This window comes from Corallococcus sp. AS-1-6 (assembly GCF_020037015.1).
In the GTDB taxonomy this organism is placed as follows: domain Bacteria; phylum Myxococcota; class Myxococcia; order Myxococcales; family Myxococcaceae; genus Corallococcus.
Genome location: NZ_JAIQDE010000002.1, coordinates 1 through 115,343, shown reverse-complemented (window position 1 = coordinate 115,343; position 115,343 = coordinate 1). Strand labels below are relative to the sequence as shown.

General features: G+C 70.7%; 84 protein-coding genes and 5 tRNA genes (1 of these 89 running past the window's edge). 50 read left to right on the top strand and 39 right to left on the bottom strand.

What is annotated here, in order from left to right; genetic code table 11:
• The 6 genes from K8612_RS03310 to K8612_RS03285 all read right to left on the bottom strand — a co-directional run.
• Positions 1 to 1,122, bottom strand: the 5' portion of a protein-coding gene (locus K8612_RS03310; protein WP_223761231.1) for a cysteine desulfurase family protein. 24 nt of this gene lie to the left of the window's left edge; 1,122 of the gene's 1,146 nt are visible here — the first part of the coding sequence; its start codon is at positions 1,120 to 1,122; its stop codon lies beyond the left edge, outside the window.
• The gene (locus K8612_RS03305) at positions 1,119 to 2,240 is read right to left on the bottom strand and encodes a bifunctional oligoribonuclease/PAP phosphatase NrnA (RefSeq protein ID WP_223761230.1); all 1,122 of its coding nucleotides are present in this window, start codon (positions 2,238 to 2,240) and stop codon (positions 1,119 to 1,121) included. Before K8612_RS03305 ends, K8612_RS03310 begins: the two co-directional genes overlap by 4 nt.
• A 192-nt stretch (positions 2,241 to 2,432) precedes the next feature.
• Positions 2,433 to 3,272 (bottom strand): Fic family protein, encoded by an 840-nt coding sequence (locus K8612_RS03300; RefSeq protein ID WP_171413429.1) that lies wholly within the window; start codon positions 3,270 to 3,272, stop codon positions 2,433 to 2,435.
• Positions 3,273 to 3,392: 120 nt separating this feature from the next.
• Positions 3,393 to 4,730, bottom strand: a complete 1,338-nt coding sequence (locus K8612_RS03295; protein ID WP_223761229.1) for an AAA family ATPase — start codon at positions 4,728 to 4,730, stop codon at positions 3,393 to 3,395.
• A gap of 59 nt (positions 4,731 to 4,789) precedes the next feature.
• Entirely contained in the window at positions 4,790 to 5,740 is a 951-nt protein-coding gene (locus K8612_RS03290; protein WP_223761228.1) for a branched-chain amino acid transaminase, read from the bottom strand.
• Between the two features lie 122 nt (positions 5,741 to 5,862).
• Complete coding sequence (locus K8612_RS03285; RefSeq protein WP_223742245.1) at positions 5,863 to 6,804, bottom strand: MoxR family ATPase; 942 nt, start codon at positions 6,802 to 6,804, stop codon at positions 5,863 to 5,865.
• 190 nt (positions 6,805 to 6,994) lie between these two features.
• Between K8612_RS03285 and K8612_RS03280 the strand changes: the two genes are divergently transcribed.
• Positions 6,995 to 7,222, top strand: a complete 228-nt coding sequence (locus K8612_RS03280) for a hypothetical protein (RefSeq protein ID WP_206792830.1) — start codon at positions 6,995 to 6,997, stop codon at positions 7,220 to 7,222.
• Between the two features lie 91 nt (positions 7,223 to 7,313).
• On the opposite strand, the gene K8612_RS03275 is transcribed toward K8612_RS03280, so the two are convergent.
• The gene (locus K8612_RS03275) at positions 7,314 to 11,906 is read right to left on the bottom strand and encodes a response regulator (protein WP_223761227.1); all 4,593 of its coding nucleotides are present in this window, start codon (positions 11,904 to 11,906) and stop codon (positions 7,314 to 7,316) included.
• A gap of 99 nt (positions 11,907 to 12,005) precedes the next feature.
• Positions 12,006 to 14,906 carry a glycosyltransferase family 4 protein gene (locus tag K8612_RS03270; RefSeq protein ID WP_223761226.1) on the bottom strand — a complete coding sequence of 967 codons (2,901 nt, stop codon included), beginning with the start codon at positions 14,904 to 14,906 and terminating at the stop codon, positions 12,006 to 12,008.
• Between the two features lie 135 nt (positions 14,907 to 15,041).
• Here K8612_RS03270 and K8612_RS03265 point away from each other — a divergent pair, with 135 nt between their 5' ends.
• The 4 genes from K8612_RS03265 (at position 15,042) to K8612_RS03250 (ending at position 21,439) form a co-directional block, all read left to right on the top strand.
• Positions 15,042 to 17,567, top strand: a complete 2,526-nt coding sequence (locus K8612_RS03265; protein WP_223761225.1) for a DUF4912 domain-containing protein — start codon at positions 15,042 to 15,044, stop codon at positions 17,565 to 17,567.
• A 26-nt stretch (positions 17,568 to 17,593) separates the two neighbouring features.
• Positions 17,594 to 19,183, top strand: coding sequence for a glycoside hydrolase family 57 protein (locus K8612_RS03260; RefSeq protein WP_223761224.1), 1,590 nt, complete (start codon positions 17,594 to 17,596; stop codon positions 19,181 to 19,183).
• 102 nt (positions 19,184 to 19,285) lie between these two features.
• Positions 19,286 to 20,782 (top strand): trypsin-like peptidase domain-containing protein, encoded by a 1,497-nt coding sequence (locus K8612_RS03255; protein WP_223742239.1) that lies wholly within the window; start codon positions 19,286 to 19,288, stop codon positions 20,780 to 20,782.
• A 63-nt stretch (positions 20,783 to 20,845) separates the two neighbouring features.
• The gene (locus tag K8612_RS03250; protein WP_223761223.1) at positions 20,846 to 21,439 is read left to right on the top strand and encodes an SGNH/GDSL hydrolase family protein; all 594 of its coding nucleotides are present in this window, start codon (positions 20,846 to 20,848) and stop codon (positions 21,437 to 21,439) included.
• Between the two features lie 37 nt (positions 21,440 to 21,476).
• Here K8612_RS03250 and K8612_RS03245 read toward each other — a convergent pair whose 3' ends face one another.
• Entirely contained in the window at positions 21,477 to 23,402 is a 1,926-nt protein-coding gene (locus K8612_RS03245) for a diguanylate cyclase (protein ID WP_223742237.1), read from the bottom strand.
• Positions 23,403 to 23,617: 215 nt separating this feature from the next.
• On the opposite strand from K8612_RS03245, the gene pgeF reads away from it, so the two are divergent.
• The 8 genes from pgeF (at position 23,618) to K8612_RS03205 (ending at position 32,528) form a co-directional block, all read left to right on the top strand.
• Complete coding sequence (gene pgeF, locus K8612_RS03240; RefSeq protein WP_223761222.1) at positions 23,618 to 24,376, top strand: peptidoglycan editing factor PgeF; 759 nt, start codon at positions 23,618 to 23,620, stop codon at positions 24,374 to 24,376.
• A gap of 82 nt (positions 24,377 to 24,458) precedes the next feature.
• Entirely contained in the window at positions 24,459 to 25,331 is an 873-nt protein-coding gene (locus tag K8612_RS03235; RefSeq protein ID WP_223761466.1) for a tetratricopeptide repeat protein, read from the top strand.
• A gap of 27 nt (positions 25,332 to 25,358) precedes the next feature.
• Positions 25,359 to 26,573: a LysM peptidoglycan-binding domain-containing protein gene (locus K8612_RS03230; protein ID WP_223742235.1), complete on the top strand. Its 1,215-nt coding sequence runs from the start codon at positions 25,359 to 25,361 to the stop codon at positions 26,571 to 26,573.
• 141 nt (positions 26,574 to 26,714) lie between these two features.
• Positions 26,715 to 27,845, top strand: coding sequence for a DNA-processing protein DprA (locus K8612_RS03225; protein ID WP_223761221.1), 1,131 nt, complete (start codon positions 26,715 to 26,717; stop codon positions 27,843 to 27,845).
• Between the two features lie 23 nt (positions 27,846 to 27,868).
• Entirely contained in the window at positions 27,869 to 30,463 is a 2,595-nt protein-coding gene (gene topA / locus K8612_RS03220) for a type I DNA topoisomerase (RefSeq protein WP_223761220.1), read from the top strand.
• Positions 30,464 to 30,638: 175 nt separating this feature from the next.
• The gene (locus K8612_RS03215; RefSeq protein ID WP_370639957.1) at positions 30,639 to 31,382 is read left to right on the top strand and encodes a MotA/TolQ/ExbB proton channel family protein; all 744 of its coding nucleotides are present in this window, start codon (positions 30,639 to 30,641) and stop codon (positions 31,380 to 31,382) included.
• Between the two features lie 28 nt (positions 31,383 to 31,410).
• The gene (locus tag K8612_RS03210; RefSeq protein WP_223742231.1) at positions 31,411 to 31,935 is read left to right on the top strand and encodes a biopolymer transporter ExbD; all 525 of its coding nucleotides are present in this window, start codon (positions 31,411 to 31,413) and stop codon (positions 31,933 to 31,935) included.
• A gap of 2 nt (positions 31,936 to 31,937) precedes the next feature.
• Entirely contained in the window at positions 31,938 to 32,528 is a 591-nt protein-coding gene (locus tag K8612_RS03205; RefSeq protein WP_223742230.1) for a biopolymer transporter ExbD, read from the top strand.
• A 61-nt stretch (positions 32,529 to 32,589) separates the two neighbouring features.
• Here the strand turns inward: K8612_RS03205 and K8612_RS03200 are convergent, their stop codons facing one another.
• Complete coding sequence (locus tag K8612_RS03200) at positions 32,590 to 32,982, bottom strand: TraR/DksA C4-type zinc finger protein (protein ID WP_223742229.1); 393 nt, start codon at positions 32,980 to 32,982, stop codon at positions 32,590 to 32,592.
• Between the two features lie 228 nt (positions 32,983 to 33,210).
• Between K8612_RS03200 and trmFO the strand changes: the two genes are divergently transcribed.
• A complete protein-coding gene (gene trmFO, locus K8612_RS03195) occupies positions 33,211 to 34,575 on the top strand; it encodes a methylenetetrahydrofolate--tRNA-(uracil(54)-C(5))-methyltransferase (FADH(2)-oxidizing) TrmFO (protein WP_223742228.1) in 1,365 nt (454 codons plus the stop codon).
• A complete protein-coding gene (locus K8612_RS03190) occupies positions 34,572 to 36,191 on the top strand; it encodes a gliding motility protein (protein ID WP_223761219.1) in 1,620 nt (539 codons plus the stop codon). The genes trmFO and K8612_RS03190 overlap by 4 nt, the downstream gene beginning before the upstream one ends.
• Before the next feature lie 47 nt (positions 36,192 to 36,238).
• Here the strand turns inward: K8612_RS03190 and K8612_RS03185 are convergent, their stop codons facing one another.
• Entirely contained in the window at positions 36,239 to 37,636 is a 1,398-nt protein-coding gene (locus K8612_RS03185) for a HEAT repeat domain-containing protein (protein WP_223761218.1), read from the bottom strand.
• A 298-nt stretch (positions 37,637 to 37,934) separates the two neighbouring features.
• Here K8612_RS03185 and K8612_RS03180 point away from each other — a divergent pair, with 298 nt between their 5' ends.
• The 8 genes from K8612_RS03180 (at position 37,935) to K8612_RS03145 (ending at position 47,959) form a co-directional block, all read left to right on the top strand.
• Positions 37,935 to 40,202, top strand: a complete 2,268-nt coding sequence (locus tag K8612_RS03180) for a kinesin (protein WP_223761217.1) — start codon at positions 37,935 to 37,937, stop codon at positions 40,200 to 40,202.
• Positions 40,203 to 40,217: 15 nt separating this feature from the next.
• On the top strand, positions 40,218 to 40,607 hold the full coding sequence (locus K8612_RS03175) for a DUF1801 domain-containing protein (protein ID WP_223761216.1): 390 nt from the start codon (positions 40,218 to 40,220) through the stop codon (positions 40,605 to 40,607).
• A gap of 81 nt (positions 40,608 to 40,688) precedes the next feature.
• Complete coding sequence (gene hslV / locus K8612_RS03170; protein WP_014397838.1) at positions 40,689 to 41,216, top strand: ATP-dependent protease subunit HslV; 528 nt, start codon at positions 40,689 to 40,691, stop codon at positions 41,214 to 41,216.
• A gap of 12 nt (positions 41,217 to 41,228) precedes the next feature.
• Positions 41,229 to 42,626, top strand: coding sequence for an ATP-dependent protease ATPase subunit HslU (gene hslU, locus K8612_RS03165; protein WP_223742223.1), 1,398 nt, complete (start codon positions 41,229 to 41,231; stop codon positions 42,624 to 42,626).
• Between the two features lie 58 nt (positions 42,627 to 42,684).
• Positions 42,685 to 43,911, top strand: a complete 1,227-nt coding sequence (locus tag K8612_RS03160; RefSeq protein ID WP_223761215.1) for an aspartate aminotransferase family protein — start codon at positions 42,685 to 42,687, stop codon at positions 43,909 to 43,911.
• Between the two features lie 91 nt (positions 43,912 to 44,002).
• Positions 44,003 to 45,313 carry a tetratricopeptide repeat protein gene (locus tag K8612_RS03155; RefSeq protein ID WP_223761214.1) on the top strand — a complete coding sequence of 437 codons (1,311 nt, stop codon included), beginning with the start codon at positions 44,003 to 44,005 and terminating at the stop codon, positions 45,311 to 45,313.
• Positions 45,314 to 45,331: 18 nt separating this feature from the next.
• Positions 45,332 to 47,179, top strand: a complete 1,848-nt coding sequence (gene dnaK, locus K8612_RS03150; protein ID WP_223761213.1) for a molecular chaperone DnaK — start codon at positions 45,332 to 45,334, stop codon at positions 47,177 to 47,179.
• Between the two features lie 3 nt (positions 47,180 to 47,182).
• Positions 47,183 to 47,959 (top strand): tetratricopeptide repeat protein, encoded by a 777-nt coding sequence (locus K8612_RS03145; protein WP_223742219.1) that lies wholly within the window; start codon positions 47,183 to 47,185, stop codon positions 47,957 to 47,959.
• Positions 47,960 to 47,977: 18 nt separating this feature from the next.
• Here K8612_RS03145 and K8612_RS03140 read toward each other — a convergent pair whose 3' ends face one another.
• The 6 genes from K8612_RS03140 to K8612_RS03115 all read right to left on the bottom strand — a co-directional run bounded on the left by K8612_RS03140 (position 47,978) and on the right by K8612_RS03115 (position 56,949).
• A complete protein-coding gene (locus K8612_RS03140; protein WP_223761212.1) occupies positions 47,978 to 48,460 on the bottom strand; it encodes a MaoC family dehydratase N-terminal domain-containing protein in 483 nt (160 codons plus the stop codon).
• A 2-nt stretch (positions 48,461 to 48,462) separates the two neighbouring features.
• Entirely contained in the window at positions 48,463 to 48,858 is a 396-nt protein-coding gene (locus tag K8612_RS03135; protein WP_223761211.1) for a MaoC/PaaZ C-terminal domain-containing protein, read from the bottom strand.
• A gap of 123 nt (positions 48,859 to 48,981) precedes the next feature.
• Entirely contained in the window at positions 48,982 to 54,129 is a 5,148-nt protein-coding gene (locus tag K8612_RS03130) for a myxosortase-dependent M36 family metallopeptidase (RefSeq protein WP_223761210.1), read from the bottom strand.
• 545 nt (positions 54,130 to 54,674) lie between these two features.
• The gene (locus K8612_RS03125; RefSeq protein WP_223761209.1) at positions 54,675 to 55,844 is read right to left on the bottom strand and encodes an SDR family oxidoreductase; all 1,170 of its coding nucleotides are present in this window, start codon (positions 55,842 to 55,844) and stop codon (positions 54,675 to 54,677) included.
• 23 nt (positions 55,845 to 55,867) lie between these two features.
• Positions 55,868 to 56,464, bottom strand: a complete 597-nt coding sequence (gene coaE, locus K8612_RS03120) for a dephospho-CoA kinase (RefSeq protein WP_223742214.1) — start codon at positions 56,462 to 56,464, stop codon at positions 55,868 to 55,870.
• A 2-nt stretch (positions 56,465 to 56,466) separates the two neighbouring features.
• On the bottom strand, positions 56,467 to 56,949 hold the full coding sequence (locus tag K8612_RS03115) for a hypothetical protein (protein ID WP_223742213.1): 483 nt from the start codon (positions 56,947 to 56,949) through the stop codon (positions 56,467 to 56,469).
• Between the two features lie 135 nt (positions 56,950 to 57,084).
• On the opposite strand from K8612_RS03115, the gene K8612_RS03110 reads away from it, so the two are divergent.
• The 5 genes from K8612_RS03110 to K8612_RS03090 all read left to right on the top strand — a co-directional run bounded on the left by K8612_RS03110 (position 57,085) and on the right by K8612_RS03090 (position 62,572).
• Positions 57,085 to 57,594: a cytochrome c family protein gene (locus tag K8612_RS03110; RefSeq protein ID WP_223742212.1), complete on the top strand. Its 510-nt coding sequence runs from the start codon at positions 57,085 to 57,087 to the stop codon at positions 57,592 to 57,594.
• An 11-nt stretch (positions 57,595 to 57,605) separates the two neighbouring features.
• A complete protein-coding gene (yihA, locus tag K8612_RS03105; protein WP_223742211.1) occupies positions 57,606 to 58,226 on the top strand; it encodes a ribosome biogenesis GTP-binding protein YihA/YsxC in 621 nt (206 codons plus the stop codon).
• A 39-nt stretch (positions 58,227 to 58,265) separates the two neighbouring features.
• Complete coding sequence (locus K8612_RS03100) at positions 58,266 to 59,927, top strand: DUF6178 family protein (RefSeq protein WP_223761208.1); 1,662 nt, start codon at positions 58,266 to 58,268, stop codon at positions 59,925 to 59,927.
• 217 nt (positions 59,928 to 60,144) lie between these two features.
• On the top strand, positions 60,145 to 61,428 hold the full coding sequence (locus K8612_RS03095) for an O-antigen ligase (protein WP_223742299.1): 1,284 nt from the start codon (positions 60,145 to 60,147) through the stop codon (positions 61,426 to 61,428).
• On the top strand, positions 61,418 to 62,572 hold the full coding sequence (locus K8612_RS03090; protein ID WP_223742209.1) for a glycosyltransferase: 1,155 nt from the start codon (positions 61,418 to 61,420) through the stop codon (positions 62,570 to 62,572). Before K8612_RS03095 ends, K8612_RS03090 begins: the two co-directional genes overlap by 11 nt.
• A 507-nt stretch (positions 62,573 to 63,079) precedes the next feature.
• Here K8612_RS03090 and K8612_RS03085 read toward each other — a convergent pair.
• The 4 genes from K8612_RS03085 to K8612_RS03070 all read right to left on the bottom strand — a co-directional run bounded on the left by K8612_RS03085 (position 63,080) and on the right by K8612_RS03070 (position 74,451).
• The gene (locus K8612_RS03085) at positions 63,080 to 66,973 is read right to left on the bottom strand and encodes a hypothetical protein (RefSeq protein ID WP_223761207.1); all 3,894 of its coding nucleotides are present in this window, start codon (positions 66,971 to 66,973) and stop codon (positions 63,080 to 63,082) included.
• Positions 66,974 to 67,029: 56 nt separating this feature from the next.
• The gene (locus K8612_RS03080) at positions 67,030 to 69,450 is read right to left on the bottom strand and encodes a hypothetical protein (protein ID WP_223761206.1); all 2,421 of its coding nucleotides are present in this window, start codon (positions 69,448 to 69,450) and stop codon (positions 67,030 to 67,032) included.
• Positions 69,451 to 69,463: 13 nt separating this feature from the next.
• Positions 69,464 to 73,276, bottom strand: a complete 3,813-nt coding sequence (locus K8612_RS03075) for a hypothetical protein (RefSeq protein ID WP_223761205.1) — start codon at positions 73,274 to 73,276, stop codon at positions 69,464 to 69,466.
• Between the two features lie 212 nt (positions 73,277 to 73,488).
• Positions 73,489 to 74,451, bottom strand: a complete 963-nt coding sequence (locus tag K8612_RS03070) for an ornithine cyclodeaminase family protein (protein WP_223742205.1) — start codon at positions 74,449 to 74,451, stop codon at positions 73,489 to 73,491.
• A 191-nt stretch (positions 74,452 to 74,642) separates the two neighbouring features.
• On the opposite strand from K8612_RS03070, the gene K8612_RS03065 reads away from it, so the two are divergent.
• The gene (locus K8612_RS03065; RefSeq protein ID WP_223761204.1) at positions 74,643 to 75,056 is read left to right on the top strand and encodes a hypothetical protein; all 414 of its coding nucleotides are present in this window, start codon (positions 74,643 to 74,645) and stop codon (positions 75,054 to 75,056) included.
• Positions 75,057 to 75,131: 75 nt separating this feature from the next.
• Here the strand turns inward: K8612_RS03065 and K8612_RS03060 are convergent, their stop codons facing one another.
• Genes K8612_RS03060 through K8612_RS03045 form a run of 4 tightly spaced genes read right to left on the bottom strand, consistent with a single transcriptional unit; the run spans position 75,132 to position 78,779 of the window.
• The gene (locus K8612_RS03060; RefSeq protein WP_223761203.1) at positions 75,132 to 76,220 is read right to left on the bottom strand and encodes a quinone-dependent dihydroorotate dehydrogenase; all 1,089 of its coding nucleotides are present in this window, start codon (positions 76,218 to 76,220) and stop codon (positions 75,132 to 75,134) included.
• Between the two features lie 3 nt (positions 76,221 to 76,223).
• On the bottom strand, positions 76,224 to 77,216 hold the full coding sequence (gene add, locus K8612_RS03055) for an adenosine deaminase (RefSeq protein ID WP_223761202.1): 993 nt from the start codon (positions 77,214 to 77,216) through the stop codon (positions 76,224 to 76,226).
• 36 nt (positions 77,217 to 77,252) lie between these two features.
• Positions 77,253 to 77,957, bottom strand: a complete 705-nt coding sequence (locus tag K8612_RS03050) for a Smr/MutS family protein (protein WP_223742201.1) — start codon at positions 77,955 to 77,957, stop codon at positions 77,253 to 77,255.
• Positions 77,958 to 77,981: 24 nt separating this feature from the next.
• Entirely contained in the window at positions 77,982 to 78,779 is a 798-nt protein-coding gene (locus K8612_RS03045) for a TerB family tellurite resistance protein (protein WP_306799600.1), read from the bottom strand.
• A 90-nt stretch (positions 78,780 to 78,869) separates the two neighbouring features.
• Here K8612_RS03045 and folD point away from each other — a divergent pair, with 90 nt between their 5' ends.
• Together folD and K8612_RS03035 are read left to right on the top strand one after the other, a co-directional pair.
• On the top strand, positions 78,870 to 79,721 hold the full coding sequence (folD, locus tag K8612_RS03040; RefSeq protein ID WP_223761201.1) for a bifunctional methylenetetrahydrofolate dehydrogenase/methenyltetrahydrofolate cyclohydrolase FolD: 852 nt from the start codon (positions 78,870 to 78,872) through the stop codon (positions 79,719 to 79,721).
• Between the two features lie 226 nt (positions 79,722 to 79,947).
• Positions 79,948 to 81,486 carry an OmpA family protein gene (locus K8612_RS03035; protein ID WP_223761200.1) on the top strand — a complete coding sequence of 513 codons (1,539 nt, stop codon included), beginning with the start codon at positions 79,948 to 79,950 and terminating at the stop codon, positions 81,484 to 81,486.
• 110 nt (positions 81,487 to 81,596) lie between these two features.
• Here K8612_RS03035 and K8612_RS03030 read toward each other — a convergent pair whose 3' ends face one another.
• A complete protein-coding gene (locus tag K8612_RS03030) occupies positions 81,597 to 84,458 on the bottom strand; it encodes a choice-of-anchor D domain-containing protein (RefSeq protein WP_223761199.1) in 2,862 nt (953 codons plus the stop codon).
• Positions 84,459 to 84,890: 432 nt separating this feature from the next.
• Here K8612_RS03030 and K8612_RS03025 point away from each other — a divergent pair, with 432 nt between their 5' ends.
• Positions 84,891 to 85,826, top strand: a complete 936-nt coding sequence (locus tag K8612_RS03025) for an ADP-ribosylglycohydrolase family protein (protein WP_223761198.1) — start codon at positions 84,891 to 84,893, stop codon at positions 85,824 to 85,826.
• Positions 85,827 to 85,829: 3 nt separating this feature from the next.
• Here K8612_RS03025 and K8612_RS03020 read toward each other — a convergent pair whose 3' ends face one another.
• The 3 genes from K8612_RS03020 to metF are packed head-to-tail and all read right to left on the bottom strand — an operon-like array spanning position 85,830 to position 88,173.
• Positions 85,830 to 86,885, bottom strand: a complete 1,056-nt coding sequence (locus K8612_RS03020; RefSeq protein WP_223761197.1) for a hypothetical protein — start codon at positions 86,883 to 86,885, stop codon at positions 85,830 to 85,832.
• Entirely contained in the window at positions 86,882 to 87,304 is a 423-nt protein-coding gene (locus tag K8612_RS03015) for a hypothetical protein (RefSeq protein ID WP_223742194.1), read from the bottom strand. Before K8612_RS03015 ends, K8612_RS03020 begins: the two co-directional genes overlap by 4 nt.
• Complete coding sequence (gene metF / locus K8612_RS03010) at positions 87,301 to 88,173, bottom strand: methylenetetrahydrofolate reductase [NAD(P)H] (protein ID WP_223742193.1); 873 nt, start codon at positions 88,171 to 88,173, stop codon at positions 87,301 to 87,303. Before metF ends, K8612_RS03015 begins: the two co-directional genes overlap by 4 nt.
• Positions 88,174 to 88,275: 102 nt before the next feature.
• Here metF and gcvT point away from each other — a divergent pair, with 102 nt between their 5' ends.
• The 3 genes from gcvT (at position 88,276) to gcvP (ending at position 92,799) form a co-directional block, all read left to right on the top strand.
• Positions 88,276 to 89,361 carry a glycine cleavage system aminomethyltransferase GcvT gene (gene gcvT / locus K8612_RS03005; RefSeq protein ID WP_223761196.1) on the top strand — a complete coding sequence of 362 codons (1,086 nt, stop codon included), beginning with the start codon at positions 88,276 to 88,278 and terminating at the stop codon, positions 89,359 to 89,361.
• 38 nt (positions 89,362 to 89,399) lie between these two features.
• A complete protein-coding gene (gcvH, locus tag K8612_RS03000) occupies positions 89,400 to 89,783 on the top strand; it encodes a glycine cleavage system protein GcvH (protein WP_223742191.1) in 384 nt (127 codons plus the stop codon).
• A 112-nt stretch (positions 89,784 to 89,895) separates the two neighbouring features.
• Positions 89,896 to 92,799 carry an aminomethyl-transferring glycine dehydrogenase gene (gene gcvP / locus K8612_RS02995; protein WP_223761195.1) on the top strand — a complete coding sequence of 968 codons (2,904 nt, stop codon included), beginning with the start codon at positions 89,896 to 89,898 and terminating at the stop codon, positions 92,797 to 92,799.
• Between the two features lie 67 nt (positions 92,800 to 92,866).
• Here the strand turns inward: gcvP and K8612_RS02990 are convergent, their stop codons facing one another.
• The 3 genes from K8612_RS02990 to K8612_RS02980 form a co-directional block, all read right to left on the bottom strand.
• A complete protein-coding gene (locus K8612_RS02990) occupies positions 92,867 to 93,766 on the bottom strand; it encodes a cation diffusion facilitator family transporter (protein WP_223761194.1) in 900 nt (299 codons plus the stop codon).
• A gap of 52 nt (positions 93,767 to 93,818) precedes the next feature.
• Complete coding sequence (locus K8612_RS02985) at positions 93,819 to 95,063, bottom strand: energy transducer TonB (protein WP_223761193.1); 1,245 nt, start codon at positions 95,061 to 95,063, stop codon at positions 93,819 to 93,821.
• A 118-nt stretch (positions 95,064 to 95,181) separates the two neighbouring features.
• Positions 95,182 to 97,047, bottom strand: a complete 1,866-nt coding sequence (locus K8612_RS02980) for a SpoIID/LytB domain-containing protein (protein ID WP_223742187.1) — start codon at positions 97,045 to 97,047, stop codon at positions 95,182 to 95,184.
• A 22-nt stretch (positions 97,048 to 97,069) separates the two neighbouring features.
• Between K8612_RS02980 and K8612_RS02975 the strand changes: the two genes are divergently transcribed.
• Positions 97,070 to 98,725 (top strand): right-handed parallel beta-helix repeat-containing protein, encoded by a 1,656-nt coding sequence (locus K8612_RS02975; RefSeq protein WP_306799599.1) that lies wholly within the window; start codon positions 97,070 to 97,072, stop codon positions 98,723 to 98,725.
• A gap of 76 nt (positions 98,726 to 98,801) precedes the next feature.
• Here K8612_RS02975 and K8612_RS02970 read toward each other — a convergent pair.
• Positions 98,802 to 98,873 (bottom strand) — tRNA-Cys (locus K8612_RS02970).
• A 132-nt stretch (positions 98,874 to 99,005) separates the two neighbouring features.
• Here K8612_RS02970 and K8612_RS02965 point away from each other — a divergent pair.
• The 4 genes from K8612_RS02965 (at position 99,006) to fdxA (ending at position 102,218) form a co-directional block, all read left to right on the top strand.
• Positions 99,006 to 100,157 (top strand): acyl-CoA dehydrogenase family protein, encoded by a 1,152-nt coding sequence (locus K8612_RS02965; protein ID WP_223761191.1) that lies wholly within the window; start codon positions 99,006 to 99,008, stop codon positions 100,155 to 100,157.
• Between the two features lie 105 nt (positions 100,158 to 100,262).
• Positions 100,263 to 100,613, top strand: coding sequence for a rhodanese-like domain-containing protein (locus K8612_RS02960; RefSeq protein WP_223742297.1), 351 nt, complete (start codon positions 100,263 to 100,265; stop codon positions 100,611 to 100,613).
• A gap of 69 nt (positions 100,614 to 100,682) precedes the next feature.
• Positions 100,683 to 101,771 (top strand): aspartate-semialdehyde dehydrogenase, encoded by a 1,089-nt coding sequence (gene asd, locus K8612_RS02955; RefSeq protein ID WP_223761190.1) that lies wholly within the window; start codon positions 100,683 to 100,685, stop codon positions 101,769 to 101,771.
• 111 nt (positions 101,772 to 101,882) lie between these two features.
• A complete protein-coding gene (gene fdxA / locus K8612_RS02950) occupies positions 101,883 to 102,218 on the top strand; it encodes a ferredoxin FdxA (RefSeq protein WP_223742183.1) in 336 nt (111 codons plus the stop codon).
• A gap of 112 nt (positions 102,219 to 102,330) precedes the next feature.
• Here the strand turns inward: fdxA and K8612_RS02945 are convergent, their stop codons facing one another.
• Both K8612_RS02945 and K8612_RS02940 read right to left on the bottom strand, forming a co-directional pair.
• Complete coding sequence (locus K8612_RS02945) at positions 102,331 to 103,149, bottom strand: hypothetical protein (protein WP_223761189.1); 819 nt, start codon at positions 103,147 to 103,149, stop codon at positions 102,331 to 102,333.
• Between the two features lie 150 nt (positions 103,150 to 103,299).
• Complete coding sequence (locus K8612_RS02940) at positions 103,300 to 104,349, bottom strand: hypothetical protein (protein WP_223761188.1); 1,050 nt, start codon at positions 104,347 to 104,349, stop codon at positions 103,300 to 103,302.
• A 262-nt stretch (positions 104,350 to 104,611) separates the two neighbouring features.
• Here K8612_RS02940 and K8612_RS02935 point away from each other — a divergent pair, with 262 nt between their 5' ends.
• Positions 104,612 to 105,091 carry a GNAT family N-acetyltransferase gene (locus tag K8612_RS02935; protein ID WP_223761187.1) on the top strand — a complete coding sequence of 160 codons (480 nt, stop codon included), beginning with the start codon at positions 104,612 to 104,614 and terminating at the stop codon, positions 105,089 to 105,091.
• An 18-nt stretch (positions 105,092 to 105,109) separates the two neighbouring features.
• Here K8612_RS02935 and hrpB read toward each other — a convergent pair whose 3' ends face one another.
• The 4 genes from hrpB to K8612_RS02915 all read right to left on the bottom strand — a co-directional run bounded on the left by hrpB (position 105,110) and on the right by K8612_RS02915 (position 110,268).
• The gene (hrpB, locus tag K8612_RS02930; protein WP_223761186.1) at positions 105,110 to 107,674 is read right to left on the bottom strand and encodes an ATP-dependent helicase HrpB; all 2,565 of its coding nucleotides are present in this window, start codon (positions 107,672 to 107,674) and stop codon (positions 105,110 to 105,112) included.
• A gap of 45 nt (positions 107,675 to 107,719) precedes the next feature.
• Positions 107,720 to 108,838, bottom strand: coding sequence for a hypothetical protein (locus K8612_RS02925; protein WP_223761185.1), 1,119 nt, complete (start codon positions 108,836 to 108,838; stop codon positions 107,720 to 107,722).
• Positions 108,839 to 108,880: 42 nt separating this feature from the next.
• Complete coding sequence (locus K8612_RS02920; protein WP_223742177.1) at positions 108,881 to 109,576, bottom strand: HAD family hydrolase; 696 nt, start codon at positions 109,574 to 109,576, stop codon at positions 108,881 to 108,883.
• 80 nt (positions 109,577 to 109,656) lie between these two features.
• Complete coding sequence (locus tag K8612_RS02915) at positions 109,657 to 110,268, bottom strand: HEAT repeat domain-containing protein (protein WP_223761184.1); 612 nt, start codon at positions 110,266 to 110,268, stop codon at positions 109,657 to 109,659.
• Between the two features lie 126 nt (positions 110,269 to 110,394).
• Between K8612_RS02915 and K8612_RS02910 the strand changes: the two genes are divergently transcribed.
• The 9 genes from K8612_RS02910 (at position 110,395) to K8612_RS02870 (ending at position 115,252) form a co-directional block, all read left to right on the top strand.
• On the top strand, positions 110,395 to 110,787 hold the full coding sequence (locus K8612_RS02910) for a DsrE family protein (RefSeq protein WP_223742175.1): 393 nt from the start codon (positions 110,395 to 110,397) through the stop codon (positions 110,785 to 110,787).
• A 216-nt stretch (positions 110,788 to 111,003) separates the two neighbouring features.
• Positions 111,004 to 112,332, top strand: coding sequence for an adventurous gliding motility lipoprotein CglB (cglB, locus tag K8612_RS02905; protein WP_223742174.1), 1,329 nt, complete (start codon positions 111,004 to 111,006; stop codon positions 112,330 to 112,332).
• A gap of 77 nt (positions 112,333 to 112,409) precedes the next feature.
• Positions 112,410 to 113,387, top strand: a complete 978-nt coding sequence (locus K8612_RS02900) for a RimK family alpha-L-glutamate ligase (RefSeq protein WP_223761183.1) — start codon at positions 112,410 to 112,412, stop codon at positions 113,385 to 113,387.
• Between the two features lie 65 nt (positions 113,388 to 113,452).
• Positions 113,453 to 113,899 (top strand): hypothetical protein, encoded by a 447-nt coding sequence (locus K8612_RS02895; protein WP_223761182.1) that lies wholly within the window; start codon positions 113,453 to 113,455, stop codon positions 113,897 to 113,899.
• A gap of 5 nt (positions 113,900 to 113,904) precedes the next feature.
• Positions 113,905 to 114,705 (top strand): 23S rRNA (guanosine(2251)-2'-O)-methyltransferase RlmB, encoded by an 801-nt coding sequence (rlmB, locus tag K8612_RS02890; protein WP_223742171.1) that lies wholly within the window; start codon positions 113,905 to 113,907, stop codon positions 114,703 to 114,705.
• Positions 114,706 to 114,831: 126 nt separating this feature from the next.
• Positions 114,832 to 114,904, top strand: a tRNA-Thr gene (locus tag K8612_RS02885).
• Between the two features lie 82 nt (positions 114,905 to 114,986).
• Positions 114,987 to 115,070: transfer RNA gene (locus tag K8612_RS02880), tRNA-Tyr, on the top strand.
• 9 nt (positions 115,071 to 115,079) lie between these two features.
• Positions 115,080 to 115,155, top strand: a tRNA-Gly gene (locus tag K8612_RS02875).
• A gap of 21 nt (positions 115,156 to 115,176) precedes the next feature.
• Positions 115,177 to 115,252 (top strand) — tRNA-Thr (locus tag K8612_RS02870).
• Positions 115,253 to 115,343 lie beyond the last annotated feature (91 nt).

The following is a 115,343-nucleotide window of genomic DNA, read 5'->3' as shown; positions in this document are numbered from 1 at the left end:
GGGCACGTGCGTGCACAGCGCGTCCACGACGCGAGCGACCTCCGTGCCGGTGGTGCCGGGGCCCAGGCTGAAGCGCAGGCTCGCGCGCGCGTCGGCGGGGGAGAGGCCCATGGCGCGCAGCACGTGGGACGGGGACAGCGTGCCGGACGCGCAGGCCGCTCCCGACGAGACGCGGATGTCCTCCAGGTCCAGCGCCATCAGCAGCGCTTCCCCCTCCACGCCGTCGAAGCGCAGGTTGCTGGTGTTGGGCACCCGGGGCGCGCCCGCGCCGTTCACCGTGACGCCGGGCAGCCGCTGGAGCACCTGCTCCTCGAAGGTGTCGCGCAGGGCGGCGACCCTCGCGGCGGTGCCGGGCTGCTCCTCGGTGGCCAGCTCCAGGGCCAGGGCCAGGGCCTCGGCGTAGGGCACGTTCTGCGTGCCTCCGCGCCGGCCTCCCTCCTGGTGCCCGGGCGTCAGCGCCCGCACGTCCACGCCCTTGCGCACCACCAGCACGCCCACGCCCTGGGGGCCTCCGAACTTGTGCGCGGAGAGGGAGAGGAGGTCCGCGTCCACTTCGCGCAAGGTGAGCGGCACCTTGCCCGCGGCCTGCACGGCGTCCGTGTGGAAGAGGATGCCTCGTTGACGGCACGCGCGCGCGGCCTCCGCCACCGGCTGCAGCACGCCCGTCTCGTTGTTGGCCCACATCAGCGAACACAGCGCGGTGTCCGGCGTGAGCGCCTCCAGCACGGCCTCCAGCGGGACACGGCCGTTGGCGTCGGGGGACAGCCGCACCACCTGGGCGCCGTCCTTCTCCAACTGCGTGAGCCCGCCCAGCGCGGACGGGTGCTCCACCGTGGTGGACACCACGCGGCGGCGGTCCTTCACCGGGCGGGCCGCGTACGCTCCCACCAGCGCGAGCGCGTCCGCCTCGCTGCCCGACGCGGTGAAGGTGATCTCCTTCGGCTCGCAGCCCAGGACGCGCGCCACCTTCGCTCGCGCCGCGTCCAGCCGGGCCCGGGCCTCGCGCCCGCCGCCGTGCACGCTGGACGCGTTGCCGAAGCCTCCTTGTGTGAAGGCGCGGGCGAGCAGGGCGCCCACCTCCGCGCGCACCGGCGCGGCGGCGTTGTGGTCCCAGTAGATCACGTGTCCTGCGCGGACAGCAGCGACACCGGCCGCTCCTCGGAGACACCAAAGGCTTCGAGGAAGCGCGACACCACCTCGCGCTTGAGCGCCTTGCGCTTGTTCGCGCTGCCGGACAGGGGCAGCCGCGCGCCAGCCATGCTGCCGTGGCCGCCGGACGAGCCGCCCAGGTCCTCGCACAGCTCGCGGATGAGGCGGCCCGCGTTCATGCGCCGGTCCTTCACCCGCAGGCTCAGGAAGAGCTGGTTGCGGAACGTCCCGTACGCCAGGGACCACTTCATCCCCTCCAGGTACATCATCCGCTCGGCGACCTCCGCCACCAGGTCCGGGGAGTAGACCTCCTCCAGGTCGGTGATGATGGCGGTGCCGTAGACCTTCGCCTTCTCGATGGACGTGTGGAAGAGCTGGAAGAAGCGCGCCGGCAGCTCCGGGTGCTCAATCTGTCCCAGGAGCTGCTTGTCACAGCGGGGGAACAGCCACAGGTAGCTGTCCACGTCCGTCTGGGTCGTCTCACGGCCCAGGTCCCGCGTGTCCGCCTTGATGCCGTAGAAGAGCGCGGTGGCGATCTCCACGGACGGCTCCAGCCGGGCGGCCCGCAGGTACTCCACCAGCATGGTGGAGGTGGCGCCGAAGTCGCCGCCCACGTCCGCGAAGGGGGCCAGCAGGCTCTCCTCGCGCAGCGGGTGGTGGTCCACCACCAGGTCCGCGCGGTAGCGCGCCGGCAGCGAGTGGTTCCTCACCGGCGGCTGCGTGTCCACCAGACCGAAGAGGTCGTACTGGCTGAAGTCGATCTGCGACACGTGCGACACCGGCAGCCGCAGCACGCGCACGAAGGCGACGTTCTCCGCCCGGCCGATGATGCCGCCGTAGCCCACGTGGGCCTCGATGCCGGCCTTGCGCTCCAGCAGGTGGGCGAGCGACACCGCCGCCGCCATGGAGTCCGGGTCCGGGTTGTCGTGCGTGAGGATGAGTGCCCGGCGGTGCCCCTTGGCCACCTGGAGCAGGCGGGCCAGCTTGTCGGTGGCGGGCAGCTTGGCCAACCGCGCTGGCGGAGGCTCCGTGAGCTCGCTCCCGGCAGGCAACTGGGCGCGGCGGCTTTGGAGGGATGGGGTGACAGGCATGGGGACTCTTCTTTTACTTCCTCCGGCACAGGGATTCGAGAAGTCGGATGTTCTCCCCGTAACGTTCCGGAAAGGGTGTTTCCAACACCCCAATGGTGTCGACGTGCCGCGCGTTCTTCACGCCGCGGCGGAGGACGGGCGGGACGCCTGCCTTCTCGCCAGTCCTCCGGGAGCACGCCGCCCCGGACCGCGCTACTCCACCGTCTTGTACTTGCGGCCGAGGTCGCGGAAGTACTTCACGCCGTTGTCCAGCGAGTTCTCCATGGCGTCCATCAGCACCGTGCGGAACGTGGCCACGGGCGCGCGGAAGGACTCGTAGTAGCGCTGCCGGTCGATGGAGTGGATGACCGCGGGCATGTAGCCGTTGCGCAGCAGGATGAGGTTGCTGCACATGCGCCCCACCTTCCCGCTGTGCTCGGTGAAGGGGAAGATCTGCAGGAACTCGTGCTGCACCACCGCCGCCTGCTTGATGGGGTGGAACTCGCGGAACTCCGCGCTGGCGGTGTGGTCCACGAGCTTCTCCAGCCGGGCCTGGATCTTCGCGGGCTGGGTGATGTCGTGGAAGTAGGTGCGGTGCAGGGGCATGTCCTTGCGCAGCCCCGCGCGGTCGCGCTCCTTGGCCAGCTCCTTCTCCGTGCGCTCGCGGCGCTCCATGCGCGCACGCTCGGCCAGCGCTTCCGGCGTGTTGCCCAGGAAGAGGTCGTGCATCCGCTTGATGGTGGTGAGCGTGAGCGCGGACTGCTTCTTCGCGCCCGCCGCCTCCTCGCGGATGTAGTCCGCCACGGCCTTGTGGTTGCGGATCTCCAGCACCACCGGGATCATGGAGGCTTCGGCCGCGGTGCGCTCCGGGAAGAGCGCGGCCATCAGCTCCTGGTGCGTGTACACGACGCCTTCGAGCGCGGCGTCGTGGTAGATCCACGACATCTCGAAGCGGTCGAGGTACTCACGCGCAGGCGGCTTGCCCTTGTAGATCTCAAGGTACTCGCGCAGCTGCTCGTTCTTCTCGTCGATGTCCTGGTAGCGTTCCTTCACGGACTGCGGCTCCTTCTCGCCCCGGCCCGCCCCGGGCGCTGGTTCCCAGAGGCTGCGCCGGGAGGTACAACGGCACGTAGAGTCTAGAAATTCCGCGCGGTTGGAACAAATAAAACCTGACTACAGATTCACCAGGAACACCTCGCAGGCCTGGTCCAGCAGATCTTTTGAAAGGGCTGGCGGGATTTGCCGGTATCGGGCGGCGTCCCGGATGAGCGACACGAGGTCGCGGGGGTGGCAGGAGCGCATCTCCATGCTGCGCGGCTTGTAGTAGTGCTCCACCAGGTAGGTGATGGCCTGGTCCACGTAGGGGATGCCCGCCGCTTCGCACACCCGGCGGAAGATCTCCCGGTAGGACTCCTCATCCGGGTTGCCCACTTCGATCTTGTACTTGATGCGGCGCAGGAAGGCCTCGTCCACCAGCTCCTTGGGGTCCAGGTTGGTGGAGAAGACGAGGAGCTGATCGAACGGAATCTCGAACTTCTTGCCGGTGTGCAGGGTGAGGAAGTCCACCCGCTTCTCCAGGGGGACGATCCACCGGTTGAGCAGGTCCGTGGGGTGGACCTTCTGGCGGCCGAAATCGTCGATGAGGAGCATGCCGCCGTTGGCCTTCACCTGGAACGGCGCCTCGTAGAAGCGGGTGCTTTCCGAGTAGATGAGGTCCAACGTCTCCAGCGTCAGCTCGCCGCCCACCACCACCGCGGGGCGCCGGCAGAGCGACCAGCGCTTGTCCATTTCGAAGGTCTGCCGGCGGCCGTTGGCGTCGCGGCCCGCCTCCAGCGACACGGGCGTGTGGATGATGCGGTCGAAGACCTTGATGATCTGGTTGTCGATTTCCAGGCAGTGCGGGACGAAGACCTCGCCGCCGAACATGTGGGAGATCGCCTCCGCCAGGCTCGTCTTGCCGTTGCCCGGCGGGCCGTAGAGGAAGAGGGAGCGGCCGGAGTTCACCGCCGGGCCCAGCTTGTCCATCAGCTCCGCGGAGACGGTGAGGTGCCCCAGGGCGGCGACCAGGTCCTCCTGGCCCACGACGGGCGTCTCCTCCGTCTGGCTGCTGATGAGCGCGTTGTACTGCTCGATGGGCACGGGGGCCGGGCCCACGTAGGTGGAGCGGGTGAGGGCGTCGCGCGCGTACTCGCGGCCCTTCTCCGTGAGGGCGAACTCCACGGACGCGCGGCCAAAGCCCTTGCCGCCGCGCAGGTCCACGAGCTTCTCCGCGGCGAGGAAATCCACCACGTGCTCCACCACGCCGGACCAGGGCAGGCACATGCTTTCGGCGATGGCCACGCCCGTGCCGGTGCCGGCGTAGTAGAGGAACTTGAGGCCCAGGTCCGCGAGCAGACCCATCCTCAGGCCCGTGTCCTCCAGCGACTTCGGCTCACCCGGAGCGATGTCGAGGACGGACGGGTTCTCCAGCTTGAAGGGATTGTCTTCGTACGCGTAGCCGGCGGGAGGCATCGGGTACGGGTTCTACCCGATTCCCCCGGCCGCCGGGACTTCGCGTCCGCGGACTGTCCTCAAACGTAGGTCAGCCAGTCCGCATAGCGGGCTTCCTGGCCCCGCACGACGCGGAAGTACATGTCCTGGACGAACTTGCTGATGGGGCCGGGCTTGCCGTCGCCAATCTGCCGGTTGTCCACCTCGCGCACGGGGGTGATCTCCGCGGCGGTGCCGGTGAAGAAGACCTCGTTGGCGATGTAGAGGGCGTCACGGGTGACGGTGACCTCCTCGATGGTGGTGTGGCCGGCGTCGCGCAAGAGCTTCAGCACCGTGTCGCGGGTGATGCCGTCCAGCACGGGGGAGGAGAGGGGCGGGGTCTTGATGACGCCCTTCTTGTTCACCATGAAGATGTTCTCGCCGGAGGCCTCGGCGACGAAGCCGCTGATGTCCAGGAGGATGGCCTCGTCGTAGCCGGCGAGCACCGCCTCGCGCTTGGCGAGGATGGAGTTCACGTACTGGCCGGTGATCTTCCCGCGCACCATGTTCACGTTCACGTGGTTGCGCGTGAAGGAGCTGACCTTGGCGCGGATGCCTTCCTTGATGCCCTTGTCGCCCAGGTACGCGCCCCAGTCCCAGGCGGTGATGCCCACGCGGGTGGGGTTCACCGCGCCCAGGCCCATGGCGCCGTCGCCCATGAAGGCGACCGGGCGCAGGTAGGCCCCGTTGGCGAACTGCGCCTTCTGCTTGCGCAACAGCTCCAGCGTGGCCTCCACCAGCTCGTCCTCGGTGTAGGGCATCTGCAGCATGATGATGTGCGCGGAGTCGAGCAGGCGGCGGATGTGCTCGCGCAGGCGGAAGACGGCGAGCCGGCCATCGTGGGTCTTGTAGGCGCGGATGCCCTCGAAGACGCCGAGGCCGTAGTGGAGGGCGTGCGTCATCACGTGCACGTTGCCCTCGTCCCATTTCATCAGCTTCCCATCGAGCCAGATGTGTTCGGCGCGCAGCACGGTGGATGAGGTCGAGCTCATCGGGAAGTTCCTCTCGGGCTAGGGTGGGACGGCTTGGGCCTTGTACCCAGGCACCCTGGGGACGCAAAGCGTGAAACGCCAACGATCGGCGTTCCACGGTCCTTCCCTCGCAGCGCCCTGCGTCAGGCCTGGGCGATGGTGGGCAGGTTGGCGCGGGCCTTCTCGATGTCGCCCTCGTATTTGAGGACGAGGTTGAGCGTGGCGGCGACGACGTCCGCGCTGAGCGCTTCCGCGTTGAGCAGCGCCAGGCTCTGCGCCCAGTCCAGCGTCTCGCTGATGGACGGGGCCTTCTTCAAGTCCAGCGCGCGGATGGCGGCGACGGCCTCCACCACCTGCTCGGCCAGCACCTGGGGGAGCTCCGGGAGGCGCGCCCGGACGATTCGCAGCTCGCGCTCGCGGTCCGGGAAGTCGATGTGCAGGTGCAGGCAGCGGCGCTTGAGCGCGTCCGACAGCTCGCGGGCGTTGTTGCTGGTGAGGATGACGCGCGGGATGTGCTTCGCCCGGATGGTGCCCAGCTCCGGCACCGTGACGGCGTTGTCAGACAGGACCTCCAGCAGGAAGGCCTCGAACTCCGGATCCGCCTTGTCGATTTCGTCCACCAGCAGCAGGGCGGGCGTGTCCGAGAGCTGGGCCTGGAGGATGGGGCGGGGGAGCAGGAAGCGTTCGGAGAAGAACACCGCGTCCCCGGACGCGAGCCGGTCCGCGGCCTCCGCCAGCGTGGACGTGCCCTGGGTCAGCTCGCCAATCTTGTCCTTGAGCAACTGCGTGTAGAGCAGTTGCTTGGCGTACTCCCACTCGTAGAGGGCCTTGGCCTCGTCCAGGCCCTCGTAGCACTGGAGCCGGAGGAAGGTCCGGTCCAGCGCCTGGGCCAGGGCCTTGGCCAGCTCCGTCTTGCCCACGCCGGCCGGGCCCTCCACCAGGATGGGCTTGCCCATCCGGTCCGCCAGGAACACGGCGGTGGCGATTTCAGGGGACGACAGGTAGCCCACCGCCTCCAGGCGACGCGCCGCGTCCTCCACGCTGGTGAACGAGCGGATCTCCGAGGTCAGTTGAGGGGGGCTCACGCGCGTCAACTTAACCGACGGTTCCGTCCCCACTGCGGCAAAAATGCCAGGGTTGTGGGGGCGCCGTCCGCACTCTTGAGGGCCGTGGGAGCCGTAACCCTGCGGAATCAGGGTGCGTAATTATTTTCGCACCCTGGGCACGCACCGTGCATCCAAGTGGGCGTATCTCAGGACGACGAGGTCGCGGGTCATGTGGGCGTGGCTGAAGCTGGCGATGGCGGTGCTGGTGGTGGTGATGCCGGGGGGCTTCCCCCTCGTGCTGGCGTACATCGCGACGCGGACGTTGTTGGAGCGCTGGCGGGTGGCGCAGGCGCAGGCCCGGGAAGAGGGCCGTCCGGTGTCCGTGGTGCGGGACGTGGTGGGCGCGCTGCACTTCCGGGACCTCATCCGTGAGGCGAAGGCGGCCACGGCGCTGTAACCGCTCGGCGCGGGGACGGTCTTGAGATGGACGAAGGGCCCGGCACTCCAGGGAGTGCGCGGGCCCTTGTCGTTTCCAGCGGAGGGGAAGGCTACTTGTCGAGCTCGTCGACGAGCGCCGTCCAGTCGTCCTCACCGGCTTCGGGGGCGGTGGGCAACTGCATCACCATGGTGCGCTCCGGGGCCTCCTCGTCCACGGGGACGGGGGTGGGCGCCGCCTTCTTCGCGGCCGGCTTTGCGGCGGCCTTGGCCGGAGGCTTGGCGGCTGCCGGGATGACCGGGTTGGCCTGGACGGTGGCGGCCAGGTGCTCGTCCTCGGGGGCCTTGGCGCCGGCCTTCGCGGCGGGGGCGGCGGCCGCGGCGGGGGCCTTGGTCTTGTAGCGGGCCAGCTCCAGCTCGGCGACCTTGAGCGCCTTGCTCTTCTCCTGGACGGACGTCTGGAGGCGGGCGACCTCCTGGGCCTTGATGGCCTCGCGGCGCTCGAGCTCCGCCTTCTGCTTGGCGTTGAGGTCCTCCAGCTCCTTGGCCTGACGGGCCTCCAGGTCCTTGCGCTCCTTCTGCGCCGTGGCGAGCCTGGCGGCCGCCTCGTTGGCCTTGGTCTCCGCCGCGGCGACGCGGGCGTTGAGGTCCTTCTCCGCGCGGGCGCGGGTGCTCTGGGCGTTCTCCAGCGCCAGCTCCAGGTCCTGGGCCTTCTTGGTGCGGGCCTGCAACTGGGCCTGGGCGTCCTTGAGCTTCGCCTCCGTGTCGGCGGCGAACTTCTGGGCCTCCTGGGCGAGCTGGGCGATGCGCTGCTCGGCCTTGGCGAGCTTCGCGGCCAGGTCGTCCGACTGCTTCTTCGCCTCGGCGGCGGCGGCCTGCGCCTGCTGGGCCTGCTGTTGGGCCTGGGCCTGGGCCTGCTGGAGCTGTCCGGCCAGCCCGTCGCGCTCGCTGGTGAGCTTCTTCTGCTGGTTCGCGGCCTGCTGGAGCTGTCCGTCGCGGTCCGCGATGGCCTTGCGCGCGCCGTCCAGCTCGCCGGAGACGTTGGAGAGCTGCTGGTGGAGCGCGTCCGCCTGCTTCTTCGCCTCGGCGGCCTGGTGCTCCAACTGGCCTTCCAGTTGCTTCACCTGCTCCGTGCGGGTGGAGACCTCGCGGTTGAGCACCTCCGCCTGACGCATCTTCTCCTGCGTCACGTGCGTGAGCTTGCGGAGCGTGTCCGACAGCTCCTTGCCCTTGGTGTCGACCTCGTTCTGGAGGAGCTCCTCACGGCGCTGCGACTCGTGGGTGAGCGTCTGGAGGCGGTCCTCCAGGTGGTGCCGCGCGTCCTCCGTCTGCGCGAGCGTGGAGGACAGTTGCGTGACTTCCGACACGCGCGTGCCCAGCTCGTGCTTGGTGACGATGAGCTGCTCGGCCAGGTCCTCGCCGTTGGCCTGGGCCTCGGTGAGCTGGCGCGTGAGCTCCGCCTGGGCGCTGGCGGCGGCCTCGCGGGACTGCGCGTGGGCCTGCTCCTCGCGGGCGAGCGCGTCCTGGGTGCTGGCGAGCTGGCCCTGCGTGTCGGCCAACTGCCGCGAGGTGGCGTTCAGCTCCGCGAACAGGTTGTCGCGCTCGCCGGTGAGGGCGTTGATGCGCGCGGTGGTCTCCTCCGCGAGCGCCGCGTGGGCGGTGCGCTCCGCGTCGTAGAGCCCCTGCGTCTCCGACAGGTCCGCGCGCAACTGGCCAATCTGGCCGGTGAGGTCCTGCTCCAGCGCGTCCTTCGCCGTGTTGAGCGCCGCCAGCTCCGCGATGCGCGCGTCGCGCTCCTCGGTGGTGCGGGCGAGGAGGCCGTTGGTCTCCTGGAGGATGTCGCGCGTCTCGTTGAGCTCCGCGTCCAGCTCGTCGCGGTGCGAGGTGACCTTCGCCAGGTCGGCGCGCGTCGACTCCAGGGTCTCCTGGGTCTGCGTCAACGTCTGGCTGGTGGCCTCCAGCTCACCGCGCGTCTCCGCCAGCGTGCCCTCGGTGCTGGAGAGCGTCGCCTGCGTCTCGGAGAGCGTGGCCTCCGTGCGCGCCAGCGTGTCCTGCGTCTGGGCGAGCGTGGACTCGGTGGTGGCCAGCGTCTGGCTGGTGGCCTCCAGCTCGCCCTGGGTGGACGCGAGCGTCCCTTCCGTCTGCGCGAGCCTGGCCTGCGTTTCCGTCAGCGTCTGGCTGGTGGCCTCCAGCTCGCCGCGGGTCTCCGCGAGCGTGCCCTCCGTGCTGGTGAGCGTGGCCTGCGTGTCGGAGAGGCTCTGGCTGGTGGCCTCCAGCTCACCGCTCGTGGTGGAGAGCGTCTCCTCCGTCTGCGCGAGCTTGGACTGGGTGTCCGCCAGGGTCTGGCTGGTGGCCTCCAGCTCGCCGCGCGTCTCCGCGAGCGTGCCCTCGGTGCTGGAGAGCGTCGCCTGCGTCTCGGAGAGCGTGGCCTCCGTGCGCGCCAGCGTGTCCTGCGTCTGGGCGAGCGTGGACTCGGTGGTGGCCAGCGTCTGGCTGGTGGCCTCCAGCTCGCCGCGCGTGGTGGAGAGCGTCTCCTCCGTCTGCGCCAGGCGCGTCTGCGTCTCGGAGAGCTGCTGGCTGGTGGCCTCCAGCTCGCCGCGCGTCTCGGAGAGGGTGGCCTCCGTGTTGGAGAGCGTGCCCTGCGTCTCGGAGAGCTGCTGGCTCGTCGCCTCCAGCTCGCCGCGCGTCTCCGCGAGCGTGGCCTCCGTGCTGGAGAGCGTGTTCTGCGTCTCGGAGAGCTGCTGGCTCGTGGCCTCCAGGTTGCCGGTCAGCTCGGCGATGCGGGCGTCGCGGTCGGAGACGTCGGTCTGCAGGCCCTCGATGGTGCCGTCGCGCTGGGCGACGGTGTCCTCGAGCGAGGCCACGCGCGCGGAGAGCTGCTCGCCCTGGCGCTGGGACGCGTCGAGCTGCTCGGTGAGCGCTTGAATCTGGCCGTTGAGGTCCGCCTCCAGGGCGTCCTTCGCCGCGCGCAGGTCCTCCAACTGGCTGGTGAGGTCCTGCTCCAGCGCGTCCTTGGCCTGCTGCAGCGCCTGGAGCTCCGCGGTCAGCTCGTTCTCGCGGTCCTCCAGGTGCGTCTTGACGGCCTCGACTTCGCCTTCCAGCTCACCGATGCGCTCGCGGTGCTGCTGGATGGTGGCGTTGAGCTCCGCCTCGCTGTTCTCGTTGCGGGCGATGGTCTCCTGCAGCTCGCGGTCGAGCGCGGAGATCTTCGCGTCCCGCTCCTCCAGGCGCTGCGTGAGGTCCGCCTCCAGGGCGTCCTTGTCCAGCCGGAGCTGGTCGCGCTCGCCGGTGACGCGCGCGATGTCGGACTCCAGGTCCGCCACCTGCTGCGTGAGGCGCTGCTCCAGGGCGGCGCGCTCGGCGTTGAGGCGCTCAATCTCCGCGTCCGAGCGGCTGGCGTGCTCCTCCGCCGTGGTGGCCCGGGCCTCCAGGCCGCGCACGGTGGCGTCGCGCTCCTGCTCCGTCTGGGTCAGCCGCTCCTGGAGGGCCTGCAGCTCGCCGTCCAGCTCGGCGTAGCGCTGGTCGCGCTCGCTGACGGTGCGGGCCAGCTCGGACTCGAACTGATCGCCGCGCTCGCGCAACTGGAGGATGTCCGCCTCGTTGGCGCGGACGGTGTCCTGGAGCTTCTGCTCCTTGACCTCGAACTCCAGCGTGACGACGCCGAGGTGCTTCTCCAGCTTGTCGAACTCGTTGCGCCAGCTCTCCAGGTCCGCGCCGCGCCGGGCCAGCTCCTCGTCGCGGAGGTTGACCTCCTTGCGCAGGACGTTGATGTCCTTCTCCTTGGAGGCGACGACCTCGATGAGGTCCTTCTCCGAGGAGAACTTCTGGAGGAGCAGGTCGTCGACGGTGGCGCCGTGCTCGCGCTCCTTCTGGACGATGGACTGCTGCGCGTCGTTGAAGCGCCGCAGCAGGTCGTCCACCTGCATCTTCAGGCCCTGCAGCTCCACGTCCTTCTCGTGGAGGCGGTCCTCGACGGAGAGCAGCTCGCGCTCGCGGACGCTCCAGATCTCCGACAGGCGCGCGAGCTGGGCTTCACGCGTCTTCAGCTCGTCCCGGAGGATTTGAATCTTGCCCTCGGGCGTGCCCATCAGCTCGCGGCGCGGGGGCGGGCGCTTGAGCTGACGCGACTCCGCCAGCAGCTCCGCCTTGCGGTCCGCGATGGACGAGAAGGCCCGGTCCATGAAGGCCTTGTCCTCATCCGTCATGGCGCTGCGGCGCTCGCGCTTGGGCAGCTTGGGCGGGGCGCCCGTGCGCACGCCGGGCATGGGCGGCGGGGCTTCACGCGGCTGGCCGGAGAGCGCGGCGTCCAGGTCCGCGTCGGACTCGTCGGAGCCGGGCGGCACGATGCCCGCGCTCATGGAGGCCAGCTCGCCCATCTCGAACGGGATGACGAGGTAGCCGTCCGCGGCGGCCGGCGTCTCACGGTGTTTGTTCAGACCCTCCACACCGGAGTCGGAGGAGAGCAGGAGGACCTTCAGGTTCTGGCCCCACTTGCCCTTCTTGATCTGCCCACAGAGGGCGAAGCCGGACTGGTCCGGCAGCTCCGCGCGCACGACGACGAGGTCGGGTCGGCGCTTCTCCAGCTCCCGCTGCGCGTCTGACGCAGTGGTGGCCATGGCCGTGTTGTAGCCCGCGCTCTTGAGCACGGAGGCCATGCTGAGTGCGAAGTCGTTCTGGCTTTCGACGATGAGGACGCGACGCTCCATGAAGCCCTTCACCCAGCAAAAAGTGCAGTGAAAACCGCCACATCCTATCGGGCGGGCGCAAGGCTTGGGAAGTTTCCGAGCAGCGCTCGGTCGGCTGCCTCACGAGTTCTTGCCGCGAACCGCTCCCTGGCCGACAGGCGGGACCGACCCGGGGGACTCGCCTGCTTCCGGATCCCGCCCGGGGAAGTTGGTGGGCGGGGTGTGCCGGGCGAAGCGGGCGCCCTCGGGGGGACAGTACCCGTGCGCGAGCTGGGCGAACCACGGGTTGAGGGTGGAGTCGGGGGGCGCGGGCGGGGGCCCCGGGTCCTCGGCGTCCGCGGCCTCCACGTCGAGCGAGTCCGCGTCCTGGACCTCGTCGGCGGCGATCTCCTCCGCCTCTTCCAGCGCCGCGCTGGCGGTGGAGGGCGTGTTCCCGGCGTCGTCGTCCAGGGACAGGGCCTCGTCGGCGGCGATCTCCTCCGGCTCATCGTCCGGGTGCGCGGCCGAGGGCTTCAGCACGGGGGGCGTGGGGATCAGCCGGGGCGGCGGTCCCTGGCGCGGAACGGGCGGCGGCGCGGCGGCGCGGGGCGGTAGCTGCGGCGGGCGGTCCGCGTCGGAGACGGAGCCACCACGGATGGGCGGCTTGTCGGACTCCGTGAGCACGGGGGGGCGGGAGGCGGGCCGGCCTGGATCCGCGGCGAGGCCGCCACGGATGGGCGGTTTGTCCGCGTCGGCCATGGGAGAGGGAGTGGGGAAGAGACGCGGAGGCTCAGAGGGGACCGGATCCGCTGGCCGCTGCGCACGGCCGGCGCCCGTGCTTCGCGCCCCGTTCTGCAGCGAGCGCATGGGCACGATGGGCGTGGGCGCGGGAGGCTCCTCTTCCTCACGCATGACCCCGGCCCGGCGCACGACCGGGGTGGGGGCCCGCTCCTCGTCCTCCGAGAGGGAGGGGGGACGGCGCACGATGGGCGTGGGCGCGGGAGGCTCTTCCTCGGAGGCCGGCCTGCGCACGATGGGCGTGGGCGCGGGAGCTTCCTCCTCGGAGGCCGGCCTGCGCACGACGGGCGTGGGTGCGCGTTCTTCGTCCTCGGAGACCGGCTTGCGCACGACGGGCGTGGGCGCGGGAGGCTCTTCCTCGGAGGCGGGCCAGCGCACGACAGGCGAGGGAGGGCGTTCATCGTCCTCGGAGACCGGCCTGCGCACGACGGGCGTGGGGGCCGGCGTGCTCGTGTCGTCGTCCGCCACAGGCCGGCGCACCACGGCCGTCGCTCCGGAGGAGACATCCTCGGAGTCCCCGGCGTCGTCCCCACCGGCATCCTTCAAGCCCAGGGCCTTCACCAGGGGGCTCGTCACCATCTCCGTGGGGGGAGCCGGCTCCGCGCCACGGCCTCCCAGCGGTTCCGGCTCCTCGGCCTTCGCGGGGGCGGAGGGCAGCGCCGTCTTCGCGGTGTCGTCGGTCGTCCTGGAGGCGGAGGCGGCCACGGGCTCCGGCGGGGGCGTGGCTTCCCGGCTCGCGGGGGCCGGATCGGACTTGCCTGACTCGCGCAGTGGCAGGCCCATGACCATGGGCACTTCGTCCGGCCGCATGTCCGGCTCGGTCTTGACGAGCCGGGTGTCCATCCCGTCGTCCAGGGCCATGCCCATCACCACGGGCGGGTCCTCCGCCGGGACCTCCTTCGCGGGCGGCGGGGCGGCTTCGTCGGCCCCGGCCTGAGGCGCCGGCTTCGAGGGCGGCCTGGGCGCCGCGGGCTGGGACGCCTCCGGCATGCCCAGGCTCGCGAGCCGGTTCGTGGGCGTGCCCGTCATCGTGACGTCGGGCGGCTCGCTGGCGGCTTCGACCGGGACGTGGCCGCGCTTCTCCAGCAGCGAGTCATAGAGGTCCAGCAACTGGCCCCGGATGAGCCCCGCGTCCAACACCTTCTCCGCGAACGCGCGCCCGGCCTTGCCCAGCGCCACGCGGCGGGGCACGTCGCGCGCCAGGTCCAGGATGCGCTCGGAGAGGGCGCGGCTGTCGCCCGGAGGGAAGAAGACGGCCGCGTCCTTTGGAAGCAGCTCGCGGGTGACGGGCAGGTCCGCGGCGATGACCGGCCGGCCAGCGGCCAGGTACTCGGAGACCTTGGCCAGCGGTCCGCCCTGGAGCCGGTTGCGCTCCGAGTCGTCCAGCGGCAGCACGCCCACGTCCGCCAGCGCCAGCACCTTGACCAGGTCGTCGTGCGCGACGGGCGGCTGGAAGTCGACCTTCTCCTTGATGCCCAGGTCGTTGACCAGGTCCTCCAGGTGGGGCTTCCAGTCCGGATGGTGCGCGCCCACCAGCGTCAGGCGCACGTCCACCTGCTGGGACGCGAGCGCGGTGGCGCGCAGGAGGGTGGGCAGGCCCTGCCAGCCCACGTGGCTGCCCAGGTACATCATGCGCAGGGGCGAGCCGTCCGGGGCGCCGAGCACCTCCGGGTCGTACGGCTTCAGGTCCACGGGCGCGCGGATCGTGCGCAGTTGGTCCTCCGCCGCGCCCAGCCCCTGGATGTACGCGCGCGTCGTCTGCGAGCCGGTGACGACGAGGTCCGCGTTCATCAGGCAGAACAGCTCCTGGCGGCGGATCTTCGACAGGAAGCGGCGGTCCCCGTCCGTCTGCGGATGGGTGTAGCGCAGCTCCTGGGAGGGGAAGGTCTGCGCCTCATAGATGAGGCGGTAGCCGTAGTCCGCCTTCAGCTCGCAGAGCGCGTAGCCCCCAAAGGGGTCCGTGAAGTGGGCGAGCGCGTAGTCCTCGCTCTCCAACTGGCGGCGCACGGCCCGCTCAAAGGACTGGATGCGCGACGCCAGGTCCCCGGAGCCTACCGGGACGCGGAGCAGCCGGGCGCCCTGGTACTTCTCGATATGGGAGTGGTCGGGCGTCTTCGCCGACAGCACCACCACGGAGAAGCGATCAGGCAACGCCTTCAGATACTCGGTCAGTCGGCGTGAGGAGCCAGACGGGCCGGGGATGACGTCGAAGCTGCACAGGAGAAGTCTGGGCAGGTCACTCAAGCGGTCGCAGGATACTTGGACAGGGGTGAGGTGTCATCGGGCGTGACGGATGAAGTAGGGGGTCGGCGGAACAACACATCCCGTGACGGATGCGTTGACCCCCTGTATGCCGCGTCATAACGAGGCGAGGTGTCCATGGATGAGCGGAAGGGCGTCACCGTGAGCTACCTGCGGCAGCTAGCCCGGAAATTTCTCCGGGAGGGAGCTGGCGCGTCCCGCGGGCGGGAGCTGGTCTCCACGCTGGCCGAGCGCATTCCCGCCCTGGGGCGGCTCGCGCGCATGGCCGGGCTGGCGACGTCCCGGCGCGGCTCCGGTGCCGTGCCCGGCGAGGAGCGCTCGCTGGACTCCGGCCGGGCGGACTCCCGCTCCGCGAGGAGCCCGACGCCCGAGTCCGTGCCCCTGCCTCCGTCCGAGGGTGCCGCCGCGCCGCAGGCACGAGAACTTTCCGAGGAGCCCATCACGGAGCCCAGCGGTGGCCCCAGGACGCGGCCCGCGCGCGTGGTGACGTTCCCCGCCCGCGCGAAGACGCGCCGCGACCCGGACGACGAGGACACGCAGTCCCTGGGGCCGGAGACGGCGACGCCGCGCCCGTCAGGTTCGCCCAAGGGCGAGGTGCCCGCCTCCGCGACGCCCGCGCCCGTGAGCGAGCCGCCGCATGCCGCCGAGCCCCTGGTGGAGGGGTTCTTCGTGACGAAGATGGCGGGGGAGAAGGAGGCGCGCCGCCATCACCTCCTGGAGGAGCAGGCGCCGCGCCTTCCTCCGGCGGACGCGTCGCCCGAGCGCAACGAGCACCTGGCCATGCTGCCCCTGGACTACCAGGACGACGCGATGGTGCTGCTCGCGAGGGATCCGCACACGCTCTTCGTCTTCTGGGACTTCAGCGCCGCGAGCCGGAGCCGGGCGCTGGACGGCCTGCCGGTGCCGCGCGCGGTGCTGAAGGTGTTCGACGGCGAGGGCGTGTCGCGCGAGGTGGACTTCGCGCTGGAGTCGCGCAGCTTCTATCTGCAGGGCATGACGCCCGGGCGCACGTACCGGGTGGAGGCGCACTTCGTCGGTTCGGATGGCCGGTCGCGCCGCATCGGACATTCGTCCAATCGGGCCACACTGCCGCCCGCGGGGCCGTCCGCGGACACGTCCATCCGGTTCCTGCGCATGCCGCCTCCGCCGGTGGTGGACCGGCTGCGCGAAGCCGTCCCCGCGGCGGCGTCCGCGCGAGTTCCCCGGGTGGAGGAGCGCGAATACGTCACCTGGCGCCGGGTGCGGTTGCCGGGGAGCGCCGGGGTGGTGGACGAGCCGGAGGTCCACCGCGAGCGCATCGAGGACTATGTCGATGCGCCGCGCGTCCCCGGGGCCTCGGACCAGCGCTATGTGGAGGAGGAGTATCTGGAGAGCGCGCCGCGAGCGCCCGGGGCGTCGGACCAGCAGTACGCGCGCGTGGGGGAGGCGACGCTCGGTGAGGGCGCGGTGCTGGCCCCGTCTCGCGCACCCGGGGCGTCGGATCAGCGCTACCTGGCCGTGGAGCTGGCTCCGGGGGCTTCGGACCAGCGCTACGGTGGAGAGGTTGCGGGGGCCCCGTATCTGGAGGTGCCGCGCGCGCCGGGGGCTTCGGACCAGCGCTACGGTGGAGAGGTCGCGGGAGCCCCGTATCTGGAGGTGCCGCGCACGCCGGGTGCTTCGGATCAGCGGTACGGACAGATGCTGCTGCCGGGCGGCGTTTCGGAGTACCGCTATCTGGAGGTGCCGCGTGCCCCGGGCGCTTCGGACCAGCGGTACGTGGCGGGAGGGCAGGGGACCCTGGAGGCGCCACGCGCGCCGGGGACTTCGGACCAGCGCTACTTGAGCGTGCCCCGTGCCGCGGGCGCTTCGGATCAGCGGTACCTCACCGTGCCGCGTGCGCCGGGCGCTTCGGACCAGCAGTACCTGAGCATGCCTCGCGTCGAGGGCGCTTCGGACCAGCAGTACCTCACCGTGCCGCGTGCGGCGGGGGCCTCGGACCAGCGCTATCTGTCCGTGGACCGCGCGACGGGTGCTTCGGACCAGCAGTACCTCACCGTGCCGCGCGCGGCGGGCGCTTCGGATCAACGCTACCTGTCCGTGGATCGCGCCACGGGTGCGTCGGATCAGCAGTACGTGACGGCGCCTCGGGCGGCGGGCGCTTGGGATCAGCGCTCCCCGTCCGCGGATCGTGCCGCGGGTGTGCCGGATCAAACCGAGGCGTCACTTGCGGCCGGGGGCTCGGATGCCTGGTCTCCGGAGGGGCCGCGCTCACGGGGTGACGTGCTCGAAGCGCGTGAACTCTCGTCGTCTCGTCCCGCCGCGACCTCGGCTCCGGCGGGGTCCGGTCCATCAACGCAGGGCGCGGCCTCCACGGATTCGTGGCGGCCCACGGAGCCCGAGCCTCCCAGGGACCCATGGGCCTTGAGCGTGGCGCGCGGCCCCTCCGCGTCCGAACAGCGTGCACTCGACAAGGCCCGCGAGGCCGCCGAGGCCACGCGACGTGCCGCACCGGCCGCCGCGCCCACGAGCCCCGAGCCCGCGAAGACGGACACCGTGACGTCCCCGCCCGCCGCGCCCACGAAGGCGGCCCAGAACCCACCGGACCCCAAGCCCTCGGGCTCCAAGTCCTCCAAGTCCCGGCCCTCGCGCCGTGGACGGAAGTGAACCCGCACGGCCTCTCCGACCGACCTATGAGCCTGGGCTCCCTCGCGCTGGTCCTTCACGCGCACCTGCCGTTCGTCCGCCACCCCGAGTACGAAGACTTCCTCGAGGAGGACTGGCTCTACGAAGCCATCTCCGAGACGTACCTGCCGCTGTTGCGCGTGTTCGACAAGCTGGTCGAGGACCGCGTCCCCTTCCGGGTGACGATGACGCTCTCGCCCACGCTCGTGTCGATGCTCAACGACGACCTGCTGCGCGAGCGCTACGCCCGGCGGCTGGATTCGCTCTGCGAACTGGGCGCCCGCGAGGTGCACCGCACCCGGGACGACCCCACCTTCCACCCGCTGGCCGTCTTCCACCGCGACCACTTCGAATCGCTGCGGCTCGCGTACCACAACCACTACCGGCGCGACCTGGTGGCCGCGTTCCGCAGGCTCCAGGACTCCGGCCACCTGGACATCCTCACCTGCAACGCGACCCACGGCTTCCTGCCGCTCATGCAGCAGACGCCGGAGGCCGTGCGCGCCCAGGTGACGGTCGCGGCGAACCACTACCGCCAGAACTTCGGCCGCGACCCCGCCGGCATCTGGCTGGCCGAGTGCGGCTACTACCCGGGCCTGGAGCGCATCCTCTCCGCCGAGCGCATCCGCTACTTCTTCGTGGACACGCACGCGCTCACGGACGCCACGCCCCGCCCGCTGCACGGCCCCTACGCGCCCATCTTCACCGAGCCCGGCGTGGCCGCCTTCGCGCGCGACCCGGAGAGCAGCCAGCAGGTCTGGAGCACCGAGCACGGCTACCCCGGCGACCCCGTCTACCGCGAGTTCTACCGGGACATCGGCTGGGACCTGGACCTGGACTACATCCGGCCCTTCATCCAGCCCACCGGCGACCGCAAGAACACCGGCTTCAAGTACTTCCGCATCACCGGCAAGACGAACGACAAGCAGCCCTACGACCCGGCCGCCGCCCGCGAGCGCGCCTGGGTCCACGCGGGCAACTTCCTCTTCAACCGCGAGCGCCAGTTCGAATACCTCGCGTCCCGCATGGGCGGCCGCAAGCCCGTGGTCGTCGCGCCCTATGACGCGGAGCTCTTCGGCCACTGGTGGTTCGAGGGCCCCCACTTCATCGACGCGCTCATCCGCCAGGCCGCGCGCAACCCCAGCCGCTTCACGCTCATCAGCCCGCTGGACGACCTGCGTGAGCACCCGGAGAACCAGGTGGCGACGCCGCCCCTGTCCTCGTGGGGCGCGGGCGGCTACGCGAACATGTGGCTGGATGGCACCAACGACTGGATCTACCGGCACCTCACCCACGCGGCGCGGCAGATGGTGGAGCTGGCCCGGGACTTCCCGGACGCGCCGTCCCTCAAGCGCCGGGCGCTGAACCAGGCCGCGCGCGAGCTGCTGCTGGCGCAGGCCTCCGATTGGGCCTTCATCATGAAGACCGGCACCATGGTGGACTACGCCGTGCGCCGCACGAAGGAGCACCTGCAGCGCTTCCTGCGCCTGCACGACCAGGTGCGCGCCGGCACCGTTGACGAGTCCTGGCTGTCCCACGTCGAAGACCGCGACAACCTGTTCCCCGAGCTGGACTACCGCGTCTACCGGCCCGGTTGAGCGGTCCGGGAACAGGCGGCCGGGCCGGGGGTTCACCTTCCGTCACCGGCCCCTGTCGTTCCGGTTGCGGGGCTTCGTTTCCGCTTTAGGTTGAGGAAATCCATGACCCACACGCTCCCTCCGTTCCGTCGCAAGCTCGTGGCCGCCGTGCTGGTGCTGGCGTCGCCCACGCTCGCCCTCGCGCAGGCGCCCGCTCCCAAGCCGCCCGCGCCCCAGACGCAGCAGGCGGTCTCCGGTCAGGCCGGCAACCTCCAGCCCGCCACGCGTGAGGCCCAGTCGCTGGCCTCGCTGGCGCCCCTGGTGGAGTCGGTGAAGTCCGCGGTGGTGAACGTGGACGTGCAGGCCCGTCCCGAGATGCCGGAGGGCATGGAGGACAACCCGCTCTTCGACCGGTTCTTCGGCGGCAACGGGCGGGACCGCCGCCGCAGCGAGCGCGAGCAGATCCGCCAGGGCGCCGGGTCCGGCTTCATCATCGACCCCAAGGGCCTGGTGCTCACCAACAACCACGTCATCGAGGACGCGGTCACCATCACCATCCGCCTGGATGACGGCCGTTCGTTCACGGGCGAGGTGGTGGGCCGCGACCCGCTCACCGACGTGGCCGTGGTGAAGATCAAGGAGAAGGTGGATCAGCTCCCCTCCGTGAAGCTGGGCGACTCCGACGCCGTGCGCGTGGGGGACTGGGTGCTGGCCATTGGCAACCCGTTCGGCCTGGCCTCCAGCGTGAGCGTGGGCATCCTGTCCGCCCGCGCCCGGGAGATTGGCGCCAGCGTGTACGACGACTTCCTGCAGACGGACGCGGCCATCAACCCCGGCAACTCCGGTGGCCCGCTCTTCAACATGAAGGGCGAGGTGGTGGGCATCAACACCGCCATCGTCGGCGGCGGCACCGGCATCGGCTTCTCCGTGCCCAGCAACCTCATCAAGGCGCTGCTGCCGCAGTTGGAGAAGGAGGGCGCCGTCACGCGCGGCTGGCTGGGCGTGGGCATCCAGCCCCTCACGCGCGAGCTGGGCCAGGCGCTGAAGCTGTCGGTGAGCGAGGGCGCCATCCTCACGCAGATCACCCCCGACTCCCCTGCGGCGAAGGCCGGGCTCAAGCCGGACGACGTGGTGGTGGCCGTGGACGGCAAGCCGGTGCGCTCCGACAGCGAGCTCACCCGCACCGTGGCGCTCAAGAAGCCCAACAGCGTCGCCACGCTGACCCTCTACCGCGACGGCAAGAAGCAGGACGTCAAGGTGACCATGGGCACCCGGCCGGACCTGGAGGGCCTGTCCAAGAAGAAGCCGTCGGCCAACGACGAGCAGGACAGCTCGCGCCGCGTGGGCGTGTCCCTGCAGGACCTGGACGCCCGCACGGCGTCCCAGGCCGGCTTCACCGAGCGCGCCGGAGCACTGATCACCGACATCGTCCCGGGCTCGCCCGCGGACCGCGCGCAGTTGACGCCGGGCATGCTGGTGGTGGAGGCGAACAAGAAGCCCATCGCGAGCGCGAAGGAGCTGGCCTCGGCCATCCGCGCCGCGCCCAAGGGCAGCACGCTGCTGTTGCGCGTGGCCGGCCCCGGCGGCGGGCGCCTGCTGCGCGCGCTGACCGTGCCCTGAGCCGGCGCGGCGGGGCCCGGGGATTCACGTCAACGGCTTGCACACGGGGGTGGACGAACGTCGATGAGCGTCAACTACGTCTCGTTGGGTGACAGCACGGCGGTGGGGGTGGGGGCGTCGCAGGGCGGGGGCTATCCCGACCGGCTCGCCTCCCGCCTCCGGAAGGACGGCCTCCCCGTGGGCCATACCAACCTGGGGCAGAGCGGCGCGCGCGTGCGCGACGTCGTCAACAACGCCCTCAAGCGCGTCATCGCGTCGCAGCCCACGCTCATCACCCTCGGCGTGGGCACCAACGACATCTGGCGCGGCACCGAGGTGGCCGAGTTCCAGGACGACCTGGACCGCATCGCCCGGCGGCTGAAGCAGACCGGCGCGTCCATGGTGGTGGTGAACATCGCGGACATGGCGCTCGCGCCCGTCGCGAAGATGGTGCCCAGCGCGCTGTACGAAGGGCGCATCGAGCCGTTCAACGACGCCATCGCCTCCGTGGCCCGCGCGCACGGGCTCCACCTGGTGGACCTGTTCACCGCCAGCCGGGAGATGATCCCCCGGCGCCCGGACTTCTTCTGCGGCGATGGCTTCCACCCGTCCGCGGAGGGCTACGAGGAGTGGGCGGACCTGATGCTCCCCGTGGTCCGCACCCTCGTGCGGCGGTAGGCCCCGGCTCGGCGGCGCAGGGCAGGGCGCCCCGCGCTCAGGCCTTCGCGATGCCCGAGGGCGGGGGCGGCGTGGAGGGGGCGTCCGCGGGCGGCGCGCCGATGCTGCGCTCGCGGCCCGGGTGGACCTCCATGCCGGGCTCGAACGCCGTCACGCGGTTGCGGCCCGTGCGCTTGCTGCAATAGAGCGCCGAGTCCGCGCAGTCCACCAGCGTGTCCTGCGACGTCGCGTCCGTGGGGAAGTGCGCGACGCCGATGGACACCGTGACGTGGCCCCCGGGCAGCCCCGGACGGCTGAGCGTGACGGCGTCCGCCACCGCGCGGCGCAGCGTCTCCGCCACCTCCACCGCCGTGGCCTTGGACACCTGCGGCAGGAGCAGCACGAACTCCTCGCCGCCGTAGCGCCCCAGCGTGTCCACCTTGCGCGCGCGGGTGCGCAACACGTCGGAGACCCGGCGCAGCGTCTCGTCCCCGGCGCGGTGTCCGGCCAGGTCGTTGAGCCGCTTGAAGTGGTCCACGTCCACCATCAGCAGCGCCAACGGCACGCCGAAGCGCTGGGCCCGCGCCAGCTCCAGGTCCAACCGCTGGAAGAGGTGGCGGCGGTTGGGCACGCCCGTGAGCGCGTCCGTCAGCGTGAGCTTCACCGTCTCCGCGTGCAGGCGCGCGTTCGTCACCGCCGTCGCGGCCTGGTCCGCCACCGCGGTGAAGAGCTCGATCTCCTCCGCGGAGATGCTCGCCGTCTGGGGGCGCTGGAAGTTGATGACGCCCAGGAGCGTGTCCGCGTGCACCATGGGCACCGCCAGCAGCGAGCCCTGCTCCGAGCCGCCGCGCAGCCCGCGCCGCGCGAAGATGCTGGTGCTGTCCGTGAGGTCCGGCAGGTACACCGCCTTGCGCGCCTGGGCGGCCCGGCCGCACGCGCCCTCGCCCATGGCGAAGGTGTGGCCCTCCAGGCCCCGGCCCTGCGGCCACGCGTGCTTCACCTCCAGCAGGCCCTCCTCGTTGAGGAGCATGATGGAGAAGTCCGGGATGTGCAGCCGCTCCACCACCATGCGGGTGATGCGCGAGAGCAGCTCGTCCAGCTCCAGCGTGGTGTTGAGCGAGCGGGCCACGTCGAACAGCAGCGACAGCTCCGTCAGGCGCTCCTCCAACTCGTCCTTCAGCGCCAGCTTCTCCTTCACCAGTTGCAGGTCGCGGTGCGTGTCGATCTCCTCCACCTTCATGGAGGTGAGCCGCGCGAGCATCCCGTTGAAGGCCGCGCCCAGCCGCGAGATTTCATCCGTGCCCCGGGCCTCCGCGCGCACCAGCAGGTCGCCGTCCGCGGCGCGGCCCATGGCCTCGCTCAGCCGCTTGAGCGGCGCGGTGAGCACGAAGCGCAGGGACAGCCAGGTGACGAGCCCCAGGATGCCCACGAAGAGCACCATGGCGCCCAGCGCGTCCTGGAACACCGTCTGGAGCTGGCGCGTCAGCGCGGGCTCGCCCAGGCGCACCTGGAGGACGCCCATGCGCTGCGCGGCCTCGCCGGTGTGGCAGCCGGAGCACTCCGGACCGCCCAGGGGCCGCACCACCTCCGTGCCGTGCTCGCTGGAGCGCGCCGTCTCCGGCCCCGTCGCGGACAGCCGCGCGGCCTCCGGGTGCGGGTGGCCCTGCTCGGCCGGCCGCCGGCTCCAGCGGATGCGCCCGTCCGGCGTCAGGACGCGCACGTCCTCCACGGAGCGGAACAGCCGCGTGTCCGACGCCAGCACGTCCGCGACCGCGCCATGCGGTGCCGCGCCCGGCGCCTGCGGCAGCGTGAAGGTGGAGGCGACGGCCTCCGCCAGCGCGAGCGCCTCCAGGTGGGTGCCTTCCCGCACCGCCTGCCGCGCCTCGCGCGAGAAGTGCCCCACGCCCAGGAGCGCCACCACCAACCCGGGCAGCGCGATGCTCCACAAGAGCTTCCTGCCAATCGTCTCGGAACCGAGGGCCATGTGCGGGGCGCAGTGTGCTTCGTGCTCTCGCGTTCTGTCCGCGAGTCACGGAGTGTTGAAAATTGTCAGGTGCGTGACACGCCCTGTCAAACGTACCGGCGTCGAAATATTGAAACGGGGGTGTTGTTCCCCGGCATGTTCCTGTTTTCACGGGCTGTACCCGTGGCACGGTGTGGGTACTCCCGAAGCCGCCTCCCGAAAGAGGAGTTCCGCCCATGAGCCCGCCCGTGTTCCTCACCTCCGCGCTGCTGCCGGTGCCGCACGGCTTCGCCACGCGCGCGGGTGGGGTGTCCGAAGGGCCCTACGCGTCGCTGAACCTGGGCTTCTCCGTGGGGGACGAGCGCCCCCGCGTGGAGGAGAACCACCGCCGGCTGGCCCAGGCCGCGGGCGGGCGCCTGGGCGCGCTCTGCCGGGTGTCGCAGGTGCACGGCGACACGGTGCTGGAGGCGCGCGGCGAGGCCGACGACGTGCTGCGCCCGACGCTGGGCGAGGCGGACGCGCTGTGGACGGAAGGGGAGGGGAGCTGGGTGGCGGTGGGCACCGCGGACTGCGTGCCGGTGCTGATCGTGGACCCTCGAGCCCGGCGCGTGGCGGCGGCGCACTCCGGCTGGAAGGGCACGGACCTGGAGATCAGCGCCCGCACGGTGGAGGCGCTGGTGGCGAAGGGCAGCCGGCCGGAGGACCTGGTGGCGGCGGTGGGCCCCTGCATCCAGGCGTGCTGCTACGAGGTCTCCCCGGAGCTGGGTGACCGCTTCCGCGCGCGCTTCGGTCCGGACGTCGTCCGCGCGGGGACGAGGCCCCACCTGGACCTGCCACGCGCGGTGAGGGCGTCCCTGCGGAAGGCGGGCCTCGGGCCGGAGCGCGTGGACGTGCTACAGGCCTGTACGGCGTGTGATCCGGACCGGTTCTTCTCCCACCGCCGGGACGCGGGCCGCACCGGGCGTCACCTCAACTACGTGCTGCACCGCTTCTAGCGGAGGGCCCGTGGGGTCGTTTTCTTGACGGTCTCCGACCGGCCTTCCTATCCTCGACGTGGAATTCCCTCCGTCCAGGCTCGTGCCGGTGCGTCCCTTCCTCTTCCGCCTGTTTGCCGCCGTCGCGCTGTCCGCGCCGACCGCCTGCGCCACCACCGCTGCCTCGCAGACGGAAGTGGGCCGGCTGGAGGCGGAGGTGCGCACGCTGCGCGCGTCCCAGGCGTCGCTGCTGGAGCGCCTGGAGCGCCTGGAGAACCGCGACGCCGTCGCCCGCGCCCGGAGCGCCGCCCCGGCCCCCGCCGCGAAACCCGCCGCCCCCGCCAGCGCGAAGCCGGAGGCCGCCTCGGCGGAGCCGGGCGAGGCGCTGAGCCTGGCGCCGGCGGAGCTGACGGTGGTGCGGCTCAAGCCGAAGAAGGAGCCCGCGCCGCGCATCAACACGGCCGTGGCGGTGGTGGAGCCGGACGCGGACCAGATGGAGATGTTCATCTCCCCGGTGGAGGGCTCGTCGGGCACCGGCTCGGTCGGCTCGCCCAGCGCCTCGACCGCCGCCCGCATGGAGCCGCCGGAGAAGGATCCGGACATCCTCGACGCCGAGTACGAGCGCGCGGTGGCCATGCTGCGCACCGGCAACGTGGAGGGCGGCGTGGAGCAGCTCACGCGCTTCGCGGCGGAGAACCCGCGCCACCCCCGCGCCGACAACGCCCTGTACTTCAGCGGCCTGGGCCAGATGGGCCTCCAGGATCCGACGGGCGCGGCGAAGACGTTCGAACGGCTCATCAAGACCTACCCCGCCGGGGACGCCGTCCAGGACGGCATGCTCCGGCTCGCGGAGTGCCGGGTGCGGCTGAACCAGGCCGTGGATGCCCGTGCCCTCTATACCCGCGTCGTCACCCAGTTCCCGGGGACGGCCGCCGCCACGCAGGCGGAGCAGCGGCTCGCCGCGCTCTCGCCGTAAGCCCTTTTTGTGAAAGGACGTCGTCCGATGCGCTCCCGGATCCTCGCCTCCCTGCTCGTGCCCCTCACCGTCGCGCCGGCATGGACGGCTTTCGCCCAGGACGCGCAGGAGGAGGAGTCCCAGCCGTCCTCCGAGACGGAGGGGCAGGACATCTCCGACGACGTGGAGCAGCGCCCCACCTCCGTCACGCTGCCGCCCGGCGCCCCGCAGGGCCGTGAGAGCGCGCCCGGCCAGGTGCACACCGTGGAGACGGGCGACACGCTGTGGGACCTGTCCCAGCGCTACCTGGGCAGCCCCTGGTACTGGCCCAAGGTCTGGTCCTACAACCCGCAGATCGCCAACCCGCACTGGATCTACCCGGGCAACAACGTGAAGTTCTTCGCCGGCGGCGAGGAGGTCCCCGCGCGCGTGGAGGGCGGCGACCTGCCCTCGGATGACGTGGCGGCGCCCACGGACGTGAGCGGCGGCAGCCTGGTGTCGGTGGTCGGGAAGATCGGCTTCGACCCGTCCAAGTCCAGCCCGGTGACGACCAAGGGCTTCGTGACGACGCGCGAGCTGGACGAGGCGGGCCGCATCGAGGGCTCGACCTCCGAGGCGCTGATGCTCTCCGCCCCGGAGAAGGTCTACCTGCGCTTCAAGAAGCGCGGCGCCGCCAAGATTGGCGACCGCTACGTCATCTTCCACACCGTGGAAGAGGTGAAGCACCCCATCACCAACGCGCGCACGGGCTACCTCACGGAGCTGCTGGGCACGGTGCAGGTCGTCTCCATCCACAACGACGTGGTCACCGCGCGCATCACGGAGACGTGGGACCCCATCGCCCGCGGCGACCTGGTGGGCCCCTCCAGCGAGAAGCTGACGGAGCGCGTCGCCCCCAAGCCCAACAGCAAGGAGATCCCCGGCTACGTGCTCACGCCGATGACGCCGGGCCAGACGCTGCTGGGCGAGCACAACTTCGTCGTGGTGGACCGCGGCACCGCGGACGGCGTGCAGGTGGGCAACACCTTCACCATCGAGCGCCGCGGCGACCCCAGCAAGGACGTGCTGGGCCGCGGCGACTACAAGATGGGCGACGCGGGCAAGGAGCAGAAGGCCTACCCCTGGGAGGCCGTGGCCCAGTGCATGGTCACGGAAGTGCGCGAGCGCACCTCCAACTGCCTGATGGTCCGCTCCCTGGTGGAGGTCTCCGCTGGCGACCGCGCCACCATGCGCAAGGACGGGACGCCCACCGCCAGCCGCTGAACGAAGGCGCTGAACCGGCAGGAATGCTGCATTCCGACCCGCCCGGGAAGGGCGGGTCGCTTGACCCCCGAAGAACCGGTGTTATGTGTCACGCCCCTCCCGGGACCACCTCTATATAGGTGGGAAACAGGCGGGGACGGCATGGCGGACACGAACACGGACACACACCTCCACTGGGACGAGCAGCGCGCCACCCTGGCGCTCTGGGCCATTGCCGGCCTGGGGCCCCGGACGTTGGACGCCGTGCGCACGTTCGCCGGTGGGGCGCTGTCCCGGCTCGCGGCCGCGCCCGTGCGGGACTGGGTGGTGGACGTCCCCGTGCCCGCGACCGTCCGCCAGCGGCTGGCCACCGTCGCATCGCTGGACGCCCTGGCGTCCCGGACGGAGGAGGCCTGTGCCCGGGCGGGCCTCCAGGTGGCCTTCGCGGGCTCGCCGGCCTATCCCGCCCGGCTGGTGGGGCTGGAGGACGCGCCCCCGCTGCTCTTCTACCTGGGCACCCCCGGGCCTCCCCGGCGCAGGCTGGCCATGGTGGGCAGCCGCCATCCGGACCAGGGCTTCCTGCCGTTCGCGCGCACGTTCGCCCGGAAGGTGGCGGAGGCCGGGCTGGGGGTGGTGTCCGGCGCGGCGGAGGGCGTGGACCGGGCCTGTCATTGGGGCGCCATGGACGTGGGCGCGGAGACGTGGGCCTTCCTGGGCTCCGCGCTGGACGCGCTGGACCCCGCGCAGGCCCGCCTGCTGCCGCACTTCCTGGAGCGGGGCGGGGTGTACTTCAGCGAGCTGCCGCCTGGGGTCCGGGCGAGCACGACGACCTTCCCCCGGCGCAACCGGCTCATCGCTGGCGCGTCGGACGCGGTGCTGGTGATGCGGGCGGGGGAGGGGTCCGGGGCCCTGTACACGGCGGAGGCGGCCCGGGCACAGGGCCGGCCGGTGTTCGCCCTGCCCGGGGACGTGTGGCAGCCGGCCGCGGCGGGTGGCAACGCCCTGCTGGCGGACGGGCGGGCCCGCGCATGCACGTCCGCGGAATCGATTTGTGCGGTGGTGGGCGTTCACCCGGTCCGTGCGGTGCCCGCGGGGCGGGACGGTGGGTGGTGGGAGGCGCTGTCGGTGGAAGCGCGCGGGGCCTATGGGCTGTTGGACCGGGTTCCCCGTTCGTTCGACGAGGTGCTCGCCGCAAGCCCGCTGTCACCCGCGGCGCTCACGAGCGCCCTGGTGGAGTTGGAATTGTCGGGGCTGGTGGTCCAGCACCCGGGTAAACGGTACGAGAAGGTCTAGAGGCAGTTCGAGGTAGGAGAGCCATGGCCACGCGGAAGAAGACACAGGCGGCGCAGACGGAGGCGGCGGCGGAGGAGACGCCCAAGAAGGCGGCTGCGAAGAAGCCGGCGGCCAAGAAGGCGGCCAAGAAGAAGACGGCGGCCAAGAAGGTCACCGCCAAGAAGAAGACGGCGGCCCGCCGCCGTGGCGCGGACGCCGACGAGCTCCCCACCGTGGACGCGGACGCGGACGCCGAAGAAGAGGTGCCCGAGCGCCGTGGCAAGGGCCCGCACTACCTGGTGGTCGTGGAGTCGCCCGCCAAGGCGAAGACCATCAAGAAGTACCTGGGCTCCGGCTACACGGTGAAGGCCTCCGTGGGCCACGTGAAGGACCTGCCCAAGAGCAAGATCGGCGTCGACGTGGAGGACGACTTCAAGCCCGAGTACACGGTCATCAAGGGCAAGGAGAAGGTCCTCAACGAGCTGAAGAAGATGGCCAAGACGGTGGACCGCGTCTTCCTGGCGACGGACCCCGACCGCGAGGGCGAGGCCATCGCCTGGCACATCAAGGAGGAGCTGGGCCACCCGGACTCCCTGCGGGTGACCTTCAACGAGATCACCAAGCGCGCCGTGCAGGACGCCATCGCGCAGCCGCGGGAGCTCAACCAGGACAACTACGACTCGCAGCAGACCCGCCGCATCCTCGACCGGCTCGTCGGCTATCAAATCTCGCCGCTGCTCTGGAAGAAGATCCGCCGGGGCCTGTCCGCCGGCCGCGTGCAGTCCGTGGCGGTGCGCCTGATTGTGGAGCGCGAGGCGGAGATCAAGGCCTTCCAGCCCGAGGAGTACTGGACGCTGGACGCGCTGGTGCAGGGCCCGCAGGGGCCGCCGCCCTTCAAGGCGAAGCTGTCCCGCGTGGACGGCAAGAAGGTGGAGCTCAAGGACCGCGCCACCACGGACGGGCTCGTCGCGGAGCTGAAGGACGCCCCCTTCACCGTGACGAAGGTGGACCGCAAGGAGCGCCGCCGCAACGCGCCCGCGCCCTTCATCACCTCCAAGCTCCAGCAGGAGGCGGCGAACCGGCTGCACTTCACCGCCAAGAAGACGATGACGCTGGCGCAGAAGCTGTACGAAGGCGTGCCGCTGGGCGAGGAGGGCCAGACGGCGCTCATCACGTACATGCGTACGGACTCCACGCGTCTGTCCGACGACGCCGTGACGCAGGTGCGCGAGTTCATCGGGCAGAAGTACGGCGCGGACTACCTGCCGCCCGAGCCCATGGTCTACAAGAGCCGCAAGAGCGCCCAGGACGCGCACGAGGCCATCCGCCCCACGTCCCTGGAGTACCCGCCCGAGCGCGTGAAGGCCTTCTTCGAGGCCATGGACGAGCTGGACATGTTCCGGCTCTACGAGCTCATCTGGAACCGCTTCGTCGCGTGCCAGATGAAGCCCGCCGTCTACGATCAGACGGCCGCGGACATCACCGCGGGCCGCGCCACCTTCCGCGCGTCCGGCAGCACGCTGAAGTTCCCCGGCTACCTGGGCGTCTACGGCGCCGGCCTCACGCCGGAGGAAGAGGCCGCGGCGGAGAAGGCCAAGGCCGCCGGTGAGGAGGGCGCCGAGGACGTGGTGGGCGAGCTGCCCCCGCTCAACGAGGGCGAGGTCCTCACGCTGGACAAGCTGCTCAACGAGCAGCACTTCACCCAGCCGCCCCCGCGCTTCAGCGAGGCCACGCTGGTGAAGGAGCTGGAGGAGCGCGGCATCGGGCGTCCGTCCACGTACGCGGCCATCCTCTCCAACATCCAGGACAAGAAGTACGTGGAGAAGCTGGAGAGCCGCTTCCGTCCCACCGACCTGGGGCAGATGACCAACGAGCTGCTGGTGAAGCACTTCCCCCATGAGCTGGACGTGTCGTTCACGGCCAGCATGGAGGAGAAGCTGGACCAGATCTCCGACGGCGGCGCGTCCTGGAAGACGGTGCTGCACGACTTCTACGGCCCCTTCAAGGAGACCCTGGAGAAGGCCGAAGCGGAGATGCGCGACGTCAAGCGCGAGGAGATCAAGACCGACATCGCCTGCGAGAAGTGCGGCAACCCGTTCGTCATCAAGTTCGGGAAGATGGGCCACTTCCTCGCCTGCTCGAACTACCCCGACTGCAAGAACACCAAGGACTTCAAGCGGGACGCCGAGGGCAAGATCGTCATCGTGGAGGAGGAGACCACGGACGAGAAGTGCGAGAAGTGCGGCAAGCCCATGGTGATCAAACGCGGCCGGTTCGGGCGCTTCATGGCGTGCTCGGGCTACCCGGACTGCAAGACGTCCAAGCCCATCTCCATCGGCGTCAACTGCCCGGAGTGCAAGGTGGGCTACCTCACCGAGCGCCGCAGCGGCCGCGGGAAGATCTTCTTCGGCTGCAACCGGTATCCGGAGTGCAAGTTCGCCGCGTGGGACCGGCCGCTGGCGGAGCAGTGCCCCCAGTGCGCGTCGCCCTACCTGCTGCAGAAGTTCTCCAAGCGGGACGGCGCCTACATCGCCTGCCCCAACAAGGAGTGCGACTACCGCCGCGAGGTGGTGGAGCCCGCCATTCCGGGGGCTTCCGCGGAGGCCGCGCCCGCTCCCACGCCCAGCGTGGAAGCCTGAGCGCAAAAGCCCAGTCATTCCAGGGGGGTAGGCTCCGCCCCCTGGCTTGACACCCTCGCGGGCGAAGTCCTAGAAGTCCGGATTGCTCCCGGCCCACCCGCATTCCCCCTGCCCGTTTCGCGGCAGGGGTGCGCGCGGGGGCAGCGAAAGGACGCGGTCCGCGATGATTCCCTCCATGAACGAGTTGCTGCGTGTGGTGGTGGCCGAGGCCGCTCCCGCCGCGGCGGGCCATGCCTCTTCGGGAGGCCTGGGGGACTTCATCGTCGGCGCGTTCAAGGCCGGCGGTCCGTTCATGTTCGTGAACCTGTTCTGGCTGGCGGCGTCGCTGGCGGTGATTGGCGAGCGCGCGGTGACGCTGCTCTACCGCTACCGCCTCAACGCGACGGCGTTCATCGAGCAGGTCCACAAGATGGTCCGCAGCGGCAACCTGGACCGCGCGGTGAAGTTCTGCGGCATGGCGCCGCGCTCGCCCCTGGCCCGCGTCATCCGCGCGGGGCTCATCAACGCGAACCGGGGGGAGCTGGAGGTGGCCAAGGCGGTGGAGGAGGCGCTGGCGGAGTACACGCCGCACGTGTCGCGCCGGGTGCAGTGGCTGTGGTCGCTCGCGAACATCGCGACGCTGGTGGGCCTGGTGGGCACCATCGTGGGCCTCATCGGCACCTTCCGCGCGCTGGGCAACGTGCCGGCGGAGCAGAAGCAGGCGCTGCTCTCCAACGGCATCTCGGAGGCCATGTACAACACGGGCTTCGGCCTCTCCATCGCGGTGCTGTGCATCGTGTCGCACCTGTTCTTCAGCAACTACGCCAAGAACATGGTGGAGCTGGTGGAGCTCAACGCGCTGAAGCTGGAGAACCTCCTGTCGCGCCGGGGCTCGCTGGAAGTCGTCCCCGCGGACTCCGACGTCCGCGCCGCGTCTTGAACCGCGCTGCACGGGCCACGGACACGCCATGGCGTTCCACTACTCGCGCCGAAAGCTGAAGCCGAGGGAAGAGGAGGAGGCGGGCGAGCTGAACATCGTCCCGTACCTCGACATCCTCATGAACCTCATCATCTTCATGCTGCTGTCGATCACCGGCCTCACCGCCTTCGGCGCGCTCAACGTGAACGCGCCCAGCTATGGCGCCACCGCGGGGGCGGGCGGTGACGCGGACGCGCCCAAGCTGAACCTGTCCGTGCTCATCTCCCAGAAGGGGCTCACCGTCCGGGGCAACAGCGAGGTCATCCCCGTCACGCAAGGGGGCGCGCCCACGCTGCCCCTGCGAGCGGACGGCACGCAGGACTTCGCCGCGCTCAACGCCCAGATGGTGAAGCTCAAGGCCGCCTTCCCCACGGAGACGAAGGTCATCGTCGCGGCGGAGGGGAACGTCCCCTACGAGTCGCTGATCCAGACGATGGACGCCCTGCGTGAGACGACGGGCACCGCCGCCGAGCGCAAGCTGCTCTTCCCCGACGTCACCCTGGGCGCCCTCTAGCCATGTCCGAACCCGCGCCCCTGTCCGCCGAGGAAGCCGACCAGCTCGCGCGCATGCGCTACCGCCGGGCGCTCGCGCGCAAGAAGCGCAAGGAGCGCGAGGCCGCCAGCGAGGTGAAGGAGCTCAACATCACCGCGATGATGGACATGATGACCATCATCCTGGTGTTCCTCCTGAAGTCCTTCGCGTCGTCCTCCGCGGCCATCACCGCGTCCGAGGACGTCCGGCCGCCGGTGTCCTCCACGCGCGCCACGCCCAAGGACACGGTGGCCGTCACCATCACCCCCCGCTTCATCCTGGTGGGGGACAAAGAGGTCGTGCGGCTGGAGAACGGCGTCATCCCGAAGGAGCAGCGCTCGGGGGACCCGCGGCAGGGGCGCCTGGTGCTGGGGTTGGATCAGCGTCTGAAGAAGGAAGTGGAGAAGCTCAAGCTGATCGCCGCGCGCAACCCGGCGGCGCCCTTCACGCACGAGCTGTCGGTCATCGCGGACAAGATGGTCCCGTATGATCTGCTGCTCGACGTGCTCTACACGGCGGGCGAGAACGAGCTGCAGAACTACCGCTTCATCGTGCTCCAGCGCGACGCGGAGTAGCCGCCGGACACACGACTCCCCCGCGCGGGATGGACGCACGGGGGAGGGCTGGACGGCTTCGCTAGAGGGACAGGCTGCCCACGTGGCGCGCGGCCTCTCGCGTCTCCTGCTCGTGCACGGCGGCGTCCTCTTCACAGCGGATGGCGAAGGGCATGGCCTCCAGCCGGTCCAGGGAGATCTCGTTGCCGCAGTCCACGCACTCACCGAACACGTCGTTGTCCATGCGGCTCAGCGCGGCGTCGATGAGCATGATCTCCCGGCGCTGCGCTTCAATCAGCGTGCTGAGCGTGTAGTCCGCCAGCTCCGCCTGCGCCTGCTCCTCGTACTCGGGATCACGCTCCTGATCCTTCAGGGCGGCCAGCTCGCGGCGCGCGCCCGCCTGGGCGGTCTCGGTCGTCCTGCGGCGCTCCTGCAACAGGCCCCGGATCTTCAACAAGTCGTCGGCTCGGCTCATGGCTGCGTCACTCCCATCCCAGATTCGCGGTTGAAGGGCGCTCGCCCGGACGCTTCCCGTCCCGAGCGAAGACCGCGAGAAACCTAGGGTTGGATCCGAGGTGGGGAAACCTCACCTCCCATTCCGCACGAATGGCGGGACGCAGGGCAGGCGGGCGGACGTGAAAGGGCGTGGCCTCTCTGCTAACAGGGCCCTTTGGGGCCCCGGTGCGGGGGCCCGGAGGCACGCATGTCGGACGTGAAGCAGCAGCGGGTGACGGTGATTGGTGGGGGCCTGGCGGGGACGGAGTGCGCGTATCAACTGGCGCGGCGCGGCGTGCCGGTGGTGCTGCGGGAGATGAAGCCGCACAAGCGCTCTCCGGCGCACAAGTCGGACACGCTCGCGGAGCTGGTGTGCAGCAACTCGCTGCGCTCGGACAACCCGGAGAGCGCCATTGGCCTCTTGCACGCGGAGCTGCGCGCGCTGGGGTCGCTGGTGCTCTCCAGCGCGGACCTGCACCGCGTGCCCGCGGGCGACGCGCTGGCGGTGGAGCGCGAGGGCTTCTCGCGCGAAATCACCACCCGGCTCGTCTCCGGCGCGGGCGTGGAGCTGGTGGGCGGTGAGGTGGAGCGGCTGCCGGAGGACGGCGTGGTGGTGGTGGCCACGGGGCCGCTGACGTCGGAGGCGCTCACGGCGGACCTGGAGCGCCACGTGGGCACGAAGCTCTACTTCTACGACTCCATCGCGCCCATCCTGTCCGGTGACTCCATCGACATGGACATCGCCTTCCGCCAGAGCCGCTACGGCAAGGGCGGCGGGGATGACTACCTCAACCTGCCCATGACGAAGGACGAGTACTACCGCTTCGTCCACGAGGTGAAGGCGGGCCAGAAGGTGGTGCCGCACAGCTTCGAGGAACCGAAATACTTCGAAGGGTGTCTGCCCATCGAGGTGATGGCCGAGCGCGGCGACGACACGCTGGCCTACGGGCCCATGAAGCCCGTGGGGCTGAAGGACCCCCGGACGGGGACGGATCCGTACGCGGTGGTGCAGTTGCGCATGGAGGACCGGGCGGGCACGGCGTGGAACATGGTGGGCTTCCAGACGCGTCTGACCTGGGGTGAACAGAAGCGCATCTTCAGCACGTGCATCCCGGGCCTCCAGAATGCGGAGTTCCTGCGGATGGGGCAGATCCACCGCAACACGTTCATCGACTCGCCCCGCCTGCTGGCGGAGGACCTGTCGTTGAAGACGGAGCGGCGGGTGTTCTTCGCGGGACAGGTGACGGGCGTGGAGGGCTACGTGGAGAGCGCGGCGTGCGGCTACCTGGTGGCGCTGGCGGTGCACGCGCGGCTGACGGGCACGGCGTTCGTGCCGCCCCCGGCCACGACGGCGCTGGGGTCGCTGTACCGGCACCTCACCGGGGAAGCGCACCCGCCGGACCACCCGCACCAGCCCACCAACGTCATCTACGGCCTGTTCCCGCCGCTGTCCGGGCGGATGAAGAAGGCGGACAAGCGCGCGGCCTACTCGGCGCGGGCGAAGCAGGACCTGGCGGCCTGGCTGCCACTCGCGGGCGTTGTCGCCCAGACGGAAGGACAGACGAGCGCATGAAGCGAACCGGGATGGTGGGCCTGGTGGCCCTGCTGGCGGTGTCGGGGTGCAAGAAGGGCGAGGACAACGCCGCGCCCTCGCAGCGCAGCGCCGCGCAGGGGGACACGGTCCGCAGCGCGGCGAAGGGCACCACGGTGGTGGGCGGTCAGGGGCAGTTGCTCGCGGCGGGACGGGCGGCGGACCTGCGCCTGTCGCCGGACGGGCAGTTCGCCACGTTCCTGCTCAACGGGCAGAAGCCCCGGCTGGACGGCATCCCGCCGCAGATGCTGGTGGGCTCGCTGCACGTCGTGCCGACGGCGGGCGGGAAGGCGCGCGCGCTGGGCGACGGCGTGACGAACGTGCCGGGCAGCCTGCTGTTCTCCCAGGACTCGAAGCACCTCTTGTACGTGACGGGCTACAACCCGGCCTCGCAGTCCGGCGAGCTGAACGTGCTGTCGCTCGCGGACGCGGGCGCGGAGCCGGTGAAGCTGGGCACGGCGGTGAGCTACCTGCTGCCCTCTCCGGACGGGGTGAACGTGGCCTTCGTGGACGCGGGCACGCTGAAGCTGGGCAAGCTGCCGCAGGGGCCGTTCCAGGACGTGGCGGGCGAGGTGAGCACCGCGCAGTTCACCCCGGACGGCAAGACGCTGCTCTTCAAGCGCCGGCTGTCCGCCGCGGGCGGGCTGGCGGCGGTGACGGTGGGCGCCACGGAGGCGCCGCGCAAGCTGGCGGATCAGGTGGGCGACTACCAGGTGTCCTCCGACGGCAAGCACGTGGCCTACCAGGTGCGCAGCGAGGCCGTGCGAGGCATGTATGACCTGTACCTCGCGGCCCTGCCGGCGCTGAAGGGCACGAAGCTGGCCACGGGCACGAAGACGTTCGGCTTCTCGCCGGATGGCCAGTGGCTGGCGCGCACGGAGAACGGCAAGCCGGAGCAACTGGGCGACCTGTACGTGGGCCCGGCGTCCGGCGGCGCGGGGCGCAAGCTGGGCGAGGCCGTGGAGGAGCTGGCGTTCGCGCCGGACTCCAAGGCGGTGGGCTTCCTGGAGAAGTACGATCAGCCCTCGCGCGCGGGCGGGCTCGCCGTGGCGTCGCTGCCGGACGGCGCGCCCAAGCGGGTGGGGGACCGGGTGCCCAACTTCGTGTGGGGCTCGGACAGCCGCTACGTGGCGTTCCTGTCGCGCTTCCTGAAGCCGGTGTTCTCCGTGGACCTGATGCTGTACGCGCTGGGGGAGGAGAAGGCGGAGAAGGTGCAGCCGGGTGTGTTCGGCTACGGCTTCGCGCCGAACAACAGCGCGGTGGTGTTCCGCACCAACTGCATCCGCAACGGCCGCGCGTGCGACTTCAAGGCCGTGGACCTGAACGCGAAGCCGGCCGAGGCGAAGACGTGGCTGCAGGGCATCTTCAGCTACAAGATCTCCGAGGACGGCGCCCGCGTGCTGGCGACGTACGCGCGCATGGACTCGGACACGTACGACGTGGCGGTCTACGACGTGAAGTCGGGGGCGCGGAAGACGCTCGACCAGGGCGTGCAGGTGCCCGTGTACTTCGCGGGCAAGGATGACGCGCGGGCCGTCTACATCATCGGCCAGGGGCAGAACCCCGGCGTGTACAGCGCCGTCGCCACCGCGCAGTAGCGGGTGGCCCTGGTGAAGGGGGGAGGGCGCACCGGCCCTCCTCCCGCCTATTCGTACATCAGACACACCTCACACCAACCATCGGAGGTGTTGCGCGGAGGCCAGTCCGTCACCGGCTTGCCTTCGTGGCGGGCCAGATGGTGCCTGAGGTGGTTGTCTACGGCCTGGGAGGCCTTTCCTTCCAGGCGCATCTCCAGCAAGAGGGAGAGGTCTTCATCCGTTCCTCGCCGGGAGAGCGCGTCGACCGCGTCACTCCTCCCGACTCCGTGCTGTGACTCCAACCCTTCCCGCTGGCCTTGCTGAACGAGCCCTGCGAGCGCGAGGCCGCGGACGCTGGGGTTCTCCGAGTGCGACAGGGAATGGAGTCGATCCACCCAGCCCGGCCCGCTTTCGCCCAGCGAGAGCAACGCGGACACCGCCAGAAACTGCATCCGCTCATCCGACTCGCGGAGCGCCGCCAGGAGCACGGGACGGTCCTCGGCCACTGGAGCGCGGGCCACGACGTTCATGAGGATTTGACGGAGAAGATCCGCATTGTCTGGGTATCGCCACGCGACGAGCCCCCAACGCGCGGCGGCGGCCGGATCCTTCTCTCGAAGCTGTTTGTACAGATCGAACCGAACGTCCGCAGCCATGTCGAAGTCACAGAGGCGCCGGTACAACACGCGCCGCCGGGCAACCTCCCACTCCCCCAGCAACTCCACGGCCCGCGCGAAGAACGTGGGGCGCGCCACGAGTTGATGCGGCACGGTGCACGCGACATTCGCTGCCTGCACGACACGGTCCAGACGGCGTAGCAGTTCCTCCTCTCCCCAATGCGCCAGAAGCGCATCGAGGGGGAGCAGGAGTCGCCTCGCGGCAAAATCATGGAAGGCCTTGGAGGCGTTCGCGAGCCGTACCACGTCCTCGTGGTGGCGGCCCTTCAGGCGCACCAGCAGGCGCTCCATCCGAGCTTCGCTCAGCCGCTCGCTCCATTCACGCAGCAGCCGCCAGGCGGCCGGGCGCGCACGCTGGACGAACGCCACGGTGACGTTGCACTCCTCGCCCTCGGAGAGGCCCTCATCCTGCGCCACCAGCAGGTGGCGGTCGCACTGGTACCACTGCTCGAAGAGCCACGCGTCCAACTCCGGAGGCTGCGGGACATGACACGGGTCACGGAGGTGACGGCTCCGCTCCAGGGGCGTCAGGTGGAGCAATGCCTCCTTCATGACGTCATCGAAGGACTCGAGCCTCGCGTAGTCGAAAAGCACGAGCAGGTCCGGGGCCAACGCCTCCCCCTGGCCGGGGCTTCCGCAGAGCTGGACGAACTCCTGCCCGGAGAGCGTCAGGCCGAACCTTGTCGCCACGCGCAGCGCGTTGACACGGATGCGATAGGGCTCGAGCGGGTCGAAGATCCACTTCCGGAGGAGGGGGAGCTGCTCACCGCTCCCGAAGATGTCGAGCAACGAGAGGCCGCGAAACCTCAAGTCGACGGACTCCCGGGGCGCTTCCCTCAGGAGGGCAACCAACTGCGCGGCGATGCGCTCGCGCGAGGACCACACCAGCCGGGGCTGCAGGGACAATTCAAACGCCGAGTTGGGACCGGCTGGCGAGACCGACCGCGAACGCGCGGGATGTGCCCCATGAATCTAGTGAAGGCATCCGCCCCGGGCAATCCAGAGTCCACCCGGACCTTTCTTCCCGGGCGCGACCTGATGTTGAGGCGTGCACACCCGCACGGGGTGTGCTGTCTTCTCGCGCCGAATGGCACAGCTCGTCTATCGCCGCTATGGCGGCTCGCTCCAGGTCGACATCCCTGACTTCAACACCCTCACCGAGGCGGTGAGGATCCCCGCGACCCAGTGGATGGCGCTCGCGTGCCCCATGGAGGGCATCGCGTGTGATCCGCGCTTCCTCACGCTGATGGACGCGGACGGCAACCGCCGCATCCGCGTGGAGGAGCTGCGCGCGGCGGTGGACTGGACGGCGGCGCGGCTGCAGGACCGCAAGGGCGCGGACGCGGGCAGCGACGTGCTGGAGCTGTCGGCGCTCTCCGAGACGGCCTCCAACCTCAGGGGCGCGGCGGAGCTGGTGCTGCGCACGCTCAACGCGCCGGACACCACGAAGCTGTCGCTGGAGCAGCTTCGCACCAGTGACAAGGCGCTGCGCGACGCGGGCAAGAACGGCGACGGCATCATCGCCCCGGCGTCGCTGCCGGAGCGGCTGCGGCCCCTGGCGCAGTCCATCATCGCGGCCTTCCCGCAGGTGACGAACCGCGCGGGCCTGGCGGGCGTGGACGTGGGCCTGGTGAAGCGCTTCCGCGAGGAGCGCGCGGCCCTGCTCGCGCACCTGGGCGGCAGGGACGGCGTGTTCACCTGGGGCGCGGCGAGCCTGGAGCAGGCGAAGCGCGTGCACGACGTGGCGCCGCTCCTGGACGGCTACTTCGTGCAGTGCCGGCTGGTGGCCGCGCAGCCGGAGGCCGCCGCCAGCCTGCGCCTGCGCGCGGACCGGGTGGAGGGCGCGCTGGGGGACCTGGGCGCCATGGGGAAGGCCGCGAACGAGCTGCCCATCGCGCCGCCGGACCCGAGCGGCGTGCTGGTGTGGGCGCGGCTGTACCGCGGCGCCGGCTACGAGAAGCTGGAGGCCTTCCACCAGGAGGTGGCGACGCCGCTGCTGGGCGACGGCGTGAAGCTGACGGACACGGCCTGGCGCGAGCTGTCCGCGAAGGCGGAAGCCATCCTCGGCTGGCAGGCGAAGCGGGACGCAAGCCCGCTGCACGCGGTGGCGGACACGCTGGGCGCCGTGTCGGACGAGGAGCTGGACGCGCTGGAGGCGGTGAGCCGCGAGGACCTGTCGCTCAAGCCCACGCTGGACGTCATCGCGGAGCTGGAGCGGCTGGTGCTGTACCAGCGCTGGCTGCTGCAGTTCGCCAACAACTTCATCAGCATGCCCAACCTGTACCTGCCCAAGCGGCGGGCGCTGATGGAGCGGGGCTCGCTCATCATGGCGGGGCGCAAGTACACGCTGTCCGTGCTGGTGACGGACCGCGCGGCGCACGCGGCGCTGACGGGGCAGGGGACCACCTGCATCCTCTACGTGAAGGTGCTGCCCCGCGACGCGGCGGACGCCTACGAGGTGGCGGTGCCCGTCACCGCCGGCCGCAGCACGGAGCTCGTCGTGGGCAAGCGCGGCGTGTTCTACGACGTGGACGGCAAGGAGAGCGACGCCATCGTCACGCAGGTCATCCGCCAGCCCGTGTCGCTCTGGGAGTCGATGACCATGCCGTTCATGCGCATCGGCGCGTTCATCACCAGCAAGGTGGAGGGGCTGGCCGCGTCCGGTGAGAAGGACTTCGATGCGTCGCTGGAGTCCGGCTACAAGCAGACGGTGACCGCGCCTCCGCCCCCGGCGGCGCCGGCCCCGGCGGGTGCTGCGCCCGCGGCGGCTCCGGCGGGGGGCGGCATCGCGGGCGTGCTCGCGGCGGGCGGCATCGCGTTCGCGGCGCTGGGCTCATCGCTGGCGTTCATCCTCACGCAGGTGAAGTCGCTCACGCTGGTGGACGTCATCACCGCGGCGACCATCCTGGCCATCGTGGTGATGGCGCCCGCGGGGCTGCTGGGGTGGCTGAAGCTGCGGCGGCGCAACCTGGCGCTGCTGCTGGAGGGCTCCGGCTGGGCGCTCAACGACCGGCTGATGCTCACGCGCGGCGTGGCGACGCTCATCACCCGCAGGCCCCGGCTGCCGGGCAACGCGCGCGTGGACCACGTGGACCTGGTGCGCGGGGCGCTGCGCCACACGCAGGGCGACGACGAGTCCGAGAGCATGTCGCTGGGCGCCCGCCTGGGGCTCACGCTGCTCATCCTCTTCGTGCTGGGCTGGCAGGTGCGCGTGCCCGTCACCGAGTGGCTGTGCACGTACCACTGGCTGTCCGAGGACGCCTGCCGCGTGCTGTTGCCCAAGCTGGTGCCGTCTGAGTTGCCGGGCGCGCCCGCGCCTTCTGGGGCGGCGCCCGCTCCGGCGCCCGCGAAGTAGGAAAGGGGGACAGGAATGGCCAGGCGCAACGGCGAAGTCGACCAGTTCATGGCGGAGCTCGAGCACCCGCTGAAGGCGGAGATCCAAGCCGTGCGCACGGCCATCCTGGACTCGGACGACAGCATCACCGAGCGCATCAAGTGGAAGGCCCCCAGCTTCGTGCACTCGGGGGATGACCGCGTGACGTTCCGCCTGGCCCCCAAGGGCATCTTCCAGGTCATCCTCCACCGGGGCGCGAAGGTGAAGGACGCGAAGGGCTTCGCCTTCGAGGACGACTCCGGACTGGTGGAGTGGCTGGCGAAGGACCGGGGCGTCGTGACGCTGCCGGACGCGAAGACGGTGAAGGCGAGGAAGGCCGCTCTCGTTAAGCTCGTGGGCCGCTGGATGAAAGCGACCGCGACCTGAGCGCCTGTCGCAGGGTGAGGGAGCGGACAGCCGCGCGGTTTTTGTGGGTCGCGGCCGGGCGGTCTTGTTAAACCCCCTCTCATGTTCCACGGCACCACCATCCTCTGTGTTCGCCGCGACGGGAAGGTCGTCATCGCGGGCGACGGCCAGGTCAGCCTCGACAAGACCATCATGAAGAACACCGCGCGCAAGGTGCGCAAGCTCGGCGAGGGCCAGGTGCTCGCCGGCTTCGCGGGCAGCACCGCGGACGCCTTCACGCTCTTCGAGCGCTTCGAGGCCAAGCTCAAGGAGCACCAGAAGAACCTGGCCCGCGCCTGCGTGGAGCTGGGCAAGGACTGGCGCACCGACCGCTTCCTCCGCCGCCTGGAGGCGCTGCTCATCGTCGCGGACAAGGAGAAGACCTTCATCCTGTCCGGCGCGGGCGACGTGATTGAACCGGACCACGGCATCGCCGCCGTGGGCAGCGGGGGCCATTACGCCCTGGCCGCCGCGCGCGCCCTCCAGGCGCACTCCAACCTGTCCGCCCGCGACATCTGCACGCAGGCCATGGCCATCGCCGCGGACATCTGCGTCTACACCAACGCCAACGTCTCCTACGAAGAGCTCTGAGAGGACCGCCCCGTGGCCGAATCGCGCAAGTTGTCCGCCTTCACGCCTCGCGAGGTCGTCAGCGAGCTGGACCGCTACATCGTCGGGCAGAACGACGCCAAGCGCGCCGTCGCCATCGCGCTGCGCAACCGGTGGCGCCGCCAGCAGGTGCCGGACGACCTGCGGGATGAGATCTACCCGAAGAACATCATCATGATCGGCCCCACCGGCGTGGGGAAGACGGAGATCGCCCGCCGCCTGGCGAAGCTGTCCCAGGCCCCCTTCGTCAAGGTGGAGGCCAGCAAGTTCACGGAAGTGGGCTACGTGGGCCGCGACGTCGAGTCGATGATCCGCGACCTGGTGGAGGCCGCCATCGCGCTGGTCCGCGAGGAGGAGACGGAGAAGGTCAAGCCGCGCGCGGAGGAACTGGCCGAGGACCGGCTGATGGAGCTCATCAAGAACGGCGGGCAGGCGCGCACGACGTCCTCTCCGCCGTTCGGCTTCGCGCCGCCGCCCACCCCCGCGCCCACGCCGCTGGGCGACAGCGAGCGGGAGAAGCTGCGCGCCCAGTTGCGCGCCGGCACGCTGGATGATCAGACCGTGGAGGTGGAGACCAGCGAGAGCTCCCCCACGTTCATGCGCAACTTCAGCGGCCAGGGCATGGAGGAGATCGGCGTCAACCTCCAGGACCTGTTCAAGAACATGCCGGGCATGAAGAACACCCGGAAGCGCAAGCTGCGCGTGCCGGAGGCGCTCCAGGTGCTGCGCGCGGAGGAGGCGCAGAAGCTGGTGGATCCGGACCGCGTCCAGCGCGAGGCCGTGGCGCGCGCCGAGTCCAGCGGCATCGTCTTCATCGACGAGATCGACAAGATCGCCAGCCGCGAGGGCGGCAAGGGCGGCGGGGGCCCGGACGTGTCGCGCGAGGGCGTGCAGCGCGACATCCTGCCCATCGTGGAGGGGTCCGCCGTCAACACCAAGTACGGCCAGGTGAAGACGGACCACATGCTCTTCATCGCCGCGGGCGCCTTCCACGTCTCCAAGCCGGCGGACCTCATCCCGGAGCTCCAGGGCCGCTTCCCCATCCGCGTGGAGCTGGAGCCGCTGTCCGGCGAGGACCTGGTGCGCATCCTGCGCGAGCCCAAGAACTCGCTCATGCGCCAGTACACCGCGCTGCTCGCCACCGAGGGCGTGCGCCTGTCCTTCACGGACGACGCGGTGGCGGAGGTCGCCCGCATCGCCCAGCAGGCCAACGAGCGCACGCAGAACATCGGCGCCCGGCGGCTGCACACCGTGCTGGAGCGCCTGCTGGACGAGGTGTCGTTCACCGCCAGCGAAATGGGCCCGCGCGACTTCCAGGTGGACGCTGGCTACGTGCGCGAGCGCCTGGCCGCCATCGTCCAGGACGAGGACCTGTCGCGCTACATCCTCTAGCGCGCTAGGGTCCGCGCGTCGTCACACCGCGTCATCAGGAAGAGAGAGGTACACCACCTTGCAAGCGCCGCCGTCCCCCGCATCCGCCCCTGGTAACGAGCCGCTCATCCAGAAGGCGAAGCAGCACCTGCTGCAGAACTACAAGCAGCAACCCATCGCCCTGGTCCGCGGGCAGGGCACGCGGGTCTGGGACGCGGACGGCAAGGCGTACCTGGACTGCATCGGCGGCATCGCGGTCTGCGCGCTGGGCCACTGCCACCCGGAGGTGGTCGCGGCGGCCAAGGCGCAACTGGACACGCTGTGGCACGTGTCCAACGTCTTCTACTCGCAGCCGCAGATCGACCTGGCCGCGCAGCTCACCGACTGGGCGGGCCTGCCGCGCGCGTTCTTCTGCAACTCCGGCGCGGAGGCCAACGAGGCCCTCATCAAGCTGACCCGCAAGGTGATGAAGGACCGGGGGCAGCCGGAGCGCTTCGAGATCCTCACCTTCGAGAAGAGCTTCCACGGCCGCACGCTGGCCACCGTCACCGCCACCGGCCAGCCGAAGTACCACGCCGGCTTCGAGCCGCTGCCCCAGGGCTTCCGGCACCTGCCGTTCGGCGACCTGGAGGCGGTGCGCCGCGCCGTGGGGCCGTCCACCGCCGCCATCCTGGTGGAGCCCATCCAGGGCGAGGGCGGTGTGCGCATGGCGCCCCCGGGCTTCTTCCAGGGCCTGCGCGCCCTCTGCGACGAGAAGGGCCTGCTGCTGCTCGTGGACGAGGTCCAGACGGGCATGGGCCGCACCGGCCAGCCCTTCGGCTTCATGCACCACGGCATCCGGCCGGACGCCATCAGCATCGCCAAGGCGCTGGGCAACGGGCTGCCCATGGGCGCCATGCTCTGCCGCGAGGAGCTGGCGGGCAGCCTCTCCGCGGGCACCCACGGCTCCACGTTCGGCGGCAACCTGGTGTCCGCCGCCGCGGGCAACGTGGTGCTGCGGCTGATGCGCGAGCCCGGCTTCCTGGCCGACGTGCAGGCCAAGGGGGAGCACTTCCTCGCCGGCGCGCGCGCGCTCCAGGCCGCGCTGCCGCAAGGCCGCATCCAGGCGGTGCGCGGGCAGGGGCTGCTGCTGGGCGTGGAGCTGGACCTGGAGGTCGCCCCCGTCATCGCGAAGCTGCGAGAAGCCGGTCTTCTGGTGAACTCCGCCGGGGAAGTCACGCTCCGCTTCGCCCCGCCCCTCATCATCACCCGGAACGAACTGGACGAAGCGCTGGGCATCCTCCAGCGTGTCCTCTCCACGCTGTAGAAGGGGAGCGGTTTCACGGTTCCGGGAGGTTTGACGCCCTGCTTCCCGGACACCTACACTTGGGGATTCGCCAGCCCGCGGAACTGACACCTTGAGCGCGCCCAACCCCATCGTCGGCCTGGGGGGCAGGACCGACCACATCGCCACGGTGCCCCACCTGGACCCGGCCCGTCTCCAGCTCAGCCCCGAGGAGGGCTCCGTGCTGGCGCTGGTGGGCCGCGTCGAACGCATCGACGCCGTGCTGTCCCGCTCCTCGCTGGGCGAGGCGCGCACCATCGCCGTGCTGCTGGCCCTGCGCGCCAAGGGCGCCATCGTGCCCGCCCGGGTGGTGAAACTCGCCGCGCCCGCCGCCCCGGCGGTGGACGCCGCCATGGCGGAGGAGGTGGACCTGGAGCCCGACCAGAAGCGCGACATCATCGAGATGGAGCGCTCGCTGGACGGGATGGACCACCACGCGGTGCTGGGCGTGGCCCGGGGCGCCAGCCCCCAGGAGGTGAAGCAGGCGTATTACAACGCCTCCCGCCGCTTCCACCCGGACCGCTACTTCGGCAAGAACCTGGGCAGCTTCCGCGCCCGGCTGGAGCGCATCTTCAAGCGCCTCACGGACGCCCACAACGCCCTCAGCCGCCAGGAGCCGCCGCGCGCGCCCGCGACGCCGCCCCCGGCCGCGCGCCCCTCCACGCCGCCTCCGGTCGCGCGCACGGTGTCCAGCGGCGGCTTCGCGGCGGTGTCGCCCTCCGCCGCCCCGGGTGCACGGCCTCCCTCGGGGTCGTTCGCCACGGTGCCGCCCGCCGCCGCCCCGCCCCCGGAGGACGCGGAGTCGGAGGCCCGCCGCGCAGAGCGCCAGGCCCGCTTCGCGCGCCACCCGTACATGGCGCGCAGCCACAAGCTCACGGAGCTCATCGCCCGGGGCAGGGCGGCCACCGCGCGCGGGGACTTCGAGCGGGCCTACCAGGACTTCAACCACGTGCTGGGCCTGGACCCGAAGAACCGCGAGGTCGCCCAACTGCTGGTGGAGGCGCGCCGCAAGCACGACCTGACGCGCGCGCAGGCGGAGGTGGAGCGGGGCCAGGAGCTGGAGATGCGCGGCGACTTCGCGGGCGCGCAGGCCGCGTACAAGCTGGCCGTGTCGCTCAACGCGGACAACCCGGAGGCGGCCTTCCAGGCGGCGCGCGTGGGGCGGGAGCTGGCGCAGGACCCGCAGGAGGTGCTGAAGCTCGCGCAGCGCGCGGTGGAGCTGAAGCCGGGGCGCGCGGACTACCAGCTCCTGCTGGCCCAGTTGCTCCTGGTGGCGGGGCAGAAGAAGCAGGCCAAGCACCACTTCGAGGATGTCTTGCGCCTGGACCCCGACAACGCCGACGCTCGCGCCGGCCTCAAGAAGCTGCGCTGGACGTTCACGTGATGAGGTGCATGCGTCCCCATGGCTGCTGAGCCCGAACCGCTGATTGGCATCGACCTGGGGACGACGAACAGCCTCGTCGCCACGGTGCAGGACGGTCAGCCCATCATCATCAAGAACCGCACCGGCCAGCCCCTCACGCCGTCCGTGGTGGCGGTGTCGAAGAACGGCAAGCGGCTGGTGGGCGGCATCGCCAAGCGGCAGGCCATCACCAACCCGCAGGAGACGGTGTCCGCGGCCAAGCGCCTCATCGGCCGCAAGTTCTCCTCGCACCCGGTGCAGGACGCGCTGCGCGCGCTCACGTACCAGGTGGTGTGCGGCGCGCACGACGACGTGCGCATCCGGCTGGCGGGCCGCGACCTCGCCGTGCCGGAGGTCAGCGCCATGATCCTGGCGGAGCTGAAGGCGGACGCGGAGGCGCACTTCGGCCGGCCCGTCACCCAGGCCGTCATCACCGTGCCGGCCTACTTCAACGACGGGCAGCGCCAGGCCACCAAGGACGCGGGCCGCATCGCGGGGCTGGACGTCCTGCGCATCATCAACGAGCCCACCGCGGCGGCGCTGGCCTACGGCTTCGGCCGCACGGTGAACGGGAAGATCGCCGTGCTGGACCTGGGCGGCGGCACCTTCGACGTGTCGGTGCTGGAGATCAACAACGGCATCTTCGACGTGGTGGCCACTGGCGGTGACACCTTCCTCGGCGGCGAGGACTGGGACCACCGCATCATCGAGTGGATGGTGTTCGGCTTCGCCAAGGAGCACGGCATCGACCTGCGCAAGGACCGCATGGCGCTGCAGCGGCTGAAGGACGCCGCGGAGAAGGCGAAGGTGGAGCTGTCCTCGGTGAAGGAGACGCAGGTGCACCTGCCCTTCATCTGCACGCCGCCGGGCGGAGGCGCCGCGCTGCACCTGCAGTCCTCGCTCACCCGCGAGAAGCTGGAGGAGCTCACGGCGGACCTGGGCGAGCGCCTGGTGGGCATCACCTCGGAGGTGCTGGGCGAGGCGAAGGTGCGCCCCTCGGACCTGAAGGAGGTCATCCTGGTGGGGGGCATGTCGCGCATGCCCCGCATCGTGGAGCAGGTGCGCCAGTACTTCCGCCGCGAGCCGTGCAAGGGCGTGCACGCGGAGGAGGTGGTCGCCCTGGGCGCCGCCATCCAGGCGCACGCGCTGGTGGGCCACGAGAGCGAGCTGCTGCTCCTGGACGTCACCCCGCAGAGCATGGGCGTGGCCATCGCGGGCGGCTACGTGCGGCGGCTGATTCCGCGCAACACCACCGTGCCCACGTCCGCCACGGAGGTGTTCGCCACCTCCAAGGACTTCCAGCGCACGGTGAAGATCATGGTGCTCCAGGGCGAGCACGAGCTCGCGCACCACAACGAGCTGCTGGGCGAGTTCCTCCTCACCGGCCTGCGCGAGGCGCCGCGCGGGCAGGTGGAGATCGAGGTGACGTTCGACATCAACGCGGAGGGCATCGTGTCCGTGTCCGCGCGCGACCGTGACACGGGCCTGCGCCAGTCCATCACCGTCACCGCGTCCAGCGGCCTGACGGAGGACGAGCTGCGCCGCATCATGGACGAGCAGCGCGACTGGCTGGTGGCGGCGCGCAACACGGAGGAGCTGAAGTCCAAGCGCGTGGAGCTGGACATCCTGGCGCGCGACCTGGTGGACGCGCTCTCCCGCGTGCGGCTCATGCCCGGGGCGGGAGGCCTGCCGCCGGACGTCGTCGCCCGCGCGGAGGCCGCCCTGGACTCCGCGCGGCAGGCGCGCGGCGCGGACGACGTGGGCGTGCTCACCCGGGCCTGCGAGGCCCTGTCCCAGAGCCTGCCGCTGCTGCGCTCGGCGGGCTCGCGCGGGACGCCGGGGAGGTAGCCGATGAACGCGCTCCGGGCCAAGGCGCTGGTCGAAGCCGGGTTGCTGCTGCGGCTGAGCGGCGACCTGGCGGGCGCGGAGAAGCTGTTCGCCCGGGCCCTGGAGCTGGACCCGGCCAACGCGCGCGCGCGCCGGCTGCTGGGGCGGGACGGCCTGGCGGAGCACGGCGGGGACACCGGGTGGAACCTGACGGGCCCGGATCAGGAGGCGGACTGGGGCGCCTGGGCCGGCCCCTCCGAGCCCGGCCCGGTGGTGGCCCCCTTGCGTGAGTCCGTGAGCCTGCCCGAGGGCACGGGCATGCGCGGCGACGCGCTGGACCTCATCGCGGAGGCGCACCGCACGCAGGAGTTCGGGCTGCCGGACACCTTCGCGCCGGTGGGCGGGCTGCCGGAGGGCTCGGAGGTGGAGAGCCTGCTGCGGGGCGCGGAGGACCTGCTGGCGCTGGATGACCACTCCGGCGCGGTGGAGCTGCTGCGCCGGGCCCAGTCCCTGGCGCCGGAGAACCCGCGCGTGGAGGCGCTGCGCGACCGCAGCGAGCGCATCCTGGTGTCCATGCTGGAGGCGCGGCTGGGAGACCTGCACCGCATGCCGCGCGTGCGGCTGCAGCCGGATGACATCATCTGGCTCAACCTGGACCACCGCGCGGGCTTCGTGCTGGCGCAGATTGACGGCGCGGTGAGCTTCGATGACCTCTTCGCGCTGTCCGGCATGTCGCGCCTGGACACCGCGCGCATCCTCGCGCAGTTGCTCGACGAGGGCATCATCGCCCCCGGCGAGTAGCCGCGCGCGGCCGCTTCGTCACGCGGGGCGGATGACGGCCGTCCACACGCCGCGCACCACGGGCTCGCCCTTCGCGTCGCGCGTCTCCGTGGTGACGACGAGGAAGTCCATCCCGGCCTTGCGGTACAGCTCGGAGATGTGGCCCGTGGTGGTGAGCACGTCCCCGGGGCGCATCACGCCCAGGAACTCCAGCTCCTGCTCACCGTGCACCAGCCGCACGCGGTCCACGCCCAGCTCCGGATCCGCGATGGCGGCGCTGAAGGGGCGGATGGCGAACACCACCGCGAAGCTGGGGAAGGCGATGACGTCGCCGTACGGGCCCGCCTGGGCCGCCTCCTGCGAGTAGAGCAGGGGGCTGACGTGCGCGGGGGGCTCGCCGAAGGTGCCCGCGGAGGGCACGGAGCCGCCGAGGATGAGGGAGAACTCGCGCAGCTTCTCCCGGCCAATCTCATAGGTGAAGGGGCCGTACGCACGGCCGACGAACTTGGGGTCCAGGGCCATGGCTATCCGAGCGAGGTTTCGACGACGGCGCCCCGGAGGACGGGCTCGCCGCGCTGGTTGGTGGCGGAGACTTCCGTGGTGAGCCGGCCCTCCGTGATGGCGGTGACGCGGCCCTGGAAGGTGACGGTGTCCTCCGGCAGCACCGGCCGGGAGAAGCGCACCTTCACCCGGCGCACCAGCCCCGGGTCTCCCACGAAGACGGCCACGGCCTCCACCGCCCAGCCCAGCGTGCAGAGCCCCTGGAGGATGACGCCGTTGAAGCCGGCCTGCCGGCCCACCTCCGGGTCGATGTGGATGGGGTTGTAGTCCCCGGAAGCGCCCGCGTAATACACCGGCCGCAGCCGGTCGCACTGGCGGACGTGCGTGAAGGTGTCTCCCACCTGGAACGTGCGTGCCATGAGGCGCGGGAGCCTACCGCATCCTCCGTCCCCGGACGCCTGACGGAAATGAAGAAGGGGCGGCCCCCACGCTTCGTGAGGACCGCCCCCGTGTCACTTCAGGGCTTCAGCCGCGGCGCCGGCCTAGGCCTTGCGACGGCGCGCGAGCGCCATCGCCGCGAACAGCGCCATCAGCGGCGCCATGCCGCCAGCGGAGCCGCCCGTGGAGGAGCAGCCACCGCCGTCGTCGGCCTTCGGCACGTTCACCGTGATGTTGGCGGTGCTGGTGGCACCCGCCGCGTCCTTCACCGTCACCTTGAAGGTGTAGTTCTCCAGCGTCTTCTTCGCCGGCGGGGTGAAGCTGGCCTCGGCGGAGTTGGCGCCGGTCAGCGTCACGGACGGGCCACCCGTCTGCTCCCAGGCGTAGGTCAGCGGCTCGTTGTCCGGATCCGTGGACGTGGAGGCGTCGATCTTCACCAGCTCACCGCCGCGCACGCCCGAGATGACCCGGACCTTGGCGACCGGCGCCTGGTTCACCTGCTTCACGTTGACCGTGTAGACGTACGGGCCCGAGGCGGCGCCGTCCACGTCCGTCACCGTCAGGCTGAAGGCCACGGCCGTGTCGGCCTGGACCTGCGGCGCGGTGAACGCCAACTGCGCCGTGCCCGCGCCCGTGGTCTGCACCGTGGGGCCGCCGACCTGCGCCCAGACGTAGGTGAGCGCGTCACCGTCCGGATCCGTGATGCCGGAAGCGTCCAGCACCACGTTGCTGCCCTCGTCCGCGTCGACGGAGGCCGGAGCCTGGCCCACCGGGTGGCGGTTGGCCTTGCGCACCGTCACGTTGACCAGGTCGGACACCGACACTCCGCCCGAGGACACCGTGAGCTTGAAGGTGAGCTCGGTGGGGGCGCTGACGTCCGGCGCCGTGAAGGTCGCCGTCGCCGTGTCCGCACCCGTCAGCGTCACCTGCGTGCCGCCCGTCTGCTCCCACAGGTAGGTCACCGCCGTGCCGTCCGCGTCCGAGCCGGAGCCGGTCAGCGTCACCGTGGAGCGGGCATCCGCGTCGAAGTCCGCGCCGGCGTTGGCCACCGGCTCACGGTCCACGTTCTTCACGTTCACGGCGACCGACTTGGTGGACTTCGCGCCAGCGCTGTCCGTCACGGTGACCGTGAAGGTGAACTGCGTGTCCGCCGTCACTTCCGGCGCCGTGAACGTCGCCTTCGCCTTGGTGGCGTTGGCCAGCGTCACCTTGGGCGAGGCGGGGAGCGTCTGGACCCAGGCGTACGTCAGCGTGTTCGCGTGAATCACATCCGCGTCCGTGGAGCCCGAGGCGTCCAGCGTCACGTTGGTGTCACCCTCGTTCACCGTGGCCGGCGCGGTGGCCGCGGCCACCGGGGGCTGGTTCACGTTGACGACCTGGATGTCCACCGTCTTCGGGGCGCTCGCCTTGCCGGCCGCGTCGGTGACGACGAGCTGGAAGGAGAGGATGTCCGTGTAGTCCACGTCCGCCACGAAGCTCGGGGTCGCGGTGTCCGCGCCGGTCAGGGAGACCGGCGTGGCGCCACCGACCTGCGTCCAGTTGTAGGTGAGCGTCTCGCCCGCGGCGGCATCCGGGTCGAAGCTGCCCGTGCCGTTCAGGGTGATGGTGGCGCGGTTGAGGACGCCGTTGACGAGCGTGCCCTCCGCCACCGCCGCCGTGCCCACGCGCGACGGACCCGCGTTGGCCACCGGCGGCACGTTGCACGCGCCCGTGGAGGCCGCCTGATCCGCCTGGCCGGAGAACACCGCCGAGGCGCCCTCGAACGTCACGTCATCCACGTCCAGGCCGTAACCGCCCACGGCCACGTCACCGCCGATGCGGAAGCGGAAGCGGACGTTCTTGAGCTCCAGGTCGGGGAAGAAGGTCCCGAAGTTGATGCTCGCGGTCTTGAACGCCGGGAAGCCCGTGCTCACCCGCGCCATCGCGGCGCGGTCCTCGAGCGGGTTGCCGCCGCCCGCGGCGATGTAGTCCACGTAGCCCGGATCCGCGTCCACCACCGGGTACAGATCCCACGGGTCGATCCAGTCGATGCCGTCGACCGTGAACTCGAGCACCGCGCCGTCGTAGGAGGCGTTGGAGTCGAACTCGAAGGAGTGGCGGTACTTGTAGCTGATGATGAAGTCCGCCGCGTCGTCCACCTTCAGCCAGGGGCTGGTGATGGTCGTCTCCGCCGCCGTGCCCGGGTCGTTGCCGTGCGCGTAGCGGTTGGCCGGCGAGCCGGACAGCGTCCAGTCACCGGAGGAGGACAGGTTCTGCGACACCGTCCACCCGCGCAGGCCGGACTCGAACGTCTCCGTGTTGCTGGTGGTGGGGACGTGGTCGTAGTTGACGCGCGGGTCGAACGTCACCGTCTTCGCCGCCGCCGGGATCTCGTTGGTGTCGAAGACCACCTTGATGCCGGCGCGCGCGGGCGAGCCGGAGACCGCGGTGACGTTGACGGGCACGGTGATCGTCGCCGAGGCGCCGCGGGACAGGGCGGGGACGTTGATCGCCGCGCCGTTCGGGAACTCCAGCGTCGCCGTGGTGCTGGTGCTGCTGACGGTGCCGGAGAAGGCGCTCAGCCCGTTGCCGCCCACGTTGCGCACGGTGATCTTCAGCTCACCCTGCTCACCGATGTCGAGGATGCCGTCCTGGTCGCAGCCGCCCGCGCTGTCCGCCAGCGTGATGCTGGTGACCTCCAGGTTGCCGGCCGAGGCGAAGCTCTCCGTCACGCCGATGTGGTCGAACGCGTCGCGGTCCGGCGACTTGGCGCCGAAGCCGAGGCCGCGCTTGGCGAAGGCCGCCACGAAGCGCTGGTAGTCCGCCGGGTCGCTCGCGAGCGCCACGGCCAGCACCGCGTCACGCGCTTCCGTGAAGGTCGGCGCGTTCGGCGTCGCCTTGTAGGAGGCGACGAGGTACCGCTTCATGCGGTCCTGCGCCTCCTGGAACGGGTGCGCGTTCAGCAGGCTCGTGTAGCACTCCCACAGCGCCGTGGCCCACACCTCACCGCTGTTGTGGACCTCGCTGTTGTTGGCGGTGCTCGCCGTCGCCAGCTCGTTGGGCAGGGTCGTGAAGTTGGCGATGTGGCGGAACGTGTAGCCGTTCTTGCTCATGTCCGTCGTGTAGGGCAGGCGACGGATGCCGTAGTAGTAGCCCTGGTTCTTGCCACCGCTCGTGACGTAGCCGGCGGTGCTGTAGACGCCCTGCCAGTTGTTGTTGCCCGCCTTGGTCCGGTCGGACTCACGCACCTGCATCAGCATGGCGTGGAAGTCGCCCCAGCCCTCGCCCATGGAGCGGCCCTGGTTGTTGCTCAGGCCCGCGGCGTTACCGACGAGGCGGTTGCTGATGTAGTGACCCCACTCGTGCGCGATGATGCCGTTGTCGAGCGTACCGTCGCGGTCCTGGTCCGGCGCGCGCAGGAAGTGCACGGCCACCGGCTCGGTGGCCGCCGCCGCCTTCCACGCGGTGCCCGCGGCCTGGGTGATCATCAGGGACGGCGTGTTGATCTTCGCGTCATCCGTGCCGTTGCCGCCCATGCTGATGGTGCTGCCGGCGGCGTTGTTCGCGATGACCGTGGCGATGGCGCCCGCGTTCTGCGCGTTGAGCGACTTGATGACGAAGTTGCACGTCCCGCGGTCGATGAGGGCGATCTTCCCGGTGAAGTAGCCCGGGTCGAACGCGGCGCAGCCGTCCTTGTTGGTCTCCGGGACCTTGATCTCACCCGTGACGTCGTACGCCTGCTTGCCGTAGCTGGCGGAGCCGGCCTCGTAGATGCCGGCCAGCGCCGCGGGCGCGGTGACGGACAGCTCGGGCGTGCCGTCGAACACGTACATCTGCATGCGCGGGGACGCACCGTCCGCCGGCGTGCTCATGTTCGCGTTGTTGCGGCCGCCGTAGTCCTGCGCCTGGGCCTGGAGGGGGTCGCCCTCCACGCCGCCACGGCCGAAGTTGAACGACTGGGCGTTGCCCGCGGCCTCGTCGAAGCCGGCGTCGTAGAACCAGTCGTGCAGGAAGTTGTTCACGTAGAACAGGTTCACCACCGAGGCCTTGATCTGCTCGGTGCTGGTGCCCGGGGCCTTGGTCGTGTCGTAGACGTACGAGAAGGTGTTGTCGCTCGTCGTCTCCGCGCGGGTGTCGCGGGTTCCGGGCTGGAAGCCGTCCGGCGCGTTCAGGTCCGCGTACGCGTCCACGTTGTTACCCGTGGTCTGCGTGGCGTTGGCTGGCAGCCAGGGGTCGTTCTTGCTGTAGGGGCTGTTGGCCAGGGTGATGTCGTTCGCCGGGCGGTTCAGCGGGGCCTGGTAGCCGTCGCGCGTGCCCGTGGGGTGCGGGGTCGCGTCGTTGCCCTGGGGACCGTCTTCCGGGATGAACGGGGACGCCGTGTCCGCCCAGACCTTGTACGTGAAGGCCGTGCCGGCGTCCGCGGACAGGTCGTTGCGGAAGAGCACCTGGCCGGTGGCGGCGGAGATGACGTAGCCGAAGTACTGGCTGGAGCGCGCGGCCTTGGGGCCGGCGTTCACTTCCACGTACCAGGCCGGCTCCAGGTTGCCGGCCAGCATGAAGAACACCTGCCGGGCGCGGGCCGGGGTGGCCAGGTCCTGCGGCAGCGCGGACTTCGCGCCGGGGGCCAGCTCGAAGAAGGTGTCGTCACCGCGCGTGCCCGCGTTGATGAACGAGGTGGCCTGCGTGCCGGAGCCCGTCAGGTCCTTGAACGCGCCGGACACCGCGTCCGCGGCGCCCAGGTTGAAGCCGGCGCGCGCCTTGGTGCGGGCGGACAGCGCCAGCTCGGACGGGGCCAGGTAGCCGCTCACGGCCACCAGGCGCAGGTCCTGGCCCATGATGACCTTGATCTCGTTGCGGAAGACGGGGATGCCGCCCACCGACTGGTTGAAGGTCGCGACGATGGCGCCCTTGCCGGTGTTGTGCACCGAGCGCAGGTTCGCGCCCGCGACATCCTCACGCGTCAGGCGGTAGTTGTCCGCCACGGTCTGCAGGTGCGCGCGCGCCGCGCCCTCCACCGTCATGCCGGAGCGGATGACGGACTTGGACTGCGCGCCGTCCTGCGTGGCCCACGCGAACGTCGGCACGCCGAGCCGCTGCTCGGACTGCTCGATGCGAAGCCCGCGGGACACCGCCGTGTTCGAATCCACGGCGAGAGAGCGGGAGTCCCGCTGCTCCAGGAACGCGTCGTAGTTCGACCGCTCCTTGGCCCACGCGCTGGTACCCGCGATGGGCACCAGCAGCAGGCTGGTCAACAGCTTTTCCCTGAGACGCATGCGCCTTCCTTCTTGGGGGTATGTACTGCCGGACGAGGGGACTGCGAGAGACGACGACTGCAAGAGGAGAGGTCCGCCGGGGGAGGCGGACCGCCCCGCTACGGATGGCGGACCGTGGATGGACGACAGCCCGATAGGAAACGCTGCCCAACGCCACAGGTCGCATGGGCGACGTGCGCGGGGACTTCAGCGTGCGAAGGCGGGACGCGCGAGGCGACCAGGGCGGGTGCGAAGCGCTGCGACTGGCCGGACAGCCCGGGCGCCACACCCGAACCCGGGGCGGCCCATCCGAATCGACTGTCAACGGTCACCGGCAAGCGCTGCTCTCCAACCCACTCTTCCAGGCGCGGTTGTCTTCACCGCGCCGGATTCAGTGGGAGCGCATGCTAACCAGGACACTGTTTCGTTGAAAAGAGGGGGGCCCCTGCAACTTTGCGTTAGCAACCCAGTAACAATTGTCAGTCTGGAATAAGCCGTAGCGACCAGGCATGCGTGGCCATGACACAGGTGCCGCGCCGCACCTTGCGTGCGGGCGGAAACCCTGTTCAGCGGCGCGAGCGCGGCGCCGGCGCGCCTTCCTCCGAAGAGGGCAGTGGGCCGTGGTCCAGCGGGTCCTCGACCTCCGCGCCCTCCTTGCGCTGCTTGTACTGTTCGCGCACGTAGGCGACGAGCTGATCCAGGTACGTCGACAGCGGCGGGCAGCGCACGCCGGTGCCGTCGAGCAGCTCCAGCGTGTTGTGGCAGTTGTAGATGGCCAGGTGGTTCACGTAGCTGATGGCGGCGCGCTGGGGCCGGGCCAGCTTCTCCAGCACGGGCAGCCGCAGCATCACGTCCGCGGCGCGCGCGGACAGGTTGAAGCGCGGCAGCCGCTTGTGGGCCTTCTCCGCGATGAGCTCGTACACGCGCCGCGCGCTCATGGGGTTGGGGTCCACCAGGTGGAAGGTGCGCCCCTTCGCCCTTTCATCGCGCGACAGCCGCCACACCGCCTCCACCACGAAGTCCACCGGGACGACGTTGAGCGGCGCCACGCCGTTGCCCGGCAGGGGCAGCGGCACCACCAGCGGGGACGTGACGAGCAGGATGCCCAGGTAGTAGGGGCCCTCGAAGCGGTCGATCTCCCCCGTGCGCGAGTCGCCCACCACGCTGGACGGGCGGAAGATGGTGACGGGGAGGGTGGCGGAGGCGCGCTGCACCAGCCGCTCCGCCTGGAACTTCGTCTCCTCGTAGGCGTTGCGGAAGGACTGGCCCCGGTCCAGCTCGTCCTCGGCGATGACGCCCACGCGGTCGCCGGACACGTAGCAGGTGGAGAAGTGGTTGAAGCGGGAGAGGTTCTCGCAGTCTCGCGCCAGCTCCAGCAGGTTGCGCGTGCCGTCCACGTTCACGCGCCACGCGGTCTCCTTGGGCACGCCCAACTGGGAGACGGCGGCCAGGTGGAAGATGTCCGTCACCCGCTCGCACAGGCGCTGGTACTCCTCGCCGGACAGGCCCAGGTGCATGTCCACCGCGTCACCGGTGAGCAGCTCCACGCGCGCGCCCTTCACCTTCGCCGCGAGCGCCTGTGCCTCCTTGAAGGCCTTGGGCTGCACGAGCGCGTAGATGTGCCCTTTCGGGTCCTCCCGCGCGATGTGCTCCACCAGCCGCTTGCCGATGAAGCCCGGGTAGCCGGTGATGAAGTAGGTGCCAGGGACCTGCCGCGTCTTCGACGTCTCGCTCATGCGCGGCGCAGCATAACCGCCCGTCAGCCGTGCGCGAGCATCGCCCGCCACACCGCTTCCACCTGTGGACGGGTGGCCTCCGGCGCGCCGCTGTTGTCGATGACCCACGTCGCGTGGGCGCGCTTGTCGTCCAGCGGCATCTGCGCCCCGAGCCGCGCCTCCGCCTGGTCCGCGGAGAGCCCGTCGCGCGCCATCAGCCGCGCCTTCTGCACGTCCCGGGGCACCCACACCACGGCCACGCCCTCCATCGCCTGGTGCAGGCCCGTTTCGATGAGCAGCGGCACGTCGTACACGGCGTGGGTGACGCCTTCGGCCTCCAGCGCCTGGAGCTTCTGGAGGAAGAGGGCGCGCACCTCCGGGTGCACGATGGCGTTGAGGGCGGCCCGCTCCCCGGGGTCCGCGAAGATGTGCGCGCCCAGCTTCACCCGGTCCAGGCGGCCGTCCGGGCCCACCACGCCGGGGAAGCGCTCGTCGATGCGCCTCAGGCCGGGCGTGCCGGGCTCCACCACCTCGCGGGCGAGCACGTCCGCGTCCAGCACGCGCGCGCCCAGCTCCCGCAGCATCCGGCTCACCGTGCTCTTGCCGGAGGCGATGCCGCCCGTCAGGCCGAAGACGTGCACGGCTACTTCGCGGCCTTGGGCGTGGTGAAGACGAAGGACTGCACCGTCTTGCCGTCCTCGTTGAAGAAGATGGCCACGCCCAGCTTCACGTAGAGGAAGTAGGTGCGGAAGTCGTCCGTCAGCTTGCGCAGGTAGCAGGGCGTGGCGGGCATGGCGCCGGCCGGGCAGGCGGGGCCGTAGCTGTTCTCGATGGTGTCCTTCTCGATGACGGGCCCGGGGAACACGTCGATGCGCTCCACCAACTGGGTGGCCGGGTCCACCTTGAACTGGGCCTGGGTGGTGCCCTTGATGGCCTCCTTGGAGAAGTAGGCCAGGATCTCCTTGCCGTCCTGGCTCATGGTCCGGGACGGCTCCCCGAACTTCTTCACCACGTCCTCCTTCTTGGAGGACCCGGGCTCGATGCCCTGCCACGGCTTGGCGGAGGCGGGCAGGCAGAAGGCAAGGACGGCGACGGCGCACAGGACGGCAATCACGGGGGTCCGCATCTCGACTCCTCCCTAGCGGATCAGGCAGGCGCGCCTCAAGGTCCGTTACCTCAAGCCACGCGCCTGTCCACCCGGTATTCAATCACGAACGAGACGCCTTGCCCCCTCCAGGGGCCTCTGCTACGTGCACAAGGCATGTCTCCTCGTGCCTTCCGGGTCTTTTCCGCCCTCCTGCTCGCCCTCGGTGGCGGCCTCGCCGGCGCCGCGGACTTCACGGGCCCCGATAGCTGCAAGGGTTGCCACCCGGAGGCATACGACGCGTGGATGAAGTCCAAGCACGCCCGTGCGACGGAGACGCTGGCGGACAGCCAGAAGAAGGACGCGCGCTGCCTGTCCTGCCACGCGCCGGACCAGGCGGAGCAGCAGCTTTCGGCCGTCACCTGCGAGACGTGCCACGGCGGCGGGCAGTACTACTCGCCGTCCTACGTGATGAAGGACCCGGAGCTGGCGCGGCTGGTGGGTCTGGTGGACCCGTCGGAGAAGCAGTGCCGCACCTGCCATGACGCGTCCTCGCCGTCCCTGCGCCCGTTCGACTTCAAGGAAGCGCTGAAGGCCATCGACCACTGGTCCGCCGAACGCGCCCGCAAGCAGACCCGCGCGGACGCGGCCCCCTCCACGCCGGCTCCGGCCACGGCGAAGAAGTAAGTGACCCCCGCTTGATCAAGATCCTCGACTCCCGCTTCGTCACCACCGCCGTGGAGCTCAAGGGGCTGCCCACGGACCACGCCGCGGAGGTGGCCTTCGTCGGCCGCTCCAACGTCGGCAAGTCGTCCATGATCAACGCCCTGACGAACCGGCGGAAGCTGGTGCGCGTGTCCAACACGCCGGGGCGCACCCGGACGCTCAACTTCTTCGACGTGGACCTGGACCGCGACGGCGTGCGCCACACGGTGCGCCTGGCGGACCTGCCCGGCTACGGCTTCGCCAGGGCGAGCAAGGCGGACAAGGCCCAGTGGCAGGAGATGATCACCACCTACCTCAAGAACCGGCACCGGTTGGAGGTGGTGGTGAGCATCATCGACGCGGAGGTGGGGCCCTCGCCGGAGGACCTGCAGACGCTGGACTACCTCCAGGAGCACAACCGCCGCATCCTCGTGGTGGCCACCAAGGTGGACCGGCTGACGAAGGCGCAGCGCAAGCCCCGGCTGCACAAGCTGGCGGAGCAGTTGGAACTGCCCCGCGAGGCGGTCATCCCGTTCTCCTCCACGGAGAAGCTGGGCGTGGAGGAGGTGTGGGGCACGCTGCTGGACACCTTCGGCAAGGCCACCCGCGTCTGAGGCTGCCGGGGGCGGGCGCGCTGTGGTAGCACCCCCGCCGTGTCCCAGAACGGCAAGACGAACGGTGGTGTTTCGCCCCTCGCTCCCCGCGAGGAGCGTCAGCGGTTGATGCGCCTGTCCCCGCGCCAGCGGGTGGCGGCGCTCTATGACGCGGAGGACACGGCCGCGCTGGTGCGCTCGCTGCCCGCGGAGGACCTCTACGTCACCATCCAGGAGGTGGGGCTGGCGGACACGACGGAGCTCGTGCAGCTCGCGTCGCCCGCGCAGTTCCGCACCTTCGTGGACCTGGGCGGCTGGGCGAAGGACAAGCTGGACCCGCACGCCGTCCTCACCTGGCTGCGCGCCGCGCGCGGCGACGAGCAGGAGGACTTCCTGCGCAAGGTGCACGCGGTGGATCTGGAGGTGGTGGAGACGCTCCTCAAGGAGTTCACCGTCGTCCACGACCTGGAGGAGAACCCGGACGTCAACCCGCAGGGCGTGACGCTGGAGACCCCGGAGGGCCGCTACCTGGTGGAGCTGAAGGTGGAGGGCGTGGAGATGTCCGCCATGCGCGCGCTCCTCAACGATCTCATCGCGGAGAACCCCTTCGAGGCGGTGCGCCTCTTCGAAGCGGTGCGCTGGGAGATTCCCTCCGAGCTGGAGGAGACCGCGTTCCAGTTCCGCCGCGCGCGCCTGGCCGACCTGGGCTTCCCGTCGCTGGAGGACGCGCTCGCGCTCTTCAGCCGCGTGGACGTGCCGCCGCGTCCCACCGGGCCCGGGACGCCCGCGCTCACCGCCACGGGCGGCCACGTGGACTACCTGGAGGCGGCCTTCCGGGACCTGTCCGACGTGGAGCGGATGAACGCGGAGGACGAGCTGCGGGAGGTGGCCAACGCGGTGCTCGTCGCGGAGCTGGGCGACCCGGGCGACCTGGAGGCCGTGCGCCGCGTGGGCGAGTGGGTGCGCGACTACCTGTCGCTGGGCCTGGAGCACCTGACGGGCGGCGACCCCGCGAAGGCGCCGGAGGCGCTGCGGGACACGCCCCTGCGCCGCGTCTTCCAGGTGGGCTTCACGCTGACGCTCCAGCTCAAGTACCGCGCGGACCGCCTCTTCAAGGCGCCCTTCGTGAAGCTGGACGACGTGCCGCTGGTGCTCCCGGAGGAGGCCGCCGCGCTGGAGGCCCTGCGGCGCAAGCGCCCCCGGCGGGCGCTGCGCGTCCCGGGCGCGGAAGCCGTCCCGTTCCGTTCGCTGCGGGAGGTGGCCGCCTCGGAAGGACTGCTCGCGCGGGCGGAGGCACAGGTGGCGGCGCTGGGCGCGCTCCTGGGCGGCTCCGAGGACGCGGCGCACACCGTGCTGGCGCGCTTCGGCGTGTCGCTGGACGTGCTGGGCGTGGAGCGGCTGTGGGCGGCCGTGGTGGGCATGGCCGTGCTGGAGGAGCGCGTGGACGTGCGGCCCGTGCCGCTGGGGCGCACGGTGGAGCTGGGCCAGCGCCTGTTCGAAGGCACCCCGGAGGCGCCTCGCCTGCGCGTGAGCGCGGCGGAGCGCGCGGTGGCGGCGCTGTCGCCCGAGGTGCCGGAGGCCGCGCGTGAAGAGCTGCGTCGGGTGGTGAACGTCACGCTGGCGCGCCTGCTCTTGGAGCTGGGCCCGGCGTGGCTGCGCGAGGGGCGCCTGGATCTGATCGCCTCCGCGGTGCTACCGATGGAGAGCGCCCCGGTCCCGTAGCTTTTTCAGCCTTGCCCGGCCCGCCGGTCGGGGGCGGGCTCGCAACCGCCCGAAGATACAGGCCTCCCGCGTTGCCATCTTCTGGCACGCGCGCTGCTTTGCCCCTCGCCCGCTAGCTGTGTGCGAACCGTGGTTCGCACGCGGCCAACGGAAATCCACGAGGGCCAGGGGCACGCGTGTGACGGGACGAGCGACCGACAGCGAAGGGGTGGCGTACATGGGACCGGGCGCGGTGGAGCAGCGTCGCGACGTACTGGCTTTCTACATGCTCGCGGGGTTCGCGGCGGTGATGTACGCGGTGCCGGGTGAGTGGATCCCCGCGCTGGAGCCGCTGCGGCTCGCGCTGCTGACCTCGGGGCTCGGCGCGGGCCTGATGGTGATGCGCCGCATCGGCAAGGCGGAGCCCCTCTTCTTCGACGGCGCGCGGGGCATCGCGCTGCTGGCGTTCTCGTCGCTGGCGTTCTGCTCGGTGGCGTGGAGCGTGAACCCGGAGGTGACGCGCTTCCAGGGCGTGGAGCTCTTGAAGCTCACGGCCATCTACCTGACGCTCGTCAACGTCATCACCACGCCCAAGCGGCTGGCGGTGGTGGCCGGCGCCATGGTGCTGGGCGCCATCGTGACGTCCATTGGCGTCATCAACTGGTACATCGTCGGCGAGAACATGGTGGAGGGCTTCCGCTCGCGCTGGGTCGGCGTGTACGCGGACCCCAACCACATGGCCATGAACATGGTGCTGGTGGTGCCGCTCGCGGTGGCGTTCCTCGCGCGCAAGAGCACCCCGTGGGTGTTCCGCCTGCTGTGCGCGGTGTCCGCCGTGCTGGCGGTCATCGCCATCGTGCTGTCGCACTCGCGCGGCGGCTTCATCGGCCTGTCCGTGGCGATGGCCATGTGGGCCATCCGTGAGAAGCGCCGCATGCAGGCCATCGTGCTGGGCACGGTGTTCGTCGCGGGCCTGGCGGTGTTCGCGCCCAAGAGCTTCTGGCAGCGCAACGAGACGGTGGCGGCGTTCCACGAGGACGCGTCCGCCATGGGCCGCGTCTACGCGTGGCAGGTGGCCAGCCGCATGAGCCTGGACAAGCCGCTGCTCGGCGTGGGCGCGGGCGGCTTCCGCTACGCCTGGTTCCAGTACGCGCCGCCGGAGGCGCACCGCGCCTACGTGGCGCACAACATCTTCCTCGACGTCATCGGCGAGCTCGGGTGGATTGGCCTCCTGTGCTTCCTGGTGTTCTCGGGGGGAGCCGTGGGCGGGGCCGCGGCCGCGTCGGCGGACCCGGAGATGGGGTGGCTGGCACGCGCCTTACTGGCGTCGGTTGCGGGCTACCTCGTGTGTGACTTGTTCTCGGGCTACATCCTGTCCGCGCACTGCTACGTGCTCTTCGGCCTGGCCGCGAGCGCGCACCGCATCGCGCAGGCACGGGAGCGAGCCCTGGCGGTGGGGAGGCAACCGGCGATGACGACGGCGCCGGTGGCCACGTGGGAGGGGTCTGGGCATGCGGCGTGAGGATGCGCGGATGGGGCAGGAGCCCCTTCGCCTGGTGCAGTTCACCCGGTCGTTCCACATTGGCGGCACCGAAGTGCAGGTGCTGGAGCTGCTGCGAGGCCTGCCCTCCAGCTACCGGTTGCAGGTGTCGGTGTTGGAGGACGCCGGGCCCTTGATGGGGTCGGTCTGGAAGCTGGGGCACGCGCCGGAGGTGTTCTCCCTCAAGGGCTCGCTCGTGCAGCCCAACACGCTCGTGCAGATCCACCGGATGGCCCGCTGGCTCAAGCAGCACCGGGTCCAACTGGTGCACGTGCATGACTTCTACTCCAGCATCCTCGCGGTGCCGGCCGCGAAGCTCGCGGGCGCGAAGGTCATCGTCGGCCGGTTGGACCTGTCCCACTGGCAGGGCAAGGCCCGCCGCCTGCTGCACGCGCGGATGACGCGCATGGCGGATCACGTCATCGCCAACGCGGAGGCCATCCGCCAGCTTCTCATCCACGAGGAGGGGCTGCCCGAGTCACGCATCTCCGTCATCCACAACGGCCTGGACCTCCAGCGCTTCGACGCGAGGGCGGCGGAGGGGCTCAAGGACGCGCTGCCCGACACCGGCGGCGTGCCCACGGTCATCCACGTGGCCAACATGAACCACCCCGTGAAGCGGCAGGAGGACGTGCTGCTCGCGCTTGCCATGCTGCGTCATGAGGGGACGAAGCTGAACGCGTGGTTCGTGGGGGACGGGCCTCGCCGGCCGGGGCTGGAGAAGATGGCGCACGAGCTGGGGGTGGCGGACGGGGTGCACTTCCTCAAGCACCGCACGGACGTGCCGGCCCTCTACGGCCAGGCCACCTTCGGCGTCCTGTGCTCCACGGCGGAGGGCATGTCCAACGCGGTGATGGAGGGCATGGCGGCGGGGCTGCCCATGGTGGTGACCCGCGTGGGCGGCAATCCGGATCTCATCCGGGACGGCGAGCGGGGCCTGGTGGTGGAGCCGGAGCGGCCCGCCCAGTTGGCCCAGGCCTTCCGCCGGCTGCTGGCCAACCCCCAGGAGGCCCGGAAGCTCGGCAAGGCCGCCCGGGGCTTCGTCGCCCGCGAGCTGTCCCTGGAGAAGATGGTGGCCCGGCATGACGCGCTGTACCGCCAGGTGGCAGGACTGCCTCCGGGCTGAAACCGCCCTCCAGGGCCGGGAAATGTCAGACCGGTGCGGATAATCCACGCCCGTCCTCAGCAATTGGGGGCGGGCGCGTTCGTAGGGATGGGGAGGCGGCTTTCCCATGACGCCCTGCGTGTGCGCAGGTTATAGATGGGAATAGCTCGATTTTCGTGGAGATTGGTGGGCGAGGCGTGGTAATGGCGCCTCGGGCGTTGCCGGAAGCGGCAAGCGTGCTCACCCTGGGTGTGGCGGATCAGGCGGGTGCAGGAATCACCGCGGGTACGCAGGGGTTTTGAAGGAAGCGGACGCCGAGCGCGGGGCCCGGGACACGGGACGCGGGGCGGACGGCAGGAAACATGAAGGTGGCGTGGACAGGCCCCAGGGCCGCTCTACATCCGCCGCGACTTTACGAGGCCCTGCCAGTCGGCACGCGGCCCGGGGCGCTCGCCGGTAAAACTCCAAGGTGCCGGCGAGCGCTCTCTTTTTTCTACGCCATCGAATCGGGCCGGAGCCCCTCTCCGCTCACGCGCTGGCCAGGAGCGGCGCGGCGAGCGAGTCGGTGCCGAACTCCACCACCTGCACCGTGAATGAGGTGGTCACCGCCTGGGCGTTGCCCACGCCGTTGCTGACGGACAGCGTGTACCGCGTCGCGGGCGTGAGCGGCAGCGTGGACGGCGCGTTCGGCGGCTCGCTGATGGCCCCCGTCGAGGTGTCGAGCACCAGCCAGGAGGGCAGCACCGGCGTGATGGACCACGTCTTGGGCTGGCTCCCCGGCTGCGTCAGCACCGGGTTGAACACCTGCCCCTGCGAGAACGTGTACAGCATGATGTCGCCCATGGTGAGGCCCGCCGGCACCATGGGGACCTGCGTCACCGTCCAGGTGCCTCCGGACGCCGAGATCACCGCCGTCTGGCCATTCCATGAGAGCCATTGCCCGGAGGTGCCGTAGCGCTGGATGGAGAACGACCCGGACGAGAAGAACTGGCCGTCCCGGGCGGGGCTCGCCTTGAGCACGACGCTCCAGAGCTGGGTGCCGTAGTTCGAGTCGGTCGACGCGAGCGGAGCCTTGAAGGACACGCTGTTGTCGCTGTTGGCGGTGAGCGCCATCAGCGTGGGCGAGCCCGACGCGCCGCCGACCAGCGCGTTGATCACCGTCTGTCCCGTCCCGTTGGTGCTGGCGAAGAACACGGTGTCGTAGCTGTAGTCATTCGACGCCAGGGAGCCGAGCGCCCCGTTCGCGCCCACCTTCAACACCGCCCCATTGCCGTTGGGGATGGAGAGCGTCAATCCCAGCCGCTGCGGCTCGCCTTGCTGCACGTACCCGTTGAAGTAGTCGATCTCCGTCTTGTATTGCATGAAGAACCCGGCCGGCTTGGCGTAGTCCTGTCCGAACTGCTGGACCGGGTTCAGGTGCGGCCTGAGGGCCAGGTAGAGCAGGATGACCACCCCGGCCACCGCGGCCATGATGCCCAGGATGCTCAGCACCGAGCAGAGGGTCGTCACCGCGAGCCCGCCGATGGCCTCGATGCCGGCCGCGCCGAGCGCCCAACTGCCCGCGGTGGCGAGCAGGTCCAGCCCGCTGGCGGCCACGAGCAGCCAGTCTCCCGCGGCCTCCAGCGATGACTGCGCATGGAGCGCGATGAGGATGCCGGTGACGAGGTTGATGATCGCGAACGCCGCCCCCAGCCGGGTGGCGACGAACTCGTCCAGGTTCTTGCCGAAGACCTTCGTGACGAGCGAGCTGTCCTCCTCGGCCGTCTCCGAGAACAGGGTGCCGAACATCTCGGAGGGGTACTCCTCGATGCTGCCGTCGTTCACCAGCCACTTCTGGAAGCCGCTCTGGAGCCGCGCGTCGGCCTGCGACATCAGGTCGCTGGAGAAGAGCGGCCGGATGTTGTCCCAGAGCGTCGCGTCGGTGTCCCACACCGCCTCGAGCGCCACCCCGCGCTTGAGGATGCTGCTGGTGGCCTGGATGGCGAACGACGCCGCGTTGCTGACCAGCGCCGTCCTCTGCGTGGGGGACAGCTCGCTCCAGCCGAGCGCCCCGTAGACGATGCCCATCACCCCCACGGCGCCCAGCCCCATGCAGAGCAGGTTCGCTCCCAGCGTGCCAACCTTCCCGGTCACGGACTCCGCCATCAGCGGCGCGATCTGTTCCCAGCCGTAGATGCCCACCTTGCCGACCGCCGCCGCCTGCATGGTGGCGATGTACTCGGCCAACTGCGTGTCAGCGGCGAGCTTCGCGGCCTCCTGCGCCGCCTGCTGCACCTGCGGGTCCGAGCTGTTTCCGTACTGCACGGCGATCTGCGCCATGACCTGCTGGACGTCATACACGTAGTCGTCCGGGTTGGCCGAGTAGTCGAACAGTTCGGGGAGCATGTTCCCGATCTGGAACGTCTGGATGACGCTGATGTACTGCTGGGAGAAGACGTTGCTGGGGTCCAGCAGGGACAGCAGGGCGACGTTGGTCTGGCATTGCCGCATGAAGGCCGAGCCGTCCAGGTCCGCCGCCTGTCCCAGGCTCATCATCTCGATGATGGTCAGCTCCTGGGGGCTGCTGATGTAACGGAAGAACGTGTATGCCCAGTAGAGGCCGTTGTTCACCGCGGTGGTGACCAGGGTGTTGACGATGTTCGTCATCGTCGTCAGCGCGGACGGGTCGATGATGGTGGCCCGCAGCTCCGCCAGCCACTTCTGCTGGTCCGCGAGGATGTATTGATTGTAGGTGGACCGGTTCTGCTGCTGGTCTGCCAGGTATTGCGGCAGCGCCGCGTTCTGCGGCTGGTTGGACCACTCGTGCGAGTACATCGCCGTGGACTGCACCTGGAACACGGGGCTGGCGGCGGTCTGGGTCTTCAGCCAGTTCTGCGCGCGCAGGGCGTTGAGCTGGTCCGCGCCGTCCTCGTTGAACGTGGAGAGGACGTTGGTGAGGTAGGCGGTGGCGAGCGACTGGTACCACTGGCTGGGATTGGTCCCCATGCTCGCGACGGTCTGCAGCCAGGACGGAAGCACCGGCTGCCCGGTCCCGAAGTACGTCTGCCGGAGGTTTGACGGCAGGTAATACATCATCACCTGGTTGAAATCACTCATCGTGGCCTGCTGCACCACGTCCGCCCAGACGTTGTTGGAGAACGCGAACTGGGTCATGTTCGCGAGCGTCGTCAGGTTGAGCTGCGTGTTGACCACGGCGCTGGAGGCCACCGCGGTGACGGGGTGGGCGGCGAACGCGGTCCGGTGGGCGGGCGCGGTGAGCTCCGTGGCCTGCACGCGCCGGCCGCCGCGGGGCTGGCCGGGCATCCAGGCGGAGTGGCCGTCCTGGGAGAAGTGGATGGTGCCGGATTCGGGCAGGCCGGTGAGCCGCTGCTGCTGCTGGGTCAGCCCCTCGAAGTGCAGGGTCGAGCCCCGCAGCCGCGAGGTGGGGACCTCCTCGTCCTGCACGTAGAGGCGCCCGCCGTGCACCGCGATGGGCGAACCCGCGCCATTGAGCGTATAGAGGCCGACGACGGACGGGTTCACCACCAGCCCCTGCAGGCCGAGCGTCGTGCCCGCCTGGCTGTCATTGACCGTCAGCATGGCGCCGGTGAGGGTGGAGCCCTCGTCCGTCACCGCGAAGGCCATCTGGTACGGGAAGACGGTGGGGATGGCGCGCGCGCTCGGGTCGCTCAGGGTGGACCGGTTGTCCGCGCCGGGCGAGACGCCCGAGTTGAGCGCCATGTTGAAGACCAGGTTGCTGCTGAGCACGGTGCCCATGGAGCTGGTGGCCGGCGTCCACTGCGTCTGCGTCTGCAAGTCATTGAACGACGTGGCGATGTTGTAGGTCTCCTGGCCCACGATGACGGTGCCCGTCACCTGCCAGGTGAACTGGAGCGCGTCCTGCACCCAGGTGGCCGCCTGCCAGCGCGGGTCCTGGGGGTTCCAGTGGAGCTGGAGCGCGGGCGGCGTGCCCGTCACCGTGGCGCCGGTGTCGAGGGCCACCGCGCAGTCGTAGCTCACCGGGGCGAGCGTGGCCTCCACGCCGACCCGGTTGCCCGCGGTCTCGATGCTCCCGACGAAGCCGTGCCCGCCGTGCTGGAACACGAGCCGGCCGCTGTGCGTGCCGTCCTCGCGGCGGAAGTTCCAGGTGAGCAGGCCGCGGTGCGGGTCCCACTGGAAGTGCTGCGCGGCGACCGGGAGGCGGTCCAGGTAGAGCGCGGTCGGGCGGTCGCGGCGGCGTCCCCCCAGCACGACGGAGAGGGTGGTGGGCGTCCCCTTCGGGGCGGGCTGGAGCGAGCGCCCGTTCTTGACGGTGACGTGGTAGGTGCGGGCGCTTCCGTGCACCGCGTCGATGAGGGCGTGGTGGCGGAACCGGTGCAGCGTCGAGGCCACCTTGGGAGAGACGGCCTGGGGCACGGCGAACGTCGGATGCGAAGCACGCATGGGGCTGACTCCAGTCATGGGGTTGGGGTGAAGCGCCTGGCTGTGGCGGTGGGGTTTCAGGGGGGAGGGGCGTTCGGCGGCACGTAGGGCTGCACCGCCGCCGGGAAGCGCTGGGCCAGCAGCGCGCCCATCGTCGTCCCGAGCTGCTGGGCGAATGAGGAGGCCTGGCTCGCGCCCCAGGCGGAGCGGGCCTGGCCCTCCGTCACCATGAGCTGCGGCACCAGCGGGCGCACGTCGAACTGCACCTGCCCGACGATGGCGCCCTCGGGCGTGAACACCGCGGCGGAGCAGAGGCGGTAGCCGGCCTCGAAGAGCGCGGAGAGCGGCGTCACGCCCCGCAGGGGCAGGGCGCTGCCGTCCTGCCGCCGCAGCTTGAAGGTGAGGGTCCAGGTGTCCACGCCCGTCCCGGGCTCGGACGGGCGCCAGTTGTCGAAATAGAGGACCTGGTCGAACTGCTGGGCGTAGCTGGCGCTCGACAGCGGGCCGAAGGGCGGGAGCGTGCGCGTCACCGCGGCCGCGCCGCGGCCCAGTTGGGCCTCCAGCGTGAGCGACTCGCTGGCGGGGATGGCGTCGTCCGCGAGCAGCTCGAGCGAGAGGACCGACACCGCCAGCATCGTCGCGTCCAGGTCACCGATGGGCGTGAAGCTGCGCCAGCCCAGGTTGATGGCGTCGTTGATTTCATCGCCGAAGATGGAGGTGAGGGCCGCGAAGTAGGCCCCCTGCGCGTTGTCGTACGTGGGCGTCCCGGCGGCCGTCTTCGCCGTCATGGCGCTCGCCATCCCGCGCGCCATCTCCCGCATCGCCGCGGGCGGGGCCGCGGCCATGGGCGGGGGCGGCGCGTTGCCCTGGATGGCGCGGATGGCGTCCGGCAGCAGGTAGGTCGAGACGGTGAAGAGCCCCTGGTACAGGACCTCCTCCCATTGGTCCGCGGGCACGGCCTGGAGCGTCCGCTGCACGGTGCTCCACGAGCCGGACATCACGGACGAGAGCGCCGAGGCGGCGAGCGGGGCGACGCCGAAGAGGGGCACCTCGCTCGATACGACGCACATCGTGGTGCCGTCGCCCACGATGTACTCGGACAGGCCCTGGTGGTCGAAGTCCACCACCAGGTCGTGGATGGTCGTGGCGCCGGTGCAGGGCTGGGCCTGGAGCGAGGTCACCGGCAGGGGCGTGGGGGCATCCCCGGACCAGCCCATCAGCGGCGGGCAGCCCGGCTCCAGCGTGGCGATGCCGAGCGCCGACAGCGTGGGCACGGTGTTCATCAGGTCCACCGGCTGGACGCACGCGAGCTGCGCGCCCTGGCCGCTGGCGGCGTTCAGCGTGAGGAACGGGTGCGTGCCGGTGAAGCGGAACCCCAGGTTGTTGAAGCCGTAGACCTCCTCGTTCTGGAGCACGAGCGTGGGCGTGGCGAGCACCTGGGCGGAACCGGAGCGCGTGCGCACCTGGTCGCCCGGGTGGACCTGCTCGATGTTCTTCATGCTGCCGTCCGCCATCAGCACCTTGGCGCCCGCGAGGAAGCAGCTCCCTCCCGGCGGCGCCCGCCACCGGTTGCCGGGCTGGCCGTCGGCGGTGAACTCGAACGAGTTCTCCTCGTTCATGCACGACGGCCACATGGCCCCCGGCGTGGTCATGCACACCTGGGCGAGGATGCCGGGCGTGGCCGGCCCCTTGAGGTCGTTCCAGTCGAGCGACAGCGGGCTCATCCACGGCAGGTACGCCTCCCACCGGCCCGCGGACACGGAGGCGGGCACCGGGAGCTGGGCCGCGATGAGCTGGTTGATCAGCGCGTCGATGCTGGCGTTCGACATGCCGAGCAACTGGAGCTTGAGCCAGTGGTGGAACAGCTCCCACGTCTGGTCGGTCCACTGGTGGCTCGCCGCCTGCGCCACCTTCGCCGAGATCCACGCCGGGTTGCTGAGGTAGCTGGAGTAGAGGGAGGCCGCCTGCGACCACTGGCCCTGGGGGATGGCGGCGAGCGCGGTCGCGACGGCGTTGGGCGTCGTGCGCAGCAGTTGGCTGTACAGCGCGTTCAGCTTCGGCTGGAGCGTCGCGTTGCTGGCCGAGACCTGGTTGTTGATGTCCGGCTGCTTGAGCTGGGGACGCAGGTTCGAGGTGATGTTGTACATCGCCTGGCAGAGCGTCACGACCGCGAAGCTGGACCACCAGGAGTCGTTCAGGCCGGTGGCCGTCGTCACCGCGCCCTGGTTGGGGTCGGCGCGGTAGTTGGGGAAGAAGAGCTGCAGGAAGGTCTGGCCGGAGGGCATCCAATAGGGCTCGGAGTGCCGGCCCGGCGTGGCCCCCTGCAGGCGCCCCACCAGCGCCGAGCGCGCCGCCTTGCCCACCGGGTTGTCGCCGGAGACGGGCTGGGCCGCGAAGAGCGCGGTGACCTGATCCGCGAGGGTGGAGTTGGTGGCGGTGGACGTCGTGGCCATCAGCCGGGTGGCGTTGCGCGGCGAGGCTTTGGGGGTGGTGTGCATGGCGGTCTCCGGGTCAGACGGCGAGCGCGACGAGCCCCGTCCCGGTGCTGGAAGGCGCCGGCAGCACCTGGAGGGCGAACGTCGTCTGGAGGGGGCGGGTGAGCAGCGGGTTCGTGACGGACAGGACGTAGGTCGCCGCCGGGGTCACCGGCAGCGGCTGCGGCGCGCTCAGCGGCTCGGTGATGACGCCGGTCGCGGCATCGAGCGACAGGAACGCCGGCAGCGGCGGGGAGATGGCCCACGTCTGGGGCGTGCTCCCCGCCTGCGCCAGGCGAGGGATGAAGCTCACGCCCTGGGAGAACGTGTAGAGCGTCGCGTTGCTCATCGACAGTCCCTGGGGGGCCATCGGCTGCTGCTGGAGGGTGAACCGCGAAGCGGACGTGCCGAGCGTGACGCCGTGGCCGGTCCAGACCAGCGCCTGGTCCGTCCCCCACAGGGTGAGCGTGAAGGGGCCTGACTCGGGCGCGTCGCCGTCCCACGTGGGGCTCCCCACCAGGGTGATGGTCCAGAGCTGCGTCGCGGCCGCCGGGTCGGTGGACGGGAGGAGCGGCTGGAAGGACACCCCACCGCTGGAGCCCGTGAGCGCGAAGGCGCGCGCCGAGTCCCCGCCGCCTATGAGCGCCACGAGCTGGGAGCGGCCTTGCCCGTCCGTCGAGGGGAAGAACACCGTGGCTTGGCCGTAGTCGAGCGGCCCGCTGCCCAGGGTGCCGTCGCCGCCGACGCGAAGCACCGCGCCCTTCGTGTCCGGGACCGCGAGCGAGACGCCGAGCCGCGCGAGCCCTCCCGGGGGCGTGTAGCCGGTGAACGCGTCGATGGCGCTGCCATGGGGCATGTAGAAGCCCGCGGGCTGCGCGTAAGTGGTGGCGAACTTCTGCACCGGTGACGGGCGTGCCTTCCACCACTGGACGATCATCAGCACCACGCCCGCGACGGCGGCGAGGATGGACAGGACGCTGAACACGCTGAAGAGGGAGGAGACCGCCAGCCCTCCGATTTCGGTGACGCCGAACGCGTCGGCGGCCCAGCCGCCAGCGGTGGCGATGAGGTTGAGCGCGCCAGAGGTCACGCTGAGCGCGGCCACCACCTCCTGGTCCACCGTGGCGCTGTGGGCCAGGGCGAAGGCGCCGGCGATGAGGCTGGCGAGCGCGAACACCGCGCCCAGCCGGAGCGCGACGAAGTCATCGAGGTTCCGCCCGAAGACGCGGGTGACGACCGTCTCGCCCTGGGCCGCCGCCTCGTCGAACATCGAGCCGAACATCTCCGACTCGGGGATGATCCGGTTGCCGATGAGCCACTTGGTGAGCCCGGTGTCGACGGCGGCGTTGGCCGCGTCGAGCATGTCGGTGGTGAAGAGCGCGCGCATCGCGACCCAGGGGGTGGCGTAGCTGTCGAGCGCGTTGGCGAAGATCACCCCCCACTTCACGACCCCGGCCGCGACCTGCACCGTGTAGTTGACGGCCACGACGATGAGCCCTGGCGACACGGCCACCCGCGCGGTGGTCTCGGGGGGCGTGAAGTCTGCCACCCCGTGGACGACGGCGCTGGTGGTGAGGCCCGCGAGCGACAGGCAGATCAGTTGGGCGCCCAGCGTCCCGACCGTGTCCTCCACCGCCGCTTGCATCACTGGGGCCGCCGTCGACCAACTGGCGCCCGTCGCGCAGCCAGAAGCGGCGGCCTGCACGCGGGCGACCAGGGCCGGCAGGTCGCTCCGCGAGGCCAGGGCCCGCGCCTCGGCGCCAATGCTCACGAGCACCGGGTCGGTGCTCCCCGCGACGTCGGAGACGATGCCCTGCATCACCAGCGCGACCGCGCCGTCCATCCCGACGGGGCCGCCGCCGTAGTCCGCCAGCGACGGCACCACGTTCCCGTAGAGCATCGTGTTGACGGCGGACGCGTACTGCTGGGCGAAGAGGGTGCTCGGGTCCAGGCTGGTGAGCACCGCCATGTCCGACTGGACGCGGCGCATGAAGGCCGAGCCGTCCGGATCCAGGCTGAAGAGCCCCAGCTCGGTGAAGGCCGCCGGCTGGGTGGCGTAGCGGAAGTACGCGTAGGCCCAGTAGAGCCCGGACTGCGCCGCGGTCGCCGCCAGGTTGTCCACCAGGGACTGCATCGCCTGGAGCGAGTCCGGATCCGCGATCTCCCGGGCCAGCTCCTGCTTCCAGGCCGCCGCGTCGTTCTCGATGAGCGAGGCATAGCTCGTCGCGTTCTCACGCTGGTCCGCGAGGAAGGCGGTGATGGCCGGGAAGCGGCGGGTCCATTCGAGCTGGTAGAGCGCCGGCATCTGCACGCGGTACACGTCGCTCGCCGCGACCTGCTCCTTGAGCCAGGTCTGCGCCCGCAGGGCGTTGAGCGTGTCGGCCCCGGGCTGATCCCAGGTGGAGAGCACGTCGGTCAGGAAGGAGACCGACAGCGAGCCGTACCACTCCGCCGGAGAGCTCCCCGGCGGAGCCAGGGTCGCGATCCGCTGGAGCTCCGGAGAGAGGACGGGCTGGCCCTGGCTCCAGTAGGTCTGCCGCAACTGCGGATCCATGAAGTAGAGCAGGAGCTGGTTGAAGTCCGCCATCGAGGCCTGCTGGACGGCGTCCACCCACGTCGGGCCCTGCGGACCGGCTTGCTGCTCGAAGGGGGTCATCAGCGCGAGGGTCTGGAGGTTGAGCGGCGAGGTGCTGGCCGTGGGCGCGGGGCGCGCGACGTGCGAGTCCGCGCCCAGGCGCGCGCCGGACCGGCCGTCGGCCAGCCGCACCCGCGAACCGTCATCGCTGAACTCGAGCGTGCCCGCCGCGGGCAGCCCGCCCGCCGCCTGCTGCGCGGCGGAGAGCCCGCTGAAGCCGAGCGAGTTGCCCCGCAGCCGCGCGGCCTGCACCGGTGCCCCACCGACATGGAGCGTCCCCTCGTGCACCGCGAACGAGGCCGTGGCCCCTTCGCCAGCGAGCGCGTAGTACCCGGCCACCGACGGGTTCGGCACCTGCCCCTGGACGCCGAGCACCACGCCGTTCTGCGCGTCCACCACGGTGAGCATGCTCCCGGCGAGCGAGAGCGCGGTGGGGCTGAGCTGGAAGCTGAGCTGGAAGGGGAAGACGGTGGTGATGGCTCGCGCGGCCGGATCCGCCAGGCCCTGGCGGTTGTCGGCCGGCGGCGCGATGCCCGAGGCGGCCGACAGCGTGAAGACCATGTTGGCGTCGACCAGGGCCCCGAAGGTGCCCTGCTTCGGTGTCCAGCTCACGCCGGTCTGGAGGTCATGGAAGGAAACGTAGAAGTTCCAGAACTCCTGCCCGACGATGATCTGTTGCTGCATCTGGTAGGTGAACTGGAAGGCGGACGGCACCCACGTCGCGTGGCTCCACGACGGGCTGGTGGTGTCGCAGTGGAGCTGCAGCGCGGGAGGCTGGCCGGTGACGTAGCCCCCCACCTGCTGCGCGACCGCGCACTCATAGGTGATGGGCGGGAGCGACGCGGTGACCTGGAGCCTTTCGCCCCCTTCGCTCACGAAGCCGGTGGCGGTGGCGCCGCCCTCCTCGAACAGGAGCCGTCCCGCGTGCAGGGCCTCCTCCCCCTGGAAGCGCCAATACAACGTGCCGCTCCGGTGCGCGAAGCCCCAGCTCCCGGTGGGGACCTGCACGTGGCCCACCAGGAGCTGGGAGGGGGCTCGCTTGTCCTCCCCATCGAAGACGAGGGTGATGCGGAGCGGATGCTCCGCGTCCTTCGTCCGCAGCCGGTAGGTGCGGGCGCCTTGATAGAGGCGGCCCGGCGCCGCGGCGCCAGGAGCGAAGATCTCGCGAGGGGGTGGGGGCTGGAGGCTGCGCGCGGACGAAGGGGAGGGAGCCATGGGCCTTGCCTCGGGGGCAGGAGGAATGCGTGACCCCAATGCAAGTCATGCGCCCCACTCCCGTTCCGCTGAGGCTCCTCCGCGCCGCCCCCCCGACTGCGTTCCAGGAGGACGCGGAGCCGTTCTCGCCGGACGCCCGCGCGTGGAATCCCCGCCGGGCACCTCCTGCGCGGAGGGATTCACGCTGCCGCTCCGGGTGACGTCGGGGCGCTTCAGCCTTCGTCCACCAGGTCGAACTTCTGGCCCACGCCCTTCGCCAGGGCGACGTCGTAGAGCGCGCGGGCCAGGGCCACGTCCTGCACGGCGAGGCCCGTGGAGTCGAAGACGGTGATCTCGGAGCCGGTGCGGCCCGGCTTGCGGCCGGCGACGACCTCTCCCAGGGTGCCGGCGAGCTGATGGGCCTGGATGAGCCCGTCGTGGAGCGGGACGTTGACCTCGCCGGAGTGGAGCGCCTGATCCGCGTCGTCGATGAAGACGCGCCCTTCGACGAGCAGCCGGGGATCCAGCTCCTGCTTGCCGGGGGCGTCCGCGCCCATGGCGTTGAGGTGCGCGCCGGCCTGGACCCACTCACGGCGGACCACCGGGGCGCGCGCGGGCGTGGCGGAGCAGACGATGTCCGCGCCGGAGGCCTCCTGGAGGCTCACCACGCGGCCGCCCTTCTCCTTCTGGAGCGCCTCCGCGGCCTGCGAGGACACGTCCGCCATCAGCAGCTCCAGGTCCCCGAAGAGGGCGCGGTGCGCGTCGATGAGGACGCGCGCCTGCACGCCGCAGCCCACGAGCCCCAGCGTGCGGGGCTGCTTCCGGGCCAGGTACTTGGACGCGATGCCGCCGGCGGCGCCGGTGCGCCACGCGGTGAGCAGCGTGCCGTCCAGGATGGCCAGCGGGGACGCGGTGTCCGGGTCGCTGAGCACGTACACGGCGCGCACCGTGGGCAGGCCGTGCTTGCGCGGGTTCTGGGGATGGGCGTTGACCCACTTCACGCCGGCCGCGCCGTCCAGGAACGCGGGCATGGCGCGGAAGTCGCCGTCGTACTTCGGCAGGGACAGGTACACCTTGGGGGGCATGAGCGCGTCGCCGCGGCCATGGGCCAGGAACGCACGCTCGACGGCTTCCAGACCGAGCTCGACGGTGTAGAGGCCGCGCAAATCCCTGGCGCTGAGGAGGAGGGTGGGCATGGGCGCCGCTATACCCAACCGCCCATGCCCGCGCACGCGCCCGATGTGCAATGTCTGCCATTGGCCATTTTCATCCTCACGACTCCCGTCAGGCAGAACTGGTTTGTCTGCGAAATCCGGATTGCCTAACATGCGGCCTTGTCGGAAGGCCGGGCGCCATGCCGGCGTCCTCCTGGGACAAGGAGTCCTCCATGAAGTCTGGAATGGCGTTGCTGCTGTGCACGGGTCTGGCATTGACGGCGTGCGGTGGAGCGATGACGCCCGAGGAGTCGGCGGCGCTGGCCACGTCCGAGGCCGCGCTGAGCTCGTGTGGTGAATGGGTTGGATGGAGTGACACCGGCCTGGAGCGGTGCATGGCCAGTTCAATCTGTGGGACCACCTGGGTCTGTGAGCCGAGGCTGACGGCGGACGCGGCTCCGTCCCTCGATGAGGGACCCCAGCAGCGGCCGCCGGTGTGCCCCTCGGGCCAGGTGGCGGTCCCGTACACCAACCTGGGCATGATGCGTTATCAATTCCAATACCGGGCCTGCTACGACGACGCCGGCAACTACACGCACACGGAATACCAATACCGGAACTACGCCAGTAGCTGCATCAGTTGCTGAGCCGCTCTCGCGTCGGGCCGGAGTCCATCGCCTCCGGTCCCGCGCCGCGGGGGCCGTGCTCGAAGCCACCGGAGGCTACGCGGGCGTGCCCTCGCGAGCGTCCACGCCAATCACGTCGCGCACGGAGGCGAAGCCGTCGCGGGTCAGCAGGGCGCCCAGCTCCGGGAGGATGCGGTCCACCATGCCCGGGCCCTCGTAGATGAAGCCCGTGTAGACCTGCACCACCGTGGCGCCCGCGCGCAGCTTCTCGTAGACGTCCTGCGCGGTGAACACCCCGCCCACGCCGATGAGGGGCAGGGCGCCCTGGCTCCGCTGGTACGCGCGGCGGATGACGGCGTTGGACAGCTCTCGCACGGGGGCGCCGGACAGGCCGCCTGCCTCCTTCGAGTGCTTGTGCTCGAAGGGGCGGGTGAGGGTGGTGTTGGTGGCGATGAGCCCGGACAGCCCGCGCGCCATCGCCACGTCCACGACCTCATCCACGGCCTCGGGCGTGAGGTCCGGGGCGATCTTCAGGAACAGCGGCGTGCCCGGAGCCACGGCGTCCATCCGCTCGCGCACCGCGAGCAGCAGCGCGGACAGCGCCTCCGGCTCCTGGAGCTTGCGCAGGCCCGGCGTGTTGGGTGACGACGCGTTGACGACGACGTAGTCCCCCAGCGGCGCGAGCGCGTCCACGCACGCCACGTAGTCGTCCACCGCGCGCTCCAGCGGCGTGTCCTTGTTCTTGCCGATGTTCACGCCCAGCGGGCCGGGCTTCCACTCGCGGGCCTTGAGGCGCTCCGCCGCGGTGGCCGCGCCGTGGTTGTTGAAGCCCATGCGGTTGATGACCGCGCGGTGCTCCGGCAGGCGGAACAGGCGCGGCTTCGGGTTGCCGGGCTGGGGCTTCGGCGTGACGGTGCCGATCTCCACGGCGGAGAAGCCGCAGGCGAACAGCCCGTCCACGGCCTCCGCGTCCTTGTCCAGCCCGGCGGCGAGCGCCACCGGGTGGGCGAACTTCAGCCCCGCCAGCTCCACGGACAGGTCCATGGGCGCCAGGCGCAGCGTGTGCTCGCGCATGGCGCGGCAGCGGGCGTTCCACTTCCCCAGGGCCGCGAGCCCCGACATGCCCAGCCGGTGCGCGGGCTCCGGGGGCAGGCTGAAGAGCAATGCGCGAGTCAGGCCGTACATGCGTCAGGCCGGGATGAAGGACGCCTCGCGCGCCCACGCGAGTGCCTGGTCCACCTGCTCGGGGGTGAGCAGGCCGTTGGACTCGACGATCTCAATCTCCCGCCGCATGTCCGTCTCCAGCAGGTAGGGGCCGTCCGTGTTGATGGTGAACTTCACCTTGCGGTCCCAGAACGTCTGCATGATGTGCTTGAGCTCCTGCAGACCCTCCACGGCCTTGGTGTGGATGTTGGACGTGGGGCAGAGCTCCAGCGTGATGTTGTTCTCACGCAAAATCTTCATCGCGGACTCGTCGTACGCGGCGCGGATGCCGTGGCCGATGCGGTGGGGCTTGAGCTTCTCCACCGCCGCCATCAGGCCGCCCGCGCCCGTGCCGGCCGTCTCGCCGGTGTGCACGGTGCACTTGAGGCCGCCCTTGCGCGCGCGGGCGTAGAGGTCCTCGTACTCGGAGAGCGAGGGCTTGTGCTCCATCGCGTCGCGCTCCGTGCCGGCCAGGTCGATGCCGTACACGCCGCGCGAGCGGTACTTGATGGCCTTCTCCACGATGATGCTGTTGAGCTTGTGGTCGAACTCGCGGGCCAGGCAGAAGATGAGGCCCACCTTCACGCCGTACTCCAGCGTCGCGCGGTCCATGCCCCGCAGCGCCGCGTGGATGATGTGGTCCAGGTCCAGCTCGCTGGAGAGGTTGCGCTTCATCGGGTTGAAGCGCAGCTCGATCTGGGTGACGCGGCTGCCCCGGTACTCCTTGCCAATCACCTCGTAGACGGAGCGCTCGATGGCGCTGGGAGACGATTGGATCTTCTCCGTCCAGGTGTGGAGGATCTTCAGGTAGTCGTCGAGGCTGCCCACCTTGCCCGGACGGGAGGTGATGAGCTCGACGAAGTCGAAGTAGTTCTTGACGGGGAGCTTGAAGCCCTGCTGGTGGGCGATGGACCACAGGATGTGCGGAGCCACCGCGCCACCCACGTGGATGTGGAGGTCAATGAGGTCGCGAACCATGGCGGCATGTATGCACAGCCACGGCCACGCGTAAAGCTATCGGCGCAGCAGCACGTAGACGGCGCCAGCCCCGCCGTCCTGCGGACGGGCAGTGGAGAACGCCAGCACCATCCGCTCCAGCCGCTTCTGCGACAGCAGATCCCTCACCGCGTCCTTGAGCACCGGGATCTGATCCTTGGAATTCAAACCGCGCCCGTGGACGATGAGCACGCAGCGGCGCTTGGCGCGGCGGCTGTCGGACAGGAAGCGCTCCACGGCGGCCTGGGCCTCGCGCTGCGTCTTGCCGTGGAGGTCCAGCCGGTCCTGCACGGAGAAGTCGCCCCGGCGCAGCGAGCGCAGCAGGTTGGGGTCGGTGCCGGGGGAGGCGCCCTCGAAGGACTCGTCCGAGCCGGTGAAGGACAGCGGCCCGTCCACGGCGACCAGGTCGGAGAGCTGCGCGAGCGCCTCCGCGTTGTCGTCGATGAGCTCCGGCAGGCGCGGGTTCGTCTTGGGGGCCTCACCGCGGTTCGTGATCTGCTGCACGCCGTCCATGGCGGAGAAGAAGAGGCCCACGTCGTCGTCCTCCGGACGGGCCTTGGGGGCCTTGGTGGGCTTCGGCGCGGCGGCCTTCTTCTTCGCGGCGGCCTGGGCGGCGGCGGCTTCCTTCTCCTGCTTCTGCTGATCCTGAAGCGTCTTGATGGCGGACTTGAACGGGTTGTTCTGGAACTCCGCTTCCTTCTTCTTGGGGGGACGCTGGCTCATGGGATTCCTGTCTTCTAACCCGGGCTACAGGCCGCGCAGCCTGCGGATTTCCTCGTAGGCGTCGCGGACGGCCTGGAACCGGCGGGCGGCCTGCTCGGCGGCCCTGGGCGCCAGGTGGCTGGCCTTGTCCGGGTGGAAGCGGGCGGCGAGCTTGCGGTAGGCGCTCTTCACCTCCGCGTCGGTGGCGTCCGGGGGGAGGCCCAGCGTCTGGTAGTGGGCGGTGGCGTCGCCCAGGTGCTGCTCGGCCAGGGCCTGGACCTTGGCGTCGGGGACGTCCAGGCCCTCGGCCATGCGCTTCAGGGCCTCGCGCTCGGAGCGCTGGAGGGGGCCGTCCGCGAGCGCCATCTCGTAGAGGGCGTCCAGCAGGCGGAGCCGTTCGCCCGAAGGCAGGGAGTCCAGGCAGGAGGCGAGGGCGGCGGGGGCGTCCAGGGAGGCGGGGTGGGAGAGGAAGTCCTTGAGGTGGCGGCGCACGGCCTGGACGGTGTGGGCGTCGGCGTGGAGGACCTCCTCGAAGTAGCGGCGGACCTCGCGGACCTCCTCGCGGCGCATGTCGCCGTCGGCGCGGGCCACGTCCACGAAGAGGGCGGTGATGTCGCGGTCGAGCGGGTCCTCGTCCGGGGCCTGGACGATGGGGAACTCGCCGGGACCCTGGGAGAGGGGGGCCTGCTTGGGAGGCGGCTCGAAGGTGACGGGGAAGTCGCTGAAGATTTCAGGGAAGTCCGGGGGCGCGGCGTGCTGTTCGTCGAAGTAGTGGCCCAGGCCCGTGCCCACGATGAGGGCGAGCACGATGGCCCAGGGGCCGCCAATGAGGAGGCCGGCCATGAGACCCAACATCGCCCCGAGAACTTTTCCCGCGCCCATGCCTTCGCTTCGCTCCCTTGTGCCGGGCCAGTCTTGCATAAGGTGGGGCGTATGACGGCTCAGTTGATTGACGGCAAGGCAGTGGCGGCGCGCGTGCGGGCGGAGATCAAGGAGGAGGTGGCGCGCCTGAAGGCGGAGCGCGGCATCACCCCGGGGCTCGCCGTGGTGCGCGTGGGCGAGGACCCGGCGTCGAAAATCTACGTGACGGGCAAGAAGAAGGCCGCCGAGGAGGTGGGTTTCAACTCCTGGGAGCACCACCCGGACGAGACCATCACCCAGGAGGAGCTCCTGGCGCTGGTGCACCGGCTGAACGAGGACCCGGCGGTGCACGGCATCCTGGTGCAGTTGCCGTTGCCCAAGCACATCGACGCGGACGCCATCATCGCGGCGGTGAAGCCGGAGAAGGACGCGGACGGCTTCCACCCGATGAACGCGGGCAACCTGCTGCTGGGCCGCCCGGCGACGCGGGCGTGCACGCCCTACGGGGTGATGCGGTTGTTGGAAGAGGTGGGGTGCAATCCGGCGGGAAAGCGCGCGGTGGTGGTGGGCCGCAGCAACATCGTGGGCAAGCCGCAGGCGCTGATGCTGCTCCAGAAGGACGCGACGGTGACGGTGTGCCACCGCAAGAGCGACCTGCCGTCGGAGGTGGCGCAGGCGGACATCCTGGTGGTGGCGGTGGGCGTGCCGGAGCTGGTGAAGGGCGCGTGGATCAAGCCCGGCGCGGTGGTGATTGACGTGGGCATGAACCGCAAGGCGGACGGCAAGCTGGTGGGAGACGTGGAGTTCGCCGCGGCGGCGGAGCGCGCGTCGTTCATCACGCCGGTGCCGGGTGGCGTGGGGCCGATGACCATTGCGATGCTGATGAAGAACACGCTGGAGGCGGCTCAGCGCGCGGGGAAGTGATGTGATTGTCGGACCTCTCTGCCCATGAAGAGGGCAGGGAGGCGGATTTCGTCACAGACGCAGACGTACGGGTCACCCTGGGCGACACCTGTCGTGCATTGCGGGCGTTTCGACATCAACGGTCTCATTTGCATGGCCGTGTCTTCGAGCGGAGACGGAGTTTCTCCCCGCCATTCCCCTTCGCCCCGGGCGGGACCTGACGGAAGATGGGCGCATGGGTCCGGCCTTGCACCGATGCGCAGTGGGCGGGGCCGCGCTGGGACTGCTGCTGTTCGCATCCCCCGCGCGTGCCCAGGACGCCACGCCCCTGCCCACGTTCTCCCTGGAGCGCCTGGACCCGAACCCGGGCCTGGGGCCCCTGACGATGGGCAGCGGGGAGCTGCTCGCACCTGGAGCCCTGCGCATCTCCCTGCTGGCGCACTACCAGCGGAAGTCACTCACGGTCCGCAACGGGCCGGACGAATACCCGCTCGTCCTGTCCCGGACCACCGGCGTGGTGTCGCTGGCCGTGGGCGTGCTTCCCTGGCTGGAGCTTCAGGCCCAGCTCCCTGGCGTCATCCATCAGAGCGGCGCGGACGTGAGCACCGTGCTGTCCATCTCCTCCCCGTCGCGAAGCGGCCTGGGCGCGCCACGACTCGCGGCCCGGCTGGGCTTGCTGGGGACCACCGCTCCCGAGGCCTTCCACCTGGCGCTCGACCTGGATGTCCGGTTGCCCGTGGGCGGCTCGGGGGCGCTCGCTCGCGACCAGGGCGTCCGGGGACAGGGACGCCTCATGATGGGCAAGCGCTGGGGGCCCGTGGCTCCGGCGCTGGAAGTGGGCGTGCTCCTGCGTCGCGCCGTCTCGACGGACTCCGGCGTGGACAGCCTCAACGGCGTGGGCAACGAGCTTCGCGCCGGAGTGGGCCTGACGGTGGGGTACGCCCTGCGCGCGGAGGTGTCGGCGCTCGGCGCGTACTCGTGGCGGCAGCAGCGCACCAGCGGCGAGCTGCTGGGCGGCCTGCGCTACGCGCCCTCCCGGCCCTGGGAGTTTTTCGCATTGGGTGGGGCGGGCCTGGGCGCGGAGCCGGGTGCCCCTCGCTTCCGGGTGCTCGCGGGATTCGCGCTGCTCTTCGACAAGCCACCGCCTCCGCCCCCGGAGGACATCGTCTACGAGCTGGTCCAGGGGCTCCCGCGTGCTCCCGCCGCCCCCCAGCTCGAACCCGAACCCACGCCTTCCGAACCTCCGCCTCCCGAGCCCGCCAGGGATGAGCCTGTCTCCGAGACCGACACGGACGGCGATGGTGTCGTGGACGTGTTGGACGCCTGCATCCACGAGCGGGGGACCCGCGAACACGGCGGCTGCCCGGAGACTGGTGACTCGCTCGTCTCCCTGACCCGCGAGCGCCTCGTCCTCCATGGCCAGGTCTTCTTCGAGGTCGGCGTGACGACGGTGCCGGGCCGCTCTCGCGTCCTGGATCAGGTGGCGCGGGTGCTGCTGGAGCATCCGGAGGTGGAGCGCGTCGTCATCGAAGGGCACACGGACGCGGAAGGCTCCACCGCCTCCAACCAGCGTCTGTCCCTCGCTCGCGCGGAAGCAGTCCGCGACTACCTGGTGCGAAAGGGCGTTCCAGCTCACCGCTTGGAAGCCCGGGGCCTCGGTGCGCGCCGGCCCGCGGGCTCCAACGGTACGCCAGCGGGCCGGGGGGAGAACCGCCGAGCGGAGCTTCTGTTGACCCTGGGCGAGCCCACTTCGGCCCGCACCGTCCCCGCGCCTCCTCCCCCCTGAGTCCAGGGGAGGGCCTCCCCGGCGGAGGCACCCCGCGGAAACCTGTCCGACAGTCGGACAGGTTCTGGCCGCACCGGGCCCGGGGGCGCACCCCGCGGGCATCCGGGGGGTTAGCGGGCCCGCTGACCGCGCCGGGCCCTCCGCCTGGCCAGCACCCACGCCGCGAGCACCCAGACCCCTCCGGACCCACCCACCGCGCAGCCGCTGCCCTCCACCGTGACGGCTTCACCAATGCCCTCCACGGGAACGACCGTGGGGCCCAGTCCGCCTCCGCTCGGCACCACGCGGACCTCGCCGCGCACCGTGCCCGTGCGCGTCGGGTGGAACGTCACCGGGACGGAGGCGCGGCCCCCGGCCGGGATGGCACCGCTCGCCGCGCTCATGTCCACACGGAAGGCGGCATCGGAGGAGGTCACCTGCACGGTGACAGGCACGTTGCCCGTGTTCACGAGCTCCAACGAAAGGGGCTGGCTGGTGGCGTCCACCCGCTGGTTGCCAAACACGATGGCGCCGGGCGTCACCGTCAGCTCCTGCGCCACGCCCGTGCCCTGCACCGCGACCATCAGCGGCGTGGAGGACGCGTCGTGCCGCACCGCGAGCGACCCCGCGTAGTCGCCCGGCCGCGGCGGCTCGAAGACGACGTAGAAGGGGTGGCTGGTGCGGGGCTCCACGACATGGGGCAGCGGGAGCCCCGACAGGGAGAACCCGTCCACCGGATCCACTCCGGTGATGGTGACGGGGCTCGTGCCGGTGTTGCGCAGCTCCACGACGCGCTGCGAGGTCCCCCCGAGGAACTGGGAGCCGAAGGTCAGCGCCGTCACGGACGTCTCCATCGAGGCCGTGGTCCCCGTGCCCCGCAGCGTCACCTGGGCGGCGCGCGGCGCGTTGCTCTGGACCTCCAGCACGCCGTTCTCCGAGGTGGCCTCGGTGGGCTTGTAGCTGACCTGGAACGTGCGGTTTCCGAGCGGCGGCACGCTGGTGCCCACGTTGAGCCCTGACACCTGGAACGGTCCGCTCACGTTCACCGCCGTCACGTTCAGCGACTCGCTGCCCATGTTGAACAGCGTGAGCTCCCGGGGCGCGCTCAGGCCTCCCACCCGCTGGCCGCCGAACTCCATCACGTCGCTCGCCATCCGGGAGACGGCCTGGAGCCCCTCACCGTCCAGCTTCACCACCGTGGGAGACGACGGCGCGTTCGAGAACACACGGAGCGCGCCGGACGCGGCGCCGTCCTCGACCGGGACGAAGGTCGCCTCCATCGTGAAGGCGTCGCGCGGCGGGAGCTCCTTCGGCAGCTTCGGGAGCACCAGCGAGAACGGCCCCGCCACCGCGATGGTGCTGATGGTGAGCGTGTCCGTCCCCGAATTGACGATCGTCACCTGCACCGCCTTGCTGGTGTTCCCCACCTCCGTCCGCGCGAAGGACAGCGCCGAGGGGGTGGCGGTCACCTTTCCTTCGACGCCTTGTCCGCTGAGCAGCACGGTCTGGGTGGAGCCACCTGGGCCGTCCGCGCTCAGCAGCAGCTCCGGTGCGAACCGGGCGATATGCGGAGGCTCGAAGGTCACCTGGACCTGGGTCGTGGCACCGGGGGCCAGGCTGAACCGTCCCGCGGGGGTGACGGCGAAGCCCGTGGGCGCCTGGATGGACTCCACCACCAGCGTTCCGGCCCCCTCGTTCTTGAGCGTCAAGGCCTGGGGCGCGCTCACGGAGCCGACCTCGCGCGAGCCGAAGTCCAGCGCCGTGCCACCATCGGGCGCGGTGACCTTGAGCGCGGGGACCGCCACGCCCGTGCCGGTGAGCGCCACCTTCACGACCGGGGTGCGCGGATCATTGCTCCGCAGGGTGAGGTCCTTCGCGGCGCGGCCCGCCACCGGGGCATAGGCCACCGTCAGGTTCGCCTGTTCCCGGGCCTTGATGGTCAGCGGAAGGCCGGACTCCACCGTGAAGGGCGCCTCGACGTCGAAGGCGGTGAGGACGAGGTCGTCCAGTCCCGTGTTGCTGACCGCCAGCGTCTTGCGAACAGGGTCGACCCCCGCGGTGTGCACACCGAAGTCCATCGCGGTCGCCGCCACGACGATGGCGGGTTCGATGCCCGTGCCCCGCAGGGAGACCTCCGCGAGCGGCGTGGCGGACCCCTGGGCCTGGATGTACATCGGCAGGGAGAACGCGCCCGCCGTCGCCTTGAAGGTCACCGTGAGCGGCAGGACCGTGCCTGGCTGCACCACGCTGCCTCCCGGAGCCAGGCCGCTCACGCTGAAGGGAGCCTGCGTCAGCACGGCGGGAATCGTGAGCGGCAGGCTCCCCACGTTCTTCACCTGGAGCAGCAGGTTGCTGCTCGCGCCCACGCGCACGGCGCCGAAGTCGAGCGCGGTCGGCGCGAGCTCGAGCTTCGGGGCACCGCCCGTGCCCTCGAGCTTGATGGGCAGGGAGCCGTTGTCGGGGTCGTTGCTCAGCAGGCTCAGGATTCCGGAGTCAACGCGGTCGGCCGTGGGCGCGTACGTGACGGTCACGTCCAGGGTCGCGCCCTCCTTGAGCGTGAAGGGCAGGGACACCGGCGCCAGCTTGAAGGGGAGGGGCAGCGACATGGCGTCGATGACCAGCGGGACGACGCCCTCGTTGGTCAGCCGCACCTTCTGCGAGGCGGACGCGCCCACCGCGATCGATCCGAAGGACAGGCTCGTCGGGTTGACCCTGAGCAGGGGCCGCCCCGTCCTCAGGCGGATCCGGGCGGCGGCGATGCAGTTGGTCCGCTCCGGACGCAGCGCGAAGGTATTGATGTCGCCGTATCGGTAGCCAGGGATCCCCATGGAGTCGGGCGCCTTGTAGCCGAGCTCCGGCGTCTCGCAGCCACCGCACACGCGGAAGGGATTCGGGGCCATGCCGTAGGTCCCCAGGACCTGGCTGTTCAGCAGGACGGTCGTGAGCCCGCCGTCGTAGCCACGGCCAATGATCTCCACCTCCGCGCCAGTCACCCTCCAACCCTTGGCGACGGGATCCGTGAAGCTCCGGACGCCCCCGTTCCAATTCCCGGTGTTGTCCGAGCACGCATAGGTCGTGCGATCACAGGTGGGGCACTTCGTGGCTCCGTCCCAGGTCAGCTCAAGGAAGTAATCCTTGACCACTGTCAGGGATTGGGACCGCGAGGCCTCGCCAGGCGTCTCGGGCGACGCCGGCGCCTCGGGCTCCACGGGGGAACAGGAGGCAAGGACAGACAGGCAGAGAGCAGCCAGCAGGGTGAGTCGACGCATCGGAGCGCCTCTCGTGAGAATTGGGAAGCCCGTCCCAGGAAGAAAGGGCGCAAGAGCTTCGCATGAATCATCAACACAACGCGACCCATCAGCCTTTACAAGGATGGTGTTATAGGTACACGATGGGTCGGGGTCACGGACCTGGGAGGTTGTCACATGGTGAGGCGCGAGGAGCGCATCGCGGGGGGACTGTATGGGCTGCTCGTCGGAGACGCGCTCGGGGTGCCCTATGAGTTCCACCGGCCCGAAGCGATACCGGCTCCGGAGGCCATCGAGTACGACCCACCTCCGGGCTTCACTCGCGCGCATGACCGCGTCCCACCGGGCACGTGGTCGGACGACGGTGCCCACGCGCTGTGCCTGCTGGACTCCCTGACGTATCAGAAGCGGCTCGACTGCGAGGACCTGGGCCGGCGGCTGGTGAACTGGCAGGACTGGGGCTACCTCGCCGTGGACGGTGACGTGTTCGACGTGGGCATCCAGACCAGCACCGCCCTTCGCCGGTTGCGGGACGGCACGCCCGCGATGCTCGCCGGCCCCAACGGCACCCTGGACAACGGCAATGGCTCACTGATGCGTGTGTTGCCATTGGCCCTGTGGCACCAGGGCAAGGACGCGGCGCTCGTCTCGGATGCCATGGCCCAGTCTCGCGTGACACATGGCCACGTGCGCGCCCAGGTGTGCTGCGCGCTGTACTGCCTCTGGGCCCGCCGCATCCTGGAGGGCGCGGCGGATCCGTGGGCCGAGGCCGTGGCCACCTTCCGGGACCTGTACGTGGAAGGCTTCCCGCAGCGGGAGGAAATGGAGGCCCACATCCGCCCGGACGACCCGGCGCCGGGGACGGGCGGAGGCTACGTCGTGGACTGCCTGCGCTCCGCCCGCGCCTGCGTGGCGAACGGGACGACCTACGAAGAGGTCGTCAAAGCCGCCATCCGGCTGGGCCACGACACGGACACCACGGCCTGCGTGGCGGGCGGCATCGCGGGGCTCATCCACGGCCTGAACGGGATTCCCCACCGTTGGCGCTCGCGGTTGCGGGGCCAGGAGCTGGTGGAGCCGCTCCTGGCGCGCCTCATGAAGTCCCTGGGCTGAGCTTCAGTCCGGGAAGATCTCGAGCACGTCCTTCAGCATCGCCGCGCCCGTGCCCCGGGCGCCCTGCTCACCGTTGATGACGGTGTTCACGCCGTGCAGGTCGCTGCGGAACACCGCGCCCATCTCCAGCGCGCCCAGCCGTGCCAGGGGATGGGCCGCGTCCACGGCGGTGGGCCGCACGCTCCACTCCCACCGCTCCGCGCCCACGGGCTCGCCGCGCGCCAGCAGCAGCACCTGCCCGCCCTTCGCCCTGGCCGCGTCCAGCTCCGCGCGCGTCACGCCGCGCATGCCCGTCACGGACACATCCTTCAGCGTCGTGGGCACGCGCATCACCGCGTTGGCCAGGATGACCAGCTTGCCCGCCGTGTCCCAGCCGTCCACGTCCAGCGTGGGGTCCGTCTCCGCGATGCCCAGCGCCTGCGCCTCCGCCAGCGCGGCCTCGTACGTCCGGCCCTCCGCCATGCGGCACAGGAGCAGGTGGCTGGTGCTGTTGAGCACGCCCTCGAACCGGCCCAGCCTGCCGAGCGCCAGGTCCCGGCGGCCCACGTTCACCAGCGGCATGGACGCGCCCACCGCCGCGCTGAAGCGCAGGGGCGGGCGGCCCGGCGACTCCAGGTCGCTCAGCCCGGCCAGCTCCTGGAACCCCAGCACCAGCGGCCCCTTGCTCGCGAGCACCGCCGCCATGCCCCGCATCAGCGCGTTGCGCGTGATGTCCAACCCGGGCTGCCCGTCCTGGAAGCTCGTGGGCGTGGCCTCCAGCAGCAGGTCCGCCTTCACCTCGCGCACCAGGTCGCGCCCGCTCATCCCTGGACGCCCCACCACCGGCAGCGACGCCACGGAGTGCCGCGCCCGCTTCACCGCCAGCACCGCCCTGAGGTCCAACCCGTACGGCGACACCGCCGCGCCGCCCGAGTCCGCCAGCCCCACCGGCAGCAGCTCCAGCCGGTAGCGCTCCATCAGGAGCGACGCGCGCGACTGGAGGATCTCCAGGAGCGGCACGCCCACGTTCCCCAGGCCCGTGAGCAGGAAGCGCACCGTGCGGACGGCGCGCGGGTTCATGGTGCGAAGGCCTCGCGCACGCCATCCCGGCGCAGCGTGAAGAGCATCCACACGGCCACCGGCACGCCCACGAAACAGCCCGGCGTCAGCGTGTACATGGCGCAGATGGCGCCCACCGTCGCCAGGCCGTAGCCCTTGAGGTTCATCGCGTTCCACGCGCCCCAGACGGCCAGCACCCCGCAGAGGATGCCGCCCACGATGGCCAGCGTGAAGCCCGTCGTGAACTCCAGCACCACCGGGGCCTGCCCCGGCGTGGAGAAGGGCGACGCCACCTTCAGCGCCGCCAGCACCCCGCCCAGCAGGCTGAAGGTGACGTGCAGCACGCCGACGATGAGCAGGAAGAACGCCGGGAAGCGCACGATCTGGAAGATCTTGATGCGCGGGTCGCCCGGCGCGAGCTGAGGACCTGGACCGCTCATGACCGCCCCTTCAGCGCGCCCACGATCATCCGCGTCGCGGGAGACTTGTTCAGCGTGTAGAAGTGGATGCCCGGCACGCCGCGCGCGAGCAGCTCCATGCACTGCACCGTGGCGTGCGCCACGCCCAACTGCACCACGGCGTCCGGCTGATCCTTCACGCGCTCCATCTGCAACGCCAGCCGCATGGGCACCGTCGCGCCGCACATGCGCGTGAAGCGCTGGACCTGCTCGTAGTTGGTGATGGGCATGATGCCGGGGACGATGGGGACGTTGATGCCCACCCGCCGCGCCCGCTCCACGAAGTCGAAGTAGAAGGCGTTGTCGAAGAAGAGCTGCGTCACCACGAAGTCCATCCCCGCATCCACCTTGGCCTTCAGGTGCCGCAGGTCGTCCTCGCGCGACGCCGTCTCCACGTGCCCCTCCGGATAGCACGCACCCCCCAGGCAGAAGTTGAAATCCTCTTCTCGAACGAATCGGACCAACTCCTCGGCGTAGCGGAAGCCCCCCGGCACCGGCTCGAAGGTCGTCTGCCCCTGCGGCGGGTCCCCGCGCAGGAGGAGCACGTTCTCGATGCCTGCCGCGTCGAGCCGGCGCAGCACGTCACGAAGCTCGTCGCGGGTGTGTCCCACGCACGTCAGGTGCGCCATCGCCTCGATGCCGGTGCGCTGCTTGATGTGCGTGACCAGGTCCACCGTCCGGTCGCGCGTGCTCCCGCCCGCCCCGTACGTCACCGACACGAACCCCGGCTCCAGCGGCGCAAGCTCCTCCACCGTGCGCAGGAGCGAGGCCACGCCCGCGTCCGTCTTGGGAGGAAAAAACTCGAAGGAGAAGCTCGGCTTGGAGGGGTTGAGGCAGTTGCGAATCTTCATGTCGGGATGAGTTTAGTCCCTTCCGCGTCGGCCTTGATCGGAGAAGGTGCGCCGCTATAGTCCGCGCCGTTTCACCACCCCCTGCCCACCATGGAGAAGTCAATGACCCGGCGTACGCCCCTCAACGAGGCCCACCGCAAGCTGGGGGCCCGCATGGTCGACTTCGCCGGCTGGGACATGCCGGTGCAGTACTCGTCCGTCATCGCCGAGCACGAGGCCGTGCGCACCGCCGTCGGCCTCTTCGACGTCTCCCACATGGGAGAAATCGAGTTCACCGGCCCGGGCGCCCTGGAGACCGTGAACCGGCTCATCTCCAACGACCTCTCCCGCTGCCAGGACGGCCAGGCCGTCTACGCGGGCCTGCTCAACGACCTGGGCGGCTTCGTGGATGACGTCGTCGCCTACCGCTTCAGCCCCGAGCGCATCCTCATCTGCGTCAACTCCAGCAACCGCGAGAAGGACTTCGCCTGGATGAGCGCGCGCGCGGAGGGCGTCAAGCCCGTGGACCGGAGCGACGAGTACGCGCAGATCGCCGTCCAGGGCCCCAGGGCCGTGGGGCTGGTGCAGCGCCTGACGAAGTCGGACCTGTCCCAGGTGGGCACCTACCGCTTCACCGAAGGGGAGGTGGCCGGCGTGAAGGCCATCATCTCCCGCACGGGCTACACCGGCGAGGACGGCTTCGAGCTGTACTGCGCCGCCAGCGACGGCGTGAAGCTCTGGGACGCGCTGCTGGAGGCCGGGCAGCCGGACGGCGTGAAGCCCTGCGGCCTGGGCGCGCGCGACTCGCTGCGCACGGAGATGAAGTACGCGCTGTACGGCAACGACATCGACGACGCGCACACCGCCCTGGAGGCGGGCCTGGGGTGGATCGTCAAGCTGGACAAGGCGGGCGGCTTCATCGGCAAGGACGCGCTCGTCGCGCAGAAGGCCGCGGGCGTGCCGCGCAAGCTGGTGGGCTTCGAGCTCACCGGCGCCGGCATCCCGCGCCACGGCTACCCCATCCTCAAGGACGGCGTCCGCGTGGGCGAGGTCACCAGCGGCACGCAGGGCCCCACGGTGAAGAAGCCCATCGGCATGGGCTACGTGCCCGCGAACCTGGCCACCGAAGGCTCCACCTTCGACGTGGAGATCCGCGGCCGCGCCGTGCCCGCGGTCGTCGTGAAGACCCCCTTCCTCAAGAAGTCCTGATTCCCTCCCATCCGCACCCGTCGCGAGGAGCCGCCTCCATGTCTGACAACATCCCGCAGGACCTGAAGTACACGAAGGAACACGAGTGGGCCCGCATCACGGGCAAGACGGTGGTGGTGGGCGTCACGCACCACGCCCAGGAGTCGCTGGGCGACGTCGTCTACGTGGAGCTGCCGAAGCTGGGCGCCACCCTCACCGAGGGCAAGAACTTCGGCGTCATCGAGTCCACCAAGGCCGTGTCGGACCTGTTCGCCCCCATCTCCGGCACCGTGGTGAAGGTGAACGACGCGCTCACGGGCAACCCGTCCCTCATCAACTCCGACCCGTACGGGCAGGGGTGGATCGTGGAGGTCGAGCCCTCGGACGCCGGGCAGGTGGGCAAGCTCCTGGACGCCGCCGCCTACGAGCCGCTCACCAAGTAGCCACCGCGCGCGCAAGAAGTCGGGCGTCCCCGTTGTTAGAGACGCTCCATGGAGCGCCGAGCCCGCTCGGACGCCGAACTTCCTACCGCACCTCACGCGAGCCCCTTCGACCATGTCCCTCAACTGGAAGTACCAGGAGTCCTTCGCCGGCCGGCACATCGGTCCGGAGACCCCTGAAGTGAAGCAGATGCTGTCCACGCTGGGCGTGGACTCGCTGGACGCCTTCATCGAGTCCGCCGTGCCGCCGGTCATCCGCGCGCAGGAGCCCCTGCGGCTGCCCGCCGGCAAGGGGGAGAACGAGGTGCTGGCGCAGTTGGAGGCCATCGCCGCGAAGAACCAGGTGTTCCGGTCCTTCATCGGCATGGGCTACTCCGACACCCACGTCCCCAACGTCATCCTGCGCAACATCTTCCAGAACCCGGGCTGGTACACCCAGTACACGCCCTACCAGGCGGAGATCGCCCAGGGCCGGCTGGAAGCGCTGCTCAACTTCCAGACGATGGTGACGGACCTCACCGGCATGGAGGTGGCCAACGCCTCCCTGCTGGATGAAGGCACCGCCGCGGCGGAGGCCATGGCGCTGGCGATGCACGCCAAGGGCGACAGCACCGGCGGCGCGTTCTTCGTCTCCGACGGCTGCCACCCGCAGACCCTGCACGTGGTGCGCACGCGCGCCATCCCGCTGGGCGTGGAGGTCGTCGTGGGCGACCACCGCACGGTGGACCTGTCCCAGAAGAAGTTCTTCGGCGCGCTGGTGCAGTACCCGGCCACGGACGGCGTGGTGCATGACTACCGCGCGTTCGGTGAGAAGGTGCACGCGGCGGGCGGCCTGCTCGTCGTCGCGGCGGACCTGCTGGCCCTGACGCTGCTCACGGCGCCCGGCGAGTTCGGCGCGGACGCGGTGGTGGGCAGCGCGCAGCGCTTCGGCGTGCCGCTGGGCTACGGCGGCCCGCACGCCGCGTACTTCGCCACGAAGAACGCCTACACCCGCGTGATGCCGGGCCGCCTCATCGGCGTGTCCGAGGACGCGCAGGGCCGGCCCGCGCTGCGCATGGCGCTGCAGACGCGCGAGCAGCACATCCGCCGTGAGAAGGCCACGAGCAACATCTGCACCGCGCAGGTGCTGCTGGCCGTGATGGCCGGCATGTACGCCGTCTACCACGGGCCGGAGGGGCTCAAGGCCATCGCGGAGCGCGTGCACGGGCTCACGGTGGTGCTGTCGCGGGGGCTGGCGAAGCTGGGCTTCAAGCCGAAGCACGAGCAGTTCTTCGACACGCTGCGCGTGGAGCTGACGCCCGCGCAGGTCCGGGGCGTGCTGTCCGCCGCGGAAGCCGCGAAGATGAACTTCCGCCGCATCGACGAGAAGACGCTCGGCCTGTCGCTCGACGAGACGACGCGCGCCAGGGACGTGGAGGACATCCTCGCGGCCTTCATCCAGGGCGCGAACAAGTCCGCGTCCCCGGTGAACCTGGACGAGGCCGCCGAGGGCCTGGAGAGCCCGCTCGTCCCCGAGCTGCGCCGCTCGAGCGCGTACCTCACGCACCCCGTCTTCAACCGCTACCACTCCGAGACGGAGATGCTGCGGTACGTGCGCCGGCTGGAGGCGAAGGACCTGTCCCTCACGCACTCCATGATTCCGCTGGGGAGCTGCACCATGAAGCTCAACGCCACCGCGGAGATGATCCCCGTGACGTGGCCCCAGTTCAGCAAGCTGCACCCGTTCGCGCCCACCTCGCAGGCGGCCGGCTACAAGGTCGTCTTCGAGCAGCTCGAGCACGCGCTGTCCCAGGTGACGGGCTTCGCCGGGTGCTCGCTCCAGCCCAACGCGGGCAGCCAGGGCGAGTACGCGGGCCTGCTCGTCATCCGCGCCTACCACCAGGCGCGCGGGCAGGGGCACCGCGACGTGTGCCTCATCCCGTCCTCCGCGCACGGCACCAACCCCGCCTCCGCGGTGATGGCGGGCTACCGCGTCGTCGTCACGAAGTGCGACGAGAACGGCAACATCGACCTGAGCGACCTGCGCGCCAAGGCGGACGAGCACAAGGACAAGCTCGCCGCGCTGATGGTGACGTACCCGTCCACGCACGGCGTGTTCGAGGAGGAGATCCGGGAGATCTGCTCCACCATCCACGAGCGCGGCGGCCAGGTGTACATGGACGGCGCCAACCTCAACGCGCAGGTGGGCCTCACCGCGCCGGGGCTGGTGGGCGCGGACGTCTGCCACATCAACCTGCACAAGACGTTCTGCATCCCGCACGGCGGTGGCGGCCCGGGCATGGGCCCCATCTGCGTGGCATCCCACCTGGTGAAGTTCCTCCCCGGGCACCCGGTCATCCAGACGGGCGGGGCGGACGCCATCGGCGCCATCTCCGCGGCGCCGTGGGGCAGCGCCAGCATCCTGCTCATCTCCTGGATGTACATCCAGATGATGGGCGGCGAGGGCCTGACGCAGGCCACGAAGATGGCCATCCTCAACGCCAACTACGTCGCGGAGCGGCTCCAGCCGCACTACCCGGTGCTCTACCGGGGCAAGCGCGGCCGGGTGGCCCACGAGTGCATCGTGGACCTGCGCCCGCTCAAGAAGACCGCGGGCGTGGAGGTGGAGGACGTGGCCAAGCGCCTGATGGACTACGGCTTCCACGCGCCCACCGTGTCGTTCCCGGTGGCGGGCACGCTGATGATCGAGCCCACGGAGTCCGAGTCCAAGGCGGAGCTGGACCGCTTCTGCGAGGCGATGATCGCCATCCGCCAGGAGATCCGCGACGTGGAGGAGGGCCGCGCGCCCAAGGACAACAACGTCCTGAAGAACGCGCCGCACACCGCGCGCACGCTCACCGCGCCGGAGTGGAACCGCCCGTACACCCGCGAGCAGGCCGTGTTCCCCACGACGTGGGTGCGGGACAACAAGTTCTGGCCGTCCGTGGGACGCCTGAACAACGTGCTCGGTGACCGCAAGCTGGTGTGCTCGTGCCCTCCCATCGAGGACTACGACACGCCCGCGCAGAAGGTCGCGTAAGGCCAGCCTCGACAGCCGCTGTCACCAGGGCCGTCTTCCAGCGCACCGGAAGGCGGCCCTCGTGTTTCTAGCGGGCCTTCGCGGGCTCCACGTGGACCACCACGTCCACCACCTGGGGGTAGGCGCCGTGCAGCGTCTCCTCCACCTTGTCGGCCACCTCGTGGGCCTGCGAGGTGGTGAGCTGCGGGTCGACCTCAATCTTCAGGTCCACGTAGACGCTCTCCTCCATGCCCCGGCTGCGCACGTCGCGGCAGGAGCGCACCCCGGCCACGGACAGCGTGTGCTGGGACACCTGCGCCGGGTCCAGGCGCGCGGTGTCGGAGAGGATGCCCACCGCCTGCCGGACGATGCCGTAGGCCACCCGCGCCACGAAGACCATCACCGCCAGGGCCACCAGCCCGTCCGCGCGCGGGAAGCCCAGCGCCACCAGGGCGATGGAGCCGAGCACGGCGATGGTCACGAACACGTCGGACAGCGTGTGCTGCGCGTCCGCGAGCAGCAGCGAGCTCTTGTACTTCTCCCCGTAGTGCCGCTCCACGCGGGTGACGGCGAGGTTGATGACGAGCGTGAAGACCATCACCGCCGCCATCGTCACCGTCACCGTGGGGTGCTTGTCGTGCAGGAGCGAGTCGAGCGCCATGCGCCCCAGCTCCAGCATGCCCACGCCAATCATCGCGCCGATGCCCAGCGACGCGAGCGCCTCGAACTTGCCGTGGCCGTAGGGGTGGTCCGCGTCCGCCGGCCGCGACGCCACGCCCATGGCGACCAGGCCCAGCACGTTGGAGCCGCCGTCGATGAACGAGTGCAGCCCGTCCGCCGTCACCGACGCGGACTGGGCCATGAGGCCGAAGACGAGCTTGGCGGCGGCCACCACCCAGTTGGCCCCGAGGATGGCCAAGAGGACGAAGCGGACCTTCCGGTTGCGCTCCTGGAGCGCGGCACTGCGGTCGACGATGGAGGCTTCCACGGCGGGGCAGGGTAGTGCCTCCGCGCCGTCCACCGCGAGGATTCCGTGAGGCCTACTGTCGGAACAGCCGCATCCGGGGGCCGCCGCCCATCTCCAGGAAGAAGCCGAACTGGAAGCGCACCGTCGCGTCCTGGCTCAGCAGGCCGGAGGGCGGGTTGGGGAAGGGCTGCGCGCGCTTGAAGGACGCCACGGCCTCCATGTCCAGGAAGTCCAGGCCGCTGCTCTTCTCCACCTGGATGTCCTTCACCGCGCCGCGCTCGTCCAGGGTGATGGTGAGCAGCGTCTGCCGGTCTCGCCCGGAGTAGATGTTCCCCGTCGGGTCGCGCATGCGCAGTTGCTCGTTGGGGTTCCAGTGCATGCCCACGCTCTGCTTCACGCGGTTGAAGAAGCTGGCGTACTTCCACTCGCGCGTGTTGAGGAAGGTGCCGTCGCCCTCCTCCTGGTCCCGGAGCATGTCGTTGGGCGCCGCGCCCACCACCTTGTCCATGGCCGCCTGCGACGGCATCAGCGTGGCCAGGCCCGGGGAGCCCACGCGGCCCGCGGAGCCCTCCTGCTCGCTGTCCTCGCCCTGGCCGGGCTGGATGCGCAGGTGCTTCGCGTTTCCCTGCGTGGCGTCGCTCTCCGACTGGTTCTTCACCGCCATGCCCGGGCCGCGCTCGCGCGGATCCGTCTTCATGGCGATCTCCTGCTTGCGGCGCGTCTCCGGCATCTCGAAGACGGGCTTCTTGCCGCCCTGGGACGGGGTCCGGTCGTCCGCGCCCTGGCCGTTGTTGCCCGACACGCGCGGGGGCTGCACCTGGTCCTGCGCCGCGCCCTCCTGCTTCTGGGGCGCGGTCCGCTGGGGCATGGCGTTGCGGTAGTGGGCCGTCTGCTCCCGCGCCCGCGTCTCCTTCTCCACCGTGTTGTTGTGCTCGGCCAGGTACTTCGCGTCCGGGGACTGCTGATCATTCCCCGGCGCCACGTCCACCACCTGGCCCTGGGGCTTCGTCTCGTCCGGCTTCTTCTCTTCCTTCGGCTCGCGCTTCTCCGTGGGGCGGGGCTTCGTCTGCTGCGGGGTGACGTTCCCCCGGTTCTTCGCCCACTGGTCCGACGTGAGCGGCCTCACCGCCACGGACGTGGGCCGCGCGGGGCGCTTCTCATGCGGGAGGTTCGCCTGCACGGCCGACACCAGGAGGACGAAGCCCACGAAGGCGGCCTGGGCCAGGAGCGCCAGGATGCCCGCCACCAGGTAGCGCAAGGGCGCCCGCTGCCTGCGCGCGCGCCGCTGACGCCAGTCTGTCGAGGAACCCGTGCCCACGGCCTGATGATAAACCTCCGGACCGCTTCTTCAGTCCCGAACGCGCGCCCCGTAACACCCGGGACATCAAAGAGATTCACGAGACGGCTCGCCGGTTGCGCGATTTGTTCCCTGGACCTCAGTAGATGGGGGCCACCTGCGCCCCATTGAAGTAGAAGCGCAGGATCTCCGGATAGGTCTGGCCCGCCTCCGCCCGGCCGATGGCGCCTGTCTGACACATGCCCACGCCGTGGCCCCAGCCGCCGCCCCGGAACAGCCATCCGGTGAGCCGGCCCTCGGCGTCCCGCTCGGGCTCCACGGTGGCCATGCTGCTGTTGAGCATCCCGAAGAGCCGCCGGATGTTCAGCTCCCCGCGCACCTGGGTGGCGCCCCGCGTGCCTGACAGGGTGAGCAGCCGGGCGCGCCCGGACACCCCGCGCTCGGACAGGGCGAGCCCCTGGATGGACCCCACCCCCAGCTTCTCCGTGAGCGCGTCCACCTGGGCCTGCGTGAAGCGCTTCTCCCACCGGAACTTCGTGGGCTGCGCGAAGCTGGACAGCCTGCACGCGGCGGGCACGTCCGCCGTCGCCAGCCAGGCCTTGAGGTTGGACGGGCCGGGCACGTCCGGCGCGGGCTCCAGCAGGTCCGGCCGCCCGCGCAGGCTGGGGTCCGGCGGGCCGCCCCACACCACGTCGTTGTCCTCGGTGTGGCCGCCGCACACGGCGCTGTAGACGGAGTCCACCAGCCGGCCGTCCTGACTGAAGAGCGCCTGGCCCCGGGTGGCCTCCACCGCGGCGGTGGTGCTGGCCGCCTCGCCGGTGCGGCCCCGGTACACGGCGCAGTGCTGCTCCGAGCAGAGGAGGTATGGATCCGCCAGGTGCTTGATGCCCACCTTCGCCAGCACCTCGCCGCGCGCGGTGACGGCCTGGGCCTTGAGCGCCTCCGGGTGCGCGCGCGCGAAGATTTCGGACGGCACCAGCCCCTTGAGCAGGTCCTCCAGGCCCACCACGTTCACCACCGCGAGCTTGCCGCTCCGGTCCACGGCGAACTGGAGCGCGCCCCGGAAGCTGCGGTCCTCGAAGGCGTGGAAGTCGTAGCCCACGCCGTACTCCACCTGCCGCACGTCGAAGCCGCTGCCGTCCGGCGTCTCCGCGTCCAGCCGGTCCTGCGCCAGGCCCACCACGGCGTCGTTCTCGTCCTTCAGCTCCAGGATGGCGCGGGAGGGCTTGCGGACCTCCTCGAAGAGCGTGGTGCGCAGGCCGTAGCGGCGCAGCAGCTCCGTCTGCTGTTTCGCCGCGGCCTCGGGCGTCAGCGCCTCCTCCCCCAGCAGGAGGTAGCGCCGGTTGTCGATGACCTTCCCGGCGATGCCGTACACGGAGCCCAGCGTGTGCGTGCGCACCGCGAGCCCCCGCGCGCGCCACGTCTCCTGCGCCTCCGCGAGCCCCGCCTTGTCCGCGAAGCGGAACTCGCCCAGTTGCAGCCGCGCGCTCCACTGGGCCGGCTCGCCCTGCGTCACCCGCACCGTCCAGCGCGAGCCCGCGGGCGCGTCCAGCACCTTGTCCCCCGGTCCGCCGAAGCGCAGCCGCATCCGCGCGCGCGGCGAGAACGTCACGACCTCGCGCCCCTCCATCAGCTTGATGGGGAGGCGCGGCTCGCCGTTGCGGAAGTCCAGGCGCTTCAGGTCCTGCGGCCCGGGCAGACCCGACGTGAGCGGATCCTCCAGGCCACTCGGGGCAGGGGGCGTCACGCCCGCGTCGGCGGGCTTCGCGGGGACGGAGACCTCCGGCTCGCCCAGGCCCCGGGTGCTCGGGGCAGGTGAGGGCGCCGGCGTGGCGCAGGAGGCGAGCAGCAGGGCGGTCAGGAGAAGGACGGCTTTGGACACGGCGGCGGCACCGTAGCCGCCATGGGGCCGAGCGTCACGGTTCTCCCTCCCGCTGCGGCGCGTCTGACCCTGGATGACCGGCAGTGAATAGAACGCCCGACACCGTGCGTTGCCCCTGCTCATGCGAATTCTTGGAGGCAACGGATTGAAGACGCGACACACCCTGATGGCCTCCCTGGCCGCCTGCACCCTGGCGCTTGGGACGACTGCTTGTGGCGCCGGCGGTGGCGCTGGCGGAGGCACCGGCGGTTCCTCGAACGCCGGTACCCAGGCCCCCGCGACGAACGCGGGCCCCTCAGGACAAGTCGAGAAGGCGCCCGCCGCTCCGGGCAAGGCGCCGCCCATCGGCGTGCAGCCGGTGGAGAACACGCCCGCCGCGCAACTGCCGGACCACGCGGACCACGCGCCCATCGCGGAGCCCGGTCCCCAGCCCGCCGTCAGCGCCCAGGCCATGGCGGAGACGCCCGTTACCACGCCCGCCCATGACTGGGTGGTGTCGCCCAATGGCGACGACGGCGCCGAGGGCACGGAGGCCGCGCCGCTGCGCACCATCGCCATGGCGGTGAGCAAGGCCGGCCCCGGCGACCGCATCCGCGTGCTCGCGGGCACCTACGCCGAGCGCGTGGTGCTGGGTGACAACGCCCAGGCCGGCACGCCCGAGGCGAAGATCACCCTCCAGGGCGAGGGCCGTCCCAAGCTCACCCCGGGCAGCGGCTCCGGCGCGGCGGTGCAGGTGCGCCGCGCGAACTGGGTCATCGACGGGTTCGACATCGACGTGGAGGGGCAGCCCATCTTCGGCGTCACCTTCGAGGGCGACGTGCAGGGCACGGTGCTCGCCAACTCGGAGCTGCACAACGGCACCGGCGGCGCGGGCGTCACCATGTTCAACAACGCCAAGGGCGCCACCCTCGAGAACAACAACATCCACGACTTCGTGCGGACCACCGGCAACAAGGACTCGCACGGCGTCGTGATGCAGCCCGCGTCCTACGACGTGACGGTGCGCAACAACGACATCCACGACGTGTCCGGTGACTCCGTGCAGTGCCTGGGGCCGGAGGGCTTCAGCGACCTGCCGCCCGCCACGGGCCTGCTGGTGGAGAACAACCACTTCTTCAACAACCGGGAGAACGCCGTGGACATCAAGACGTGCCGCGACGTCATCATCCGCAACAACCGGATGCACCAGTTCCGGCCGTCGGAGACGGCGAAGGGCGACGTGCTCGTCATCCACTACTCCGCCAACAACGTGCTGGTGGAGGACAACGAGCTGTATGACGGCGCCAAGGGCATCTCCGTGGGCGGCAACCACGAGGGCCCCGTGCCCCAGTCCGTCGTCGTGCGCCGCAACCGCGTGCACGACATCACCGACGCGGGCGGCGGCGAAGGCACCGCCATCCGCCTGGAGAACTCCAAGGGCACCGTGGTGGTGAACAACACCATCACCCGCGCCAAGGCCGGCATCATCCTGGGCCACGGCACGGGCGGCCCCACGGAGACGCTGCGCGTGGAGAACAACCTGGTGGACGCGCCCGTCAGCGTGGACGTGGGCGGCCAGGCCCCCGGCCTCCACATGAGCAACAACCTCTATCCGGCCGGCACGCAGTTCAAGCACAACGGCCAGCTCCAGGCCCTGGACGCCTTCAAGGCCGCCACCGGGGACACCACCTCCAACGGCGGTGACGTGACGGTGTCGGACACCTTCGCCCCGTCCCCCGCCGCCCAGGACAAGGGCCTGGACCAGGGCCAGCCCTTCTGCGGCGCGGCCCCGGACATCGGCGCGGTGGAGCTGGGCTGCTAGGCCCGCCCGGGAAGACCCCCCCCGGAAAAGCAGAAGGCCCGATGCGGAGACTTCCGCATCGGGCCTTTTGTCTGTGAGGCGCCACCCGGATTCGAACCGGGGAATGAAGGTTTTGCAGACCTTTGCCTTACCACTTGGCTATGGCGCCGCAGCGATTGGGGCCGGGGTTATACGCAGCCCGGCAGGAGCCGGTCAAGGAAGCAACACCATCCAGTCGTGCTTCTCGTCCCGCTACCATGCGGCGCGGGGCGTCAGCCCCCAGCGAGCGAGGGAGCACACGATGCTGCAGGGCCATGGGGTCTTCCAGGAGGAGCACGACGCCTTCCGCCGCACCGTCCGGGCGGTGGTGGACAAGGAGCTGCGCCCGTTCGCGGCGGACTGGGAGGCCCGGGAGGAGTTCCCCCGGGAGCTCTTCACCCGCTTCGGCGAGCTGGGCTTCCTGGGCCTGAAGTACCCGGAGGCCTACGGGGGCACGGCGGCCGGGGAACTGTACGAGGCGGTGCTCCTGGAGGAGCTGGGCCGCTGCGGCTCCGGCGGCGTGGCCGCGGGGCTGGCGGGCCAGTTCACCATCGCGACCGGCCCCGTGCACCTGTTCGGCACGGACGCCCAGAAGCAGCGCTGGCTGGCCCCCGCCATCCGGGGGGAGAGGATTGGCGCCCTGGGCATCTCCGAGCCGGACGCCGGCTCGGACGTGGCGGGGCTGCGCACCACCGCCCGCCGCGACGGCGACCACTACGTCGTCAACGGCTCCAAGACGTACATCACCAACGGGGTGCGGGCGGACTTCGTGGTGCTGGCGGTGAAGACCGACCCGTCGCGCGGCCACAAGGGCCTGTCCATGCTGGTGGTGGAGCGGGGCACGCCGGGCTTCAGCGTGGGGCGCAAGCTCCAGAAGGTGGGCTGGCGCGCGTCCGACACGGCGGAGCTCTTCTTCGAGGACTGCCGCGTGCCCGCGGAGAACCTGCTGGGCGTGGAGAACCAGGGCTTCTCGCAGATCATGGGCAACTTCCAGTGGGAGCGCCTGTCGCTCGCGCTGGGCGCGCTGGGCGCCATGGACGACATGCTGGAGACGGTGCTCGAGCACGTGAAGCAGCGCCGCGCCTTCGGGCAGACGCTGGCGGGCTTCCAGGTGGTGCGCCACAAGCTGGCGGACCTGTACACCGCCCGTGAATGCGCGCGGCAGCTCACCTACCACGCGCTGCGCCTGCACGTGGCCGGCGAGTACGCCGTCGCGCAGACCTCCATGGCCAAGAAGGTCGCCACGGAGACCTGCTGCCGCGTGGCCGACGAGTGCCTCCAGCTCCACGGCGGCGCGGGCTACATGATGGAGTACGACATCCAGCGTCACTGGCGCGACGCGCGGCTGGGGCCCATCGGCGGCGGCACCAGTGAGGTGATGAACGAAATCATCGCCAAGCAACTGGGGCTCTGACGCCCCCGGCGGGCCTCCCCGGAGCAGGCGGGCGGACAGGCGGGAAGAGCGGAAGAAGCCCTCCGGTTCATGTTCGATGGAGTCAGTCGCCTCGGGGAGGTCCCGGTGGAGCCCACCATCATTTGCGATGAGCTGTTCATGCGTCTGGGGGACGAGGATGTGCTCGTCCTGGATTGCCGCGACGCGATGGACTGGGAGCGGTTCGAGATCCACATCCCCGGCGCGCTGCGCATGACGGCCTCGGAGATCGCGCGGGACCTGGCGATGCTGCCGGACGACGAGCTCATCGTCCTCTGCGGCACCACCCAGGACTGCGCGGACATCCGCCGCGTCTGCCGCGTGCTGCGCCTGCGGGGGCGCAACGCCGTCTGCCTCGCCGGCGGCCTCCACGCCTGGGTGACGGGGGGCTACCCCACGGAACGCCACACGCGCGCCCCCTCCCACGCCCACCGTTGAGCGGCGGATGCAGCGCGTCGTGAAACAGTGTAAGGAGCGCCCTGCCGCCTCCACCGGAGACCCTCCACGATGGCCAAGCTTCGCGCCGTACTCATTGGCGCCACCGGACTCGCGGGCCAGCAGTTCATCGCTGCCCTGAAGGACCACCCGTTCATCGAGCTGACCGGGCTCGCCGCTTCGCCCCGCTCCGCCGGAAAAACCTACGCGGACGCCCTGCGCGCCTCCAACGGCATGCTCGCCTGGTTCGTCCCGGAGCCGCTCCCGGAGGCCATCGCCCGCATGACCGTGGTCAGCGGCGACGCCGTCCAGGCGAAGGACTACGACATCGCCTTCTCCGCCGTGGAGGCGGACGTCGCCCGTGAAATCGAGCCGCGCCTGGCCCGGGACATCCCGGTGTTCTCCGCCGCGAGCGCCTTCCGCTACGACGCGGACGTGCCCCTGCTCATCCCCCCCGTGAACGCCGCCCACGCCCCGCTCATCCACGAGCAGCGCCGGCAGCGCGGGTGGAAGGGCTTCATCGTCCCCATCCCCAACTGCACCACCACCGGCCTCGCCGTGACGCTGGCCCCCCTGGCCGAGCGCTTCGGCGTGAAGGCCGTGCTGATGACCAGCCTCCAGGCCATGTCCGGCGCCGGACGGTCGCCCGGCGTCATCGGCCTGGACATCCTCGACAACGTCGTGCCCTACATCCCCAAGGAGGAGCACAAGGTCGAGGTGGAGACGAAGAAGATCCTCGGGGCGCTCGACCCCGCGGGCTCGGCGCTCACCCCGCACGACGTGCGCGTCTCCTGCACCTGCACCCGCGTCGCCGTCCTGGAGGGCCACACCGAGTCCGTCTTCGTGTCGCTCGGGAAGAAGGCCTCCGTGGCGGAGGTCGCCCAGGCGATGCGCGAGTGGCAGGGCGCCCAGGTGGCGAAGGACCTGCCGTCCGCTCCGCCCCGGTGGATTGAAGTGCTGGACGACCCGTTCCGCCCCCAGCCCCGCATGGACCGGGACACCCACGGCGGCATGGCCACCACGGTGGGCCGCATCCGCGAGGACGGCGTGCTGGAGAACGGCTTCAAGTACGTGCTCGTCTCCCACAACACCAAGATGGGGGCCGCGAAGGGCGCCATCCTGGTGGCGGAGCTGCTTCGGGCGCAGGGCTTGCTGGGCTGACCGGGGAAGCGGACCGGGTGGGCCCCTAAATTCAGGGTGCCAACCCCGGCCGCAACCATCTACTGTGCGCGGCCACGGACGCGCGGAAATCCGCACAGAGGAGAGATCAACATGGCCTACGTCGTCGCCGAGCCTTGCATCAAGTGCAAGTACACCGACTGTGTCGAGGTGTGCCCGGTCAACTGCTTCTACGAGGGCGCGAACTTCCTCGTGATCCACCCGGACGAGTGCATCGACTGCGGCGCTTGCGAGCCCGTCTGCCCGACCAAGGCGATCTTCCCCGAGACCGAGCTGCCCTCGGAGTGGTCGGAGTACAAGAAGCTCAACACCGACTTCGCGTCCAAGTGGCCCAACATCGCGGAGAAGAAGGCCGCCCTGCCCGAGGCCGAGGAGTACAAGGACAAGAAGGGCAAGCGCGCGGAGCTGAACACCGCGCCCGGGAAGTAGGCGCGGGCCGAGTCGCCCGAGTGCGCCCGTGGTGATGAAGGCCCTTGCGCCCCCTGGCGTGAGGGCTTTCATCGTTCGTGGAGGCTGGCGGGGGAAGGGCATCGCCGGACGTTCACCCCGCCTGGAGGACGCTGAGCCGCAGCCCCCGCGCCTCCAACGCATCGCGCAACCGCGCCACGTCCTCGGCGGGAACGGGCCCATGGCGCCCCTGGATGCGCAGCGCCACCTCCCGGGGCCCCGTCCGCTCCACCTCCACGGTGGCCTCCAGCGGCCCCCGCAGGCTGAGTCCCAGCGCCGGCCGCTGTGACTTCACGAAGACCTCGATCTTCTCGATGAGCGCCAGGGTGGACTCGACCTGGGCGACAGGAGGGCCGGCCGGTGCGGCACCCTCCGCGGAGCCGCTCGCCACGCGAGCACCTTCGGGCGCGGGGCCGCGCGACAGGCCTTCCGGGGAACGGTCATCCCGCGAGGACGCGGGGAGGGGAGACAACACGGGACGGGGCTCCGCGCGGAAGGAGCGCTCCACCTCGCGGGCCAGCAGCTCCGACGCACGGTGGGTGGCCTGCGTCCCGCCCTCCGCGAGCGCCTCCTGCCGCACCGCCCCCAGCCGCCGCGCCTCCACGTGCATGTCCTGCCGGGCCTGGCGGAGCGTCTCCGGGCTCCCCAGCGCGCTGCGCGTCGTCGAGAGGACGGTCCCCGCCGCACGGACGCCGGGAAGCGCCGGAGTCGCCCGCGTCGCCGGCCCCTGTCCACCGGCGCGGAGCAGGCCGGGCTTCGGAACGGGGCCTGGAGCCACCGGCTCGCGGCGGGGCCCGGGACGCGGTGGCGCGCCGGGCCGTCCGGAGGTCCGCTGGAGGACCTGTTGGAACGCGTCCTTCTCCGGGGGGACCTTCTCGTTTTTGGAAGGGGCGTCCTGACCTTCGACCTTCATGGCGTGCCTCGCGCGCAAGGGATGCGCGGGCATGAGCAGCGGCCGTGCCAGTCAGGCGGGGCGCGCTCCCGGGAGGAGGGGGCGCGGCGGAGGCGGCACGGCAGGGGTGCCGCCCCCGGGATGGGCGTGCGGAACGCGGGACGGCGCGCTTCAGCGCTTGCTGCCGAAGCCGCCCGGCTGCATGGGCGCGGTGCCCGTCAGGTCGTTGAACGCGAGCGGACAGGCCGCCACGGCGTTGGGATCCGCGAGCGCGGGGTTCTGGGCCCAGTCTCGGTCCTGGAAGAGGTACGCGTCGCGCACCTCCAGCTCCTTGAGCTGCTTGCGGTACTCCCAGAAGCGGCCGCGCAGGAGCACGCGCGCGCCCTTCGGCAACTGCGTCAGCGGCGTGTACTGGTCGTCCTTCAACCGCGCCGTGATGTTGATGGCGGGCCGCACCTTCGGCTTGCCGTAGGTGAGCCCGGACAGCAGGCCGTCATTGCCCGGATCCGGCAGGTAGAAGACGAGCCGGGCCACCAGCGCAGGAGGCTCCGGCGGAGGGCCCTTCTTGCTCTTCTTCTTGGGCTTCTCCAGCTTCGCGTCGACGAACTCCAGCCCCGCGAAGGCGACCTCCTTGTCCAGGTAGTCGTCGCGGAACTTCGCGTCCGCCACGCTGGCCGCGGTGGTGTTGGCCTTGAGGACCTCCACGTCGTAGCGCTCCAGCATCGCGGGCAGCGTGAAGAAGAAGCTGTCCACCGGCTTCACGCCATCCGCGATGAAGCGCAGCTTGCTCAGGTCCAACGGCGGGTAGTACGGCGCGAGCGCCACCGCCGTCTGCATCCACTCCGGCGGCAGCCGCTTGTCGATGAGCACCCGCCGCATCATCGACACCAGGAACATGTTGGCCGGGAAGCGCGGCGTGGAGAGCTGCGTGCCCAGCGCCTGGATCAGCACGGGGTCCAGGTAGAAGTTCTCGTCGCGCTTGTGCAGGTACGGCGCGGACTCGCCCACGATGGTGAGCAGCGCGCCCACCAACTGCGCGCAGTTCGCGTCGCTCGTCCCCTGGACCAGGGCCTGATTGACGCGGGAGCGGAGGAACCGCTTGTCCATGTCCGCTTCGCGGAACACGGGCGGCTCTCCCGTTCCAAAAAAGAACTCCTTCTGGGCGAGCGCGGGCGTCGACAGCAGGCCCACGGACAGGGCGAAGAGGGCACGGGTACGCATCGGCCTGAACCCTACCATGCCCTCCCGGAGGTGATCCTCCTCCGGGAGGCCCCACCCATGCGCGGAGTGCGGTCCGCTCCGGGCCCGACGTGAGAGGGCAATTGCAACCGGATGACCCGATGCGGCGGGGCTTTCGCGACAGTCCCTTTCGGGGCCAGGGGGCAGGGGACGGGGCGAGCGCGCGCGGGGCGTGCCGGGGCGGCGGGCGGTGGTTTTTTCCGCCTGTTGGCGGCGCGGGCTTTTGTGTACCTTGCCCGGAGCCATGCCGACGCCTCCAGAGACATCCCCGGCACCCGTCACCATCGCCCACATCAAGGACGAGGCGGAGCTCATGCAGGCCCTCGCCATCCGCGAGGTGGTGTTCATCGAGGAACAGCACGTGCCCGAGGGCATCGAGCGCGACGCCGAGGACGCCCACGCCTACCACGTCATCGCCTACCAGGGCGGCCACGCCATCGGCACCGGCCGGCTGGTGAAGCTGCCGGAGCCGCCCGCGGGGCAGACCGGGACGTGGGGCCAGATTGGCCGCATGGCGGTGCTCCAGGCGCACCGCAAGGCCCGCGTGGGCTCGCTGCTCCTCACGTCGCTGGAGGAGGAGGCGCGCCGCCGCAACGTGAACGGCATCATGCTGCACGCCCAGCTCTACGCGCTCGACTTCTACAAGAAGCACGGCTACCAGCCCGTCGGCGCCGTCTTCGACGAAGCCGGCATCGACCACCTGGAGATGCACAAGCGGCTGTAGTCCCGCGCCGCTTCGCCGTCAGCGCCTCGGAGGACGGGGCGCGGGCGGCTCGGCGTGGCGCGGATCCTCGGGCCACGAGTGCCGGGGGTACTTGCGGCACAGCTCCTTGCGGATCGCCGGGTAGTGACGCTCCCAGAAGCCCGCCAGGTCGGTCGTCACCTGCACGGCGCGCATGTTGGGGGCCAGCAGGTGCAACACCAGCGGCACGCGGCCCGCGCCCACGCTGGGCCCCTGCGCCATCCCGAAGAAGTCCTGCAGCCGTGACTCCACCCAGGGTGGCTTGTTGGGCTCGTAGTGCACCTTCACGCCGCGCCCGCCAGGCAGGGTGACGCGCTCGGGGGCGTGGTTCGCCAAGAGGCGCTGCTGCTCGGAGGTGAGCCGCGCGTAGAGCGCGTCCAGCAGCGACACGCCCTCCAGGTCGGAGAAGCTGCGCGCGCCCACGCACAGGGACGCCAGCGCGTCGCGCATGAAGCCCGCGTCCACGGTGGGGAAGCCCGCCTCGGGGAACGCCTTGCCCAGCAGGTCCACGCGGGTGCGCCACTGCTCCAGCGCCTCGGGCTCCGCGAAGCGCTCCGGGCCCGCGGCCAGCGCCGCCTCGGCCAGCACGCGCGCGGCCTCCTCGGACGGCGGTGCGGGCGTGCGCGTCTCCTCCAGCACGAGGTTGCCGTAGGCCAGCCGGGTGAGCCGCTCCACGCGGCGCGAGTCCGCGTTCCACTGGAGGGTGTCCACCTCCTCCAGCGCGTCCGGGTAGAGGTCCAGCAGCCACTCGGCCTCCACGGCGCTGGCGAGCCGCACGACGGCGCCGCGGCCGGGGCGCTCCTCCGCGTCCACGGCGACCATCAGCTCCGCGTCCTGGACGACGCTGAACTCGGACAGGCTGGTGGTGCCGCCGCCGAACATGAGCAGCTCCGGGGAGCGGGGCCGCCGCCTGCGGGCCACACGGTCCGGGTAGCCCGCGAGCACGCTGAGCATCAGCGCCTGCTCCACGTCCTCGGGGCGGCTGGGGCGCGAGCCCTGTTCGCGGACCGCGCGGCGCAACTGCTTCTGCACGCGCTCCACGGACTGCACCGCGCCCGCGTCCAGGGACAGCGACTGCATGCGGCCGGAGGCGAAGCCTGAACGGCCGGCCTCGCGGAAGCGCTCCAGGAGCTCCAGCAGGTCGGAAGGCCCGCTGACGAGCGCGGACGCACGGCCCCCGCCGCCCAGGTTGGCGCGGGCCTCGCGGCGGATGTCGCGCTCGCCCATGAGGGCCGCGAGCACAGCGGCATCACCGCCCACGCCCCGCCGCTCGCCCTCGACGATGACGCGCGCCTGGCGGGGGTGGACGGGGAAGCGCAAGAGCCGCTGGCCCACGTCCGTCACGCCGCCCTTCGGGTCCACCGCGCCCAGCCGGCGCAGCAGCGTCTCCGCGGCCTCCAGGGCGGGGGCGGGGGGCGGCTCGAAGAATGGGAACGCCGTCAGGTCCTTCACGCCCGACGCACGCAGCGAGAGCACCGTCTCGGCCAGGTCGGTGCGGCGGATCTCCGGGGCCTCCTGATCCGGCCTGCCGTCGAAGTCATGCTGGGTGTAGAGGCGCACGCAGTGCCCGGCCCGGGTGCGGCCCGCGCGGCCGGCGCGCTGCACGGCGGAGGCCCGGCTCACCTTGCCCAGCTTGAGCTGCGGCAGCCCGGACCAGGGCGAGTGGGACGCCACGCGAGCAAGCCCGCTGTCGATGACGACCGCGACGCCGTCGATGGTGACGGACGTCTCCGCGACGTTGGTGGACAGGATGATCTTCCGGCGCGAGCTGCGGCGCACGGCGCGGTCCTGCTCCGCGGGAGAGAGGTCGCCATGCAGCGGGAGCACGTCGGCGTCATGGCGCTCGGCGAACTCCGCGCAGGTGTCGCGCGCGCGGCGGATCTCCCCGGCACCGGGGAGGAACACGAGCACGTCTCCGTCGACGCCCTGGGTGAACAGGCGCTTGAGCGCGGAGAGCACCTGCTGATCCAGGTGCCGCTCGTCCGGCGCGGACAGGTATTCGACGCTGACGTCGAAGCGGCGGCCCTCGGAGCGCAGGGAAGGGGCGCCGCCCAGGTACGCGCGGACGGGCTCGGCCTCCAGGGTCGCGGACATCACCACGAGCTTGAGGTCCGGGCGGGCCGTCTCCTGCAGCCGCCGCAGGAGCGCGAGCGAGATGTCCGCGGACAGGTGCCGCTCGTGGAACTCGTCGAGTACGACGATGCCCACGTCGCGCAGGGTGGGGTCGGTGAGCAGACGGCGTCCGAGCACGCCCTCGGTGACGAAGGACATGCGCGTCTTGGGCCCGCGGACGTCCTCGAAGCGGACCTGGTAGCCGACGGTCTCGCCCACGCGCTCGCCAATCTCCTCGGACACGCGCTGCGCGGCGAGCCGGGTGGGCAGCCGCCGGGGCTGGAGGACGACGATCTCCTTGCCAGCGCCCAGCCCTGCCTCCAAGAGCGCGCGGGGAACACGGGTCGTCTTGCCCGCGCCGGGCGGCGCCTCCAGCACGAGCGACCGCGCGCTCCGGAGCGTGGAGACGATGTCAGGCAGGAGGGGATCGATGGGAAGGGCGACGTCCGCCATGTCCGGGTTCCTCTTCACGGCGGGGGACTCACCGCGCGTCGGGTCTCAAGGCGTGCCAGCCTCGGACGGGTCGGTCTTCTTGCGTCGCTTGGGGCGCACGGCCTCCGGAGCACCGGAAGCCGAAGCATCCGAAGGAGCGTCGGCCTGAGCGGTCTCCGCGGCTGGCGCGGCGTTCTTTGGAGGCCGGCCCCGCCGTGCGGGACGCGCCGCGACGGGAGCCTCCGGAGCGACGGGGTCGGCGGCGGCGGTGACCTCCTCGGCCCCACCGTCCGAAGCCGGGGCCTCGGCGTCGGCGGCCTCCGCCACGGTCTCCTCCAGGGGAGCCTGGGCCTCCGGCTCATCGGGAGCCGCCTCCAGGGAGTCGTCTCCGGAATCCTCCTCGGACCCCTCGAACGCCTCCTCCTGGTCGGCGTCACCTTCCTCACCGAAGAGGTCCGAAGCGCCGTCCTCCGCGGAGAGCGCGAGCGACTTGCCCGCGCGCTTCCGGGGCTTGAGGGTGAGGCCCGCGGCCTCGAAGACCCCGGGCACGGGAACGAGCGCGGCCTCCGCGAGCAGCCGCCCCTGCCGCAGCGCCACGTCCAGGCGCCGCCCCAGCGACACCAGCGCCTCGCGCAGGGCCGCCTCCTGCTCCGGGGGCAGGGGAGTGGGGGAGAGGCTCGCGGTCCACGCGGCGAACGTCGCGGCGACCTGGTCCACGACGGGGCGGACCATGGCGAAGTCGTCGCGGGAGAAGATGCGGGTGACGTAGGCGCTCTTGAGCCGCCGCTCGTACGACGCGGCGTACTCGTTGACCAGCTCCACGGGCGCCCGGCGCAACTGCGGGAACTTGAGGTGGGGGAAGAGCGCCTCGATGACGGGGGCGCGGCTGCTGGCGGTGAAGGTGATGCCGGCGTGCAGCTTCTCCAGCGCATCCACCCAGCGGCCCTGCTGATCGAACGAGAACTCCTCGCGGGCCTCGTCGAGCTCCGGCAGGTCCTTCACCTGCTCCAGCAGGCCGCCCGCGGGCTCACGGGCCTCGCGCAGGCGCTCCAGCGCGGAGGCCAGCCACTGCTTCTCGGCCTCCAGCCCCGGCCTGCCGACGACCATCTCCTCCGCCGTGGCGAGTCGGGCCTCGAAGGCCTCGGCGAAGCGGATCAGCTCATAGGATTCGAGCGTGGACGACATGCGTGAACGACTCCTCGGAGGGGCGGCGGAGATACCACACCTTCACCGTCCGACGAGCAGGGCCTCCATGGCTCCAGGGGCGGAGAAGTCCGCGAAGGCCCACTCGGCGCCTGCGTCGCGCAGCGCCTGGGGCGTGAAGTTGCCCGTGCCCACGCCAATCGTCTCCGCGCCAATGCCCTTGGCGGCCGCGACGTCCTTCGGCGTGTCGCCGATGATCACCACCCGGCACGCCTCCAGCCGCTCACCCAGTTGCGCCGCTCCGGCCTGTGCGCCGTGCCGGATGAGCGCCACGCGGTCCTCGAAGTCGCAGCCAAAGCCGCCGAAGGCGAACTGGTCGTGGATGTTCACGCGGTCCAGCTTCACCTTGGCGCCCGCGCGCACGTTGCCGGTGCCCAGCCCCACCGCGAAGCCCGGCCGCGAGCGAGCCTCCATCACGGCCTCCCGCATGCCCGGGTGCAGCCGGTACTCGCGCGCGTCGACCTTGGGAACCTCCAGCCCCAGGTGGGCGACGTACGCGTCGATGACCGCGCTGATGGTGTCCTCGGTGTCGGGCTGGCCGATGATGCCCAGCCCCTTGCGGACGATGGCCCGGTCCGTCATGCCGGACATGCTGAAGCCATCGCACGCGTCGCGCCGCTGGTGAAGTTGCTCGAAGGCCAGGCCCATGGCGCGGCGTCCGGCGCCGCCGGTGGTGACGAGGGTGCCATCGATATCGAAAAGAAGGACGGTGGGGCGCATGGCCTCCCATCTAACGGAACGCCCCGCCCGGCGCGAGCCCCGAGCAGTCCACCAGGGCGGCTGCCCCCGCCATGCCCGGCTCAGGGCTCCGCGAGCGTGAGGCCCTGCTGGAGCGCTTCGCGCACCCGGGGAACCTCCTCCAGGGGGAGCCGCTCCTCCAACACCTCGCGCACCCGCTGACCGCCCAGCCGGCCGAGCGCCTGGGCGACGGCCTCACGCAGCCGCAGGTCGTGGTCCTCCAATCGGGCCTGCAGCGTCGTCACGGCCTCGAACCCCAGCCGCTGGCCCAGCGCGGCCGCGGCCTGCGAGCGGACCTCCGAAGGCCGGTGCGGATCCTCCAGCATCGCCTGGAGCGTCTGTCCCGCCTCCGGCGATTCCACGCGAGCCAGCGCCGTCACGGCCCGCATCCGCTGCGCGTCCGGGACGCTCGTGTCCTCCGCCAGCGCGGCCAGGACGGGCACGACCTCCGGCCCGAACCTGCGCCACGCCGCCTCGGGGGCCAAGGTCGGTTGTGAGAGCAGTCCCAGGGCCTCCGTGCGCAGCGGTCCGGGAACGGCGACGGCCGGAGGCGCGGATGCCGCGGCCGGGGTCTTCGCGCCGGCCGGAGCCGCCTCGGACACGGGCCCCAGGCCCGCGAGCACGACGAGACCGGCCAGCGCCACCCAGCGCGAGGACGCGGAACGGCACGGCACTGGCGAGGGACGAACACCGCGGGGGCGGGACGGCTGGCTCGGCATGCGGGGCTCCCGGAGGGGAAGGGGAGCCCCGTTATACGACGGCTGCCGGTCCGGACTCGATAACGCTAAGGTCGGTCCACCATGGCCGGACGCGTCTTCTTCTTCCTCCAGCACGCCACGTACGAGCCCGCCTATCAGGCGGCCTCCATGGGCATCACCGCCGCCGCGATGGGCGACGACGTCTACTTCGTCTTCGCCTTCGAGGCCCTGCGCCAACTGGTCCGAGGCGGCTTCGGCCTGGCGCACAGCGAGCGCGAGCGCACTGAGGCGGCCCGGGCCGAAGGGCTCAATGTGCCCACCCCGGCCCGCATGTTGGAGGAGGCGCGCGCCCTGGGCGCGAAGCTCGTGGCCTGCGACACCACGGTGCGCATCTGTGGCCTGTCGCCTCAGGAGCTGCACGGCACGCTGGACGAAGTGATGGGCCTGGCCTCCATCTGGAGGCTGACGGAAGGCGCGCGCGTCCTCACGCTCTGAGCGGACACCCGCGCCGCTCCCCACCCTCCGGAAGGAGGCGGATGTCCGACAGGGGAAGCGGATCTGCCCTCGGGGATCGCCTGACGTTGCAACTTGGCAGCACTACCTGAATGGAACCTGCCTGCCGCGAGTCGCTGTAGCCTCGGTGGGCGTCCACGCGTTACGCTGGGGCATTCGCAGTTCGTTGTCCCCCCCTGGAAGGAACCCTCAAAGCCTATGCGCGCCAAGTCGACCCCCCTGAGCGCACTGCTGGCCGGCACCCTTGGTGTCGCCGTGATGGCCGGCTGTCAGACGTATGACTTCGAGCCGGTGGAGCCGCTCGCGATCGCCCAGACGACGAAGGAGACGGTGATCACCGCCCGCAGGAGCAAGCCGGACGTGATGCTCCTCGTGGACATCTCCGGCTCGATGACCCTGCCGGTCAACAAGGACCTGGTCGTCAACGGCACGCGCGTGTGTGACCTGACCCAGGACGGCTTCACCTTCACCTGCCGCGACGACTACCCCTGCGACACGTCGAAGTGCCCCACGCGTTGGAGCGAGCTCCAGGGCGCGATGGGCCCGTTCCTCGCGGAGAGCGGCAAGCTGGTCCGCTTCGGCCTGACGACCTATCCGGCGCCTCCGCCCGTGCTGCCGCCTCCGCAGAAGCCGAGCGCCGCCCAGTTGTGCGCGCCCGCCGCCACCGGAGAGAGCGTCCGCGTCGCCATCCCCTTCGACAAGGACTCGGACGCGGAACTCCAGCTCCACGCGAACTCGGTGAATGACAGCATCCAGTCCATCCCCAACGGTGGCGCCAACCGCCCCCAGGGTGGTACGCCGACCGCGCAGAGCCTGCTGTTCACGAGCACCCTCCTCGGCCCCCCATCCGAGGAACGCGATCAGATCATCATCCTGCTGACCGACGGTCTGCCCAACTGCAACGACAACAACGCGAACAACGGCAGCAGCGCCGCGTGCCGCTGCACGCTCGAGGAGCCGACGCAGTGCTCGGCGGAGCTGAGCCCGTATTACAAGCGGGGTTGCCTCGACAAGGACGCCTCCGTGCTGGCGGTGGAGTCGCTGAAGACGAAGAAGATCTCCACCATCGTCATCGGCTTCGGCGCGGAGACGTCGACGGGTGACGGCCCCAGCGTCCTCAACGAGATGGCCCGCGCCGGTGGTTACGCGCGCACCTGCAAGGCCAGCGTCGACTGCGGCACGGGGGACACCTGCGACGTCAACACCGGCCTCTGCGGACGGTCCTTCTACCAGGCGGGCAATCGCGAGGAACTCGCGGCCGCGCTGAAGTCCATCAGCGAGCAGATCCTGCCGGGCGAGCCCTGCTTCACCAAGCTCGAGAAGAGCCAGATGCCCTCCGATGAGAAGCTCATCGTCGTCTACATCGACGGCGAGCGCACGCTCGCGGGCCCCGACACCTGGTCGCTGGACCAGTCGGACCCCGAGAATCCTGGCGTGCGGTTCACGGGCAGCGCCTGCGCGAAGCTGGAGGCGTCGCGTCCGGAAGACCCGGTCAGCGTCGAAGTGCGCGCCATCCGCCAGCTCTAGCGGCAGGCAGGCGGAGGCGGCTTTACGCGGGCGGAGGCGGGGATTATAGGGTCCTCGCCGGGCCGGTCGCCTCCGCCATGAAAATCACTGTCCTCTCGCGCTCCGCTTCCATCTCGTCCACGCGGCGGATCGTCGAAGCAGGCCGCGCGAGGGGACACCGGGTCCGCGTGCTCAACCCGCTCCGGGTGCAGATGCATCTGGACGGGGGCAGCCAGGCGACCCTCTTCTACGACCGCAAGAAGCTCACCCCCACCGACGTCGTCATCCCGCGCATCGCCCTGTCCATCAGCACCTACGGGCTCGCGGTGGTGAACCAGTTCGGTCTGGCGCGCGTGCCCCTGGTGAACCATGCCCAGGCCATCGCGCAGTCGCGCAACAAGATGCGCGCCCTCCAGCTCCTCTCCGCCCACGGCATCGACATCCCCGCCACGGTGATGGCCCGGGACGCGGCCCACCTCAAGGAAATGGTCGGCCTGGTGGGCGGGGTGCCCGTGCTGGTGAAGCTCCTCCAGGGCCAGGAGAAGCACGGGGTGATGGTCTGCGAAAGCCTCCAGTCCCTGGAGGCGGCGCTCGAGGCGGTGCTCGGTCTGGGGCACAACCTGGTCATGCAGGAGTACGTGCGGAGCACCGGCCAGGACGTGCGCGTGCTCGTGGTCGGCGGCGAGGCCATCGCCTGCGTGCTGCGCAAGCCGCGCCCCGGGCGCCTCTCGCACACGCTCAACCGGGGCGCCCGCCTGGAGGCCCTGCCGCTGTCTCCCGGCCATCGCGCCACGGCGGAGAAGGTCGCCCGGCTCGTGGGACTGGAGGTGGCCGCGGTGGACATCCTGGACGTCCAGGGACACCCCAAGGTCTTCGAAGTGAACAGCTCGCCCGCGCTCCTGGAGATGGAGGCCGCGACGGGCCTGGACCTGGCCACGCCCATCATCCAGCGGGCGGAGGCCCTCGTCGCCGGCGCCGTCCCCGTCTGGACCGCCGCCCTGGAGACGCCCCAGGCCCTTCCCCCGCCACCGCCGGGGCGCAAGGGCGCCGTGAAGGTGAGCGCGCCGCGGAGTTAGAAGAGAAAGCGCTCCCCGCGCGTCCGAAGCCCCGGTATACGAACGCCGCCTTCCTGGAGACACCCATGCCCCGCACCCGCCGCCTCCCGACCCTGGCCCCCCTGCTGCTGACGCTCGTCGGCGCGCCGGTGCTGGCCCAGGACGTGGACCCCGCAACCCTCTACGAGGTCACCACCGAGGGGACGTCGACGCAGGTGAAGGCCGGAGGGCAGGGCACGTTCGTGCTCGCCATCAAGTCGAAGCCCGGCGCCCACGTCTCCGACGAGGCCCCGCTGAAGCTGGAGCTGACGGGCAAGCAGCTCACGCCCGCCCAGAAGACGCTGACGCGTGAACAGTCGGTGGCGAAAAAGGCGGACGGCCAGCAGTTCGTGGATCCGCGCTTCGAGGTCCCCTTCACCGCGGTGTCCGCCGGCAAGGGCACGCTGGACGCGACGCTGACCTTCTTCATCTGCACGGAGAAGATCTGCGCCCGTCAGAAGAAGACCTTCTCGCTGCCCGTGGAGGTCCAGTAGCCCCCATGCGCGAGCGCTCCTCCAAGCCTTCCAGTGGTGACCGCGGCGGCCACGAAGCCCCGCGCTACGTCCATGGCGTCAACCCCGTGCTGGAGGCCCTGCGAGCCCACCCGGACGCGGTGGAGCGCCTCTTCATCGTCGACGGGCAGGTCGGCGCCAAGGCCGCCGGCGAGCTGCTCAGCCGCGCGCGTGACGCGGGCGTCCGCGTGGAGAAGGTTGGCCGGGAGCGGCTGTCCTCGATGGCGGAGGGTGGCGTGCACCAGGGCGTCGTCGCCGAACTGCGCGGCTTCCAGTACGTCGAACTCGAGGACGTGCTGGAAGCGGCGAAGGCCAGGAAGCAGCCCGCGCTCGTCGTCGTGCTCGACGGCATCCAGGATCCGCACAACCTGGGCGCCATCATCCGCTCGGCCCACGCGCTCGGGGCCCACGGCGTCGTCCTGGCCAAGGACCGCGCCGTGCAGGTGACGGGCACGGTGGCCAAGGCCTCCGCCGGCGCCGTCGAGTACTGCCCCATCGCGCGCGTCACCAACATCTCCCGCGCCCTGGAGCAGTTGAAGGAAGCGGGGCTCTGGGTCGCGGCCGCGGACGTGGAGGGCGCGGAGCCCCTGTGGAGCGCCCGCCTGGACGGGCCCCTGGCGTTGGTCGTGGGGGCCGAGGGGGCGGGCGTGAGGGAAGGCGTCCTCAAGCACTGCGACTTCCGCCTCCGGATTCCCATGGGCGGTCAGGTCGGTTCATTGAATGCGTCGGTTTCCGCCGCGATTCTGCTATACGAGGTCGCCCGTCAGCGGGGCCGTCCTTCCCGCTAACGACCCCGGATCAATCTCCTTGACTTGGAGAGTGGGGGCTTCTAAAAGGTCGCGCCTCTCAAGTCGCTGCCGAGGGGTTGACGGTCCGCTCGGGATGAGGTAGGGCGGGGCAGTTGCTGGATGGATGCCGGTGTAGCTCAGTCGGTAGAGCAACTGATTTGTAATCAGTAGGTCGCGGGTTCAAATCCCGCCGCCGGCCAGGTAGGACGGGCCGCGGAAAAGGGCCCGGGACGCAGCGAGATGGTGTAGTGAGCAGCACGCAGCACGACAAGCGAATATCTGGAGAGATGCCCGAGCGGCCAAAGGGAGCAGACTGTAAATCTGCCGGCTCTACGCCTACGGTGGTTCGAATCCACCTCTCTCCACTCGGCAATGCGGGAATAGCTCAGTTGGTAGAGCGTCAGCCTTCCAAGCTGAATGTCGTGGGTTCGAATCCCATTTCCCGCTCCAACCGTTGTAGTGAATCGCCAAGCCCTGATAGCTCAGTTGGCAGAGCGCATCCTTGGTAAGGATGAGGTCACCAGTTCAATCCTGGTTCAGGGCTCCATTTTTCGAGGAGTGTCATGTCCAAGGAAAAGTTCGATCGCAGCCTGCCCCACGTGAACATCGGAACGATTGGGCACGTGGACCACGGCAAG

Excerpts from the sequence above, each read along its gene's own strand:
- K8612_RS03135 (WP_223761211.1), bottom strand. The coding sequence starts at position 48,858 with ATGGCACGCACGTTCCAGGTGGGAGACACCTTCACGCACGTCCGCCAG.
- K8612_RS03205 (WP_223742230.1), top strand. The coding sequence starts at position 31,938 with ATGTCCGAACCCGCGCCCCTGTCCGCCGAGGAAGCCGACCAGCTCGCG.
- K8612_RS03045 (WP_306799600.1), bottom strand. The coding sequence starts at position 78,779 with ATGGCCGGCCTCCTCATTGGCGGCCCCTGGGCCATCGTGCTCGCCCTC.
- rlmB (WP_223742171.1), top strand. The coding sequence starts at position 113,905 with ATGCGCGAGCGCTCCTCCAAGCCTTCCAGTGGTGACCGCGGCGGCCAC.
- metF (WP_223742193.1), bottom strand. The coding sequence starts at position 88,173 with ATGAAGATTCGCAACTGCCTCAACCCCTCCAAGCCGAGCTTCTCCTTC.
- K8612_RS03025 (WP_223761198.1), top strand. The coding sequence starts at position 84,891 with ATGGTGAGGCGCGAGGAGCGCATCGCGGGGGGACTGTATGGGCTGCTC.
- K8612_RS03250 (WP_223761223.1), top strand. The coding sequence starts at position 20,846 with ATGAGCGTCAACTACGTCTCGTTGGGTGACAGCACGGCGGTGGGGGTG.
- K8612_RS03275 (WP_223761227.1), bottom strand. The coding sequence starts at position 11,906 with ATGGAGCGTCGCGTCCTCATCGTCGAAAGCCAGAACGACTTCGCACTC.
- K8612_RS02945 (WP_223761189.1), bottom strand. The coding sequence starts at position 103,149 with ATGAAGGTCGAAGGTCAGGACGCCCCTTCCAAAAACGAGAAGGTCCCC.
- folD (WP_223761201.1), top strand. The coding sequence starts at position 78,870 with ATGACGGCTCAGTTGATTGACGGCAAGGCAGTGGCGGCGCGCGTGCGG.
- cglB (WP_223742174.1), top strand. The coding sequence starts at position 111,004 with ATGCGCGCCAAGTCGACCCCCCTGAGCGCACTGCTGGCCGGCACCCTT.
- K8612_RS02900 (WP_223761183.1), top strand. The coding sequence starts at position 112,410 with ATGAAAATCACTGTCCTCTCGCGCTCCGCTTCCATCTCGTCCACGCGG.
- dnaK (WP_223761213.1), top strand. The coding sequence starts at position 45,332 with ATGGCTGCTGAGCCCGAACCGCTGATTGGCATCGACCTGGGGACGACG.
- topA (WP_223761220.1), top strand. The coding sequence starts at position 27,869 with ATGGCCACGCGGAAGAAGACACAGGCGGCGCAGACGGAGGCGGCGGCG.
- K8612_RS03180 (WP_223761217.1), top strand. The coding sequence starts at position 37,935 with ATGGCACAGCTCGTCTATCGCCGCTATGGCGGCTCGCTCCAGGTCGAC.
- K8612_RS03140 (WP_223761212.1), bottom strand. The coding sequence starts at position 48,460 with ATGGCCCTGGACCCCAAGTTCGTCGGCCGTGCGTACGGCCCCTTCACC.
- K8612_RS02920 (WP_223742177.1), bottom strand. The coding sequence starts at position 109,576 with ATGCGCCCCACCGTCCTTCTTTTCGATATCGATGGCACCCTCGTCACC.
- K8612_RS03175 (WP_223761216.1), top strand. The coding sequence starts at position 40,218 with ATGGCCAGGCGCAACGGCGAAGTCGACCAGTTCATGGCGGAGCTCGAG.
- gcvH (WP_223742191.1), top strand. The coding sequence starts at position 89,400 with ATGTCTGACAACATCCCGCAGGACCTGAAGTACACGAAGGAACACGAG.
- K8612_RS03190 (WP_223761219.1), top strand. The coding sequence starts at position 34,572 with ATGAAGCGAACCGGGATGGTGGGCCTGGTGGCCCTGCTGGCGGTGTCG.
- gcvT (WP_223761196.1), top strand. The coding sequence starts at position 88,276 with ATGACCCGGCGTACGCCCCTCAACGAGGCCCACCGCAAGCTGGGGGCC.
- gcvP (WP_223761195.1), top strand. The coding sequence starts at position 89,896 with ATGTCCCTCAACTGGAAGTACCAGGAGTCCTTCGCCGGCCGGCACATC.
- K8612_RS03210 (WP_223742231.1), top strand. The coding sequence starts at position 31,411 with ATGGCGTTCCACTACTCGCGCCGAAAGCTGAAGCCGAGGGAAGAGGAG.
- K8612_RS03225 (WP_223761221.1), top strand. The coding sequence starts at position 26,715 with ATGGCGGACACGAACACGGACACACACCTCCACTGGGACGAGCAGCGC.
- K8612_RS03245 (WP_223742237.1), bottom strand. The coding sequence starts at position 23,402 with ATGGCCCTCGGTTCCGAGACGATTGGCAGGAAGCTCTTGTGGAGCATC.
- K8612_RS03295 (WP_223761229.1), bottom strand. The coding sequence starts at position 4,730 with ATGCCTCCCGCCGGCTACGCGTACGAAGACAATCCCTTCAAGCTGGAG.
- K8612_RS02940 (WP_223761188.1), bottom strand. The coding sequence starts at position 104,349 with ATGCGTACCCGTGCCCTCTTCGCCCTGTCCGTGGGCCTGCTGTCGACG.
- K8612_RS03020 (WP_223761197.1), bottom strand. The coding sequence starts at position 86,885 with ATGAACCCGCGCGCCGTCCGCACGGTGCGCTTCCTGCTCACGGGCCTG.
- K8612_RS03050 (WP_223742201.1), bottom strand. The coding sequence starts at position 77,957 with ATGAGCCAGCGTCCCCCCAAGAAGAAGGAAGCGGAGTTCCAGAACAAC.
- K8612_RS02925 (WP_223761185.1), bottom strand. The coding sequence starts at position 108,838 with ATGTCGTCCACGCTCGAATCCTATGAGCTGATCCGCTTCGCCGAGGCC.
- asd (WP_223761190.1), top strand. The coding sequence starts at position 100,683 with ATGGCCAAGCTTCGCGCCGTACTCATTGGCGCCACCGGACTCGCGGGC.
- hrpB (WP_223761186.1), bottom strand. The coding sequence starts at position 107,674 with ATGGCGGACGTCGCCCTTCCCATCGATCCCCTCCTGCCTGACATCGTC.
- K8612_RS03060 (WP_223761203.1), bottom strand. The coding sequence starts at position 76,220 with ATGTACGGCCTGACTCGCGCATTGCTCTTCAGCCTGCCCCCGGAGCCC.
- K8612_RS03145 (WP_223742219.1), top strand. The coding sequence starts at position 47,183 with ATGAACGCGCTCCGGGCCAAGGCGCTGGTCGAAGCCGGGTTGCTGCTG.
- K8612_RS03075 (WP_223761205.1), bottom strand. The coding sequence starts at position 73,276 with ATGGCTCCCTCCCCTTCGTCCGCGCGCAGCCTCCAGCCCCCACCCCCT.
- K8612_RS03080 (WP_223761206.1), bottom strand. The coding sequence starts at position 69,450 with ATGCACACCACCCCCAAAGCCTCGCCGCGCAACGCCACCCGGCTGATG.
- K8612_RS03115 (WP_223742213.1), bottom strand. The coding sequence starts at position 56,949 with ATGCGGACCCCCGTGATTGCCGTCCTGTGCGCCGTCGCCGTCCTTGCC.
- K8612_RS03260 (WP_223761224.1), top strand. The coding sequence starts at position 17,594 with ATGAGCCTGGGCTCCCTCGCGCTGGTCCTTCACGCGCACCTGCCGTTC.
- K8612_RS02965 (WP_223761191.1), top strand. The coding sequence starts at position 99,006 with ATGCTGCAGGGCCATGGGGTCTTCCAGGAGGAGCACGACGCCTTCCGC.
- K8612_RS02895 (WP_223761182.1), top strand. The coding sequence starts at position 113,453 with ATGCCCCGCACCCGCCGCCTCCCGACCCTGGCCCCCCTGCTGCTGACG.
- K8612_RS03065 (WP_223761204.1), top strand. The coding sequence starts at position 74,643 with ATGAAGTCTGGAATGGCGTTGCTGCTGTGCACGGGTCTGGCATTGACG.
- K8612_RS03280 (WP_206792830.1), top strand. The coding sequence starts at position 6,995 with ATGTGGGCGTGGCTGAAGCTGGCGATGGCGGTGCTGGTGGTGGTGATG.
- K8612_RS03290 (WP_223761228.1), bottom strand. The coding sequence starts at position 5,740 with ATGAGCTCGACCTCATCCACCGTGCTGCGCGCCGAACACATCTGGCTC.
- K8612_RS03200 (WP_223742229.1), bottom strand. The coding sequence starts at position 32,982 with ATGAGCCGAGCCGACGACTTGTTGAAGATCCGGGGCCTGTTGCAGGAG.
- K8612_RS03305 (WP_223761230.1), bottom strand. The coding sequence starts at position 2,240 with ATGCCTGTCACCCCATCCCTCCAAAGCCGCCGCGCCCAGTTGCCTGCC.
- K8612_RS03255 (WP_223742239.1), top strand. The coding sequence starts at position 19,286 with ATGACCCACACGCTCCCTCCGTTCCGTCGCAAGCTCGTGGCCGCCGTG.
- K8612_RS03215 (WP_370639957.1), top strand. The coding sequence starts at position 30,639 with ATGAACGAGTTGCTGCGTGTGGTGGTGGCCGAGGCCGCTCCCGCCGCG.
- add (WP_223761202.1), bottom strand. The coding sequence starts at position 77,216 with ATGGTTCGCGACCTCATTGACCTCCACATCCACGTGGGTGGCGCGGTG.
- K8612_RS03095 (WP_223742299.1), top strand. The coding sequence starts at position 60,145 with ATGGGACCGGGCGCGGTGGAGCAGCGTCGCGACGTACTGGCTTTCTAC.
- trmFO (WP_223742228.1), top strand. The coding sequence starts at position 33,211 with ATGTCGGACGTGAAGCAGCAGCGGGTGACGGTGATTGGTGGGGGCCTG.
- K8612_RS02980 (WP_223742187.1), bottom strand. The coding sequence starts at position 97,047 with ATGAGCAGGGGCAACGCACGGTGTCGGGCGTTCTATTCACTGCCGGTC.
- K8612_RS03125 (WP_223761209.1), bottom strand. The coding sequence starts at position 55,844 with ATGAGCGAGACGTCGAAGACGCGGCAGGTCCCTGGCACCTACTTCATC.
- K8612_RS02910 (WP_223742175.1), top strand. The coding sequence starts at position 110,395 with ATGGCCGGACGCGTCTTCTTCTTCCTCCAGCACGCCACGTACGAGCCC.
- fdxA (WP_223742183.1), top strand. The coding sequence starts at position 101,883 with ATGGCCTACGTCGTCGCCGAGCCTTGCATCAAGTGCAAGTACACCGAC.
- K8612_RS03085 (WP_223761207.1), bottom strand. The coding sequence starts at position 66,973 with ATGCGTGCTTCGCATCCGACGTTCGCCGTGCCCCAGGCCGTCTCTCCC.
- K8612_RS03265 (WP_223761225.1), top strand. The coding sequence starts at position 15,042 with ATGGATGAGCGGAAGGGCGTCACCGTGAGCTACCTGCGGCAGCTAGCC.
- K8612_RS03015 (WP_223742194.1), bottom strand. The coding sequence starts at position 87,304 with ATGAGCGGTCCAGGTCCTCAGCTCGCGCCGGGCGACCCGCGCATCAAG.
- K8612_RS03110 (WP_223742212.1), top strand. The coding sequence starts at position 57,085 with ATGTCTCCTCGTGCCTTCCGGGTCTTTTCCGCCCTCCTGCTCGCCCTC.
- pgeF (WP_223761222.1), top strand. The coding sequence starts at position 23,618 with ATGAGCCCGCCCGTGTTCCTCACCTCCGCGCTGCTGCCGGTGCCGCAC.
- K8612_RS02935 (WP_223761187.1), top strand. The coding sequence starts at position 104,612 with ATGCCGACGCCTCCAGAGACATCCCCGGCACCCGTCACCATCGCCCAC.
- K8612_RS03070 (WP_223742205.1), bottom strand. The coding sequence starts at position 74,451 with ATGCCCACCCTCCTCCTCAGCGCCAGGGATTTGCGCGGCCTCTACACC.
- hslV (WP_014397838.1), top strand. The coding sequence starts at position 40,689 with ATGTTCCACGGCACCACCATCCTCTGTGTTCGCCGCGACGGGAAGGTC.
- K8612_RS03130 (WP_223761210.1), bottom strand. The coding sequence starts at position 54,129 with ATGCGTCTCAGGGAAAAGCTGTTGACCAGCCTGCTGCTGGTGCCCATC.
- K8612_RS03230 (WP_223742235.1), top strand. The coding sequence starts at position 25,359 with ATGCGCTCCCGGATCCTCGCCTCCCTGCTCGTGCCCCTCACCGTCGCG.
- K8612_RS03090 (WP_223742209.1), top strand. The coding sequence starts at position 61,418 with ATGCGGCGTGAGGATGCGCGGATGGGGCAGGAGCCCCTTCGCCTGGTG.